Source organism: Cupriavidus gilardii, assembly GCF_013314895.1.
Classification (GTDB): Bacteria; Pseudomonadota; Gammaproteobacteria; order Burkholderiales; family Burkholderiaceae; genus Cupriavidus; species Cupriavidus gilardii_C.
Map to the genome: position 1 here is coordinate 57,279 of NZ_JABTYE010000004.1, position 115,343 is coordinate 172,621.

Here is a 115,343-nt window from a genome sequence, read left to right on the forward strand (position 1 = left end):
CGTACGGCAGGTGGTCGCCGTGCCCAGCGGCGTGGCCGTGCTGGCCGATCATTACTGGGCCGCGAAGCGGGGACGGGATGCGCTGAAGATCGAATGGCAGGGCGCCGACACCGCGCTGGAGAGTGCCGGACTCTTGCGGGATTTCGCGCGGCTCGCGCGCGAGCCGGGGCCGATCGCTCTGGAGGCGGGGGATGTCGACGCCGCCATCGCGCAGGCCCAGCGCGTGGTCGAGGCCGAGTACCGGCTGCCTTATCTGGCGCACACACCGATGGAACCGCTCAATTGCACCGTGCGGATCGGACCGGACGGCTGCGATGTCTGGGTCGGCACGCAGATGCAGACGCTGGCGCAGCGTACCGTGGCGCAGATCACCGGGCTGGAGCCGGCGCAAGTCCGGATCCACACCACCTTTCTGGGCGGCGGTTTCGGTCGGCGGGCGGTGCAGGACTTCGTCGCCGAGGCGACGCACGTGGCCCGCGCCGCCGGCGCGCCGGTCAAGACGATGTGGTCCCGCGAGGAAGACGTGCGCGGCGGCTACTACCGATCCGGCTTCGTTCATCGGATCCGCGTCGGCCTCGATCGTGCGGGCCGGCCGCTGGCATGGCGCCACGGCATGGCCGGCCAGTCCAATCATCCGGAACGCGAAGGCTTGCATCCGACCTCGGTCGAAGGCGTAGTGGACTCTCCCTATGTCCTCGGCGCGGCCGCGCACCGCGTGGTCGCGCATTCGCCGCGCACCGCGGTGCCGGTGTGGTACTGGCGCTCGGTGGGACACAGCCATTCGGCCTTCGCGATGGAATCGATGGTCGACGAACTGGCGCACGCCAGCCGGCAGGACCCGCTCGCCTATCGCATGCTGTTGCTGAAGGACGCACCGCGCCATCGGCGCGTACTGGAGGTGGCCGCGCAGCGCTTTGGATGGGGGCGCCGCGCGCAAGCCGGGCGAGGGCACGGTATTGCGGTGCACGCCTGCTTCGGCAGCGTGGCGGCGCAGGCCGTCGAAGTATCGCTGCAGGACGGCGCCATTCGCGTGCATCGCGTGGTCTGTGCCATCGACTGCGGCGTGGCGGTGAACCCGGACAACGTGCGGGCGCAGATGGAGAGCGCCATCGTCTACGGCCTGAGCGCGGCACTGCATGGCCGCGTGACGATCGAGCGCGGGGCGGTGCGCGAATCCAACTTCCACGATTACCCGGCGCTGCGGATGGCCGAGATGCCGGTGATCGAAGTGCATGTCATCGACAGCGGGGAAAGCCCCGGCGGGGCGGGCGAGCCCGGCACGCCGCCGATCGCGCCGGCGGTTGCCAATGCGCTGTTCCAGCTCACCGGCACCCGGCTGCGCGAGCTGCCTCTGCAATTGGCCCAACGCGCTCGGACTCGATCGAGCGCCTGAACCCAGGAGCCCTGTATGCCCACCCACATTCCCTCGCATGCCGATGCGCCGAGCGGCGCCATGTCCGGCCTGTCGACCTCCCGGCTCGAACCGCTGGCCTACCTGTTGATGCGCATTGTCTTCGGCATCGTGATGATGACCCACGGCCTGCCCAAGCTGCTGGGGACCAGTCACGGCTCGATGGCAGACCCGATGGCCGGTGCGACACGCCTGATCGCCGAAGTTCTGCACTTGCCTGGTGCGCCGGTGCTGGCCTGGCTGGTTGCGGGGCTCGAGACCTTCGGCGGCGCGATGCTGATCGCCGGGGCTTTCACCCGACCGCTGGCCGCGCTGATGACGCTGCAGATGATCGCGATCTGCTATATCCACCGGCAGCACTTCGCGTGGATCGACCGGGGCATGGAGTATCCGCTGGTGCTGCTGTCGGTGGCGCTGCTGATTGCGGCACGCGGTGGCGGCGCCTGGTCGCTGGACGCGGTACTGGCGGCGCGCCGCCGGTCCTGGGCAGGGCGAGGCGCGATGCGGGCCCGCTCGCCACGGCGGGATTGACGCGGCGCGGATCGATCTGTTAATTCTGCCGGACCTTCAATGCAGATCGATCCCAACGGCATGGACCGCTTCGACGCCTTGCAACTGTTTACGCGCATCGTGGAACTGGGCACCTTTTCCGGTGCCGCCAACGCGCTCAATATTCCGCGCGCCACCGCCACGCATGCGATCAAGGAGCTGGAAGCGCGGCTCGGCGTCCGGCTGCTCGAACGCACCACGCGGCAGGTCCGGCCAACGCTCGACGGCCAGGCGTTCTACGAGCGCAGCAAGCGCGTGCTGGCCGAGCTCGAGAACGCCGAGACCTCGCTGAGCAGCCACGCGGCCGACCCGCGCGGCACGCTGCGGCTCGATCTGCATGGCATCCACGCGGCGATGATCATCCTGCCACGGATCGACCAATTCCATCGGCGCTATCCGCATATCGAGCTGGTGATCAGCAGCGGCGATCGCCTGGTCGATCTGGTCGGGGAGGGCATCGATTGCGTGGTGCGAGCCGGCGTGCCGCGCGAATCGTCGCTGGTGGCGCGCCGCCTGGCCTATCTGCCCGAGATCATCTGTGCCAGCCCGGCTTATCTGGAGCGGCACGGCACGCCGCGCCATCCCGATGAACTGGCGCAGCACCAGGGCGTTGGGTTCTTCTCCCGCAATCACGACTACCGCTACCCGTTCACGGTACGGATGGACGGCGAGGTGGTCGAATATCAGCCGCGAGGCTGGATCACCGTCAGCGACGCCGAGTGCTATACGCAGGCCGGCCTGGCCGGATGCGGACTGATTCAGGTGCCGCGCTTTCGTCTCGAGGAGCATCTGCGCGCGGGACGGCTGGTGCAGGTGCTGGCGGACTGGCCGTGCCCGGAGCTGCCGATCTCGGTCATGTACACCTCGCAGCGCCAGCTGGCGCCGCGGGTGCGGGCCTTTGTCGACTGGGTATCGGCACTCTACGAAGAGCGCTTCGGGCCCGTGCGGGCCGGGGCCTGATTGCGGCGCCCCTGCGTCAAGCGCGATTGACCACCGGCAGCAGCGCGGCGTGAATCGCGCGGGCCGCGTCCGACGCCAGAAACAGGATCGCGTCGGCCAGCGCTGCGGGGTCGACCCAGCGCGAGGCGTCGGCGTCCGGCATCGCCGCGCGGTTTTCCGGGGTATCCAGCACGCTGGGCAGCACGGCGTTGACGTGGATGCCCTGGTCGCGCACCTCGGCCGACAGCGCCTCGGTCAGCCGCGCCAGCGCGTCCTTCGACGCGCAGTAGGCGCCCATCTGCGCCAGCCCGCGCGCGGCCGAGTTGGCGCCGACATTGACGATCTTGCCGCCGCCGGCGGCGATCATGTGCGGCACGACCGCGCGCGAGACGTTCAGCACGGTGCGCAGGTTCAGGTCGAACATCCGCTCCCACAGCGCATCCGCGCCTTCGCCGACGACCGGGCCCATGCCGAAGCCGCCCGCCACATTGCAGACCACGTCGATGCGCTTGCAGCTGCCGATCGCCTGTTCGACCGCGCGTTCGACGGCGCTGGCGTCGAGCAGGTCGGCTTCCACCGCCACATGCTGACCGGCCGGAAGGGTGGGGCTGACGCCGGGGCGGTCGACCAGCACCAGCCGCGCGCCGGCCCGCGCAAAGGCCTCGGCGACCGCGCGGCCAAGGTTGCCGGCCGCGCCGGTGATGAGGACGGTCTTGTCGTGGAAGTCGAATGCCATGTCGGATCTCCTGGGGTTCTTTGTTCCATCGCACCGATGATGTCGGCGCCGATGCGGTCGGCGCCCAGTGTATGGCGACGTGCCCAACAGGATGTTGCGATTGCAGCTCGGGCTAACCCTGTTTCGCAGCAGGAAATTGCGGCATCGTCGTAGCCGGACCGCCTGCAGCGCCTATAACTCCAGCGGCATCGCACTGGTGCACTTGATCTCGTCGAGGCATACACTGGATCGGACCCCGCTGACGCCGGGAATCCGCATCAGCGTATCGAGCAGGAAGTCGGACAACGACTTCAGGTCCCGGGCGACCACCTTCAATACATAGTCGATATCGCCCGTGACGGAAAAGCACTCCTGGATCTGCGCCAGCTCGGTAACCAGTCCCTTGAACTTCGACAGGTCGCGGATATGCCCCCGCTCCATCGTCACATGGATAAACGCCACCACGCCGAACCCCAGCATGGTGCCGTCGAGCCGCGCCTCGTAGCGCTTGATGATGCCGCTCTCCTCCAGACGGCGGTGGCGCCGCAACGTCTGCGCCGGCGACAGGTTGATGGCCTCGGCCAGCTCCAGGTTGGAGGCGCGGCCGTGCTCCTGCAGCACGTCCAGCAGGCGGCGGTCGGTACGGTCGAGTTCGATCGAATGCATCTTTATTTCTCCAAAGCGCGGATGGACGAAATGTTATCTCACATCCTAGGGTTTCCCTGTGCTTTTAACGAAATCCAATTTGGCGCCGCGAAATATAAACTGCATTGCATTGCCGCATGCGTGCGCACTGCCCAGGCGCTGCCCCGGCCCAGGCGGCCGACGCGCCACAGCCGTGTCGGACGTTGCGCGCAGCCGAAATAATATTTCCCCGGGGGATGCCCCGGCATCCCGGACCCACAACCCACTTGCCAGAAGACGATATGAGCGATCTCTTTGACAACCCGATGCAGCTGATGGGCTTTGAATTCGTCGAATTCGCCTCGCCCACGCCGAACGTGCTGGAGCCCCTGTTCGAACAGATGGGCTTCACGCTGGTGGCCCGCCACCGCTCCAAGGACGTGGTGCTGTATCGCCAGGGCGACGTCAATTTCATCGTCAATCGCGAGCCCCACAGCCAGGCCGCGTATTTCGCCGCCGAGCATGGCCCCAGCGCCTGCGGCATGGCGTTCCGCGTCAAGGACTCGCACAAGGCCTATGCCCGCGCGCTTGAACTCGGTGCCCAGCCGATCGAGATCCCGACCGGCCCGATGGAGCTGCGTCTGCCGGCGATCAAGGGTATTGGCGGCGCGCCGCTGTACCTGATCGACCGCTTCGAGGACGGCAAGAGCATCTATGACATCGACTTCGAATTCGTCGAAGGCGTGGATCGCCGCCCCGTCGGCCACGGGCTGAAGCTGATCGACCACCTGACGCACAACGTCTACCGTGGCCGCATGGCGTACTGGGCTGACTTCTACGAGAAGCTGTTCAACTTCCGCGAGATCCGCTACTTCGACATCAAGGGCGAATACACCGGCCTGACCTCGAAGGCGATGACCGCGCCGGACGGCAAGATCCGCATTCCGCTGAACGAGGAATCGCAGAAGGGCGGCGGCCAGATCGAGGAGTTCCTGATGGCCTTCAACGGCGAAGGTATCCAGCACATCGCCTTCCTGTGCGACAACCTGATCGAGGTCATCGACAATCTGCAGATGTCGGGCGTGCCGCTGGCCACCGCGCCGAACCAGTACTACTACGAGAACCTGGAAAAGCGCCTGCCCGGCCATGGCCAGCCGGTCGATCAACTGCAGGCACGCGGCATCCTGCTCGACGGCACCACGGAAGGCGGCCAGCGCCGCCTGCTGCTGCAGATCTTCTCCAAGCCGCTGCTGGGCCCCGTGTTCTTCGAGTTCATCCAGCGCGAAGGCGACGAAGGCTTCGGCGAAGGCAACTTCAAGGCGCTGTTCGAATCGCTCGAGCGTGACCAGATCGAGCGGGGCGTGCTGACCGTCTGATCGGTCCGATCCGTCCGATCCGTCCGATCCGTCAGTTCGGCAGTGACCCCGACCGATCGCGTCGGGATTCTTCACAGGGTCATATCCACCGACTGCCCGGCGCTACCCGCGCCGCGGCAGCGCACAGCCATAAGCGCCCGCCCCATAGAGGCGCCCGGCTATCATTCCAAAAGAATGGGTAGAGGAAACACTTCATGCATGCAGACAACACGGACCGCTCGCTGCAGCGCGGCCTGAAGAACCGGCACATCCAGCTGATCGCGCTGGGCGGTGCCATCGGCACGGGCCTGTTCCTGGGCATCGCCCAGACCATCAAGATGGCAGGCCCCTCGGTATTGCTGGGCTATGCCGTCGCTGGCATCGTCGCCTTTTTCATCATGCGTCAGCTCGGCGAAATGGTGGTCGACGAGCCGGTGGCGGGCTCCTTCAGCTATTTCGCCAACAAGTACTACGGCAATTTCGCCGGCTTCATGTCGGGCTGGAACTACTGGGTGCTGTATATCCTGGTCAGCATGGCCGAGCTGTCGGCGGTCGGCATCTACGTCCAGTACTGGTGGCCCGAGATTCCGACCTGGGTGTCGGCATTGGCCTTCTTCCTGATCATCAATGCGGTCAACCTGGCCAGCGTCAAGTCTTTCGGCGAGACCGAGTTCTGGTTCTCGATCGTCAAGGTCGCGGCCATCATCGGCATGATCGGCTTCGGCGGCTATCTGCTGGTGTCCGGCGAGGCCGGCCCGCAGGCCACGGTGGCCAACCTGTGGCAGCACGGCGGCTTTTTCCCGAACGGTGTGTCGGGACTGGTGATGGCGATGGCGGTGATCATGTTTTCGTTCGGTGGCCTCGAGCTGGTGGGCATCACCGCGGCCGAAGCCGATTCGCCCGAGAAGACCATCCCGAAGGCGACCAATCAGGTCATCTATCGCATCCTGATCTTCTATGTGGGCGCGCTTGGCGTGCTGCTGTCGCTGTACCCGTGGGAGAACGTCGCCAGCGGCGGCAGCCCCTTCGTGCTGATCTTCCATGCGCTGAACAGCAACTGGGTCGCCAACGTGCTGAACGTGGTGGTGCTGACCGCGGCGCTGTCCGTCTACAATAGCGGCGTTTACTGCAACAGCCGCATGCTGTTCGGCCTGGCGCGCCAAGGAAATGCGCCCAGGGCGCTGCTGAAGGTCAATCAGCGCGGCATTCCGGTCGTGGCACTGGGCGCTTCGGCGGCCGCCACCGCGGTCTGCGTGCTGATCAACTATCTGATCCCGGGCAAGGCCTTCCAGTTGCTGATGGGTCTGGTGGTATCGGCCCTGATCATCAACTGGGCAATGATCAGCGTGATCCATCTGAAGTTCCGCGCCCACAAGCGCAGCGCCGGCCTGACCACGCGCTTCCAGAGCTTCGGCTATCCGCTGACCAATTACCTGTGCCTGGTCTTCATGGCCGGCATCCTGGTGATCATGTATCTGACGCCGGACCTGCGCATCTCGGTCTATCTGATCCCGGTATGGCTGGGCGTGCTGGCAGTGTGCTACCGGCTGCGGAACAAAGATGCGGCGCAGGCGCTGCCGCAGGGCGCCCCGGTGCGGTGAGGCCGTGAAGGCGATGCGGCGCCCGGCGCCGCTCGCCACGGACCCAACTCACGCACCGACTCACGCACCGACTCACGCACCGACTCGCGCACGCAAAATCCGATCTCGCATCGCTCTCAATCTGGCCTGAGGTTTTCATGTTTGCTCATATCGACGCCTATCCCGGCGATCCCATCCTGTCCCTGAACGAGAACTTCGCGCAAGATCCGCGTCAGGACAAGGTCAATCTGACGATTGGCGTCTGCTTCGACGACGAAGGCCGCCTGCCGCTGATGGCAGCGGTGCGCGAGGCCGAAGCCGCGTTGATCGCGGACCAGGGTCCGCGCCCGTATCTGCCGATGGCCGGTATCGCCGGCTATCGCCAGGCCGTGCAGCGGCTGGTGTTCGGCGAGAACAGCGCGGCGCTGGCCGAGGGCCGCGTTGCGACGATTCAAACGCTGGGCGGTTCGGGTGCGCTGCGCGTCGGCGCCGATTTCCTGAAGCGCTATTTCCCCGAGGCGCAGCTGTGGATCAGCGATCCGAGCTGGGACAACCACCGCGTGGTGTTCGAACGCGCCGGTTTCCAGGTCAACAGCTATCCGTACTATGACGACGCCACCGGCGGCCTGCGCTTCGACGCGATGATCGACGCGCTGCGTCAGGTGCCGAAGGGCCATGTGATGCTGCTGCACGCCTGCTGCCACAACCCGACCGGTGTGGACCTGAACGCATCGCAATGGCGCGAAGTCATTGCCGTGGTCAAGTCGCGCGGACTGCTGCCCTTCGTCGATATGGCCTATCAGGGCTTCGGCACCAGCCTGGACGACGATGCCTTCGTGATCCACGAGCTCGTGCGCGAAGGCGTGCCGTGCCTGATCGCCAATTCCTTCTCGAAGAACTTCTCGCTGTACGGCGAGCGCTGCGGCGGTCTGTCGGTGGTGTGCGCGAACGCCGAGGAAGCGGGCCGCGTACTGGGCCAGCTGACCGGCGCGGTGCGCGCCAACTACAGCAACCCGCCGACCCACGGCGCCCGCATCGTCGGCAAGGTGCTGACCACGCCGGCGCTGCGCCAATCGTGGGAAGCCGAGCTGGCCGCCATGCGCGAGCGCATCGCGGCGATGCGCACGGCGATCCACGACAATCTGCAGCGCCTGGTCGGCGATGCGGACCTGTCGCGCTACCTCTCCCAGCGCGGCATGTTCACCTATACCGGTCTGTCGGCGGAACAGGTCGATACGCTGCGCGCCGAGCACGGTGTCTATCTGGTGCGCTCGGGCCGCATGTGCGTCGCCGGCCTGAACCACGGCAATGTGGCGGTGGTGGCGAAGGCCATTGCCGGCGTGATGGGCGCGAAGGGCTGATCGAGCGGCGCCGTAGGAAAGGGCCAGCGTACGCAGGTGCGCTGGCCCTTCCTCGTTTACATCACCATCCCGGCCGCAGAAGCCAGCGCCGGAATCGTCCATCCTCTTCCCAGCAGCACCATCCGGGTATGCAGATCGCCGAGCACGGGCTCGGAGACCTCCGGCCCGAGATAGCACAGCGTCTTGCTGCGCAGATCGACATACCCGCGCTCGTAGTTGCGCGACAGGGCCTCCCACAGGGCATGCGCCCCGGGCGATTGACGCGCGCCGGTGATCAGGCAGTGTCCCGCGTCCAGATACGCGCGATAGATCGCCGAGGCAAGGCCGCGGCGCTGGTAGGGCGGGGCGTATTTCGAATGCGGTGCGCGCAGATGGCGGTCGGCACGGCGGCCCAGTTCGACCAGCCGATTGAACACTGTATATCCGGCCAGACAGCGCCGCACCGTATCTTCGACATAGAAGTAATACTCGCCATCGGCCTCTCGATATCGGACCACCAGCCCAGGCAGGGCGGACGGTGTTGCTGCGATGTCGTACAGGCAGTCGCCGGGCTGGTAGAGCCGGTCGTATAGCGTTTGCAATTCGGCCTCGAGCGCGTCGGGGGCGTGATCGACGTCGATGCGCAGTTCGATGGCGCGCAGCAGGCGGGCGAGGGTGGGGCGGCTTGCGTGCCGCTGTCGCGGGCAGTCCAGCCATGAAGCGGGGCCGGCTGCCGCATGGGCGAGCAGGAAGGACATGGCCGTCGTCAACCGCTCTGCCACGCGCCGCTGACCAGGTTCTCGGGTTTGCTGCGGGCAACGATGCGCGCGCTGACGTCCCAGATATCGATCCGCACGTTCAGTCCCGCGTGAATGCCGTATCCCGGCCCGGCGACGATGTCCTCGTTGGTCTGCACGCCTTCGCCGGCCTTGATGGCCCCATCGGCCACGATCGATCCGGTCGCCTTGATGCCCCAGCCCGCTTCGATATGGTGGCTGCTGCGGATCCTGCCGCCGGCCTCGATGCCCTGGCTGGCGCAAATGCCATGGCCCTGCAGGTCGCCATCGACCTTCAACGTGCCGCCGCAGCGGATTGCGTGCTGCGCCGCGATGCAGTCGCCTGCGCGCAGATTGCGGCCGACGTGGATGTGTTCCCCCGCGCTGATGTCCCAGCCGGCGCGCACGTTGCCTTTGGCGTCGAGGAATGTCGCGGCGTCGATGCCCCATGCGGCCTTGATGTCGCCGCCCGCTTCGATGGCGCCGCCGCTGTAGAGATTGCCGGCGCAGTCGATATCTTCGCCGGCGATGATGGCGGTGCCGGCCCGGATGCCGCCGCCGACGCGGATCGTGCGTCCGGCCCTGACCGCCGAATCGACGTCGATGCCGCGGCGCACGACCAGCGTGCCGGCAAAGACCAGCGCGCCGGCATTCAGCGCATCGAGCGTCAGCACGGCATCGGTGGGGCCGAACTGGTCCAGCAGCCAGCAGGCATCGCCGACACGGCCGGCATCGACCAGCGCATCGAGCAGCCGCTGATAGTCGCTGCCGTCATGCCGGTTGCGCAGAAACCATTTGTAGCCGTCCGCGCAGGGGCGCTTTGCCTTGACGAAATTCTGGGTGAGTTCCATGGACATCGGGACCTCGATGGTTGGTGAAAGGAGGGCTGTCGCGCAGCGAGCGGTGGGGTTGCCCTCTCCCCCGACCCCTCTCCCGCAGGCGGGAGAGGGGAGCACGCAATCGGCACGCAGAGATGCAATGGCGATGTCGGGCTCCCTCTCCCGCTTGCGGGAGAGGGTTGGGGAGAGGGCAACCTGTGCAACCCGCCTACAGCGGATTCATCACGAGAAATTCAACGGCCAGATAGAGCACGGCAATGCCGGCCATCGCGAGCAGGGCGCGGCAATAGACGACGGTGGATTTTCTGGTCTTGGCGGACATACGCTCTCCCGTTTGCACGTTGAACAGTGGATCGCCATCGTCGACGGCGATCCCCGGGCAATGTGCCGTGCCAGGGAGATCGTGGTGGGACTGTGGTGTGGTCTTAGTCCCTGACTCCCCGCACGGCTGAGAGAAGCACGGCGGGAATATGGGATGTGCGGGCGACCATGGCCTGGCGCGCGGCAAAGCCGCAAGCGTCGCCGTACGCGCGTGCCGCCGCAGCATGCTGGGCATGCTGGCATTGGGCGGTGCGGCGCAGGACGGTTTGCATTCGGTCGCGATTGAAGTAGAGGTAGTCGGGCCAGACGCACGGCGGCGCATGACGGGCTTTCGGTGTTTTCGGTGGAGCGTTTGCTCCATCGGCCGGAAAAACCGGGGGAAAACGGGCGAAAGCAGGCCGAGTATCCCATAGCCGTTGAGAAGTCTCAACCCTGCGGCGCACCATGCGTGCCCGCCAGGGCTGGCGATAGACCGTCAGCGACAGTACTTCCGATACTGATTGAAGTGCCGAATGGCCCGATGCGCATCGCCCAATTGCTCGTGCAGACGCGCCGCATTGAAATGCGCGTCGGCCATGTCGGGCGCGATGTCGATGCAGCGGTGATAGCTGCGCAGCGCGTCCTCGTATCGTTCGAGATCTTCGAGCGTGACGCCGAGATTGAAGTGGAGCAGGGGTTCGTCGCCGTTGGCGGCAACCGCGTCGCGATACAGGGATTCGGCCTCCTGCAGGCGGCCCGCCTCCGTCAGCAGACATCCGAGATTCAGATAGGCATCGGCGTAGTCGGGCGCGATCGCGATGGCGCGGCGGTAGGCCTGCTCGGCCTTGCGCATGTCCTGCGCTTCGAGCTGGCAGCCCAGCTGGAACCACGTGCTTGCGTCGTGGTCATTGTCGGCGCGGTCGTCGCTGCGGTCGTCGCTGCGTTCGTTGGTACGGTCGCCGGCCTTCTTCGCACTCTGGATCGACAGCACCGCGCCTGGCTTTGACCGGCTCGGCTGCAATTCCATCACCAGCTGGCCGGTCTCCACCTCCCACTGCCGATGCGGTTCGGAGACGACCACACCATTGCCGACCGCCGCGATACGCACGCCCGAGAGCGGCCGATCATGCGACCACGCCTTCAATCGCTGCAATGCGCGCGTGACCCGGCGCGGCGGCACATTGGCCTTTTTCAGCGAATCGGCCGTGCGGATCAGCACCACGTCCTGGAACGAGAACTTGTGCTCGCCGCGGCTGCCCCTGATCGGTTCGAGCAAACCCGCGCGCGTCAGGCTCGCCACCGCGCCGCGCGAGACGCCGAACGTGGTTTCGATCTCCTTCAGCGTGAAGCTGTCCTTGCCGGCCGCGCTCATTTCCTGGCAGTACGTCGAATCGGGGTCGCAGCCTCGGCGGTGGCGCGCTTGGCGCCCTTGCGCGGCGCCGCCTCCCTCGCGGGTTTCTTCGCGGCCGCCTGCGATTTGCTCAGGCTCGCCTTTAGCGCCGCCATCAGGTCGATGACCTCGCCGCCTTCGCTGGGCTGCTCCGTCGGTGCCGACACCGTGATCTTCTTGCCCTCGATCTTCTTGTCGATCTCGGCCAGCACGCGCTGCTTTTCCTCGTCCTGATAGGCCGCGGGGTCGTAGGCCTCCACGGTGCTCTGCTCGATCAGCTGCTCGGCCAGCGTCAGTTCGGCCGGGCGGATATCGGTGCGCTCGACGTTCAGGTCGGCCATCGAGCGGACCTCGTCCGCATAGAGCAATTGCTGCAGCACCAGGCCGTCGTCGTTGGCGCGCACCTGCACCATGTACTGCTTGCCCTTCCACACCCAGGTGGCCAGCGCGCAGGTGCCGGTCTTGCGCATCGCCTCGGTCAGCAGGCTGTACGGCTTGGCGCCGCGCTTGTCGGGGGCCAGATAGTAGGCCTTGTCGAAATAGATCGGATCGATGGCGCCGGTCGGCATGAAGGCGACGATGTCGATGGTGTGGCGCGCGCCGGTCTCCAGCGCATCGAGCTCCTCGGTACTGAAGACCACGTACTTGTCCTTCTCGAATTCGTAGCCCTTGACCATCTCGGAGCGCTCCACCACCACGCCCTCGCGCTGGCATATGTACTGCTGCCGCAGCCGCGAGCCGCAGCCCTTGTGCAGCAGGTTGAAACCGATGCCGGACTTGCTTTCGGTCGCCGAAAAGACCCGGACCGGGATGGAAACCAAGCCGAAGCTCAGCGAGAGGGAGGCAATGGAGCGTGCGGCCATGTCGTCACCTTTCGGGTTCGCATTGCTAAAGGATTTAGCACATTGCTAAAGAATAGACGACACAGAAAGACGACGCCGGCCTGTGGGCCACATTCTCCGACCGGATCGGTCTTTCGTATAATGGCGGGTTTGCCGCCATCTCACCGCGCCGATGCGGGATGTCGGATGGCTCCCGGGCATCGCCCGCCTTTGCTCTGATCTCTCTCGCTGCGCGTCTCACATCATGAAATCACTGAAAGCCCTCCTGATCGTCTCCGCCGTGGCCCTGTTCGCCGCCTGCGGCAAGTCCGAACAAGCCCCTGAGGCGGCCGGCGCCGCGAGCGCCCCTGCCGCGGCGGCCAGGACCGTCGTGGTCGGCCTGGACGACAACTTCCCGCCGATGGGCTTTCGCGATGCCAACAATGAGATCGTCGGCTTCGATATCGACATGGCCAAGGAGGCCGCGCGCCGGCTGGGCATGACCGTCGAATTCAAGGCGATCGACTGGAGCGCCAAGGAGGCCGAACTGAACGGCAAGCGCGTCGACGTGCTGTGGAACGGCCTGACCATCACCGACGAACGCAAGAAGAACATCAGCTTCACCGCGCCCTACATGAGCAACCACCAGATCATCGTGGTCGGCAGCGCCTCGCCGATCAAGGCCAAGGCCGATCTGGCCGGCCGCATCGTCGGTGCGCAGGACGGCAGCAGCGCGGTCGACGCGATCCGCAAGGAGTCGCAGGTCGCCGCCAGCATCAAGGAACTGAAGACCTTCGGCGATAACGTGACCGCGCTGATGGACCTGTCGGCAGGACGCCTGGACGCCATTGTGGTCGACGAGGTCGTGGGCCGCTATCTGGTCAGCAAGCGTGCCGGGGAGTACCGCGTGCTCGACGAGAACTTCGGCACGGAAGACTACGGCGTCGGCTTGCGCAAGGACGATACCGAACTGCTGTCGCAGCTGGACAAGACGCTGGCCGAGATGAAGCAGGACGGCACGGCCGCCCGCATCGCGCAGCAGTGGTTCGGCGCGAATCTGATCAAGTAAGCAAGCCCGCCGCGCCCCTTCACGGGGCGCCGCTTTTTTCTGGATCCCGCGCGCCGGGTTTCGATCGATGGACTACGTTCTCTCCCTGCTGGGACCGATGGCGCAGGGCGCGCGGATCACGCTCTCGCTGTTCTTCATCACGCTGGCGCTGTCGGTGCCCCTTGGGTTGGCGCTCGCGTTGGCGCGCCTGTCGGCATGGCGGCCGCTGAGCGTGGCCGTCAACGGCTATATCTGGCTGATGCGCGGCACGCCGCTGATGCTGCAGCTGCTGTTCGTCTATTTCGCGCTGCCGTTGCTGCCGGTGGTCGGCGTGCGCCTGCCGGACTTCCCCGCGGCGGTGGTGGCCTTCGCCCTGAACTACGCCGCCTACTTTGCCGAGATCTTCCGCGCCGGCATTCAGTCCGTCGACCGCGGCCAGTACGAAGCGAGCAAGGCGCTCGGCATGACGTACCTGCAGACGATGCGCCGCGTCGTGCTGCCGCAGATGGTGCGGCGCGTGCTGCCGCCGGTCAGCAACGAGACCATCACGCTGGTCAAGGACACCTCGCTGATCTACGTGCTGGCGCTCAACGACATCCTGCGCACCGCGCGCGGCATCGTGCAGCGCGACTTCACCACCACGCCTTTCCTGGTCGCGGCCGCCTTCTATCTGCTGATGACGCTGCTGCTGACCTGGATGTTCCAAAGCCTGGAAAAACGCTATGCCGCACACGATCAATGATCCGGTCAGCAACGGGAGCGAAGGGCAGCAGCGCCCCGTGATGATCCGCGCGACCGATATCGTCAAGTCGTTCGGCGCCAACCGCGTGCTGCATGGCGTTTCGCTGACGCTGCGCAAGGGCGAGGTGGTCGCTGTCATCGGACCGTCCGGCTCGGGCAAAAGCACGCTGCTGCGTTGCCTGAACCATCTCGAGACGATCGACGGCGGCAGCATCGAAATCGAGGGCGAGACGCTGGCCGCCCCTGGCCCGGACCAGCGCAGCCGCTATGTGCCTGACGCCGAGGTGCGGCGCATCTGCCGCAAGATGGGCATGGTGTTCCAGTCCTTCAATCTGTTCCCGCACATGACGGTGCTGCAGAACATCATCGAGGCGCCGATGACGGTCAAGGGCATCGCGCGCGAGGCGATCGTGCCGACCGCCGATGCGCTGCTGCGCAAGGTCGGCCTGCTGGAGAAGCGCGACAACTACCCCTCGCGGCTGTCGGGCGGACAGAAGCAGCGTGTAGCGATTGCCCGCGCGCTGGCGATGGAGCCCGACATCATGCTGTTCGACGAACCGACCTCGGCGCTCGATCCCGAATTGACCGGCGAGGTGCTGCGCACCATGCGGCAGCTCGCGGACGACCACATGACCATGCTGGTGGTCACGCACGAAATGGGCTTCGCCCGCGAAGTCGCGCACCGGGTCGTGTTCATGGATCAGGGCCGCATCGTCGAGAGCGCGCCTTCCGACCAGTTCTTCCGTGCGCCGCAGCACCCGCGCACGCGGGAGTTTCTGGCGCATATGCTCTGAGGCGCGGCAAGACCAGGGAATCCCCGGTCTCGCCATGCCCGGCAGCGCTTACTTGTCGTTGCCGACCTTCTTGTTCAGGTCGCGCGCCATCTTCAGATGCTCCTCCAGATCCGGCACATGCTTGGCCGCGAAGGCCTTGATGTCTGGATCCTTGGCGTTCTGAGCAGCTTCCTTGAACAGCTTCACGGTGTTCTCGTGCGCGGCGACACCGATCCGGCTGCTGTACATCTTGTCGAAGCGTTCGCCGTCGAGCGCGCTCAGTGCCTTCAGCTCCGTACGCTGCACTACCGAAGGTTCGGTGGGCGGCGTATAGCCCTTGCTCGAAGCCAGCTTGGTCAGTTCCTCGTTGACCTTGGTGTGGTCCTTGATCATGCGGGCGGCGAAAGACTTGACGTCGGCGCTGGACGCTTTCTGTTCGGCCAGCTTGCTGCCTTCGACCTCGGCCAGGCCGCCTTGCGCGGCGTTCTCCAGGAAGCCGCGGTCGGCGCGCACCAGCTTGCTGGTATCGCGGGCCGCATCGCGGGTGGTGCCCCGCGTGGTGGTCTCATCCGTCGCGGTGGTGGCCGGCATATTGCTCGGTGCCGTATTTTTGGGCGCGGTGCTGGTGCCTTGTGCCATCACAGCGGATGACAGCAGCACGGAACAGGCGGCAGTACTGAGGACGCTCAGTGTGGCGGTACGAATAGACATGACACATTCTCCCTTGACGGTGGATGGGTACGGTCCTTTCAGCAATATCCACGCCCACAGGGGGACGATTTCGCGGCGGCGGCGCAAGGCGGCCGGCCAAGGGTTCTTCCACCGGGCGGATGCCCAAACTCGAACCGCAGCGGCGAAAAAATTGCATGCGGAGGTAAAAACGCTCGGCCGATGTCTATCCCCGCACGGTCGATGACCCAGTCCGGATCGTCTCCGTACACATAACGCTTCACAACGCATGCAAAAACGGCTTGTCGGTGGGCGCCGTAGTAGAATTGCGCCACTCAAACCGATGCCCCTGCCGCATGCCCGAAGAGCGAACCAGTCTGGCGGAAACGATCCGCGCCACCATCGAACAGGAGATCCTTTCCGGCAAGCTGGCCAGCGGCGCGCAACTGGACGAGCAGCAATTGCTGTCGCGTTTCTCGGTATCGCGTACGCCGGTGCGGGAGGCGTTGATCCGGCTGGCGTCGGCCGGGCTGGTGGATCTGGTGCCGCGCCGCGGCGCCATCGTTTCGGCCATCACGCTGCGCGAATACGTCGCCATGAGCGAGATCCTGGTTCAGCTCGAGGCGCTGGCCGCGCAACTGGCGGCGCGGCGCATTACCGAGTCGGAACGGAACGCCCTGCGCGCGGCCTACGCCGCCTGCGAGGAGGCCGCGGCGCAAGCGAGCGCCGATCGCTATCGCGAGGCCAACGATCGCTTCCACGCGGTCATCTACGAGGCTTGTCGCAATGACATCCTCAGCGCGCAGATCCGCACCATGCGAGCGCGCATGCGCGGCATGCGCGACTACCGTTTCGAAAAGCCCGCACGCATCCGCGCCTCGCTGCAGGAGCACGGCGCGGTGCTGGAGGCGATTCTGCGCGGCGATGAGGAGTCGGCGGCCCGGGCGATGGTCGAGCACATCTCGACCGGCGGCAATGTCTATGCGGACATGATCGCGTCGATGCCCGACGAAGCGGTCGGCGCCAGGGGGCCGCGCTGACCGAGGGCGCGCCGGCAAGCGCGAGACAACACGCCGGCGAGCGCGCCAGCAAGCGCGCCGGGTTTCAGTCGATCTTCACACCCGCCTGTACCGTGCGTTGCAGCGCGACCTTGCCGTCCTGCTGCGCCCATTGCTTGAACTCCGCAGGCGAGCGCGACGGCGCCGGCTCGCTGCCGTTGTCGACCAGGCGCGTGCGAATCGCCGGATCGGCCAGCACCTTGGTGGCAGCCGCATAGAGCTTGTCTGTCACGTCCTTCGGTAGCCCCGCCGGTCCGAATAGCCCGAACCAGAAGGTGTAGTCGAAGCCCGGCAAGCCGAGCTCGGCAATGGTCGGCAGACCCGGTGCCACGGCCGAGCGCTGCGGCGTCGTGACGCCGATCATCTTGACCACGCCCTGCGTGCCGAGTGGCAGCACCGACGATGCCGTGCCGAAGGAAAACTCCACCTCGCCCGCCGCCACCGCCTGCAATGCCGGCGCGCCGCCCTTGTACGGCACGTGCGTCATGTCGACGCCGACCGCGTTCGCGAACGACAGCCCGGCGACATGGGGCGAACCGCCAATGCCCGACGACGAGTAGTTGAATTTGCCGGGATTCGCCTTGGCCTTGGCGGCCAGCGTTTTCACATCGGCAATGCCGAGATCCTTGTTGACGGCCAGGATCAGCGGCGAAATGGTCAGCCGCGTGATCGGCGTGAAGCTGTCGGCCTTGTACTTGACCTTGTACAGGTGCTGGTCCATCCCATAGATCGTCGCGGTGGCCAGCCCGAGCGTATAGCCGTCCGCCGGCGCCTGTGCCAGCCATGCCGATGCGAGCGTGCTGCCGGCGCCGGGCTTGTTCTCGACCACCACGGGCTGGCCGAGCTCCTTGGACATCGCCTCGCCGACCACGCGTGCAACGAAGTCGGCCGCGCCTGCCGGCGTGTAGCCGATCACCAGCCGGATCGGCTTGTTCGGATAGCCCTCTGCCCTGGCGGTGCCGGGCGCGGCGGCGGCGATCAGACCCACGGCCGCCAGGGCCGCGACAGTGGCAGAGGCCGCAGAGGTCGCTGTGGAATGGCTGTGCATCGGTGTCTCCTTGTCGTGTTGTATGGTCGACGGGGCTCTGCGGCCCCGCATCGATCGTCAGGCCGATCGTCAGGCGATCGCGCCCTTGTCGCGCCACTGGGCGATCAGCTCCGGCGCAAAGCCCAGCTCGCCGAGCAGCTCGTCGGTCTGCTCGCCGGGGTCCGGGGCAGCGCGCGCAAAGCGCTCGGGGTGGGGCGCGGCGGACAGGTTGATGGGCGAGCGCAGCAGGTCGAGTTCGCCGAGGACGGGATGGCGGGCGGTACGCGTCATGCCGAGATGGCGTACCTGCGGATCCTCGAACGCCTGGCCGATATCGAGGACGGGGCCGCAAGGCACGCCGGCCGGATTGAGCCGCGCCATCAATTCCGCGCAGGTAAAGCGCGAGGTGTGAGCCTGGATCGCTTCGTCGAGCCGCACCCGATTGCGGGCACGCGATCGCGCGTCGCGATAGTCCGCGTGGTGGAGCAGATCGTGCGCCTCCAGCGCCTGGCAGAAGTTGGCCCACATCCGCTGCGTGCTGGCCGCGATATTGACCAGCCCATCGCTGGCGCGATAGGTGCCCATCGGCACCAGCGTTGGATGCGCGTTGCCTTGCTGCGTCGGCACTTCGCCGTCGACCGTGTAGCGCGCCGCCTGGAAATCCAGCTTGTTGAGCATCGACTCGATCAGCGAGGTATGGACCCATTGGCCACGCCCGGTGCGTTCGCGGTGGAACAGCGCCAGCAGGATCCCCTGGCCCAGGAACATGCCCGCGGTCGTGTCCGAGATCGCGATGCCGACACGGACCGGCCCGCGCCCCGGCTCGCCGGTCACCGAGCTCAATCCGCACATGCCCTGGACGATCTGGTCGACGCCGGGCCGTTCGCTGTACGGGCCGTCCTGGCCGAAGCCCGAGATGCTGGCGAGGATTACGCGCGGATTGCGCGCGCTCAGCGCCTCGTACGTCAGCCCGAGCCTGGCCTTGACCACCGAGCGGAAGTTCTCGACCACCACGTCGGTGTTCTCGAGCAGCCGCGCCAGGATCTGCGCGCCCTCCGGCGTTTTCAGGTCCACGCACATGCTGCGCTTGTTGCGGTGAAGGTTCTGCTCGTCCGAGCCGCGGCGCTGGCCCGTCACCGAGCCGTGGTCCTTCGGCGGCGGCGGCTCGAGCCGGATCACATTGGCGCCCCAGTCGGAGAGCAGACGTACCGCGGCAGGGCCCGCGCGGGCGACGGTCAGGTCGAGGACGTTGATGCCGTGCAGTGGGAGTTGGGAGTCGGATTGGACCATGGCGCGGAAAGGAATGAATGGGTGCGGCGAGTATACGCACAACAATCATATGTATACGAATAGGTGGTTATATGGATGCGGACGGCTGTACAGTGTCCTAGACTTTGCGCTGTGCAGCTGGCCGTGGCCGGTTTGCATTTGCGTCCCGGCCACGGGGTTGCGCCAATAAGTGATGCCTTGGCAACGAACGTGCTTTTCCCTTCAAGGAACCGTATGCATTCGGCGGCAATACAAATACAGAGAAACGGCGGCCCGGACGAACTGGAGTTCATCGAAGTCGCCGTGCCGCCGCCGGGCGAGGGCGAGGTCCAGATCCGGCAGAGCGCGATCGGCCTCAACTTCGCCGACATCTATCAACGGCGCGGCAGCCATGGTCCGCATCAGCCGACGTCGTTCCCGATCGTCCTCGGCTCGCAGGGCGCGGGCCGCATCGAAGCGGTGGGGCCGGGCGTCAGTGGACTGGAGGTCGGGCAATCGGTGGGGTGTTTTCAGCCGGGCGCCTATCAGGTCGTGCGCAATGTTCCGGCGGCGCGCGTGGTGCCGCTCCCCGCGCAGATCCCCGAAGACGTAGCAGGCGCCACGCTGCTGCGTGGCCTGACCGCGGAATATCTGCTGCGCCGGATTTCACCGGTTCAAGCCGGCGATGCGGTGCTGGTGCATGCGGCGGCCGGCGGCATGGGCGTGATCCTGTGCCAATGGGCGCGAGCCTTGGGTGCGACGGTGATCGGCACGGTCGGCTCGGAGGCCAAGCGCGAGATTGCGCTGGCCCATGGCTGCCATCACGCGATCGACTACCGCCGCGAGGATTTCGTCGCCCGCACGCTCGAACTGACGGATGGCCGCGGCGTCGCGGTGGTCTATGACGCGGTCGGCAAGGACGTGTTCGTGCCGTCGCTGTCGTGCCTGCGTCCGCTGGGCATGGCGATCAACTACGGCACCGCGTCCGGCGACGTCGAGGCGTTCGACCTGCAGCTGTTGCACGCGAAGTCGCTGATGGTCTGCCGTCCCACGCTGCGCACCTTCATTGCCGATGCCGCCTCGCTGCGCCGGGGCATGGCCGCACTATCCGAGGCGGTCGGGTCAGGTCATGTCCGGCTCGAAGTTGGCCAGCGCTTTGCCTTTGCCGATGCGCGCGAGGCCCATCGGCAGCTGGAAGCCAGGCAGACCAGCGGCGCCGTGGTGCTGATTCCTTAGGCCCAACGATCAATGGAACCGGCATCGCCGGTGGAGCGAGGAGAAGCGGCATGAAGCTCTATCACAGCTGGCTGTCCAGCGCGTCGCGGCGGGTGCGCCTGTGTCTGGCGGAGAAGGGCATCCGCTACGACAGCGTGCCGGTCGACATGCGCCGGCAGGAGCATCACTCCGCGGCCTATCTGGCCGTGAACCCCAACGGCGTGGTGCCGGGCCTGGTGCTGGACGACGGTCGGGCGCTGCATGAGAGCAGCACCATCTGCGAATACCTCGACGACACGTACCCGGAGCCGCCGCTGCGGCCGGCCGATCCCTATCGGCGCGCGGTGATGCGCAATTTCATCCGCTGGACCGACGAGCGCGCGCTGCCGAACCTGCTGATCCTGAACTGGAGCCTGGTCTTCCAGGCCCAGGCGTCGCAATGGACGGACGCCGAGCTGGCCGAGCGGCTGGCGCGCGTGCCGACCGCGCAGCGGCGCGAGGCGTGGTTGCGCGTCGCACGACAGCCCTATACCGACGACGAAAAGCGCGCCGCGCTGGACCAGCTGAAGGCCATCGTGCCGAAGATGGAGGCGATGCTCGAGGACCGCCCGTGGCTGCTCGGCGGTCGTTACACGCTCGCCGATATCGCCGCCGTGCCGTTCGTGGCGCGCCTTGCCGAACTCGATGCCGGCGCTCTGTCGCCGGATTCCGCTCCGGCCGTGGCCGACTGGTGGCGGCGGGTGCAGGCCCGTCCCGCCTTTGCCGAAGCGCGGATCGACCGTTTCGACGCGGCCCTGGCAAGCGCATGAACCCATCAGCGCATTGGCGCGTAGGCGCATAGGCCCGTTTATTTCCACCTGGTTTGCCCCTTTATCCCAATGCAAGGTCAGCTCATGTCAGACACCGGATCGCTCCCCATCCTTCAGATCGAAGACCGCATTGCCACCATCACGCTGAGCCGGCCGGAAGTCGCCAACCGGCTCGGCCCGGACGACCTGGCGGCGCTGCGCCAGCATGTCGAAACGGTCAATGAGGCAGACGTGCTGGTGCTGCGCCTTCGCGGCAGCGGCAAGTACTTCTGCAGCGGTTTCGATATCGGCAAGCTGGCCGCCGGGCAGCGCGGCGCCGGATTCGAACCGCTGGTCAATGCGCTGGAAGATTGCCGCCCGGTGACGATTGCCGAGATTCACGGCGGGGTCTATGGCGGCGGCACCGATCTCGCGCTCGCCTGCGACTTCCGCATCGGGACGCATGCCACCGAGATGTTCATGCCGGCTGCGCGGCTGGGTCTGCATTTCTATCAGCGTGGCATGGAGCGCTATGTCTCCCGGCTGGGATTAAATGCCGCCAAGCATCTGTTCCTGACGGCCGAGAAGATCGATGCCGAGGCAATGTTTCGTTGTGGCTTCCTGACCGAACTGCTGCCGGCGGCGGCGCTGCGCGAACGCGTCGAGCAGCTGTCGTCCACCATCGCGTCGCTGGCGCCGATCTCGGTGTTCGGCATGAAGAAGCATCTGAATGCGATCGCGCGCGGCGTGCTCGATGTGGAAGCGCTGGCAGCCGATATGCAGCGCTCGGTGCAATCGGAGGACATCAAGGAGGGCGCCATCGCCTGGAAGGAAAAGCGGGTGCCGCGCTTTGTCGGTCGGTAGGCAGCCTGGGCACCGAGCGCCGATTTTGACGCCGGTGAAGTATCCACGCGATGGTGACACCCGGCGGTGCGGGGCATTACCATCTCGCTTCTCGAAGGCAAACCACCTGCAGGAGAAGCGATGCCGAGCGACGATCGAGCAGAACCGACGCTGAACGACGCACAGATCCGGGGCTTCATCGACCAGGGCTTTGTTCGCGTCGACGGTGCCTTTCCTCGTGCGCTGGCAGAGGAGGCGAGGGCGATCCTGTGGCGAGACACGGGCTGCGATCCGGACGATCCCTCCAGTTGGACAAAGCCGGTGATCCGGCTCGGGATGTACTCCCAGCCTCCGTTCATCGAAGCCGCAAACACGCCCGTGTTGCGACAGGCATTCGATCAGTTGGTTGGCCCGGGGCGCTGGCTGCCATGCATGGCGATGGGCACGTTCCCGGTTCGCTTTCCGTCGGCAGAGGATCCCGGCGACGCCGGCTGGCATGTCGACGTGAGCTACGGCTGGGACAACCCCGATTTCATGGAGTGGCGTGCCAACGTCAGTTCGAAGGGAAGGGCATTGCTGATGCTGTTCCTGTTCTCGGACGTCACCGAGCGGGACGCGCCGACTCGCATTCGAATCGGCTCGCATCTCGATGTTGCCCGGATGCTGGCGCCGGCCGGCGATGCCGGCCTGACGTTGCGCGAGATTGTCGCGGGCTTGCAGGAAACGGAACGGCGTCGGGAAGCGCTGGCGACCGGCGAAGCCGGAACGGTGTACCTGTGCCACCCGTTCCTGGTGCATTCGGCCCAGCCGCACCGCGGCACGACGCCGCGGTTCATGGCGCAGCCGCCCTTGCTGCCGCGGGAGCCGCTACAGCTTGAGCGGCAAGATGCAGCGTATTCGCCGGTGGAACTGGCGATCCGGTTCGGGCTGGGCGGATAGGGCTACGTCGGCGGTTATCGCGCCGCGGCCAATTGAAGCGACGGCTCGCGCGACGCCGACATCGGCGCCGGGCCGGCCTCCAGCCGGAACCGCGCCACCACGCTTTGCAGCTCGCGAGCCTCCTCGGCCAGCGCGTTCGACGCCGCGGCCGCCTGTTCGACCAGCGCGGCATTCTGCTGCGTCACGGTATCCATCTGCGTGACCGCCTCGGCGACCTGAGCGATGCCGCTGCTCTGATGCTCGGACGCCGTTCCGATCTCGCCGAGCAACGTCGTCACATGACGAACGGCCCCAACGATTTCCTGCATCGTCTGACCGGCCTTGCCGACCAGCGTCGAGCCGCTGCCGACCTGCTGCACCGAGTCGTCGATCAGGTCCTTGATCTCGCGGGCCGCCGCCGCGCTGCGCTGGGCCAGCGTGCGCACTTCACCGGCCACCACCGCGAAGCCGCGGCCCTGTTCGCCGGCGCGCGCGGCTTCCACTGCGGCGTTCAGCGCCAGGATATTGGTCTGGAAGGCGATGCCCTGGATCACGTCGACAATATCGGCCACCTTCTTGGAGCTGGTGTCGATGGCCTGCATCGTGTCGACCACGGCCGTCATCACCTCGCCGCCGCGCTCGGCGATGCCCGATGCAGACTGCGCGAAGCGGTTCGCCTCGCGGGCGCGTTCGGTGTTCTGCTGCACCATCGCGGTCAGCTCGCTCATGCTCGATGCGGTTTCCTCCAGCGTCGCTGCTTGCTGCTCGGTGCGCTGCGACAGGTCGGTATTGCCGGCGGCGATCCGGTGCGAGGCCTCGGTGATCGAGTCGGTGGACGTCTTGATCCGGGTAATCAGGTCGGTCAGCATGTCTTCCATCCGGCCGAGCCCGCCGAGCAGGGGGCCGAAGGGACCGCTGCGTTCGGTTTCGAATTCCTGGCTGAGGTCGCCGGCGGCGACCGTCTCCGCGATGAGTTCGGCTTCGGCCAGCGGCTGCTGGATGCCCTTGGACAGCGCGTGGATGCTCGCCACTGCCAGCAGCAGGGCGGCGATGCCCAGGCCGGCCATCCATTCGGTGGCGGTGGTGATTTGTTGATCCAGCTGAGTCAGGGCGGCCGGGCCCTTGGCCGCGGTATCGGCCGAATGAGCTGCCTCGCCGATGGCCCGCAACTGCGTGACACCCATGCCCAGCGCGATTGCAAGTACCAGCAACACCGCGCCGAAGCACGCGGTCAGCCTCGCCCGGATGGACCAGTTTCCGATATGCATTTTTCCCTCCGCTCCCCTTTGTTGTGGGTTGGCGCCCAAAGGCGGACGCCTTCGCCGGGCCGGACTGCGTGGTCCGGTTTTTTGTGCTCAACGCGGATTGACGGCAGAGGGGTGGAAAACTTTAGGGCCGCCAGCAAGAATCGCTCGGTTTTTTCGCCACTATTCCCGTGCTGCACCACGGCGACACCGGCTTGCGCTTGACGCCCCTTCACATCAATTGGCCCCACCCCGCAGCAGGCAGCCCTCGAGCATCGGCGTGGTGTCCAGCATCCCCGCACCCGTGCACTCGACCGCCACCTTCTGTCCGCGCCGGACCATCGTGGCGCGCGCCTCCACTTCGCAGACCGGCCGCGCGGCGCCGCAGTTCTGCCGCTCCAGCAAGTTCGCGCGTACCGACTGACTCGGGTCGTTGGTGCGGATATCGAGATAGACCTGCGTGTCGCCCTCGCGTCGAATACCGCTGGCCACTCCTTCGACGATGAAGTAGGCGCCGCGATAACGTTGATCGGCGCTGTCGCGATCCTCGCGATAGTCCAGCAGGATCGTGGCCGCCTGGTAGACCGGCAGGCGGTCTGCGGGCCGCGTGGGGTCGATGCTGAACGGTTCCAGCGTGCCGCCGCGGTAAATGCCGCCAGCCGCGCTGGCTGCTGGGACTTGCGACGCGTCCGCAATGGAAGAAGAGACGGCATCGCCGGCATTGTTCTGGTCGTTGCCAACGAGCCAAAGCATGGCAATGATCGCCAATACGATCAGGGCAATGGCGATTTGTCGGGTTTTGTCGGTCATCGGTAAGCGGTGATGAGGGGGGCCGGCCCTCGCGGGGCGGCGGATGCGGGAGGCAGGCGAGGGCGACAGTCTATAGGCTTATGGCGCCCGTTCGACGCGCACCCGTGGACACGGGCGAAATAAAAAAGCCCGGGCAATCCTCCGCCCGGGCTTCATTCCCTACCTCAACGGCTTATTCCTTCGCCAACTTCACCGAAGTCGCATCCCCGGTGATATAGCCGACGGCAGCGCCAAACCGATCCTTGTAATTCGCCCGAACCAGCGGATCCAGCGTCGGCTTGACGATGTCGTGCAGCGGCGATTCCCAATCGCCCGGATGCTGGAACGAACTCATGACGTAAGTCCATCCATTGATTTCGTCCACCGCATGCAGCCCGGTCGATTCCGCGCCGGCGGGCGTCGACAGTACGCGCGACAGCTTCTTCGTATCGATGTTGTAAGCCCACAAGAAGTTGTTGACGTGCGTATTGCTGTCCTCGCCGATAAACAGCGTGCGCAGCTTTTCCGAGTACTTCAGGTTGTCCGGCGTCGCGATCTTGTCCGGATTGGCGAAATTGCCCAGCGCGTCCTGCTGCTTGAGCTTGCCGCCGCCAAAGTCCTCAGCGATCAGTTCCGGCACGGCGGCCATATCGACCGGCACCCATTCGGAGTTGATCGGCGCACCGGTGGTGTCGGCCTGGCCGCCGCGCAGGTTCTGCGCGTAGACCGCGCCCGAGTAGGGGCCTTCGACCTTGACGTGGCCCGAGCCATTGAGCATCGATGATTCGATCCGGGACATCGCGATATAGGCGACCTTGTCGCGGACGTTGATCGTCGTGCCTTCCCACTTGGTGAAGCCGAGGCTGCCGCCCTTGAGCGCCGCGTAGCGGTGCGTCTCGAGGAAGGCCGCGGCCTTTTCCATGCCGGGCATCAGCTTGACCCACTGGAAGCCGCCGTTGAACGGGATGCGCGTATAGCTGGCATCGCCCGGGTCGGTGGTCTTGACGTCGAAGATGTCGGTGGCCTGGATGCCGCCGCGGACCAGCGCGCGGATTTCGTCGCTGGTGGCGTGGCCCAGCGGAATCCAGCTCAGCGTGGCCGAGCCGGGGCCCGTGCTCGACGTCTGGTTCCACTTGCCGACGTACAGCGTCCCCGACGACAGGTCGCGCGCGCGGTCGGCGATGAACATGAAGGCGCCGCCGTTGGTGGCGTCGTCGCCCATCAGCACGGTGCGCTCGTCGGGCGCGACGCAGACCAGCTCGTGCGAGATGCGGCCCAGGCAGTAGTGCTTGACGATCGAGCCGGTGCCGTCGGGGTTGACCGTGACTTCGGGCAGGTGGCCGTAGTCGTACGGCGAGGCCGCGGTCGGGTCGCCGAAGGTGAAGGTGCTGAAGCGCTGGAATTGCGTGTTGGTCGCGATGGTGAAGGCGTCGGGCTCGTATTCCTCGCTCGACAGGTGCGTGTTCCACGGCGACAGGCTGGCGCCGCAGGTAATCCACAGCCCGCGCGCCGACGAGGTATCGACGTTGTGGTACTTGACCAGCGTCAGCTTGCCGGTGGCGGGGTCCTGGTCGAGCGTCAGGATTGCGATCGGCGACGGCAGCATGCCGTAGGTCGAGCCGCCGGCCTGGTCGCGCGTGGTGTATTCGAACTGCACCACGGCGAACACCGGCTTGCCCTTGACGCCCGGCACGTTGGCGTTCGGCAGCGTCAGCAGCGAGCTGCCGTCGACGCAATCGGAGAAGAACTGGCGCTCGCTGCCGGGCACCGAGCGGTCGAGGATCGGCTGGTTATTGATATCGAAGTAGCCGCCGGCCACCACGGTGCCGCCCTTGCCGTCGGGCACCGTATCGCCGGTGATGAAGAAAGGCTGGTAGGCGAGCTTGTAGGTCTGGCTGCTGCCGTCGCTGAAAGAGACCTTCAGTTCGGAGCCGACCGTGGTGGTGGCCATCGCGGCCGGCGCGGCCAGGGTCGGTGCCGCCATGCCGATGAACTCGGCGGTGGTGAAGGTGGCGGTCGGCGTGCCCGGGTTTGGCGCGGTGTCCGCGTCGTCGTCGCCGCCGCAGCCGGCGAGCAGCGCGGCCGAAGCCGAGCCCAGCGGCAGCATCGGCGAGGTGGCAAGGAATTTCAGGAGGGTGCGGCGGGAGGGATTCGGTGTTGGCTTCATGTTGTTGAAAGCAATCTGAAAGTTCGACGCTGCAAACGACGATGCCCGGCGGGTGGCCGGGCATCGAGGGGGGACCGCTCTTGGGAGCGCAGTCAGGATGGTAGGCAGCAACGATGACAGTTTCTTGACAGCGACGGCAGATGCGATTCGGCCCTTGCAGCTGGCACACCCGCCGCAAATCGCTCAGCGCGCATTGACGTCGCGTTCGATCGCGCGTGCCGTGACCAGCAGCTGCGGCAGCAATTGCCGCAGCGTTTCCTCGACCGTCCAGCGCGATGTCGACACCGCGATGTTCACCGCACCGATCGGCTCGCGCTGACGATTCAGGATTGCCTTGGCGATCGAGATATCGCCGATAAAGGACTCCTGGTCGTTCAGCGCATAGCCGCGTTTGCGTGCGGCCTGCAGGGCCGTGCGCAGGTCGGACAGCTCGGTGCGCGTATGCGGCGTCATCGCGCGGCGCGGGACGCGTGCGAGCAGGCGCATCGCGTCGTCGATGTCCATTTCGGCAAGGATCGCGCGCCCCGCGGCGGAGCAGTGGATCGGCAGACGTGAGCCGACGTGCAGGTCGACGCTGACGGCACGAAAGCCGGGAAAGCGGACCACATAGACGATTTCGTCGCCTTCCATCTCCATCAGGTTGACGGTCTCGGCGGTGCGGCGATTCAGGTCTTCGAGATGGGGCAGCGCGCGGTCGCGCAGCGAGTCGCTGGACAGCATCGCGTGGCTCAGGTGCAGCACCTTGCCGGACAGCGTAAACGCGCGCGTTTTCGGGTCCTGGCGCAGATACCCGAGCGCGGTCAGCGTATGGGTGATGCGCTGCAGCGCGCTGCGGCTCAGCGAGGCATGCTGGCAGAGCTCGGTCAGCCCGACCGGACGGCCGATGTCGGCCAGGCATTCGAGCACTTCGAAGGCCTTGCCGATCGAGGCGATAAAGAGCGGATTGGCGGACCGGATGTCATCGCCAAGCTCGTCGCGATGTCTGCCATCGCCATTCGCCCCCGCGATCCGGGCTGTCGGTGCCCGCACTGCCTTCGCCGTTCCCATTCCGGTCTCTCCTCGTTCAGCCACTGAGATATCGCATACCGATATCCGCTATTGCGCCCGCGATAGTGAGCCACTTACATTCGAAGCCGTCAAGACATCCACCCATCCACCCATCCACCAGATTTCCATGGAACACCCGAACACGCCGATCCGTCCATCCTCTCCGTCCCGCCCGCCACGCGTTGCCGTGGTCGGCGCCGGCATCGTCGGGTCGGCGATCGCGTACGAGCTGCAGAAGCGCGGGGCCGAGGTCACGCTGATCGACCGGGACGAGCCCGGGCAGGCATGCAGCTATGGCAATTCCGGGGCCATCAGCCCGGGCTCGGTCGCGCCGCTGGCCATGCCGGGCGTGCTGGCCTCATTGCCGACCATGCTGCTGGACGAACGCAGTCCGCTGTATTTGCCGCTGTCGTATCTGCCGCGCGCCTTGCCGTGGCTGCTGCGGTTTATCGCGTCGGCGTCGCCGCGCCATGTGGAGCGGGCGGCAGAGCGGCTGCATGCGATGCACGTGAACGCGGTACAGCGGCATCTGCAGCTGACACAGGAGATCGGCGCGCCCGAGCTGCTGATCCGGCGCGGCCATCTGCATCTGTATCCCGATGCCGCGGCGCTGGAGAAGGACGCGACCTCATGGCGCATGCGCAAGGAGTTCGGCTACGACTTCGAGAGGCTGGACCGGGCCGGTATCGAGGCGCTGGAGCCCAATGTCGGCAGGCGCTATCAGGTCGGCATGTTTCTGCAGGACCACGCGACCATCGTCAATCCGGGCCGCTACGTGCAGGCCATCGTGCGGGCGTTCGAGCAGCGCGGCGGCCAGCGGCGCAGGACCGAGGTGCGCGCGTTGCGGCGCGCGGATTTCGCGGGCCGGCCGCGCTGGTGCGTGGTCGACGCCGACGGGCGCGAGGACGAATGCTTGGATGAGATCGTGGTGGCAGCTGGCGCCTGGTCGCGCAAGCTGATGGCGCCGCTCGGGCTCGACATTCCGCTGGAAAGCCAGCGCGGCTATCACGTGCAGTTCCGCGACGCCGCGCGCACCGTATCGCGTACCGTGGTGCTGGCGGACCGCAAGGTGTTCGTGACGCCGATGGAGGAAGGACTGCGCGTGGGCGGCACGGTCGAAATCGGCGGGCTGTCGCGTCCGCCCGATATGCGCCGCGCGGCGATGCTGGAGCGGATCGCACGCGAAACTTTCGATGGTCTCGACGATCCGGCGCCCAGCCGATGGATGGGGCACCGGCCCTGCATGCCGGATTCGGTGCCGATCGTCGGGCCGGCCGATGGTCATCCAGGCTTGTGGCTGGCCGTCGGACACGGTCATCTGGGCGTGACGGACTCGGTCAATACCGCCTACCGGATTGCGGATGCGATGGTAAGCCCGGCAGCCTGACACGCTGATCCGAAAGCCGCCCAGCTCGGCCGATACCGCGTTGCCATTCTGATGTGAAACAGGGGAGATCACGATGAAACGACGCACTTTTCTTGCTGCCTCGTCGCTATTGCTGACGACGGCGGTACCCCGGCTCGGCGCGGCGGCCGATTGGCCCGAGCGGCCGATTCGCATGGTCATCGGCTATCCGCCAGGGGGCAGCACCGATGTCGGGGGTCGTCTGCTGGCCGAGCAATTGTCGTCGCGGCTGGGTCAGCAGATCGTCGTGGAGAACCGCCCCGGCGCCAGCGGGACCATCGGCGCCGCCTCGGTGGTCCGGGCCGAGCCCGACGGCTATACGCTGTTGCTGGCTGCCTCGCCCGAGGTCTCGATCGCGCCTTCGACGATGAGCCTGCCTTACGATCCCCGGCGTGACCTGAAGCCGGTTTCGACGGTCGGCACGGTGCCGTTCCTGCTGGTGGTCAATCCGTCGGTGCCGGCAAAGACGCTGGCCGAGTTCATTGCCTACGCTCGCGCCAATCCCGGCAAGCTGAACTATTCCTCATTCGGCGAGAACACCTCAAACCATATGGGCGGCGAGCTGTTCAAGCGGATCGCGCGCATCGAGGCAGCCCATGTTCCGTACAAGGGCAGCGGCCCGTCGATCGCCGACGTGATCGCTGGCCATATCGACTACACGCTCGACACGCCGCCCGCGGTGCAGGAACACGTGAAGGCTGGCAAGCTTCGCGCACTCGCGGTGGCGTTGCCGTCGCGGCTGCCCTCGCTGCCCAATGTGCCGACCTTCGCGGAGGCGGGACTGCCGGACTTCACGGGCGGCACCTGGTGGGGGCTGCTGGCGCCCGCGAAAACACCCGATGCGGTGGTCGCGCGGCTCAACCGCGAGGTCAACGCCATTCTGCAGATGCCCGAAGTGCGCCAGCGCTATGCGTCGCTGGGTGCGGTGGTGCAGGGCTCGTCGCCGGAGGCGTTCGGCCGCTATATCGACGCGGAAATCACCAAATGGAGCGAGCTGGCCAAGCAGATGGCCCCCGCCGCCAAACGATGACGACCGAGAGGGGGAAGAGCATGAGGACGTTGTTGAAACACGCCACGCTGATCGACTGCGTGGAGCCGGTCGCGCAGCGCGACAAGGCGGTGCTGCTGGAGGATGGCAAGATCCGCGAGATCTTCCATGCCGGCGACCCCGCCGGCGTGGGCGATTGCGAGGTGGTCGACCTGCAGGGTGCGTTCCTGATGCCGGGCCTGTGGGACGTGCATATCCACCCCGACTACTTCCCGACGCTGGTCGATATGCCGCTGCCCGACCAGGTCACGCTGTTCGGCCACAAGCTGCAGCAGGGCCTGCTCGAATCGGGCATCGTCGGGTTTCGCAGCGCGGGCGCGCACAGCTTCATGGATGTCGCGTGGAAGCGCGCGTTCGATTCAGGCCAGCATCTGGGCCCGCGCGTCTTTGCCGCGGGGCATTTCCTGACCACGACCGGCGGGCACTTCCTGACTTCGGGCCATGCGCTCGAATGCGATGGTCCCTATGGCTTCGTCAAGGCGATCCGCGAGCAGATCAAGCATGGCGTCGACCATATCAAGCTGAACCTGTCGGGCGGCATCCTGGGGCCGGCGTGGGACCTGCACCGGCACAGCTTTCTGCTCGACGACGAGATCCGCGCCGCCTTCGACATCTGCAAGCTGCGCGAATTCAAGGTAATGGCGCATGCCACCAATCCGGCCGCGGTGAAGGCCGCGGTCCGGCTCGGCGCGCATTCGATCGAGCATGGCTACATCATGGACGACGAGTGCATCGAGGCGCTGGTGGAGCACGGCACCTGGTATGTGCCGACGCTGGCGATCAGCCATTTGACGCCGGGGCAGGCCACCAATATCTTCGAACGGCGCTGGTCCAGCGAACGCAATCTGGCGCACGCGCTGTGCTGCCGTGCGGAGGCCGCGGTCGAGCAGCACACCGAGGCCTTCCAGAAAGCGTTGCGGGCGGGCGTGCGGATGGCGCTCGGCTCCGACATCCGGCCGCTGAAGGACGCGGCCTTGCTGGAGCTGGGGCTATGGGTGCGCGATGGCGCCACGCCGTGGCAGGCGATTCGCGCGGCGACCGCGCATGGCGCAGCGGTCTGCGGCGTCGGCGATCGGCTCGGCACGATCGAGACCGGCAAGATCGCCGACCTGATCGTGGTCGGCGGCAATCCGCTCGAGGACGTCAACAACGTCCGTCAATTGCAGCTGGTCTTCAAGGACGGCCGGATCGCCTCGGAGAAGCGCGGCCGAAGCGAGCCGCGCCAATAACGGTTGCGGCGGGGATCAGCCCCAGCGGCGCACGCGGCCGGTGTCGATGTGGATGAAGTTTTCGCTGCGGTAGAAGCCGACGCCGCCGGCCTGCAGCGACACGGCCGCGTCGCGCAGATCGTCCAGCGGCACGCCGGGCAGGCGGATGTCGATCGCCTTGCCATCCATATGCAGGCTGTGCTTCGCCACGCCGCCCCCGCGCGTCTTGCGCAGCCGCGAATTGGTATTCGGGCTGCGATAGCCGGAGATGACCTGGAACGCGTTGTCGCTGCCCAGCACCGTGCGCAGCTGGTACAGCACGCCGAACAGCTCGGGATCGATCGTGCCGACGTCCCCCGAATAATGGTCGCGCAGGAAGCGATTGAGCTTCAGGTGGGCCTGCGGCAATACCTGTTCGCCCATCGCGTAGACCAGCGACAGATGCTCGCCGGTATGGGTGTGGTCGAAGGCCAGTGCCCGCGCGCCCGACACATTGGCCAGTGCGAGCTTCGGCGCCAGGGCCGTCAGGCCGGCGCTCAGCGCCAGGCCGCCGGTACGTTGCAGGAAACGGCGCCGTGCCGGATCACGTGAATACGTCATGATGTGATGTTCTAGCTTGCTTGGCTCGAAGTTGGCTCGATGTTGCTTGTCTCAGGAGGGCGGGGCGCTGGCCGCGCGGTTGGCCGGCGGCGTGGCCCGTACGGCAGGTGTATGGGATGCCCGTCGCGCGGCGCGCTGCTGCAGCGCCTGGCCGAGCACTTTATCCTGGCCGTAAATGTCAGCGAGGAAGTATACCCGTCCATCGGCTCTTGCGACGGCCGTGCCATAAGCCAGCGTTACCGGCAGGGGATTGGCCAGCGAGACGGTGCTGGCCTTGCCGGCGCCCATCGCCTGACGGATCCGTTCCTCGGTCCATTCGGGCATGTCCTTCAGCACGAACCTGGCCAGCGCGACCGGATCCTCGACGCGGATACAACCATGGCTCAGATCGCGCCGGCCGCGCTTGAACAGCTGCGGCGCGGGCGTGTGGTGCAGATAGATGGCCTGGTTGTTCGGGAACACGAACTTGATGTCGCCGAGCGCATTCAGCGGTCCTGGCCGCTGGCGGATGCGCATCTGCCCATTGAGCACGGCCTGCATATTGGCCGAGTTCAGCTGCTTGATGACCTCATTGCCGGCGACGAACTCGAAGCCCTGCCGATCGAAGTACGCCGGATCGCGCTGCAGCCGCGGAATGATTTCCTTTGTCGCGATCGAGCGCGGCACGTTCCAGTACGGGCTGAACTCGATATAGCGCATGTCCTCCTTGAACAGCGGCGTGCGCGTGTCCAGCGCCTTGCCGACGATGACCTTCATCTCCAGCCGAATATCGAGCTTGCCCTCGTGGAACTCGTAGGCGCGCAGCATGAACTCGGGGATGTTCACCACGATCATGCGGCTGCCTTCGGCAAGCGGCGTCCAGCGCAGCCGCTCCATCGTCAGCACGATCTGGCGCACGCGCGCCGACGGTGGCGTATTGAGCTGGACCAGCGTGGCCGGGCCGATCACGCCGTCGGCTTCGAGCCCGTGACGGGCCTGGAAGGACTTGACCGCGGCGACAAGGGGGCCGGTATAGGTCGCCGGCACCGGCGTGCCCGACGGCAGATCGCCGAGTGCCGTCAGGCGCTGGGCCATCTGCGGCAGGCCCGTGTAGCGCATGCCTTCCTTGAGCTTGCCTTCGGGCAGCGCTGGCAGCGGCGTTTTCCAGTGCGGCTGCGCGGCCAGCCCCCGATAGCGCGCCAGCGCCTCGCGCAGCGTGCCGTAGAGCGGGAACGAAGGCGCGGCTTCGCGAATCGCGGCCGGCAGACGGTTGGCTTGCACCGCGGCGCGCAGATAGCTGTCCGGATCGAACGGCTTCTCCTCGGTCATCGTGAAGTTGGCCTGGACCTTGCGTGGATCGACGCGACCCTTGTGCAGATCGGACAGGTAGCGATGCATGGCGGCGGTGAGCGCGCCGTCCAGGCGATCCACCGCCTCGGGCGGCAGGGCCGGGCCATTGGCGGCCTGGGCGATGGACCGGCGCAGCGTGTCAGCGTCGTAGTCCTCGGGCTCGAGTCCGTCGGCCGGCGCATCCACCAGAGCGGACACCGCCTGCAGCGCGGCTTGCGTCGGCTTGCCCCCGACGAACCACAGTGGCTGGGCCATGGCGCCCGTGGCAAAGCCGATCAGCAGGGCGGTCAGCGCGCCAACGAGCCACCGGTGGGAGCGCGCACGGAGAACGGAAACGGGCGGTTGCAGGACGTTCGGATGGGGCGTTGCGGCAAAAGTCATCGGCGATCCGGAAAGGCGTATCAGTCCGTATGCTAGCCCAGGATGCCGCCACGCAAGGAATGGTGCACAATGCGCGTTCCCGCTGACGAGGTCCTGCCCGATGAAACGATTGCTGATGGTGTTGCCGCTGGTCCTTGCGCTCGGCGGTTGCGGCGTGCTTGCCGCCCCCTGCCGGGTTGCCTCCGCGGGACTGAAAATCGTGCCGGTGATCGGCGATGTCGCCGCGCTGCCCACCGATGCCTGCGCCGAGGTGATCGACTGAGGTATCGGGGCCGAATGTACTGGGGCCGATTCGGCGATCGATGCCGGGGTCGGCCCCGGCGGCAGGCCCCTTAGCGGTACGACAGCACCAGCCCCTGGATCAGCTGCGTCCACCCCTCCAGCATCACGAACAGCAGCAGCTTGAACGGCACCGAGATCGTCGTCGGCGCGATCATCGACATGCCTAGCGCGAGCAGGATCGCGGCCACGATCAGGTCGACCACGACGAACACCAGATAGATGATGAAGCCGATCTGGAACGCGCGCGTCAGCTCCGACAGCGTGAAGCTCGGGATCAGCACCATCATGTCGTCCGGCTGCAGATCGTCGGCGCGGCCCCCGGGCCAGATCCGCTTGGCCGATTGCACGAAGAAGGTGCGGTTGCGCTCCTCGGTGTGCTTGATCAGAAATTCCTTCAGCGGTCCGCTGACCGAATCGTAGACCGTGACCACATCCCCCACGTTGAAGGGCGCGTTGCTCTGCGCGCGCCGCTCGATCGCATCGAAGGCGTCTGCGCCGATCGGCGCCATGATGTACGCGGTCAGGATGATCGCGATGCCATTGAGCACCATGTTCGGCGGCACCTGCTGCAGGCCCAGCGCGGCGCGCAGCAAGCCGAACACGATCACCAGCTTGGTATAGCTCGTCACCATCAGCGCGACGAACGGCGCAATGCCGAACGCCAGGATGACGGTGAGGATCAGTACCGGGTTGTACAGATTGCCGCTCATGCGTCGCCCGCGGCGAAGCTCGATACGCGCACGCCGAGCCGGTTGCCCACCGCGATCAGCGTGCCGGTGCCCAGGATGCGGCCGCCGGCAACGATGCGTACCTCGCTCTGCTTCAGCGGCTGCGGCAGCTCGAACACGTAGCCGGGGCGCACCTCGCGCAGGTCGGCCAGCGCCAGCGACACGTCCCCGACCTCGAAGCGCAGCGATACCTCCAGCTCTTCGAGCCGGTCGAGCGCGGCCGGCGCGGCGTCGGGATGCGGCAACTCGCGCTGCCCGTTGTTGCGGTCTTCCATGCTGTCTCCCTGAGCCGACGGCGCGGCGGGTGCGCCGGTCGGGCGTTGAATCGTGATGCGGCGACCCTCGGCCAGCGCGGGCCAGCCCAGGCCGGCGGCGCCCGTCGTGCAGTGCACGGCCAGCGCGCCGCCATGCGTCTGCCACTGTTCGATGCCGACGATGTCGCCCGGACGAATGTCGCGCATTTCGCCGACCGCGATGGCGGTGGTGCCGATCCGTACGGCCAGCGGCACCCGCAATTGCGCCAGCCACGCGGGCAGCGGGGTGTCGGGCGCGCGGTGCAGCAGCGGCAGGGCGGCGAGGCGCTCGGGCTCGTCCAGCTGCAGGGTCGCATGCAGCGTCTCGCCACCGGCCGCGGCATTGCCACCATTGCCCCTGTCGCCCCTTTCGTCCCTTTCGCCACTGTCGCTACTGTCGCGCCTGTCGGCGATGCGCCGCAGCGTCAGCCCGAAGCAGGGCGCGCGCGAGCGGGGGCCGGCGCCGCCCCCTTGCCAGGCGAAGGGCTGCCGGGCCGCGGCGGCCACCGAATCGCCAACCTGGGCGAGCGCATCCGCCATCAACGCTTGCCGCAGCAGGGCAGGCAGCGTCTCAGCAGCGCCTTCCACGCCGAGCAGACGGCGTTCGCTTGGCACATCGAACATCAACTGTCCGCGCGTCTCGCCGAGCGTGAAGGCGTAAGCGTTGACGTGGGCGTTGGCGTCCGGGTCCGCTCCCGCCGGCGGGCTGGGCTGCGGCTCGAATTGCAGCAGCCAATCGGCGCCGGCGGCGCGCAGCCGCAGCGGCGCGGTACGGCACAGCAGGCGATTGGCGAGCGCCGCCACATCCGCTTCGACGTGCGGCAACTCGGGCGCGGCATCCAGTTCGCGGATCGTGGCCTCGCCGCTTCCCGGGCGATGCAGCCGCACGCGCGCACGCGCCGACCCGCCGCGGCCCGCTGACAAAGGGCCTGACGACGCTGGAGGTTCGCTGAGCGCAACGGATGACGTCATGGATGGCAGAGGCATGGCAAGGCCCGCCGGCGGCAGCGTAGTCCGCAGCGGTCGCTGCCAGTTAGTGAGACGGTTCGTGATGGAAATACGCGACGGAAGAACGATACGGAACCAGGTGCAGCCTCGTCCACTACGAGCCTTGGTAGTGGCGGCCGCGGCGGCGCCGTCCGCAGCCCCGCCGCTACGAATCCTCGGTATTGGTCGCGTGGCGCAGCCGCCATACACTGCGCTCACCGTTCGCCAGGGGTGCGCCGCGGCGCCATGGCCTGCGTGGCCGTGACGTAGCGCCATCCAGCGCGGCAGTCCGGGCCCGTCCCGGCGAACGGCCGATCGAACCGTCGCAGCAGCCCACCAGCAGCCCAAAAGCAGCCCACATATCGCGTCATGGCAAAACTGTCGGGATTCACCAAGGGGATCGGCCCCGCGCCGGGCCTGCAGCAGATGGCTGCGGCGGCCTCGCGCCAGTCCGACATCGCGCTGACGCTGCTGCTGTTCGCGGTGATCGCGCTGTTCGTGCTGCCGCTGCCGACCTTCCTGCTGGACCTGATGCTGACGATCAATCTCGGCATCAGCCTGACGCTGCTGATCGTCGCCACCTATATTCCGTCGGCGCTGTCGCTGTCGACCTTTCCCTCGCTGCTGCTGTTCACCACGCTGTTCCGGCTCTCGCTCAATATCGCGTCGACCAAGCTGATCCTGCTGAATGCGAATGCCGGCCACATCATCGAGACCTTCGGCAAGCTGATCGTCGGCAACAACGTCGTGGTCGGCGGTGTGGTGTTCCTGATCATCGCGATCGTGCAGTTCATCGTGATCGCCAAGGGCTCGGAGCGCGTGGCCGAGGTCGGCGCGCGTTTCGCGCTGGACGCGATGCCCGGCAAGCAGATGAGCATCGATGCCGATGTCCGCGCCGGCACCATCAGCGCCGCACAGGCCCAGGAGCGCCGTCGATCGCTGGAGCAGGAATGTCAGCTGCACGGGGCGATGGATGGCGCGATGAAGTTCGTCAAGGGCGATGCGATCGCCGGCGTCGTCATCGCGCTGGTCAATATCCTGGCCGGCATCACGATCGGCACGCTGATGAAGGACATGAGCATCGGCGACGCGCTGCAGCGCTACGCGATCCTGACCATCGGCGACGGCATGGTGTCGCAGATTCCGTCGCTGCTGGTATCGATCGCCGCCGGTGTGGTGATCACGCGCGTGTCGTCCGACGACAGCGACAGCCGCGCCGCCGCCAACCTCGGCACCGTCATCGGCCGCCAGCTGCTGGCCCAGCCGAAGGCGCTGCTGGTGTCGGGCATTGCCATCGCCGTGTTCCTGGTGGTGCCGGGCTTCCCCAAATGGACCTTCGGCGCGATGGCGCTGGTGGTGGCGGGCTGCGGCTACTGGCTGATGCGCCGGGGCCAGCGCACCGCCGGCACGGTCACGTGGATCGAGATGCCGGATGACCGCAAGCAGGAAGACGCGCGTTCGGCCGTGGCGCCGGCGCTGGCGCTCGACCTCGATCCGACGCTGCGCGATCGCCTCGACATGCGGCAGTTCGAGCAGCGCATGACGATTGCCAAGAGCCAGGTCGAAGCGGACCTCGGCATGGTCTTTCCGCGCTTGCGGATCGAGTACCGGCCGCTGGGCGAGCCCGATGCCTACGCGATCCGCGTGCAGGACGTGGTGGCCTCGACCGGCGCGCTGCGCCCCGGCATGGAACTGGTCGAGCCCGGATCGCGCGCCCTGGTCGACCAGGGCCGCGCCGTGGTCGGTGCGCCGTTCGGGCCGTTCGCCGAAGCGGTATGGATTCCGCAGGACAAGCCGACCGGCCGCGGCGGCCGCGAGGCAGGCACCGACGCGCCGGCGCCCGGCACGCCCCGCACGCTCTCGTGCGAGGAAGTGCTGGCCGTCCATGTCGGCGCGGTGATCAAGCAGCATGCCGCGCCGCTGCTGGGCATCCAGGACGTGCAGGAAATGATGCACGTGATGCAGGCCGAGGCGCCGGACCTGGTGATGGAGCTGGCGCGCGTGGTGCCGCTGCAGCGCGTCACCGAGGTGCTGCGCCGCCTGCTGCAGGAAGACGTGCCGATCCGCAATCTGCGCACGATCTTCGAGAGCCTGGTGACCTGGGCCCCGAAGGAAACCGATGCAATCGCGCTGACCGAACTGGTCCGCGTCGATCTTGGCCGGCTGATCACCAGCCGCCATGTCGGCGGCGAGCGCGCCATCGATGCGGTGCTGTTCGAGCCTGCGCTGGAGCAGCGCGTGCAAGGGGCCATCGAGAAGGCCGCGCGCGGCAACCTGCTGCTGCTGAGCCACGACGTCACCCGCGAGATCCGCGAGCAGCTGCGCCAGCTGCTGGAGAAGGCGAACGCCGCGCGCGTGGTGGTGGTCGTCAGCGTCGACGTGCGCCGCTACATCAAGCGGCTGATCGAGCCGGTCGCGCCGCGCCTGCCGGTGCTGTCGTACCAGGAGGTCGACGAGGACGTGCGCCTGGTGCCGGTCGGCTGGATCCGCAATCCCGAGGTCGAGTGAGCGATGGGCGCCGACACGATTCTCGATATCACGCGCGAGGCGCTGCTGGTGGTGCTGTGGGTGACGCTGCCGGTGGTGCTGATCGGCACCGTGGTGGCGCTGGTGGTGGCGGTGCTGCAGGCCGTCACCCAGATCCAGGACCAGAGCATCGGCACCTCGGCGCGGCTGATCGCGGTGCTGGTGTCGCTGGTGCTGCTGGGCGGCTGGCTCGGCGGCGAGGTGATGCGGTTCTCGCAGCGCGCGATCCAGACCATGCTGACCTTCTTATAACGACGATTCGACGACAGATTCGCACTCTAGTACGAACGATGACGCAGTGGAAAACCGGGGAGGATATGTTGACAAGCGAACGGTTCGGACCTCGATGTCTGGCCATGGCGGGCGCAATGCAGGGCCGTCCGTCGACAGATAAGACGCTGCCGCCGCGATACGCAGGCGCGCTGCGCATGATGGTGGCGGGGGCGCTGCTGCTGGCCCTGTGGCTCGGCGCGGCCGGGCCGCTGCACGCCGCCGACCTGAACTGGCCCGGCAAGCCGTTCCAGATCTCCGCCAGCGAGAAGCGCGTGGCCGATTTTCTGCGCGAGCTCGCGTCGACGCAGGGCACCACCGCGGTAGTCGATTCGCGCGTGGACGGCACCATCAGCGGCCGCTTCTCCGACTCGCCGCTGTCGATTCTGCGCAGCGTCGCCGCCAGTTACGGTCTGACCTACTACTACGACGGCTCGCTGCTCTATATCGAGCCGGCCGGCGAAGCGCGCAGCGAGGTCATTCCGTTCGCACGTGGCGCAGGAGACCGGCTGCAGGAAGCGCTCGAGCATATGCAGGTCATCGACTCGCGCTACCCGATCACCATCAACGACGACGACGGCACCGTGATGGTCTCGGGTCCGAAGCGTTATGTCGAGACCGTGCGCTCCGCCGTGCGCGCCTTCGACGACCGCGCCGTCAACGACGACCGCGCCGAGGTGCAGATCTTCCCGCTGAAGTACTCGTGGGCGTCGGACTTCCGCATCAACCGTTCCGGCAAGGACATCACGGTGCCGGGCGTCGTCACGGTGCTGCGCAGCCTGTACGGGCGCCAGCGCGCCGGCACGGCGACCACGCCGGTCAGCATGGGCCCGAGCCGCGGCGCCAGCCGCATGGCCGAACTGCGCAGCGGCGGCGCCAACAATATGACGCTGCCGCAGGCCAATCCGCGCCAGGTGCTGGAGTCGATGAACGACGGCTCGACCGGCATCGGCCAGCCCGGCTTCGGCAACTGGGGCTTTGGCGGCCTGCCCCAGTTCCAGGCCGACACGCGCCTGAACGCGGTGATCGTCCGGGACGTGCCGGAACGGATGGCGCAGTACCAGCGCCTGATCTCGTCGCTCGACATCAAGCCACGGCTGATCGAGATCGAAGTCACGATCATGGACATCAGCCAGGAAAACCTGGACAGCCTCGGTGTGGACTGGCGCCTGCATACCCGCCACGTCGACCTGCAGCTCGGCGGGGGCGGCGGTTCGCCGCTGACCTTCGGCAATGCGCGCTCGGAAGGCGGCACCACCGGCAACACCGCCGGCTCGGGCCTGCAGTTCACCGGCGCGATCGGCAACGACGTCACGCGCTATCTGCTGACTCGCGTCAAGGCGCTGGCCGAGCGCGGCCAGGCCAACTTCGTCGCCCGGCCCAAGGTGCTGACGCTGGACAACACCGAGGCCGCGCTGGAGAACATGCGCGAGTTCTATGTGCGTGTGGACGGCTTCCAGGACGCCGGCCTGTTCAACGTGGTGGCCGGAACCGCGGTCCGCGTGACGCCGCTGGTGATCGACGAGCGGGAAGGGCGTGCGGTGATGCTCAGCATCGATATCGCCGACGGCGACCTGTCCGGCGAGACGGTCGACAACATCCCGATCGTGCGGCGCCGCTCGATCACCACGCAGGCGATGGTCGACGAAGGCAAGAGCCTGCTGATCGCCGGCTATACGGTCGAGGAGAAGCTGCGGGCCTCGTCGGGTGTGCCGTTCCTGCAGGACGTGCCGATCATCGGCAATCTGTTCAAGTACCAGGAAAAGCGCCAGGCCAATATGGAGCGCTTCTACCTGCTGACACCGCGTCTGGTGATGCCGGGGATGAGCTGATGGCCGCGCTGCACGCCGATCTGGACGGCATTCCGCACGCCGATCTGCAGGCCGGGTCTCACACCGGCCCACACGCGGACCCGCTGCGCCACGACGCGGGCGTCCCGGGCTGGACGCTGCGGCTGCTGGGCGGCGCCGTCTACGGGCGCGTGATTTCGCTGCGGCGCGGCGCCAATGTGCTTGGCGCCGCCAGCGATGTCGACATCAGCGTGCCCGGCGACGACGTGCAGCCGCGCCATCTGGTGCTGAACGTCGGCGAACTGGCGGTGTCGGCCGAGCGCATCGGCGAGGCGCAGGTCAAGGTCAACGGCCGCGATACGACGCAGCGCGTGATCGCGCTGGCCGGCGGCGACATTCTGACGGTGGGCTCGCTCGACATGGAGCTGCTGCGGGCCGCGCCGGCCGCCTCCGAGACCACCGACACGCTGTTCGCCTGGGCCGAGTCGGGCCGCCGCGCGGCGCGTGCCGACAGCGACGAGCCGGTACGGCAGTCCAGCCGCTGGGTGCTCGGCGGCATCGGCGTGCTGGTGATGGCGCTGCTGATCGGCGCCGGCTGGCTGGCCGCCACGCTGTCGCGCGATGGCGGCTTTGCCCGCACCGCGCAGGTCGACCCGGCCGCGGTACGCCAGACGGTCGCCGGCTATCCGGAACTGGAAGTGGTGTCGCTGCCGAACGGCGCGGTCACCGTGCGCGGCTTCGTCAATTCCCGCGTCGATCGCCAACGCATCGCACAGGCGCTGGCGCCGTTCGGGCGCGGCGTGCAGCAGCAGGTGCGATCGGCCGACGACATCATCGAGCATATCCAGCGCTACGTTGACGAGCCTGGCGTGGGCATCGCCTACCAGGGCAGCGGCCGCGTGGTGCTGACCGGCACGGCGGACCCGGTCACGGGCCGCGACAAGGTCAAGCGCGTGATCGAGGACCTGCACCCCGGCGTGCTGGTATCGGATCGGATCGACTACCGCGAGACCGCCGACAGCCGGCGACGCCATCTGCGCGAAGGCCGCTGGGACAACTGGCAGGGCGTGTTTCCGGCGCGCGTGGTCAGCATCACCGATAACGGCGACGGCACGCGCTATGTGCAGCTGGCCAACGGCAGCCGGTATTTCGAGGGCGCGGTGCTGAAGAACGGCGCCGAGATCGAGAAGATCGAGGCGGACGGGCTGGTGTTGAAGGAAGCCAAGGGTGGCGAGCCGCCGCCCTCGGCTCGCTGACCGACCATGTCCTCCCCGCGAATGCAGGGACCCAGTGCCTCTGGAAGTCGCTGGATTCCCGCTTTTGCGGGAATGACAGGATGGTCGAACGTATTCGCCGCGGACCCGCACAAATGGGGCCGCGGCAATCGGTTCCGCATCGCCGATGCGGAGTGTTTGGCAGTACCACTTGATGAAGGAGATGGAAATGGCTGGTGAAGTCGATCTGAACGCCAAGATGCAGGAAATCCAGCAGAAGGCCCAGGAGTTCTCGGTGAACATCATGGCCCTGCAGGACACGCTGACCCGTCAGAACGCCGTGGTCAGCAGCGAAATGGCGCACAACACGCAGAAGGCCAACCTGGTCCAGGGCGCGATGCAGGACGTCAAGCAGACGTCGAGGACCAACTGACGGCGGCGGGGTCGCGCGCGTCGCCGGACGGCCGCCAGGCCGGTCCGGCGCGCCGCGCACCCTGACCGGCCTGTCACTCATTTCAGTCCAGGAGAACAGCGATGGATCCCACCGCGATCGCCGCCCAAGGCGCCGTTGCCGATGCGGCTTCCGTGTCCGCGCACCAGCAGGCGCCGCAGGCCAACCAGGCCGCCGACCCGGCCGATGCGCGTACCTTCGCCGAGATGGTGCAGCACGGCGCCGCCGGCGGCACCACGGCCAGCGAGCCGACCACGTCCTCGCTCGGCGCCGCGATCCGCACCACCTATGTGTCGGCCGGCGAAGAGGCCGCGCGCCAGGCCGCGCGGCTCGACGAGATGCGCGAAAGCATGTTCACCGCGATCCAGCAGGGCAGCACCAGCGACGTGGTGTATCAGGCCATGATGCTGCAGACCGAATCGCTCGAGCTGTTCTCGTCGATCCATGTCACGTCGAGCATCGGCAGCGCGGGCACCAATCTGTTCAACAGCCTGCTCAAGAATCAGCAATGATGCCGATCTCTCCGGCTTCGGCCATGCCGGCCACGCGGCGGCTCCCGCTGGCCGGTCTTGTCCGTGTTGCCCCGCTGACGCTGGCGCTGCTGCTGGCCGCCTGCCGCGTCGACCTGTACGCCTCGCTCAACGAGGCCGAAGCCAACCAGATGCTGGCGGTGCTGACCGCGGAAGGCATCGATGCCGACAAGGTCCGCGCGGGCGAGACCGGCTGGAGCGTGCGCGTCGACGAGTCGCAATTGCCGGCTGCGCTCGAGATCCTGCGCAGCGAGGGCCTGCCCGGCGAGCGCTTTTCCTCGCTGGGTCAGGTGTTCCAGAAGCAGGGCCTGGTCGCGACGCCGACCGAGGAGCGCATGCGCTATATCTTCGCGCTGTCGCAGGAACTGTCCGAAACGCTGCGCAATATCGACGGCGTGGTCACGGCGCGGGTACACGTGGTGATCCCGGCCACCGATCCGCTGTCTGACAAGATCCGGCCGTCGTCGGCGGCGGTCTTCATCAAGCATCGTCCCGATACCGACCTGCGGTTGCTGGTGCCGACGGTCAAGGACATGGTCGCCCACAGCATCGAGGGCGTGACCCACGACAAGGTCTCGCTGTCGCTGGTCGAGGCGCGGCCGTTTACGCCGATCGGACCGGTGGCGCGCGCGCCCGCTGGCAACGGCTTCCCGGTCGGCCGCTTCGCCGCGATCGCGGGCGCGGTGATCGCCGCGCTGGCGCTCGCCGGGCTTGGCGTGCTGGCGTGGAAGCGCGGCGGCCTGCGGCAGGCGCTGGGCCGCCTTGGCGCCCGTCCGTCGACGAGGAGCCGGGCCTGATGGTCGCGCTGGCCGCGCCGGGTCTGCCGCACGCCGTGCATGCGTCCTCGCATGTGCCATCGCTTGCGCTGGCCCGCGCGGTCGCCGATTTCGCGCAGCGGCCGCTCGCGCATCAGCATCCGAGCTGGTTGCCGCGCGAATGGCCGCTGCCGTTGCGCAAGGCCGATCGGTTCGGCACGGCGGCGGCACAGGTATTGGCAGCGCCGCTGTCGCCGTGCGGCGACGATGCGCACAGCCGCGCGCTGCTGCTGCAGGCGCTGCTCGATCGGCGCAACGACCCGCTCGCGCGGCTGGTGCTGCTCGATCGCAGTGCTTTGCGGCTGCTGGCCGTCTGGTGCGGCATGGCCGTGCACAAGCCGGGCTTTGCCAGCGAGCGCAGCCGGCTGGCCCAGCAGCTCGACGGCAGGCTGGGGGCGCTGGCGCAGCCGCTGATTGGCACGGTGCCGTATCGGCTGCGGCGCGCCGCACGGCGCTTCGATCCGCAGGCCGTGGCCTTCATCCTGAAGCGCGTGCCAGATCTGCCTGACCTGCCGATGAACCTCGATCCCATCCGCGCGCGGCCGTCGTCCGCCGCCCGCGTGATGGCCGAACGGGGATACCGGCTGCTGTGCGGCCTCGTGCTGACGCTGCCGGCCACGGCCGCCATCGGCACGCCTCGGAATGGTAGTGAACCGGCGCTGCTGACCGCGGTGCGTCGCAAGTTCCCGCGCCGGCTGGCTGCGCTGCCGGCGCCCGCGCTGAGCCGCCCGCAGGCCGCGCAACTGCGCGAACTGCTTCTGCTCAACCTGATACCGGAACGGTTTCCGACATGGCACTGGCTTTTCTGATTACCAGCGAGAACCTGCAGCTGCTGTCCGAGCGCAAGGTCCTCAAGGAGGCGGAGTACGCGGCGCTGATGGACGCGGCCGAGGTCATCGAGGCCGCGCGCCGCGAGGCGCACCGCATCACCACCGACGCGCAGCGCGACGCCGAGCAGCGGCGCCAGCACGGCTATCGCGAAGGCTGGGCCAAGGCCCAGGCCGAACACGCGGCCGCGCAGGTCAGCGCCGCTGCCGAGGCGGAGCGCCAGCTCGGCGCGATGCGGCGGACCATGGCCAATATCGTGATGAAGGCGGTGCAGCAGATCGCCGGCGAGTTGGACCCGGACATCATCCTCGAGGTCGCGCTGCAGCGAATCGACGTGCTGGTCCGCAGCGAACCCTTCATCACCATCCAGATCCCGCTGGGACGGGAGCAGGCGGTACGCAATCTGCTCGACGCGATGGCGGAAACGCTGGACTGGCCGCGCCGCGCCAACGTCGTGGTGGAGCCGAGCCTGGAGCCCGACGCCTGCCGCATCCTGACCCCGTCCGGCACGATGGAGGTGGGGCTGCAGGCCCAGCTCGCAGCGTTCGCGCGCCGCGTGCAGGCGGGTTGAGGCTGGGAGGCTGACAACATGTCTCTCACCACCACGTCGTTCGCGGAACCGGGCGACTTTCAAAGCCACTGGGTCCCCGCATCCGCGCGGACGACAGGTCTTTGAGCCGTCCCGCAGCGCATTTCTGAACCTCCGTCCATGGCCGACCCGATCCCGACATCCGACCTGAAGGCCGCGCTGCAGCACGCCGCGCTCGATCTCGAACGCGCGTTCGACCACTTCACGCCGGTGGCGATGCGCGGCCGTGTATCGAAGGCAGTCGGCATGCTGATCAACGCCACCGGCATCCAGGCGCATGTCGGCGAGATCTGCCAGCTGGTCACGCCGGGCGAACCGCCGCTGCTGGCCGAGGTGGTCGGCTTCGAGCAGCAGACCGCGCTGCTGACGCCGCTCGGCCGCACCACCGGCGTGTCGGCGGTGACGGAGGTCGTGCCGCAGATGCACGGCTACCGTTGCCCGGCCGGCGCCGCGCTGCTGGGTCGCGTGCTCGACGCGCTGGGCAGCCCGATCGACGGCCGCGGTCCGCTGGTCGGCGTCAGCCAGGTGCCGGTCGAGAACGAGCCGCCCGATCCGCTGACCCGCGCGCTGATCCGCACGCCGCTGCCGACCGGCGTGCGCGCGATCGACGGCCTGCTGACGCTGGGCGAAGGCCAGCGCGTCGGCATCTTTGCGCCGCCGGGCGTGGGCAAGAGCACGCTGCTCGGCATGCTGGCGCGCGGCGCGCAGAGCGATGTCAATGTCGTCGCGCTGGTCGGCGAGCGCGGGCGAGAAGTGCGCGAATTCATCGAATACAGCCTCGGCGATGCAGGCCTGGCGCGCACGGTGCTGGTGGTGGCGACCTCGGACCGGGCACCGATGGAGCGCGTCAAGTGCGCCTATACCGCGACCGCGATCGCCGAGCATTTCCGCGACCAGGGCAAGCGCGTGCTGCTGCTGGTCGATTCGCTGACCCGGCTGGCGCGCGCGCAGCGCGAGATCGGCCTCGCCAGCGGCGAGCCGCCGACGCGGCGCAGCTATCCGCCGTCGGTGTTCTCGATGCTGCCGCAATTGCTGGAGCGCGCCGGTACCGCCGCGCGCGGCTCGATCACGGCGGCCTACACGGTGCTGACCGAAGGCGAGGACGACAGCGACCCGATCGCCGAAGAGGTCCGCTCGATCCTGGACGGTCATATCGTGCTGTCGCGCAAGCTGGCCAGCGCCGGCCAGTATCCGGCGATCGACGTGCTGGCCAGCGTCAGCCGCGTGATGCCGCATGTGGTCGACGACCAACAGGCGCGCCATGCGGCCCGGCTGCGCGAGCTGCTGGCCAAGTACCGCGAGCTGGAGCTGCTGCTGCAGATCGGCGAGTACCGTCCCGGTGCGGATGCGGTGGCGGACGCGGCGGTCGCGTCGATCGGCCAGATCCGCGCCTTCCTGGCGCAGCCGGCCGGCAGGCTCGACGCCTACGAGACCACGCTGCGCACGCTGGAACGGGCGATCACGCCGCCGGCTCCGGCCGTTACGCCAGCGACGGCGGCGATGGCCGCGGCAGGGCGCGCCCCCGCTCAGCAGGAGGCCAAACGATGAACGGGCAATCGACCACGGTGCCGCTGCGCCAGCTCGAACGCGTGCGCGAACGCCGCCATGACGACGCCCATCGCGAGATGCGGCAGAAGCGCGATGCCTTCCTCGAAGGGATGCAGGCCGCGGAAGCCGCGCAGGGCGCGGTACGCGCGGCGCTGTCCGAGCGCGCGGCGTTTCTGCAGCGGCTGCGCGAGAGCGCCGCACAGGATGGCGTCGCGATCTCGGGCTTGCTCGATGCGCAGGCATGGCAGGCATCGTTCGACGCCCGCATCGCCCGCGCCAATGCCGCGCTGGCGCAGGCGCTCGATATCGCCGGCCAACGCCGCGCCGAGTTCGAGCAGAGCCGCCGGCTATGGGCCCAGGCGCAGGCCAGGCTGACCGGCACGCGCGAACTGATCGGCCGCGAACAGGCATCGGCACGCGCCGACCTCGAGCGCCGGGAGGAAGAGGCCGCCGAAGAGGCCGCGCTGCGCGTCTGGCAGCGGGGCATGCAGGCAGGCATCAAGGCATGATCGATCCGGCGATGTTCTTCCAGTGGGGTCGCGAGACCGTGATGCCCATCCTGATGGTGATGCCGCGGCTGCTGACGGCCTTTACCGTGGTGCCATTCCTGTCGCACCAATCGATCCCCGGCGTGGCCCGCAACGGCATCGTGCTCGCCATCGCGCTGTTCGTCTCGCCAGGCGCCAGGGTCGACATCGACGCGGTCGCGGGCGGCCTCTGGCTGCTGCTGATCTTCAAGGAGGCCTTTATCGGCCTGCTGCTGGGCATGGCGTTCGGGCTGTTCTTCGTCGCGCTGCAGATGATCGGCGAGCTGATCGACTTCCAGACCGGTTCGGGCAACGCCACCTTCTTCGATCCGGTGACGCAGCAGGAGGACGGCCCGATGGAGAACCTGCTGTCCCACCTGGGCATCGCGCTGTTCGCCTCGTTCGGCGGCCTGTTCGCGATGACCGGCGTGATCGTCGAATCGTTCGCCTTCTGGCCGGTGATGTCGTTCGGCCCCGATATCTCGCTGTCGTCGTTCCAGTTCGCCAATATCTATGCGGGCACGATGTTCTCGTGGGTGGTCAAGCTGGCCGCGCCGATCCTGCTGCTGCTGGTGATCGTCGAGCTGGGCTTCGCGCTGATCGCGCGCTTCGTGCCGCAGTTCGACGTGTTTCAGTTTGCGCAGCCGGTCAAGATCTCCGTCGCGTTCCTGATGCTGGTGTTGATGCTGTCGGTGATGGTCGACACGCTGCAGGGGTTCCTGCGCCCCGACAACGCGCTGATCGACCTGCTGCGCGGGCGCGCGGGCGTCCAGTGAGGCCGCGCCATGGCCGATAGCGAAAAGAACCTCGAAGCGACGCGGCGCAAGCTCGACGATGCGCGCAAGCGCGGCGAGGTGCCGCGCAGCAGCGACGTGACCTCGGCGGTCGTCTTTCTCGGGGTGCTGGTCGGGCTCTGGCTGCTGGGCCGTTATTTCGTGCGGTTGTTCCAGGCGCTGTGGCTCAGTGCGATGGGATCGATCGACCGGCATCTGGCCGATCAGCAGATGCTGGTGCTCGGCGAGGCCGGTGCGCGCTTTCTGCTGATGGGCGTGCTGCCGATCGCGGCGATCGCGCTGGTCTGCGGCATCGTCGGCGCCTTCGTGCAGGTCGGGCCGCTGGTCGCGTTCGAGCGGATCAAGCCGCAGCTGGCACGGCTGAATCCGGCCGAGGGGCTCAAACGGATGTTCGCCGTGCGCAATCTGGTCAATCTGCTGAAGACCGTGATCAAGATCGCGCTGCTGGGCGGCCTGATCTATGTGCTGGCGCTGCGGGCGATCGAGGACGGCGTGCGGACCGGCTATGCGCGGCCCGCCGATATCCTGCTGCTGATCGCCCATATCCTGCTGATGATGTGCTGCTGGGCCGCGGTGATCTACCTGATCATGGCGGTGATCGACTACGTGCACGAGCGCTACGAGTTCATGAAGCGCCAACGCATGAGCGTGGAGGAATACCGGCGCGAGTACAAGGACACGCAGGGCGACCCGATGATCGCCGGGCGACGCCGCGCGGCGTTCTTCGAGGCGGCGTTCTTCGGCGTCGGCGAGCGCGTGCGGGTGTCGACCGCGGTCGTGTATTCCACGCAGTACGCGGTGGCCTTGCGCTACGACGGGCCCGGTACGTTGCCCAAGGTGGTCGCCAAGGGCGGGGGCCAGGTCGCGGCCCGCATCCGCCAGGCCGCCGCCGACTACCTGATCCCGTCGGCCTTCGATTCGGACCTGGCGCAGCGGCTCTACCTGACGGTGCCGCTCGATCGCTTCATCGACCGCTCGCTGTTCGAGCGGGTGGCGGATCTGATGCGGTGGGCGAAGGGGGGGTAGGGCGGTTGCGCGGTCGGGCGATTGTGGTTTGCTGACGTTGTTTGCCCTCTCCCCAGCCCTCTCCCGCAAGCGGGAGAGGGAGCCGGTCAGCGCGATAGATAACGCGACGCCGCTGCTCGACGGCTGACGTGCCCCTTCTCCCGCAAGCGGGAGAGGGGTTGGGGGAGAGGGCAGCCGCGGCTAGCAATCCAATAACGCCGCTTCTGCGCGATATCCGGTTCCTGCCCGCTCGCGCATACTATTGCCCCCACGTTCCATCCGCTCCGCCCGATCCATCCTCTCCACCGCCGTGGCGATCAGACTCGGATCCTGCATCGTGGCCGCATGCGCCAGCTGCACGCGATTGCGCACGCCGAAATGGCTGCGCAGCCGGCGCATGTGGTAGTCGACGTTGAAGATCGACATCTCCATGCGATTGGCGATCTGCTTGTCCGACAGCCCTTGCGCGAGGCAGGCGAGGATATCGCGCTGGACGTCGGACAGCCCGTCGCGCTGCGTGCCGCCCAGCGCCGGGATATCGGCGTGACAAGTCAGGAATTCGTGCAGCGCGAAGCCGACGGTCAACGCCTGGCCGATCACGGGGTCGCCGATCCACCGGCGGCTCTCGATGCCGGAGGTGAAGCTGATCGCGACGAAGTCGCTGGTGCCAGGCATCGGCAGGTTCAGGAACACGCCGCTGCGGATGCCGGCGTCGCGCAGATCGTCGAGGAAGCGGCGCAGCCGCAGCGCCTGCGTGCCGCCCGAGGTGCTGCGCTCCAGGTCGCTGACGTCCCACACCAGCGGCAGCCCGAAGGTGCCGGGCCGCGGTTGGCGCGGATCGACCTCGTAGTAGCGCTCGCGCAGATAGTAGTCGCGCCAGCCCGGATGCGAATAGGTATCGAGGAAGGTGCGCAGCTGCACCTGTCCGCCGGCCGTGGTGGCGGTGCCATAGCCCAGCCAGTCGAAGCCGATCCCCCGGATCGCAGACTGCATCAGCGCGGTGCGCGATTCATGCGAGCTCTCGCGCAGCATGGCCTCCACCAGTCCGGGCATGCCGCCCTGACGCGTGCGCCGCTGGACGGGAACGATATGCCGTTCGCCAAATACCTTGATGCCATGGGGGCCCGTCACGGGGGGCAGGCCGCGTGGACCGCGGACCGACGTGCCGTCGCTTGTGGCGCGCGGCAGGTCGGCTCTCAAGGTCCGCGACAGGCTGGTGTCGCGGCCCAGGCCGGCTTCCACTACTTTTTCCATCGATCGCCTCCGACAAATGCGTATGGCCGCCGCGCTGGCGCGCGACAGCGTGAAGGCTTGCCTCGGACCGATCCGCGGGCGACATACCGCGCCCGCTGGCCAGGCCCTTCAGGCAAAGCCCAACATACTGCTGACCCATTCCCGTCGGAAAACCCGGACGGCGCCGCAATGCGGCGCGCCCGGTGTTGTGCGTGCCGTGCGTTGCGCGGCCGCTATCGATGCTGTGGTGGTGCGAACCCGTGATGGCGCCATCGGTGGCAACTGCCATTTGGCGCCGGCCAAATTATTGCAAGCCAACATGTCATGACATCGCGCGTACCTTCCAACCGTGCGATGCAAGGCCGCCTTGCCACCCGCAGCGATGCCCGCGAACGGCGATGCGACAAGGCTTGCGGCCGGTTGATGCGATGCGGCGAGCATGTTGTATATCCGCCACTTTCCTTAGACCGTGAAGGGTTATCGGCGCGGACATGCGATCGATTGGCTCTCATGCTTCCAGCGTCTTGCCGCGCGTTTCCGGCAGTGTCAGCGCGGCGACGATCAGCACGCCGTATGCGCCGGCGGCGAACACGCCGATGGTCTGTCCCAGCGGCATGGTCTGGCTGACATGCCCGATCAGGAAGGGGAACAGCGCACCGATGGCGCGGCCCACGTTGTAGCAGAAGCCCTGGCCGGAACCGCGCACGCTGGTCGGGAACAGCTCGGTCAGGAAGGCCCCCATGCCGGCGAAGATGCCGGAGGCGAAGAAGCCCAGCGGGAAACCGAGGATCAGCATCACCGTGTCGTTGACCGGGATCTGCGTGTAGATCAGCGCGATCGCCATCGAGCACAGCGCGAACAGCATGAAATTGCGCTTGCGGCCGATGCGGTCGGTCAGATAGGCGCTGGTGATATAGCCCAGATACGAGCCGACGATCACCATCGCCAGATAGCCGCCGGTGCCGAGCACCGTCAGCCCGCGCTCGGTCTTCAGGAAGGTCGGCAGCCAGGTCGTGATCGCGTAGTACCCGCCTTGCGCGCCGGTGGTCAGCAGCGCGGCACGCAGCGTGATCGACAGCAGCTTCGGCGAGAAGATCGCGGCGAACGAGGTCTTCTGCGCGGAGGCGGCTTCCTTGGCCTTGTGCTCGGCATAGACCTCCGGCTCCTTGACCAGGCGCCGCAGGAAGATCACGAACACCGCCGGCAGCAGGCCGATCAGAAACAGCGCGCGCCAGGCGGTCTCCGGGGGCAACAGGCTGAACACCAGCGCATACAGCAGCGCCGACATGCCCCAGCCCAGCGCCCATCCGGCCTGCACCATGCCGACCGCCTTGCCGCGGTCCTGCGAGCGGATAGCCTCGCCCATCAGCACCGCGCCCGCGGTCCACTCGCCGCCGAAGCCAAAACCCATCAGCGCGCGGGCGATCAGCAGCTGCTCGTAGTTCTGCGCCAGCCCGCACAGGAACGTGAAGAAGGCAAACCAGACGATGGTCAGCTGCAGCGTGCGTACGCGGCCGATGCGGTCGGACAGGATGCCGGCGATCCAGCCGCCGGCCGCCGAGGTCAGCAGCGTGGCGGTACCGATGAAGCCGGCATCGCCGCGCGTGATGCCCCAGGTCGCGATCAGCGTCGGAATCACGAAGCTGAGGAACTGCGTGTCCATCGCGTCGAGCGCGTAGCCGACCTTGCAGCTCCAGAACGTGCGCCGCTCTCCCGGCGTGATATCGCGATACCAGGCAAAGAGGCCGGTCGACGGTCGGCGTTGCTGCTCCTCCTGGATGCTGCCAATCTGCGTTTCCATGCGTTCCTCGTCGTGGTGTCTCGTCGCGGTGCGTCGGTACAGGCTTGATCGGGGCCAAAACACGGGGCTTTATTTGCAGGCGGTTGCAGGCAGGTCGCGTGCAAATCAGGCCATCGCGCTGAAGCGCGCCGGTCGACGATCGTCGTCGCTGTCCTGGTTCCCGCACGCTGGCGGTCGCGATGGCACGGCGGTGTGCCGATGCACGCCTGGAGAGTTGGCGCGCGATCGCGGTGACCCGCGGCGATCCGGATGACGCGCGGCGGTCTGCGGGAACCTGTCATGCATGGATGGATGTCCCCCGGCATTTGCATTCTTCAAATTCGCCGGGCGCCTCGTCCAACTATTTTTTAGCTTGGGTCCTCATAAGAAAAAATTGAGATCACCACTAAATCTCAGTCAATACGCGGGCCCCGGCCAGATCTGGCATTCCCGCGCACCCGGGCGCATATCGGGTTTTCCCCGATGTCGCGTTGTCGCCAACGGCGAGGCGACGCGCCTTGTTCGCCCACCCCATCGAGGGCAACGCGTAAGCATACGGCGCGCCAGTGACCAGCGGGGCAGGGGATGCGCTACGGAGACTCGTAGGGATATCGCTGTGCAGCGCAGCAGCGGCGGCGCTGCGCACCACGAAGCTTCGTCTCGTCACGGGGACTTCATCGACGCGCGGTCTGATGGCGGCGCCCCGGGCCGGGGCGCGCCCGCATCGGCATGGTGCCTCGCCCGGCCTTCCTCGCGAGGTCACGATGAGCTATCCCGCCGATCTGTCCGGTCCCTCGACGGTGCGACCGATCACGGTCCCGCCGCCTCCACCGCCCCCACCGCCGGCACCGTCGGCGCCGCCTCTGCGCGCAGCCGACGCCGAGTCGAACTCGGCCGCCCAGCGCCAGCGCGAACTGGCCGAGCTGCAGGCGCGGCTGCAGCAGATGCGGGAACAGATCGCCGCGATGCTGGAGCGGCTGCGGCAGGCACAGGAGGCCGAGGCCGCCGCACGCGCGCAGGCGCAGGCCGCGCGCGAGGCCGCCGAGCGCTCGCAATCGCGCGACGATATCGCCAAGGCCGAGGCCGCGGAGGCTACCGCGGCAACGCGCAAGGCCGAACTGAACGAGGCCGCGCTCGAGCTGGACGCGCACGACAAGCGGATCGCGCTTGACGAGGCCAAGGCGGAAGCGCTGCGAGAGCCGGGACCGCAGAACCAGGCCAAGGTCGACACGGCGCAGGACGCGTACGACGATGCGCAGCAGCTGCACACGGTCGCCGTCGCCGATGTCGCCGCCAAACGGGCCGATGCGGAGCTGGGCGCCGCCGACCGCGCGGTGACGGCACTGGCCCCGCCGGGCAGCGATCCGACGAAGCTCGATGCGGGCGATCGGCAGGCATTGAACGAAGCGCGAGAAACGGCCGGCACGGCGCGACGGCAAGCGGACAGCGCTGCTGCGGCGCTCGAAACGGAATGGCGCCGCTACGAGCGCGATGCCGCCCAGCGCGAGCTGGCCAGAACCGGGCGCGAACTGGAGCAGGCCGGCGCGGCGCGCGAGGGTGCCCGCACCGAGGGCGATGCCGCGGCGCTGCAGCGCGCCGACGATGCCTACGGCGCGGCGCTGGACGCGTGGTGGGTGGCGGACCGGCAGGCGGTCGCGGCGCAGGCCTCATGGGATGCGCAGGTGGCCGCCAACGACCTCGCCGCCAAGGAGGAGCAGCATCGCGTCGACGAGACGCGCGCCAACCAGTGCCTGGTCGAACCACCCGAGGTCCAGCAGGCCAGGCAGACGCTCGAGCAGCGCAACGCGGCAGCACAGAGCGCGTTGACCGAGGCGCAATCGGCCGCGGACGATCATGCCGCCCGCAAGGCCCTGCGCGAGCGCGCCGGCCAGATCGACACCGCGTACCGCGAGGCACAGACCGGTCTCGAGCAGGCGCGCACGGCCTATGAAGGCGCAGCCAATCCCGAGGCACGCGAGAAAGCGCGCATCGCCTACGCCGACGCCCAGGACCGCATGCAGACGGCCCGCGCCGACCACGACGCGCTGCAAGCCCTGCGCAATTCGCAGCAGGCCGACGCGGCGCTGATCGAAGGACTGCGCGCGCGCGAGAAGGGCGGTGCGGGTGCCCCGGACGACGGCCGCATCGCCACGCTGCGCGAGTCGGCAAGCCAGGCGCGCGCCAACGTGCAGGGGACGGTCGCGAATGCGAGCGGCGACGCGGCGGACATGTTGCGGCAGGGCCGGACCGACGAATGGCGCAAGGACGACGGTGCGGCACAGCGAGCCTTGCCCACGGCCGATGAGGCCGCCGCCAATGCGGCGCAGACGTACGACGCGACGGTGCGGCGGCCCGGGGCGACCCAGCAGGAGATCGACACCGCGCGCCAACGCCGCGACGAAACGCGTCTGGCCCAGGCGGTCGCGCATGGCCGCAGCGACGCGCTGGCCTCCACCGAGGCAAGGCGCGCCGCGGAGGGCGAATACGCGCTGGCGCTCGAAGCCCATCGCACGCACGACTTCTCGGCATCCGCATCCACATCCGCATCCACGCCCACGCAGTCGACGCAGCCGCCCGGCATGTTGCCCGGCACGTTGCCCGGCACGGCCCCCTCGCTGTCGCCTTCGCCGCTGCTGACGCCGAACCTTGGCGAGGCCGCGCGGCCCGCACCATGGACGGTGTTGCCGGACGGCATGAACGCGACGGCGAGCACTGCCACTGGGGACAAGCCGTCGACGACGCCGACTTCGACCGCCGCGCCGCTGCTGGCGCCGCCAGGTTCGCCGCCGGTCGCGGTCAAGGAGAACGGGCGGTGGTATGTCCAGTACCCGGCTCAGCTGTCGGGGCAATATCCTGCGCAGTACGGCAGCTATCCCGCTTCCTCGACGACGCTGTCGATCCCGGGGCAGGGCCCGTCGCGCGTCGAAATGGATCCGGTCACGGCACGCGTCTGGGAAGCGCATTCGCAGCTGCAATCGGCCATCGCGGCGGAGGATACCGCCTGGCGCGACTACGAGACCCTCAACCACGATGCGCAAGCCATTGCGCAGGCACGCCGCGACGGTAATGCCTCCGCCAATGCCAATGGTCCCAATGGCGCCAATGGCGCCAGTGGCGCCAACAACGACGCCGATCCCGAGCTGACCCGCCTCACCGCGCAGGTCGACACCGACCATCGCGCACTGCTGGCCGCGCTGGGCGCCCGGCTGACCGCCGAAGACCGTGCGCGCGACCTCGGTGTGGACGTGGAGAAAGACGAGACCGTCGTCTCCACCGGCGAGGCGCTCGAGGGCGCGCGTGCCACCGCGTCGGCCAGCGCCGCCGAGCTCGAACGCTATCGCAGCGAGCGCGACAGCGGTGCGGCCAGCGATGACGTCGAGCGCCTGCGCAACGAGCACCAGGCATGGAAGCAGGCGCATCCCTATCTGCGCGAACAGGACGCGCCGACCTGGGCCCCGCTGCAGCAGGCGCTCGACAGCGAGGACGCCGCGCGCCAGCAACTGGTGCAGGAGGCCGCCGAAGCCGGCGCCGCGCAGGAAGCCCGCGCGCTGACCGCAACGCTGACACCCGAGCAGCGCGAGGATCCCGCCGCGCTGTACGAGCTGTTCGTGTCCGAGCCGCGCGCGATGGCGCAGGGCGTCATCAACCAGCACTACGTCGACTATGGCGGCCGCCCCTACGAGATGGCCGGCCGCACCCATGCGCGCAATATGGCCGGGCTGGCGCTCGGCATTCCGCCCGAGGTTCAGCTGGCGGGCGACGCCGAGTCGCAGACGGAGACGCTGCGCAAGCAGGACATCTTTGCCGGCATCGACGACGATTACGCCGACATGCTCGACGTGGTGGCCGACCAGCTGATCGAGCAGGGCGGCGAGCATGCGCGCGTGACGCTGCTGCCCGTGGTCTACGCCAGCCGCGAGCGCGGCATCACGCGCACGATGCTGTTCAAGGTCGAGACGGACCAGGGTCCGCGCTTCGTCGACGAGGCCGGACGCGCCTACGACGATCTGAAGGACTACCGCGAAAACAATACGCTGCCGGCCGCCGATGCCGTGCTGGCGATGCCGCGCGACGGCGAGTTCACCGTCGACAGCAAGGGCAATATCGAGCTGGAGATCGGCGACGCGCGCATCGAGAGCGGCTGGGAGAGCTTCCGCCGCAAGACCCATCTGGACACGATCGCAGCCGGCGTCGGCATCGTCGCCGGCGTGGTGCTGGTGGTCGGCTCGGGCGGCGCGCTGGCGCCCGTTGCCATGGCCGCCGCCGGGGCGGCAACCGCCTACGGCGTGGGCACCTCGGCCGCCAGCATCGCCGACCAGATCTCGCATGGCCAGAGCTGGAACCCGGACAAGAACCCGCAGATGCTGATCGACGGGCTCAACATCCTCGCCTCCGCGCTCGGCGTGCGTGCCGGCGTGGCCGGTGTCAGCGCCGCACGCACCGGTCATCGCGCGCTGGTGGCCGAAAGCCGGGGCCTGACCGACGAGGCCAGCCAGCTGACGCTGCGCGCGCAGGCGCTGCAGCAGCAGGCCACCCGCAGCGGGCGCCAGGCCCTTGCCGTCGGTGCCGGCACTTATGGCTATACCGCGCATACCGCCCTGTCGAATTGGGAAAACATGACGCCCGGCGAGCGCGCGACCACGCGCACGCAACTGCTGCTCGGCGGCGTGCAGTTCATGATCAATCCGGTCAGCGGCCGCTGGATCCGCCAGGGCGCCACCGGCGCGCTCGCCGGCACGCGCCATGTCGCGACGGCATGGCGCGGCACCGTGGCCGGCCTGGACCGCGGCGCGCAGGCGCTGTCGACGCTGACGATGCCGCTGCGCAATGCCGTGCAGACGCCGCTGGCGGCGGCGCGCATGCGCCTGGGGCAATGGCAGGACACGCTGGCACAGCGGCTGCCGGCGCTGTCCAGCCTGGCCGGCTTTGCCGGTTCGCTGAGGCGGCAGGGCGCCGATCCCGCCGGCGCGGCACGGGCGCCGGCGACACCGAGCCCGTCGGCAGCCCAGCCTCGCACGGAAACCCCGCCGCACAGCTATCCCGTGGCCCGTACCCGTTGGCGCGCGGTACAGGATCGGCTCAGTCGCGTCGATACGCTGGGCATGCTGAACTGGCTCGACGCCGGGCGCCGCGGCGCGGCGCAGGCGATCGGCAAGCAGCGAGATGCCGAGGCCAAGCTGGTGCGGCTGGCGCGCCAGACCGCGTTCGAGGACGGCCAGGCGTTGCACCGCTGGTTGTCGGGCCCGCTGCGCCAGCAGATGCGCAGCATCGAGTCGCGCGCACAGTCGCAACTGGCCCGGCTGCAACTGGAGAGCGATCCGGCCAGGCAGAACGCGATCGTGCGCGATCTGCGCCGCCTCGACACGGCCGCGCAACGGCTTGCCACCCGCTGGCATCCGCTGCTGGCCATCGGCCTGCGGCAGGAGTTGCGGCGCATCGAGGCCAATCAGCGCGACTTCAAGGGCTCGGGTGACGTGCTGGCACCGCGCACGGAGGCGATCCGCCATCTGCGGGGCGAACTGCAGCAGTGGCGCGCCGCGCTGCCGTCGCGGCAAACCTCGCCGAGCCGCGATGCCGACGCCTTGAGCCAGGCGCAGGCGCTGGCCGCGCGCATCGGCAGTCATCGCGCCGCGCTGACCGACGGCGCGGCATTGGTGTCGAAGACGCTCGACGCGATGCGTGCGAACCGCGACGCGGTGCTCGACTACGTACCGAAGGGAAGCACCAAGCCGGTACGGGCATCGATCGAGGGCGATATCCATGCGGTCGCGCCGCGCCGGTCTGGCGATCCCGCCCCGGCGATGCCGGCGCTGCCGCCGCGATGGCGACGCGCCGTGGCGGCGTCGCTGCGACAACGGTTCCGCATGGGGATGGCCGATGCCGGCACCGGCCTGCTGTGGCTGCAGGCGCGGCGTCTCGGCATGCTGACGCCGCGGGCGTCGCTGCGCCTGGCGCCGCATCGCGGGACGGCAGCGGCCGGCCGTACGCCGGACGGCATGACATGGTCGGCCGTGATGCGATCGGGGCCCGCGCGCCCGCACGCCGACGGCAACAGGGTGTCGCGCAACGGCGCGCTGAATCGTCTCGATGCGGGCCGCGCGATCTTCTACCAGGAGCGGGCCAGCGCATTGGCGGCGAAGGCGGCAGCCGCGGGCAACACCAAGTCCAAGCTGGCGGCATGGCAGGCCTTCGTCGATGCCGTGGCCGCGCATTCGCCCGCCGTCGCCCGGCGCCTTGCCGCGGCGGGCGGCGTGCGCGAGCGCTACCAGGGCGGCGAGGCCGGGACCGTGCGCCGCTGGCAGGGCTTCGTGCCCGGTCGTGCCGAGGCAAGGGGCAGCGATTCGGCGCGCGAGGTCCGGCGTGCCTATGCCGAGCTGCTGCTCGCCGCGGCGCGGGTGCGCAAGCGCGATACGCGGCGCGCCGCGGCCGCCAGCCTGCGGGCCTGGCGACAGGCGCTGCGGAGCGCCAACGATGCCGCGCGGGTGACCGACGCCCTGTCGGCACGCTTGGCGGCGGCCGCGCCCGGCACGGCCACCCATCGCGCGCTGACGCGCCAGCACGCGCTCGCGGCGCAGGCGCAGAGGCTCGCGGAAACCAACGCCGAGCGCGCGGGGCGCGCGGTGTTCGGTGAGGGTGGTCTGACGCCGAGGGCAGGGACGGCACAGCGCGGTCGTGGGACTCAACCGCCGGCCGACGGCGCGCTGGCGGCGCTGCGCGACACGCATCCCGCGGCATGGCGCCGGGTACTGGAGCGTGCGGCACGTCAGATGGAGCGGCTCGCGCAGCAGGGCGGTGCCGACTCGCCGTGGCAGGCGCAGGCCGTGCAGCTGCGCGATCTGGCCCGACAGGCCGCCGCCGATCCGCGCCTGACCCGTGTTGGCGAGGGCGTGGCGGCGATGCGCCAATGGCGGCGCGCCGAATGGCAGCGGGCGGACGCCCGCATTGCCGAGCAGCAGGCCACGCAGGCGTGGCGGCGCGCGCAGCGGGCCAATGCCGGCCGGCGGGGCGACCTCACGGACCTGCGTGCAACGATGCGTCAGGCCGCCGCGCGCCATCGCGATGCCAGGCGCGAAGCGCTGGAGGCCAGGCGTGCGGTGTTCCGCCCCGGCACGGGCGCGATCGACCGGCTGGCGGTCGCCAATCCGCGCGCCACGGAGAGCTTGCTGGCCTGGGCGCAGCGCCAGCAGCGTGCCGATGCGCGCCTGGGCACGGTGTCGCTGGGACCGGTTCGGCAGCGGCTGGAGCGCACCGCGCCCACCGCGCTGCAGGGCGGCCTTGCCAACGCCAGCGGCGACAGCTCGCTGACGTTCGCGCAGGTCCGCCGCGGCCTGCAGCGCGGCGCGCGCGCGGCGGCGCTGGCCCATGGCGCCTACGCGGCCGCGACGGGCCAGGTCGACGTCTCGCGCGATCCGCGCGAGCTGCGCAAGTACAACCTGCCGGACACCACGCGTATCGACGGCTGGCAGATCACCTTCCGCTCGCGCGATGGGCTGAACTCGATGACGCTGTGGCTCAATATCGGCGGCATCAAGTCGCTGTGGGTCGGCGGCAGCACCACGCCGTTCGCGTTCTCGCGCGATGGCAAGACGACCGTCGGCACGCGCGACGGCGTCAATATCCTCGAGGGCGGCGTCGCGTATCGCTTCGGCTTGCCATGGCTGTCGAAGATGGGCATGGCCAGCCTGCGCGTCGGCCACGTCAAGCACAACATCCTGCGCACCAACTTCGCCAACGGCAGGCTGACCGACGTGGATGGACAGGCAACGTGGTCGTGGCCGGTCACGCCGGTGCTGATGGATGCGACCAATATCGGCCCGCTGCGCTTCTACGGTTCCAATACCGCCAACCGCCTGCAGATCGGCCAGTACGGCAGCAAGGTCGGCCCGGCGCAGCTGTGGTACCTGAAGGGACCGGACCTGTCGAAGTCGCGTGTCAGCGAGATCGATGCGATCACGTTGAACAAGGAGTTCCAGTGGCCGGACCTGTTCGGGTCGTCCGGCCGCAATCGTGCGGCGCCGGCCGATACCGCGCGCGGCACCGCGCCGCTGCTGGCCGAGCGGCAGGCAGCGGTGGCGACGACGGTGGCGCCGCATCGCAACCTGTCGCGGCGCGCCGCCGAGGTTCTGGCCGGCTATCACCAGGTGGCGCCAGGCGACACGCTATGGGACATCGCGGGAAGCCATCGAGATACGCTGTTGGTCCGGGACGGTGAAGCCCTGGCCGCGCCGCTCGGTGAAAACGGGCAGACCGCGCGGGCGCTGGACCACCTGCTGCAGCTCAACGCCTCGATCGGGGACCCCGACCGCATCGTGCCCGGCTGGCTGGTCGATATCGCCCCCACCGGGCAGGGGCAGGCTTGATGGGTTCAGGCATTGCCGATCCTACGAAGCTTCGGTGATGGCAACGGGCGCCGGCCGCGGTACGCTACGCCATCTTCGAGCCCGCCAGCGATGGTGGGCTCTTCGCGCGTATGAACACGTGTTCGCGCGTCTCACCACGACTACCACCATTCCTCCGACGACCGATCCTACCGCCAGCATGCCTGCCCCCCATTCCACTCCCGTCATTCCGCGGCGCCGCCCTCGCGGCGCGCTGCCGGTGGCCTTCGCCACGCTGATCTCGGCGTCGGCGACCGCCTATGCGCAACTGGTCCCGGTCGAGCGCTCGATCCTGATTTACCGCATGCCCGAGCAGGTATGGGCGCAGGTGGGCGACTATTGCGCGATTGCCAAGTGGGACACCGCGCTGCGCTCGTGCAGCGTGGTGCTGGGCGACGGCTCGCCCGGTACCGTCCGCCGTGCCGAGCGCAAGAACGGCGGGCCGCCGGTGGTTGACGTGCTGGTCGACCGCGGTCCGTACTCCTACGTCTACCGCAAGCTGTCGAACCATACGCGCGGGCGACTGCAGGTAAGTCCCGGTCCCGATGCGGGCACCGCCGTGGTAACGTGGCAGATGTGGCTCGACCCGCTGTCCGTGCCCGCCGGTCCGCGCGCGGAGTATCCGCAGGCGCTGGGCAACGAAATGCAGGCCGCGCTCGGCCGCATCAAGGTGCTGGCCGAACAGCCGGTCGACAAGGCGCCGGTCTATCCGGTGCGCGAATCCGCCGACGCGGCGCGTCCGTCGACGCAGGGAAGTTGAGCGACACGGCTGCGGTGCGTGGGCAGGGCGCCGCGCGGTGCGCGATGCCGGTGTTGTTCGCTCGCGCCAGCCGCATCGTCATTTCCGTGTCCAACCCCTGTCGACATGAACCTGCGCTTTCTCGAGACGTTCGTCTGGGTCGCCCGTTTGCGAAGCTTTCGGCTGACCGCGGAAAAACTGTTCACCACCCAGGCCTCGATTTCCAGCCGCATCGCCGTGCTGGAGGAAGACCTCGGGGTCAAGCTGTTCCTGCGCGACTCGCGCGGCGTATCGCTGACCCCGCAAGGCCAGCAGGTGCTCGAGTACGCCGAGCGCATGGTCAACACGATGCACCGGCTGCGGCAGTCGATCGATTCCACGCGCGTCAGCGAAGGGCGCCTTCGCATCGGCGCGATGGACTCGGTGATCCATACCTGGCTGTCGTCGGTGGTCCGCCGCGTGATGGAAGCCTACCCGGCGCTGGAAATCGAGCTGACCGCCGATGCAGCGCTCAATCTGTGCGATCAGCTGCAGAAGGGCTATCTCGACATCATTTTCCAGACCGATCTGCTGCGCGTGGAGACGGTGCGCAATATCGAATTGGCCAAGTACCCGATCCGCTGGATCGTCGCCAAGGGATCGGCCTATGACCGGCCGTATCGCTCGCTGGACGACCTTGCCGGCGAGCGCGTCATCACCTTCGTCAAGAACTCGCGCCCGCATCAGGACATCCTCAGCCTGTTCCACCTGAACGGTGTGCCATCGCCTCGCATCAGCTGCGTCAATTCGGTCGCAGCGATGACGCGGCTGATCGGCGAGGGCTTCGGCATCGGCGCGGTGCCGCCGGTGCTGGTGCGCCGCGAGCTGGAGGACGGCACGCTGACGATCGTCGATATCGACAGTCATCCGCCGTCGCTCGACATCGTCGCCTCGTGGCGCACCGGTGCGGGGCTCGAGCTGTCGGAGGCGGTGATCGCACTGACGGTCGGCGTGGTGGCCGCGTTCTGCGCGGAAGCGGGCGAGGACAAGGCGATGCTGATTGCCAATGCCGCCGCGCAGAACAGCGGCGGCGAGACCGCCAGCGACGCCTGAAAGCACGCGCCGGTCCTCTCCGAAGGCAAGTCCGGCTTGCCTTTGTCATCGAAAAGCCTTATCGCGCTGCATCCAAAAGTTTTGTTGGACAGCGCATTGGCGCGGCGTCCAGAATCGTTGCACACCTCGCGAAAAGCGCGCATCGCGCGCGTGCACGACTCCACGCCGACGACCATGAACCTGCCCCTTCAGCAAGCCAACGGACTGTTACCCGAAGACCCCACCGCACTGCGCGCCCTGATCCGCTCGGGCCGTTATCGCGGCCATACCAGCGGACTGGCGAGAGGCTACGTCCAGGCCAATATCGTCATCCTGTCGCGCGACTGGGCCTATGACTTCCTGCAGTTCTGCGCGCTGAACCGCAAGGCCTGCCCGCTGATCGACGTCACCGAGCCGGGCGATCCGGTCTTTCGCAATCTCGGCGTCGACGTCGACATCCGCACCGACGTGCCGCTGTACCGCGTGTATCGAAACGGCACCGACTACCAGGAGACCACCGACATCTCCTCGCTGTGGCGCGACGATTTCGTCGCGTTCGCGATCGGCTGCTCGTTTTCGTTCGAGCATGCGCTGATCGCCGCCAACGTTCCGCTCAAGCACATCAATCTCGGCCGCAACGTGGCGATGTTCCGCACCTCGATCGAAACGCGGCCGGCGGGACGGCTCTCCGGCAAGCTGGTGGTGTCGATGCGTCCGCTGAAGGCCGCCGATGCGATCCTCGCCACCGAGATCACGGCACGCTATCCGGACGTGCACGGCGCACCGGTCCATATCGGCGATCCGCGGCTGATCGGCATCGAGGATATCGAGGCGCCGGACTACGGCGACGCGGTGCCGGTCGACGAGGACGAGATCCCGGTGTTCTGGGCCTGCGGCGTGACGCCCCAGGCCGTCATCCGCGAAGCCCGGCCGGAAATCTGCATCACGCATGCGCCAGGCTGCATGCTGGTCACCGATCTCGACAACAACCGGCTGTAGACGAACGCCATGACGGGGCGATGACAGCGAAGACGGTCATTGCCCCTGGTCGCGACGCATGGCGGCCCTCGACTACGTATTCGCGTAGTTCCATGCCCTCCCGGTGGCCCGCCGAACCTTCGGCCTACGATTCTCCCTAGTTGGTATCGCGCCACACCGGGCAGACAATGGCCTGTCACGCTGGCCGCAATCCGTCCAGTCGATGCCCGCCACACGGCCGCAGGCCCTGCCGGGCTTCGCTGTCCGCGTGCCCGCCTCAACGCTGTTCGCATCGCCCCGTTCCTCAGGAGAAGAGCGTCATGCTGGATTTCAAGGACTTGATGCAAGCCCGCGAAGCGATTCTTGCCGCGGCCCGTGCCGCCGCCGAAGCGGCGGCGCGCGCGGCCGCCGAGGAGGCGAGGCGCGCGCAGGCACGCGAGGCCGAACGGCAGCGGCAGGCACAGGAAGCGGAAACGGCCCGGCGCAACGAACAGAACAACCAGGCCCAGCAGGCGCAACAGGCAAACCAGGCGCAGCAGGCAAACCAGGCCAATCAGACGCAGCAGGCCGATCAGAAGCAGCAGCCGGACCGCGCGGCGAACAATCAGCCCGTCGTCACGCCGGCGCTCTACACCCCGCAAACGCAACCTGCCGGCGTGGTGCAGGTCAAGGGTCCAGGCGGCGACAAGCCGGCCACCGATCCCGCGCAGCAGGCGCGCGACAAGGAGCAGAACGAGGCGAAGGAACATACCGACCGCTGGCACAAGGACGCGAAGCGCGCCTACGACGACAGCGAGACCAGGCGCAACGCCGGCACCATGACCGATGCGGACTGGCAGCCGATCGAGCAGAAATACGGCATGGTGATGGCGGGCGCGCAGAACGAGTTGCGGGTGGCCGCGAATCAGGCCGCGGCGACTGGCGGCGATACCAGGGCGATCACCGCCGCGGTCGACGCCAAGGCGAAGGAGATCCGCGAGCGTTACAACGATCCGGTGCTCGACCAGAACATTGGCCAGATCAAGGACGGCTTTCTGAAGGCCGAGCCGACCCAGCAGGCGCGCGACACACAAGGGGCGCGCTTTGAACTCGGGCTCGCCGAGGACCGGCTGGATCAGGCCGAGGCCAGGTTGGAGCGGGAAGAGAAGGCGCTGGCCGAGATTCCAATGGGCATCCGCCGTGCCGATCCCGAAAGCGGCCAGGCGGTCAGCGACGCGCGCGCGGCCGTACAGCAGGCCCAGCAGACTCGCGACAAGGCCGAGGAGACCTATCTTGGCACGATGCGCGTCGAGATCGATACGCTCGCGGCGCAGCTGTACAAAACGGATGCCGACAAAGGGCTGGCGAGCATCCGCAACCAGCCGCACGATCGCACGATCTCGATGGCCGATCGCGGCTACGACCTGACCCAGGCGCAGAACCGTGTCGACGACGCGCAGGCGCAGCTCGACGCGCTGAAGGCCGGTGATGGCGTCAAGGTGCCCGACAGCTACCGGCAGCAGGCCGTCAAGGAATTGCAGGAGCGCTACGGCAACGACCAGGGCATGCGCGCGGTGATCGAAACCGCCAACATGCAGGGCCAGATCGCCGGCGAGCTGGAGCACCTGACGCCGGAGACCGACTTCGAGCGCGATCTGGCGCAGACCGATCCGACCACGCTGGCGATGGCACAGGTCCAGGGGCTGACGCTCGATCCGAAGGCGAAAATGGATCCGAACTCGGCGACGCCACGCGATCTGACGCAGCAGGAGCGGGACCTGATGGAGTTCAACCCCGCGGCCTATGTCATGTACAAGTCGCTGGGGGCGGATGACCTGATCCCTGCCGAGAATGCGCCCGGCAACGATCCGGTGCAGCGGGCATACGACGCCGGCATCAAGGAGCACGGCAGCCTGATGATGTACGCCTTTGCCGAAACGCAGGCACGCGCGCAGGGCGGCGATGGCATCAGCAAGGAAGACAGCGCTGCCGCTGCCGCGGGTTTGCAACGCATGCTGTCGCTGATGAGGGGCGCGACTCCGATACGCGAAGGCTATCTGCAGGACAACCTGAGCCAGAAGCTCGATGCGGGCGATTTCGTCGGTGCGCTGAAGCTGCGCCAGGGCGCGGCCAATGCCGCGCAGACTGAGCAGGAGCGCGAGCGTTATCTCGCCGTGGACGGCGAGCGCTTCGGCAGCGACGCCTTCCGCGCGCAGATCGAGGCGTCGATGCGCAAGGATCTCGAAGGCAAGACGCACGACGACGACTACAAGCCGATCCTGGGCCAGGAAACCATGTACGCCGACCGGGTCGGCCAGTACATGCAGCAGGTCGCGCCCTATCTGACCGAAGAAGACGCCACCACGTTGCTCGATACGGTCAGGAGCGAATACAGCAACGACTGGACCGGGCGCAATGTCGCGCCGGCCGGCGGCAGCTACAACGACTGGGACGACTTCTACCATGGGCTGGCCGCGGTGGTCGATGCCGCTGACGCTGGCTACTACGCGCGCAATCCAGGCTCCGAGCTCGGTACCGGTCCAGCCGCGACCGCCACCGCCAGCTGGCTCGCCAACGAGGACAACGACGTCTTTACGATGGTGATGCAGAACCAGATGGGCGCCACGCAGGGGCGCATCTATGGCGGCGCGCAGGATGCCGCGGCGCAGGGGCACACCAGCCTGTCGCTGGCCTTCGCCAGGGAGCTGAAGGACCACGACCGCGCGCCTTCGATGGCCGACTACGACCTGACCCGCGCGATGGACCGCGGCTACGAGAAGTACAGCGGCAGCCAGAAGGCTCAGGAGGACCAGCGGCGCTTCGAACTGGACAAGGACGAGATCCTGCAGGGCACCTTCGATGCGCTGGCGCTGCGCAAGGACGAGCTGACCGTGAAGGCGGGCGACGACAAGGCGATCGACAATGCGATCGCGCTGGCCGCGCCCAACGCCGATCCGAAGCTGATCAAGGAACAGCTGGCCGAAGATGCGCCGGACGGTGCCACCATCAAGGTCATTCCGATGTACGTGACCGGCCCGGGCATGTCGCCTTACCAGAGCGCGGTGTTCGAATTCGTCGGCAAGGACGGCAAGACGCTGTGGGTCGACGACCAGGGCGCGGTCTATGGCAAGGGCGATCAGCCGGCCGAGCGCGACTTCCAGGAAAACAACGATCTGCACGACAAGGGCACCGTCTATCTGGCGAGAGACCTGAGCCTTGGCGCGGACGGCCATGCGCAATTCGACGACATCGACGCCCATATCGTCACGGACGGCGAGAAATTCCGCGCGTGGCTCGATATCGGGGTGACGGCGCTGGGCGCCATCGGCGGGGTCGGGGTGATGCTGGCCACCGGCGGCGCCGCGACACCGCTGGTCGCGGTTGCCTGGAGCGGCATGCTCGGCTCGATGGGATACGGGCTGGCCGTCACGGCGGTCGATGCCCGCAACATGGCCGACCACGGCCGCTCGCTCAATCCGCTCGACAACTCGCGCGCCTTCTCGCTGTGGGCCAACGCCTTCGGCTCGGTCGCCGGGATCGGCGGCCTCGGCCTCGGCAAGGGCGCATCGCTCGCCATGCGAGCGTCCGGGGCCTTGGCCAACCGCTCCACAGCGCTGGCCAACCGGGCAACGGCGCTGTCGGACCGAGCAGCCACGCTGGCCGCCAATGCCAACCCGCTCGCGGCGAACGTCGCCGCGCAGGCTGCGAAGACAGCGCGGGCGGCCACGATGGCGCAGTCGGCCTCGCGCACGCTGGCCGGCACGGCCAATCGCATGGCGGTCGGCGGCACTGTGCTCAACCTTGGCGCGTTCGGTACAGGCGGCGTTCTGACGACGCAGCAGGCGGTCACCTTCGTCCAGCACGGCGACCAGATGTCGCTGACCGAGAAGCTGCAGAACGGCGCGATGCTGCTGATGGGCATGACGCAGATGATGCCGGCCGGTATCCAGATGCGCAGCGCGCGGGCGGTGCACGACGCGACCATGCGCGTGCTCGGCCGGTCCCCACGGGCGGAGGCAGCGGCGCAGGCATTGGCCCTGCAGACGGCAGTGCAGGCGGGCGAGGGTCTGGCAAACGGCCGCGATGGCAGCGATGCGCCGGTGCGGGTGCGGCCTGGCAACGACGGCACCGCGCGCGGACGCCAGCCGGCGGATACGGCCGCGGCGCAGCGTGCGGGCGGCGAGGAGGCGGGCCATCACTCGGGGACTTCCGGCCGGCCGACCGTGGCGCACGGACAGGATGGGGAAGCCAGCGGCACGCCGGCGCGCACGACGACAGCGCCCTCGGCCGAACCCGCCGGCCGCGCCGCCGCCACGGCGAATGCCGCCGATGGCGCCGGTACGCGCAGCTACACCCCGCAGAAGCTGGGCACCTGGCAATCGGTCAAACTGGCCAGCCGGCTGACCTTCGACGCCGCGGTGGCCCAGGGTGCAAGGCTGCAGGACGGCGTAGTCAATCGCATGATGGATCGCGCAATGCAGCAGGCCGTCACCAAATACATGCGCGAGGCCGGCGAACGCAGCCGGCACGGCGAGGCGCCGCCGGCGGCCAGCCGGACCAGCGCGAGCGGCCGCAGCCGCCGCCGCGCCGATGCACGCGCCGATGCACGCGTCGATACGCGCGGCGATGCCCGGCATGACATCCGCAGCGCCGTGTTCGCACATGGCGGCGGCCGCGGTGCGGCCCTGCTGGAGGCTGCGCGCGCGGAGCCGTCGATCGTGCTGCAGAACGCCATCTCCCCGCTCGACCGCGTGGCGGGCATGGACGGCCGCGCGATGTCGCTGTCGGTGCCCTATGGCGCCGAGCTGGCGGCACGGGCGCTGCAGAGTGTCGAGACGGTACTGATCGCCACGTCGCCCGCCACGCTGCACGGCGGCGCCGACACGCACGGTCCGCTCGGCGCGGTATCGCTCGGCGCCTATCTGAGCGCGCTGGGCAAGGAGGTGGTCTACGTCACCGACCCCGCGCACGAGGCGCTGCTGGCCGATCTGTTGCAAGGGGAGCTGGGCGTCGCCGATGCCCGCATCGAGACCTTCACGGCCACCGACTCGACCCGGGCCGCGCAGCAGGCGCAGGCGCTACTGGCCAAGTACCGGACCCAGGCCGTAGTGGCGGTCGAAGTGGCAGGCCGCAACCGTGTCGGCGAATACCGGCTGGCCAACGGCGAGCGCCTGGAGGGCGCGCCGATGGTGGATCAGCTGATGGTCGAGGCGAACGCGAAGGACCTGGTCACCGTCGCGATCGGCGCGGACAGCCACACCGCGGGCATGCGCTCGGCGCTGGAGCGCGCGATGACGGCGCTGCATGTCGAGCCGGCCGATATCGACCAGTGGTCGGCGATCGGCGCGAGCCATCCCGTGGTGGGCATGAACGCCAACCTGACGGCGCAGGCGGTCGGTTTCGCGCTGAAACGCGCCACCGGCAGCCAGCACGAGATGCCATCCACCGCGCGCGTCGGCGCGATGATCGACCGCATGGCAGCGCTGTATGCCTATGACAGCGTCACGCTCGAGCGCGGCGCCACCAGCATGCGCGGTCTGGACAAGCGCAGCTATCTCGGCGTCTACGAGCTGCTGCAGGCGCAGGCCAGGCAGCTGCCGGAAGGGCTGGATCTGGCGCAGATGCTCGACGGCGTGCAGCGCCGTTTCCTGCCGCAGGGCGTCGACCCCGAACCGTTCGGCATCCGGGTGATGAACGACATCATCGAAGTCGCGGTGTTCGATTCCAGCAATGGCGGCATCCTGGCCGGCAGCAATATCGCCCGGCACATCTTCGCCATGACCGGCAAGCGCGTGCAGGTGGTGGCGTATGGCGACCATGCCGCAGGTACTTATGGCGGGCGCGCCCGCGACGACCTGATCCGTCGCGTCAACGACGGCCTGCATGCCATGCATCGACAGCAGGCCGACGCCAACGCGCTGGGCTGCAACACGGCCTGCATCACCTATCCCGAGGGCTGGGCCGGGTTGGACGAGCGCGACTTCATCAATCTGATCCACACCACGGCGCGCGCGATGGCGCAGGACGGCGGCCAGCATATCGCGGTGGTGGCCACGCCGGGCACCGTCAAGGACCACGCCTACCGCGACGCGGTCGGTGCGCTGCGGACCGGGCAGGACGTGCTGGAGATCGATGCCGTCGAATGGGCCGGCGCAGTCAACGCGCTGCAGCATCTGGCCAAGGACGGCCCCGAACTGGCAGCGATCCAGGCGCTCGTCGCCAAGTACATCAACGCCGATCGCATTCCGCCCGAGACGGATTCGCTGTGGCTGTGCTGCACCCACTATCCGGCGCTGGCCAAGCTGATCCGGGAGCAGCTCGACGCCAGCGGCCGAGGCCACGTCAAGCTGATCGACCCGATGCAGTACCAGGCCAAGGCATTGGTCGACCGTCTGCTCGAGCGGGGTGTGCTCAAGCAGGAAGACTTGCTGCCCGAGCCGATTCCGTTCGAGGACGTACGGGTCGAGGACATGCTGCCGCTGCTGACGGTGACCACCGGCCGCGCCGGTGAAGTGGTGCGGCTGGCCCAGGGCATGACTCAGGACCCCCGCGCGCGGGCATTCAGCGTGCCGGAATTCAGCCCGCAGACGGACCCTGGGCAGGTGCGCGGCATCCTCGATGCGAACCGCATGCCCGATCCGATCGACGCCGTGGTGACTTCGTACACCGGCCGCAATGTCGATCGCTTCGCGATCCCGCAGAGCGCACGGCGTGCCGCTGCCTCGCTGGCCGATGCCGAGCACGTGATGCTGCTGACGGGCTTTTCGGTGGCCGAAGGCATGCCCGAGACCGATGGCCCGCCCGGAACGGCGGCGCTCGGTGCGATGCTGCGAGCGGCGGGCAAGCGTGTGACCTATGTCGTCGACTCGGCCAACCGGCCGGTGCTCGAAGCCGTGCTGGCCGACATGGGCGAGCCGATCGATACGATCCATGTGTTCGACCTGCCGATCGATGGCGCCAACCCGATGGCCCGCGCGCTGCTCGAGGAACTGCAGCCCGACCGCGTGATGGCGGCCGAATTGCCGGGCCGCACGGCGGCCGGCACCAAGCACAACATGCGCGGTGTGCGCATCGATGGCTTCAACCCCGCGGTCGACGAACTGCTGGTGGCGGCGAACGACATGCGCATCACCACGCTCGGTATCGGCGACGGCGGCAACGAAGCCGGCATGGGCAATGTCTTCAAGTTCATCCAGCCGGCACCGGATGGCAGCGAGATCGCGTCGCGAGTCCGCGCGGACTATCTGGTCACGGCCAGCGTGTCGAACTGGGGCGCTTATGCCGTCGGCGCGGAGGTCTTGCGTCTGACCGGCAATGCGCATCGGATGCCGACCGAGGATCAGATCCTGTCCGGCATCGAAGCCGCAATGCGCGCGGGGGCGGTGGACGGCGTATCGCGCGAACTGCAGCCCACCGTCGACGGCTTCGAGCCGGAAGTCCACGCGGCCGTGTACCGCTTCCTGCGGCACTGGGCCGGCGCCGATGCGGTAACCGGGCCCGGCGCGCCGGTGCCCGCGCTGATGGGCACGGCAATGCCGCGCCGCCAGCCGCGTTCGGTGCTGGAAGACCTGTTCGCGCACGGGCTGCGGCGTCCATTCCATGGCGCCGATTCTGGTACCGATCGGGGCGGGCAGGGCAACGGCGGGGCACGCCATGTGCCCGCGATCGTCGATCGCAGCTGGTCGCTGCGCGATGGCGTGCCGGGCAACGAGGCGATCGCCACGGTGATCGACAGCGTGCACGCCACCGGCGGCCGGCTGGCGGACGTCAAGTATGTGGCGGTGCGCGACGGCGAGTCGGCCAATGGCAAGCTGAAGGTGATCGGCGTGTTCGATTCGCCGCGGCAGGCCGCGGCGCAGCTCGACCGGCAGGCGGCGGTCGGCGTCAAGGTGCGGCTGCAGGTCGTGCCCGCGGCGCAGTACCGGCCCGGCCACGTGCCGGCCGCCGACGATGCGATCGGCACGGTGCCGCTGTCGCGGCGCGAAGGCAGCACGGTGCCGGGCGAGATCGCGCTGAACCGCGCCTACGAAGGCGATATCCGCGTGGCGCTGCCGGAAGGCTTTGTCGAAGGCTTGCCGCTGGTGCGCAACCAGGCCGGTGAACGGATCGATGTGCTGCAACAACTCGGGCATTTCCCGCGGGCGAGGGCGCACCTCGATCTGGCCGCCGAGGCGGGCTACGTCACCTTCGACAACCGCGCGATGCCGATCTCGGTGCCGCAGGTGCCCGGCTACTTCACGGTGCGGGCCGAGGGCGCGTACCAGGGCGTGCGCATGGACATGGACGGCAGCGGTCGTCCCGACTACGACGCGGCCGCGCTGGCCGACCGGATCCGCTCGCACCCGGACTATCGCGAAGGCATGCCGGTGCTGATCTACGATTGCTTCGGCATGGACGGCCCGCTGCCGCTGGCGCAGCAACTGGCCACCGCGCTCGACGCCCGTGTCTACGCGCCGGACGGCAAGTGGGAGATCCGCGGCTGGCATGACGGCGGCGATACCGTCTTCGGCGGCGCGATGCGCGTCGATGCTGGCCCGGAAGCGATGGCGCAGTCGGACGCGCCGGTGCACAGCCAGGGCGGACGCTTCTACGGCGCCATGCCGGCGCTGCCGATCGTCGGCGTCACCGAAGGCGGACGGGCGTTGCCCGACAGCGCCTTCGCGATGCCACGCGGCGACGCGCCGACGCCGGCGGCCCCCCGCGACACCAACCACGTCAACGTTGCCGATCCGGCCGCCTGGCGTGCAGCGTCGCCGCGCTATGCCGATGCGACCTTCGGCGCGTCGCCGCTGAAGCTCAGGGTGCCGGACGACTACAACGTCGTGTTGGGGCGCTTCGACCGCGAGCGTGGCTTGCTCGACGACGAGGGCGAAGCGGTCGGCGCGCACCGGCTCGCGCTGGAACTCGCCGACGCAGGCAAGAAGAACGGTCCTATCGTGCTGGCGCTCGATGGCGGCAGCCAGCATGCACGGCACGCCTTCGCGCAGCGCGTGGCCGACGTGATGGGCGTCGACGTGATGCTGCCCGGGGCCGGCTTCAAGCTCGACAGGCTGGATCGCACCGCCACGCGAACCGCCGCCGACAACGCAGGCGGCCCGCCCAAACCAATACTGAAGCTCGATCAGCAAGGCGTCGCCTGGCAACCGCTGCATCCGCAACCGTATCGCCATGCCAACCGTACCTTCGCGGTCGACGGCGTGGATGCGGTGCGCATGGTGCGCGACGACGGGCAGCAGACGTCGGTCGACCTGGTCGACTATCTGGGCCCTCGGCTCGGTTCAGGCGCCGTCAAGACGGTATTCGCGCTGGGCAACAGCCATGCAGTCGCGCTGGGCAACGACAGCATGATCGCGCCGTTCCCGATGAGCGCGGAGCGCGAGGCCATGGCGCAAGTCGAGGCGATGGGCATGCCGACGCTGCGCATCCATGGCGGCGAGGGCGATACGGTGCTCGGCCATCCGGCCATCGTCTATGAGCGGTATCTCGCCGGCAGCGCCGAACTGCTCGACGGCAACGGCAATCTGCTGCCGCAATTCGCGGCGTGGATGAACGCGCGCACGCTGCGCGATCTCGATGCGATCGAACAGGGCATCGAGAACGGCGCGGACGGCCGCGGCCTGCTGCTGCAGGACGTCGAGTTCGCCTTCTTCGCCGATGGCAGCGTCAAGATCGCCGACGTGATGTCGGTGGAGCCAGGCGGCAGCCTCGCCGCACATGGACAGGCCGTGGTGACGGTGCTGGCGAAGATGCGCGAGGCCGCGCGGGCCAACGTCGCCCGTGTGTCGACCGATCCGGAGGGAACGGTGCGCTCGGCCACGTTCCGGCATGGCGGCGAGTCGGAGCCTGAGGGGGCGGCATCGCCTGAGCCCGGCGAGTCGAACAAGCCGACCCCGGTCAACCCGCAGCCGGCATCGTCTTCACCTCCGCCAACGCCCCGGCCGTGGAAGCTGCGCGCCACGGTCGCGGCATCGGTCGGCGGCGCCTTCGCCACCGCGGCCGCCGCCATGCCTGCCATGCCGATGCCCGGTACCGCCGCCTCCGTGGTGGTGGCGGGCTCCTGCTTCATCTATCGCGGCGGCGTGGCGGCAGGGCGGACAGCTTTCGCCAATCGCGTGATCCGCCGCACCGATCGGCAGACGCCTGCCGATATCGCGTGGCTGAGGAAGGTACTGACCACCGACCGTGCCGCGATATGGGGCATTCACAAGACCAAGCGCGAAGAATTCAAAGGGGCGATCGACAAGCTCGATGCCCACGTCAATGGGCACCCGGACAAGCCCACCGCGGAAGAGGTCGCCGCCGCCGTCCAGACGCTGAAGGCGGTCGGCGCAGCGCTGCTGACGCCGAAGACCGTTGCCGGCCGAATCAATGACGGCCTGCAGATCGGCACGCTGGCGATCAACAACGCCACCACCGCGACCTGGTTCATGCATCACGGCGTGGACCTGGGCAATGTCGCGACCTACAGCAATACCGCCTTCCTCGCGGCAAACGGCGTGCTGGCCAGCTTCAATATTGCCAACCGCATCGGCCATCACGCAAAGGTCGCGCTGCCGCCGCTGGGCGCGGCGCATACGCGCAAGTTCGTGATGAGCATGTACGCGGCCGGTGCGATCCCGTTGGCGGTGACCGACGTGATGACGTACGGCGGCGTGGCCGGCGGCCTGGGGGCGGCCAGCCTGGCGACCTTCGGCGTCGGCGCCTTCCTGCAGTCGCGCGTCGAGCGCACCATCGCGAACCGTGAGTTCAACAAGGTGGCCGCGGCCAGGGGCGGCGACATCCAGCTCAAGCCGGACCAGTCGCTACTGCCGCGCAAATGGGAGTTCTTCGGCCGCGCGATGCCGTATGGCCTGGTGCTGCTGGGTGGCGGCGTGATCGTCAACTTCGGCATGAAGATACTGCTCGAGACCTTGGGCAGCGACGAGGACGACGAGCCGGTCAAGCCGCCATCGCCGTCCTCGACGCCGTCGGTCCCGTCGACGCAGGATCCGTCGCCGACGCAGCCGGCCCCGACGCAACCACCACGCTCGGAAACGCCGACCGAGGAGCCCAGGCCGCCGACCACCGAGCCGCCGCAACCGCCCAAGCCGCAGCCTGAGCCCCCGCAACAGCCCCGGCCGCGCAACGGTCGTGTGGTCGTGCAGCCGTACGGCGAAGGCGTCGAGACCTCGACGCTGTGGGGCATCGCGGCGACCAACCTCGATACGCTGTTGTCCGACGGGCAGAAGCACGAGGCCGATGCGCACGATTTGACCGCGGACCAGCAGGTCGCCGCCTACGCACTGCGCGAGCTGATCAACCTGAATCCGCAGTACAACCTCGCGGAGAACCCCGACCATGTCGAGCCGGGGTGGGTGCTGGACGTGACACGGTAAGGACCGCGGCCCGGTTCGCGATCGCCGCGTTCAGCCGGCCGCGGCCACCACCCGCTCGGCCAAGGCGATCAGGCTGCGATCGCTGCCGGCCGGCCCCAGCAGGGAGAAGCCAAGCGGAGCGCCATCGCGGCGGGCGAGCGGCAGGCTGATCTGCGGAAAGCCGGACAGGCCGGCGAGGCACAGCATCTGCACGGCGCGGTTGCGATAGTCTTCCAGCGAGCCGGCCGCGGCGTCGCTCAGCGGCGAGATATCCGGCATCGTCGGCAACAGCAGCACGCCATCGTTGCCAAGCAGCGCGGCAAGGTGGGTGGTGAAGGCGCGGCGCACCTGCGTGGCCTCGTCGTACTGTCCGGCAGTGACGGCCTTCGAGAACGCAAAGCGCGCTGCCACATCCGGACCCAACTGCAGGCCGTAGCGCTCGATCATGCCGCCGTCGCTGCGCCACGCTTCCCAGCCTTGCACATAGCGGAAGGCCCAGTAGAGATCGTCGATCGGGCGGTCCGCGGCGGCGACGGCATCGGCCTTGCCGAGTGCGCCTTCGATACGCGCCACGACGGGGAGGAGGGCTTCGCGTGCACCTGGCGTAGGCAGGGCAAACAGGTCTTGCGCAAGCAACAGGCGAGGCGATGTCGGCAAGGCAGCGGCGTCCGAGCCCAGCAGCACGTCGGCGACCCGCGCGAAGGTGAAGATGTCGCGCGCGAAGAAGCCGCAGGTATCCAGGCTGTCGCACAGCGGCAGGCACTGCGCCAGAGAGACGCGGCCATGAGTCGGGCGGATTCCGAACAGGCCGCAATGGCTCGCCGGGGCGCGTACCGAGCCCCCGGTATCGGTGCCCAGCGCGAAGTCGCACAGGCCGTTCGACACCGCGGAGGCGGAGCCGGACGAGGAGCCGCCGGTGATGCGGTCGGGCGCCGCGCCGTTGACCGGCGCGCCGTAGTGCGCGTTCTTGCCGTTCATCGAGAAGGCCAGCTCGTCGGTATGGGTCTTGCCGACAAACGCTGCGCCGGCGTCGAGCAGGCATTGCACCGCGGGCGCCGTGGACGTTCTGATGCCCGACATTGCGAGCACGTGCGGATTGCCGCCACCGGTGGGATAGCCCGCCACGTCGAACAGGTCCTTGGCGGCGAAGCGCAGGCCGTGCAACGGCCCGCCTGGCGCGTGGCGCACGTCGACTTCGGGGTAGGGCATGAAGGCGCGGGAGGGATGCGATGCCAGGCTCATGGGGTTTGCGCAGGGTGTTGGAAGGCCCGAGCCCGCGCCGATGCGCGATGGTCGGGTCCGGTTCGTGGGATCAGGCCGCGGCCACGGCCAATGCGGGTTCGGCAGCAGCGGTCAGCACGCAGCTGACGCGATGACCGTTCCCCAGCGAGACGGACGGCGGCACGCGCTGCAGGCATTCCGGCCGCGCATGGGCGCACCGCGGCGCAAAGCTGCAACCGGCGGGCAACGCCGCCAGATCCGGCGGCGATCCCGGAATGGCGGTCAGCCGCTCCCCGCGTGCCATGCCGTGCTGCCGGCTTTGCAACAGCGCGATGGTGTAGGGATGGCGCGCGTCGCGCAGCAGCGTCCGGATCGGACCTTCCTCGACGATGCGGCCGCCGTACATCACGGCGACCCGATCCGCAATCTCGACCGCGGCGCCGATATCGTGGGTCACGAACACGATCGACAGCCCAAGCGCGCGCTGCAGTTCGCGCAACAGGATCAGCACCTGGATCTGGACGGTGGCATCGAGGGCGGTGGTGGGCTCGTCGGCCAGCAGGATCTTCGGCCTGGCGGATAACGCCAGCGCGATCATCGCGCGCTGCCGCATGCCGCCCGACAGTTCGTGCGGGTAGGCGGCCAGGCGCCGCTCGGGGCTGGGAATGCGCACCGACTCCAGCGCCTGCAGCGCCTGCCGGCGCGCTTCGGCGGCCGAGACACGGGCATGGGTACGGATGCACTCGACGATCTGCTGGCCGATCGTGTAGACGGGATCGAGCGCGAGCAGCGGCTCCTGGAACACCATGGCGACGGTGCCGCCGCGGATGCGGGCCAGCCCCTTGGTGTCGAGCCGCATCACGTCGGTGCCGTCGATGAGGATGTCGCCGGTCATGGTGGTGCGGCGGGGCGGATGCAGCCGCATCAGCGCGCGCAATGTCACGCTCTTGCCCGAACCCGACTCGCCGATCAGCGCGACGGCTTCGCCGGGAGCGACTTCGAGCGAGACGCCGTTGACGGCACGGATGGTCTTGCCGCCGGCGTCGAAAGCGACATGCAGGTCGCGCACGGAAACCATTGGCGTGGCGGACGAAGGCGTGGCGTTCGGTGCCGATGCGTTCGATGCCGATGCGGGCACGGTGGCATTCATGTCGGCTTCCTCAGCAGGGCGCGGCAGCGCAGGCCGCCGGTTGCCGTACCAGCGGCCGCGAATGGCCGCTGTCGGGCTCGGCCATCAGACAGGCCACCGGATGGCCGGCCATCGTGTCGGACAGCACGGGCGCGCGCCGTCCGCACACGGATTCGGCCAGGCTGCAGCGCGGATGGAAACTGCAACCGGACGGCGGATCGATCGGATTGGGCGGGTCGCCGGCCAGCGGCGGCGCCAGCGTGCGGCGATCCGGATCCATCGAGGGCATCGACGCGAGAAGGGCCCGCGTGTACGGATGGGCCGGATTGGCGTAAATCACTTCGGTGTCGCCGATCTCCGCGACCTTGCCCAGGTACATCACCATCACGCGATCGCACAGGTAGCGAATCACGTTCAGATCGTGGCTGATGAAGACGTAGGTCAGATCGAACTCCGCCTTCAGGTCCAGCAGCAGATTCAGCACCTGCGCCTCGACCGACTTGTCCAGGGCCGAGACCGCCTCGTCCAGAATCACCAGACGCGGCCGCAGCACCAGCGCTCGGGCGATATTGACCCGCTGGCGCTGGCCGCCCGACAGCTCGTGCGGATAGCGGCCGCCAAAGCGCAACGGCTCGAGGCCCACGCGCGCGAGAAGATGGCGCGCCCGCTCGATCGCCTCGCGCGCCGGAATGCCATGCACCCGCGCGGTGAAGGCGATCGACTCCTCGATGGTCAGCCGCGGGTTCAGCGACGAATAGCTGTCCTGGAACACCATCTGCACCTGGCTGCGGTAGCGCTTGAGCGGCAGCTGCGCGGAGCCGACGCCCAGCGCGTCGAAGATCAGTTCGCCGCTGTCCTGCTCGGTCAGCTGCATCAGCAGCCGCGCTGTGGTCGACTTGCCGCAGCCCGATTCGCCGACCACGCCGAGCGTCTCGCCCTTGAGCACGTCGAAGCTGACGCCATCGACCGCGCGTACCGCGCCGGCGCGGCGCCCGGGGATTCCGCCCTTCAGCGGGAAGTGCTTGACCAGATCGCGCGCGATCACCAGCGGCTGGGCGGGGCCACCGAGGTCGAGGGTCGGCGAGGATGGCGGCATCGGCATCGGCATCGGCATCGGCTCAGTCCTTGATTTCCATCGCCGAGCGGATGCCGTCGGCGAGCAGGTTGAACGAGATCGAGGTCAGGAAGATCATCGCCCCGGGCAACGCGGCGACCCAGGGCTGGGTATAGATCGCGGTGCGCAGCGTGTTCAGCATCAAGCCCCATTCCGGCTCGGGCGGCTTGACGCCAAGACCGAGGAAGGACAGGCCGGAAGCGAGGATCATCGACACCGAAATCAGGCCGGTCGCGTAGACGAAGATCGGTCCGAGCACGTTGTTCAGCACATGCGCGCGCACGATGGTCAGGGCGGACGCCCCAGACGCCCGCGCTGCGTCGACGAACTCGCGGTTGCGCACCTGGGTGGTGACGCTCTCGGCCACGCGCGCGATCTGCGGCACGAAGACGATGGTCAGCGACAGCAGCGCATTGCCGACGCCGGCGCCGAGCGTGCCGGAGAGCGCGATGGCCAGCAGCACCGACGGGAAGGCGTAGAAGATGTCGACGATCCGCATGATCGCGGTGTTGGTCCAGCCGCCGGCATAGCCGGCGACAATGCCGAGCGCGCTTCCCAGCACGAAGGCGATCAGCACCGGCGTGATGCCCATGAACAGCGACAGCCGCGCGCCAAGGATCAAACGCGACAGCATGTCGCGGCCGAGCTCGTCGGTGCCGAGCGGATAGCCCTCGGTGCCGATCGGCTTCAGGCGCTTCAGGATCGACGAGGCATAGGGATCGGCCGGCATCAGCAGCGGCGCGAAGATCGCAAGCACGATCAGCGCGAGCAGGATCAGCGCCGCGGCCATCGCCAGCTTGTTGCGCAGCAGCCGGCGGCCCACCGTGGCCCAGTAGCCGGGGGAGCGCTCCATCGCGGCCGGCGCGGCGGCATTGTCCAGCGTCATTTCCATGGAATTCTCCGGAGCGCTAGTTGCGCTGGATGCGCGGATCGAACAGCGTCTGCAGCGCGTCGACCGTCAGGTTCAGCAGCACAAAAAACACCGCCAGCACCAGGATCGTCCCTTGCAGCAGCGGGAAATCGCGCTGGAAGATCGCCGAGTTCAGCAGGAAGCCGGTGCCCGGCCACGCGAACACCGTCTCGATCAGGATCGAGCCGCCGAGCAGATAGCCTAGCTGCAGGCCCATCACCGACAGCGCGGTCGGTGCGACGTTCTTGACCACATGGCGGAACACCGCGAGATCGGACAGGCCGCGCGCCTTCAGGCCGACGATGAACTCGTTGGACAGGATCTCGGCCACCAGCGCGCGAATGGTTCGCGCGACGATGCCCATTGGAATCACGGACATCGTGATGGCCGGCAGCAGCATGTACTGCACATGTTCCCAGTTCCAGTTCCAGTCGCCCGAGCCGCCGGGGCCGGCCCCGGTCGCCGGCAACCAGCCCAGCATCACCGAGAACACGATGGCCAGCACCATGCCCAGCCAGTAATGCGGCACGCTGACGCCGAACACCGACAGGAACGAGGCCGCGCGGTCGATCGCCGAATCGCGCAGATAGCCGGCGACGAAGCCGAACAGGCAGCCGAAGGTGAAGCCGATCAGCGTGGCCACCGCCGCCAGCCGCACCGAATTGACCACCGCGGTGGCGACCTCCTGCATCACCGGGCGGCTGGTGGCGATCGACGTGCCCAAGTCGCCGTGCAGTGCGCGCGTCAGCCAGTGCACGAATTGCTCGACGAAGGGCTTGTCGAAGCCGTACAGCGCGGCCAGCTGCTGGCGCATTTCTTCCGAGGCGTCGGGCGGCAGCACCGACACCAGCGGATCGCCCGGTGCAATATGCACCAGCGAGAAGCACAGCAACGCGACTCCCAGCAGAATGGGCAACGCGTACAGCGCGCGGCGAAGCAGATAGGACATGGTGGCGGGCCCGGGCAGTCGATTCCGTTCGAATCAATCCATCGACATGGTGGCGATGTCGATGAACCAGCTTTGCGGCTGCACCACGCCCTTGACCTTCTTCGAGATCGCGCGCGGGCCGACGTCATGCGCGATCAGCACGAACGGCGCTTCCTCGACGATGCGCGCATGCAGCTTCGCCAGCGCGCTGTCGCGGCCCTTGTCGTCGAACGAGGTGCGGGCGGTCTCGATCAGCTTGTCGAACTCCGGATTGCTGAAGTACCCCCAGTTGTTGGAGACGGGCGGCTGGGTCTTGCTGCTGACGAAGCGGACCATCGCGAAGAACGGGTCCATCGCCGCGAAGCTGACGTTGATCGCATTGGCGCCGTGTGCGCTCGGATCCTTGGCGCCGATGCGCCAGTTGGTAAACAGCGTGTTCCATTCAACCACGTCGAAATCGACGTCGATGAAGCACTCCTTCAGGTTCTGCTGCACGTACTCGTTCATTGGCAGCGGCTGCATCTGTCCGGAGCCCGAGGCGGAAACCTGCACCTTGACCTTGACCGGCTTGGCCGCCGAATAGCCCGCCTCCTGCATCAGCTTGCGGGCGCCGGCCGGGTCGTACCTGATATCGAACTTCGGATTGCCCCACCACGGGTTGCCCGGTTCGACGATGCCCCTGGCCTCGGCCATATAGCCGCCAAGCAGCGTCTTCAGCCCCGAGCGGTTGACACACAGGTTGGCCGCCTGGCGCACGCGCTTGTCGAGCCAGGGCGAGCCCGGCGCGAACGACAGCTGCCACGGCCACATGTGCGGCTGCGCGTTGGCGTAGACCTGGAAGCCGCGGCTCTTGATCTGCGCGATGGCGTCCGGTGCGGGCGCCTCGATCCAGTCGACCTGCCCGGACAGCAGCGCCGCGGTACGCGCATTGGCCTCCGGCATCGGCATCATCACGACCTTGTCGATCTTCGGCACCCGCTTCGCATCCCAGTACTGGGCGTTCTTCACGACCTCGAGGCGCTCGCGCGGCACGAAGCGGCTCATCTTGAACGGTCCGGTACCCGCCGCATCGGCGGCGAAGGCGACCCAGGCCTGCTTGGAGCGTTCGACCGGATCGGTGACGGCGGCCGGCACCGCGGCGAACTTCTTCTCCCATTGCGTGGGCGAGGCCATGAACAGGTTGGTCAGGTTGTACGGCAGGAAAGAGTCGGGCTCGGAGGTGGTCAGCTCCACCGTCAGGTCGTCGATCTTGCGCGCCGATCGCAGCGTCGGCATGCGCGATGCGGTCACGCCGACCTGGCTCGGGTCGAACTGCTTCGCGGTCTTGTCCAGGACCTTGCCGACGTTCCACACCACCGCATCGGCGTTGAATGGCGTGCCGTCATGGAACTTGACGTTGGGACGCAGCTTGAACACCCACCTGGTCTTGTCCTTGGCGTCCACCTTCCATTCGGTGGCGAGCCCGGGGATCAGCAGGCTCGGACCATCGCTCCTGGACAGGTCCCATTGCGTCAGGCCGTCGTACATCGGAATGCCGCTGAAGCGGTTGCCCTCGAAGCCCTGGTCCGGCTGGCCCAGCGTACGGGGAATATCGGCCGCCGTCATGCCGATGCGCAGCACCTTCTCCGCCATCGCGGAGCCGGGCAATGCCAGCAGCGCCAGCGCCACGGCCGCGCCGATGGTGCCAAGCCGTTGACGGGCGCCGGTGGCCGAGGCGGCGGTGGCGAGGGAAGCGGCGGTCGACATCGATGCGAAAGCGCAGGCAAAGCTGTTCACTGGCATGGCTCCTGAGTGGGGAAGAGACGTCGGCACTGCCAAAGCAAGTGGTATGCCACCGGATTTTCGGCATTGCTGCGGTGATCCTGCGTATCGGGCCGGCCGATCCGTGTCGAAACGGAGCAGGGGCACCATCGGCGGGAGCCGGCGCACCACGAACGGCGGGCCTCGCACCAAGATGCGTCCATGCGCACCGTTGGCCTCGCCTGCAGCAATCGCACAGTTGCCGCACAATGCCTGCCTGGCCCGCAGTGCCGGGCCGATACGAACCACAAGAAGTCACGAGAGGTTTCCCGATGTCCGCACTCTTCACGCCCCTGCAGATCGGCGATCTGCAGCTCGACAACCGCATCCTGATCGCGCCGATGTGTCAGTACTCGGCGGAGCAGGGCAATGCCACCGACTGGCACCTGATCCACCTCGGTCATCTCGCGCTGTCCGGCGCCGGCATGCTGATTCTCGAAGCGACCGCGGTCTCGCCGCAGGGACGCATCACGCCCTACGACCTCGGCTTGTACTCGGACGAGAACGAGGCGGCGCTGGCGCGCGTGCTGAAGGCGGTGCGCACCCATTCGCCGATCAAGGTCGCGATGCAGATCGCGCATGCGGGGCGCAAGGCGTCGAGCCGCGCGCCCTGGGATGGCGGTGCCCAGATCCGTCCCGACGAGCCCGAGGGCTGGCAGACCGAGGCGCCGTCCGCGGTACCGCATGCGCCGAACGAAGTCGCCCCGGTAGCGCTGGACCGGGCCGGACTCGAACGCGTCAAGCGCGACTTCGTCGAGACCGCGAAGCGCGCCGCGCGCCTGGGCATCGATGCGATCGAGATTCACGCCGCGCACGGCTATCTGCTGCATCAGTTCCTGTCGCCGATCGCCAATCATCGCGACGACGAGTACGGCGGCAGCCTGGAGAACCGGATGCGCTTTCCGCTGGAAGTGTTCGACGCGGTGCGGGCTGTCTTCCCGGCCGACCGTCCGGTGTGGGCGCGCATCTCCGCGACCGACTGGGTGCCAAACGGCTGGGATATCGAGGGCACGGTGGCGATCTCGAAGGAGCTGGCCAAACGCGGCTGCGCAGCGATCCATGTGACCACCGGCGGCGTCTCGCCGCAGCAGGCGATCAAGCTGGGGCCCGGCTATCAGGTCCCGTACGCGCAGCGCGTCAAGGCGGAGGTCGGGCTGCCGACCATCGCGGTCGGGCTGATCACCGAACCGGAGCAGGCCGAAAGCATCATCGCCAACGGCGAGGCCGACGCGGTGTCGCTGGCGCGGGCGATGCTGTACGACCCGCGCTGGCCGTGGCATGCCGCGGCCAGGCTCGGCGCGCAGGTCAACGCGCCGAAGCAGTACTGGCGATCGCAGCCGCGCGAGTTCAAGGACCTGTTCGCGAGTGCGGCTTTCGGCCAACGTTGAATGACACCGATGTCATTTTCGGCGCCTTTAGGGCGACCTTCCCGTCACGTCGATTGACGGCTCCACGGAGCAGGCCACCACACCCCTAGTCACTCATCCGGATGTTTCGTATTGTGGACAGGCAGACAAGCCCGCTGCCTTCCACGGCGGCGATTCGCATGCGGAATGCAAGCCTGTTTCGCTCCATCCGTCCGAGGCATAGGGATGACCGGGATGACCGATCCGAACCAACCCCGACCGCAGGGCATCCTGTCGGTCTTCGATGCCATCACCATCATGGTGGGCCTGGTGGTCGGGGTCGGGATCTTCCGGACGCCTTCGATCGTCGCCGGCAGCGTCGAGTCGGAGGCGATGTTCATCCTGGTCTGGATCGTCGGCGGCATCATCACCTTCATCGGCGCGCTGTGCTATGCGGAGCTGTCGGCGGCCCATCCCAATGCCGGGGGCGAATACCACTTCCTGTCGCGCGCCTACGGTCGCTCGACCGCCATGATGTTCGGATGGGCGCGCTGTACCGTCATCCAGACGGGGGCCATTGCGGCGGTCGCCTTCATGCTGGGCGATTACCTTGCGCAGCTGCTGCCGGCCGGTCTGTTCGGCCCGTTCGCCCCACTCGCCCCATTCGCGCCGGCCATCTATGCGGCGTTGGCCGTGATCGTGCTGACCGCGGTCAATGTGATCGGCACCATCGAAGGCAAGAACCTGCAGGTGGTGGTGACCTTCCTGGAGATCGGCGCGATCGGCGCGATCATCCTGTTCGGGCTGTTCGCATCGCCCGAGACCGCCGAGCGCGCCGCGCCCGCGATGCCGCCGGAATCGGCCGCGATCGGCATGGCGATGATCTTCGTGCTGTTGACCTATGGCGGCTGGAACGAGGCGGCCTATCTGACCGGCGAACTGAAGGACGCACCGCGCAACATCGCCAAGGTGCTGGCGGGCGGCACCGTCATTCTGGTGGTGCTGTACACGCTGGCCAATCTGGCGTTGCTGTCGATCCTCGGGCTCGATGGGCTGCGCGAATCCGACGCAGTCGCGGCCGACATGATGCGCGTGGTGGCGGGGCCGATCGGCGAGCGCGTGGTCACGGCGGCCATCGTAATCGCTGCGGTGTCGACGCTGAACGCCACCATCTTCACCGGTTCGCGCGTGTTCTATGCGATGGCGCGCGACATGACCATCATGCAATGGGTCGGCGTCTGGGACGGCCGCGGCAAGACGCCGGCCAACGGCCAGATCGCACAGGGCATCATCGCGCTGGCGCTGATCGCGGTGGGCGCCATCACGCGCGACGGCTTCAAGGCGATGGTCGACTACACCGCGCCGGTGTTCTGGGGGTTTCTGCTGCTGGTCGGCCTCTCGCTGTTCGTGCTGCGCTGGCGGCATCCCGACCGCGTGTTGCCGTATCGCGTGCCGCTGTATCCGATCACGCCGATCATCTTCTGCCTGACCTGCCTGTACATGCTCTATGCCAGCGTGACCTATACCGGCGCGGCGGCCCTGATCGGGCTCGCGATGCTCGCGGCCGGCGCGCCGATCCTGCTGTTCAAGCGCAAGCAGGTCGAAGTCGCGGAGAACCAGGACGCTACACCGGATCCCATGTGACCATCAGAACAGGAGAACGTCGATGACGATCTTGCGCCATTCCTTCGTCGCAGCCGCGATGTTCGCCGCGGGGGCGGCGGCCTTCATCGAACCGGGGTTCGCACAGACGGAGACGAGCTCCGAGACCTCGGTCTACAAGCCGTCGGTCGGTCAGTCCGGCAAGGACGTGGTATGGGTGCCCACCTCGCAAGCCTTGGTCGATCGCATGCTCGACATGGCGGGGCTGACACCGAAGGACCATCTGGTCGATCTGGGGTCCGGCGATGGCCGGCTGGTGATCACCGCGGCCAAGCGCGGCGCCACCGCGCGCGGCATCGAGTACAACGCGGACATGGTGGCGCTGTCGCGGCGTGCGGCCCAGGCCGAGGGCGTCGCCAATCGCGCCAGATTCGACCAGGGCGATATCTTCAAGTCGGACTTCTCCAACGCGACCGTGGTCACGCTGTTCCTGCTGCCCGATCTGAATCTGCGGCTGCGGCCGACCTTGCTGAACATGAAACCCGGCACGCGGGTCGTCTCGAATACATTCACGATGGACGACTGGGAGCCGGACGAAACGGCGCAGGTCACGCAGGGCTGCGCGGGACACTGCACCGCCTACAAATGGGTGATTCCGGCCAAGGTGCAAGGCACCTGGCGGATCGGCGACAAGCAGCTGGTGCTGACGCAGAAGTATCAGAAGATCGAGGGAACGCTGCGCGAAGAGGGTGCCGCCACGCCGATCAGCGACGGCCGCATCGATGGCACGCGGATCGCATTTACCGCCGGCGACCAGCGCTATACCGGGGAGATCAGCGGCAAGACGATGCAGGGCACGACCGAGGGGGGAGGGCGCTGGAACGCGACAATGGTGTCGCGTTAGCGCGAACGCCGATCAGACGGCTTGCCGTGGCGATGCACGGCAAGCCGTCTGCACATCGCGCTCAAGCGTGATCAACGCGCGCCGTCCGCCGCCCCAAGCCCGCGCAGCAGCGCATTGTGGAACTGCGCGGGCGACTCGACCTGCGGCGAATGGCCCAGCTCGGGGAAGGCCACCAGCGTCGCGTTCGGAATCGTGCGCGCGGCGCGGCGTCCGAGTTCGGGATAGTTGCCCAGCTTGCTGGCGATCTCGGGCGCGGCGCGGTTGGCGCCCGGCGCGGTACGGTCCTTCTCGCCGATCATCACCAGCGTAGGCGCCGCGATCCGGGAGAACTCGTGGATGACCGGCTGCGTGAACAGCATCTCGGAGGTCTGCGCCTGATTCCACGCGACCTGCTCCTTGCCGGGACCGGCGTACATCCCAGCCTGCATCGCAACCCAGCGGTCGTATTCGGGGCGCCATTTGCCGTTGTAGTAGAAGCGCAGCTGATAAGCCTTGATCGAATCGAAGTTCGTTTTCAGCTCGCCCTGATACAGCTGATCGACGGTGGCATAGGGCACGCCTTCGGCCTGCCAGTCTTCCAGCCCGATCGGATTGACCAGCACCAGCTGCTCCACCGCCTTCGGATACTGCAGCGCGAAGCGCGCGGCCAGCATGCCGCCCATCGAATGGCCGATGACGGTGGCGCGCGTCACGCCGCGCGATTCCAGCAGGGCCTGCGTATTGGCGGCGAGCTGCGCGAAGCTGAACTGATAGCCCTTCGGTTTGGTTGAGGCGCAGAAGCCGATCTGATCCGGCGCGATCACCCGGTAGCCGGCTTTGCTGAGCGTGTCGATGGTGGCTTCCCACGTCGCGCCGCAGAAGTTCTTGCCGTGCAGCAGCACTGCGGTGCGGCCGTTGGGCTTGCCCTTCGGCGCGACGTCCATGAAAGCCATCGACAGGTCCTGCTGCTGGGACTTGAAGGGGAAGCGCTGGATCGGGTGGGGGTAGGGGAAGCCTTCCAGCTGCGGGCCGTAAGGCGTGACGGCGGGCGTGGGGCTGGTTGCGGCTTGTTCGGCCGCGCCAGCGGCGGGCGCGGCGGCGGTCAAGGCCAGCGAAACCGCCAGCGTGGACAGGGGCAACCAACGGGTCGGAGTCGTTTTCATGCTGGGCTCCCGGGTGGGGGGAAGACGATGAGGGAAAACAGACTCGATGTGACCGTGGGGTAACAAAAAAGTTCAGGGATTGGGGCATCTGTCGTCATTGGGAGGGCGGTTGCCCTCTCCCCAGCCCTCTCCCGCAAGCGGGAGAGGGAGCTCGCGCGACGCCAGCGCGACTCGCTTCGCTCACCCGCACGCGCCACGACCGCGATGACGGGCTCCCCCGCACGACCACGACCGCGATGACGCGCGCCCCTCTCCCGCTTGCGGGAGAGGGGCTGGGGGAGAGGGTAGCGGCCTTCGCAGTACGACAACGGCCGAGGCCGGATCATCCGAACGCCAGCATCCTCCCCGCCAGCAAGACCGTCGCCCACAGTCCAAGCGACAGCACGCCGGCCAGCCGCGCGTGACGCGGATCCCGGCGCCGGCGGGAGGCCAGATGCAGCGCCAGCGCGTTGAGCGCGGCGGTACCGATCAGCGCCAGCTTGGCGGCGAACCACGGGTTCGACAGGTACTCGCGCGCAGCCGGCGCGAACAGCAGCAATCCAGAGAGCAGCGCCAGGACGAACCCGCCTAGCGACAACGGCACCAACGTCTGCTGCACGGCCGCGTCATCGAGCCGCAGCAATCCCCCCGCAAGCCGCAGGTCGACCACTGCGATGGTCCCAAACAGCAGACCGATGCCGAGCAGATGCAGCCAGCTGACCAGCGGATAGACCCAGGTCGAGGCGCGCAGCGCCATGACTGGCTGCCATGCCTCGACCGCGGCGAACCAGGCGTCCCACGTTTCCATGCCGCGGTCCCGCTCAGCCGCGTGGCGCGCCGCTGCAACCGGCAGGCAGCGCGACCGATTGCTGGCGCACGCCGACGCCGTCCAGCACGATCAGGGCCGGCCTGGCGACATGGCGGTCGTTGCAGGACGGAAAGCCGATCGCCTCGAGCCGGTCGCCCGGGCGCGGCTCGCGCGGCATGCCCCATCGTTCAAGCCGATTGATCGGCGCCAGGTCGAGCGTCCAGCGTCCGGCCGAGGCCGGCGCGCGAACCGCCTCCAGCGTCCTGGCGAAGCCGAGTTCGGCCAGTTCAGGCGGCACGGGCAGCGCGTTCCAGTTCGCCGGCAAGGCCTTGGCGTCGACCTCGATCGTCACCTGCGGATGGGGATTCCGCCAGGTCACCGAGACCACGCGGCCGGAGAAATAGAGCGGCGCGGCAGTATCGTAATACCCCCAGCCGTGATGCGCCAGCACCGGTGTGCCGAGCATCATGGCCAGACTGCACAGTGCGATTGCCACCAGCTGCTTCATCGTTCCTTCCTTTCGCCATTGCATGGGCGCCAAGATACCCCTGGCCAATTCATGCATCAATCGACCAAAATGGCATCGTTCGATACGCCAGGAGGTATCAATGGAGTTCCAGCAGCTGAGGCTCTTCGTCGCCGTGGCCGAAGCCCTGCATTTCGGCCGGGCGGCGCAGCAAGTCGGCATGGCGCAACCGCATCTGAGCCGGGCGATCGCCAGGCTCGAAGACGAGATCGGCGTGCGGCTGTTCGAGCGGACCAGCCGCCGGGTGGCGCTGACCGCCGCCGGCGAGCGGCTGCGCGAGGAGGCGATCGATCTGCTGCAAGGGGAGCGGCGCGCGCGCGAGGCCGCGCGTACAGCCGGGCAGCAAAGACGTCGGCGTCTGCGTATCGCCTATGTCTCGGCGGCCCTCTATCGTGCCTTGCCGGCCGCGCTGCGCCATCTGTCGCGGGGCGCCGAGCCGGTCGAATTTGCGCTGCAGGAAGCCACCACCAATGAACAACTGGCGCTGATTGCGGCCGGCGAGATCGATCTGGGCATCGGCCATCCGCCGTTCGACACGCATGCGCGGCTGGCCAGCGTGCTGCTGGCAAACGACCGCTTCGACGCCGTGCTGCCCGCCGATCACCACTTGGCCGGCCGGACGGCAATCGGCCTTGCAGAACTGGCCAGCGAGCCGCTGGTGCTGTTCCCCGAGGCACAGGGGCCAGCGCTGTATGCCGCGATTCGCGACCGCTGTCGCCTGGCTGGCCACGCCATGCGGGTGGTAGCGACCGCGCCGCGCCTGCATGGCCAACTGTCGCTGGTCGCGGCGGGGCTCGGCATCGGGCTGGCGCCGACGCAGTCGCGTAGCCTCGCGGTGGCGGGCACCGTGCGCCTTCCGCTCAAGCCTTATCCGGCCGCACTGGTGTTGCCGTTGGCAGCGCTCTACGACGCGCGCTCGCGCCATCCGGCCTTGCCGCTGGCGCTGGCGGCATTGCGGCGAGCCGTGACCACGCGGATGGGCGGCGCAGCGCAGGGCGCGGCACGGCCATGATCCGCGCGATCCGCGTGAACCGGGCGATCCCTCGAGGCTGATGGCCGCGTCCATATGCGAAGAACGGATAAGACCGAACGATTTGATTCGTTGACCGGCGATAGCCGGTCTCCTTAGCATCGATCCCAGTCGATGACGGCGCGAGCACCGCGTTGCATCGTGCCTTGATCCATTCCGAGTTTCCGTACCGCACATGACTGTTTCCATTCAGGCGGCACTGCCCGCGCGTCCTCCCGTCGTGACGCCAGGCGCCGGCGCCGGCTTCGACATCCGCCCCTTCGACGCGCCGCTGGGCGCCGAAGTTGTCGGGCTCGACCTGTCGCGGCCGCTGTCGGAGGCGGATTTCCTCCGCATTCATCGTGCGCATCTCGATCACCACGTGCTGGTGTTCCGCGACCAGCGCATCACGCCTGAGCAGCAGATCGCCTTCAGCCGGCGTTTCGGGCCGCTGCAGATCCACGTGCTGCACCAGTTCCAGCTGGCAGGCCATCCGGAAGTGCTGATCGTGTCCAACGTGCTGAAGGACGGCAAGCCCATCGGGCTCGGCGATGCCGGCCACTTCTGGCATTCGGATCTCTCGTACAAGGAAAAGCCGAGCCTGGGCTCGCTATTGCACGCGCAAGAGCTGCCGGCGGAGGGGGGAGACACCCTGTTCGCGAACCAGCATCTGGCCTGGGAAACGCTCCCGGCGGAGCTGAAGCGCGCGGTCGAAGGGCGGCAGGCCGAGCACACCTATCTCGCGCGCTATGCCGAGCTGCAGCAGCGCAGCCCGTGGCGGCCGAACCTGACCCCGGAGCAGATTGCGCAGGTCAAGCCGGTGCTGCAGCCGGTGGTCCGCACGCATCCCGAGACCGGCCGGCGTGCGCTGTTCGTCAGCGAGCATTTCACCACGCGGATCGTCGGCCTGCCCGAGGACGAGAGCCGGGCGCTGCTCGACGCGCTGTTCGCCCACAGCGTCAAGCCGGAGTTCGTCTATCGCCATCGCTGGCAGCCGCATGACCTGGTGTTCTGGGACAACCGTTCGCTGCTGCATCTGGCTGCCGGCTGTCCAGCCGATCAACGCCGCGTGATGTACCGCACCACGATCGAGGGCGACATCCCGTTCTGACGGCACTGTCAGCGCAGGCCCCGATCCGAAGCGAACGGATCGATCAGCCAGACGGACCGTCTCGCGGCGGTCCGCGTCCTCCATCCCGCAAGACAAACTTTTCTCTCCGGAGCCCCATCATGGCAGCACCGTATCCCCGTTCGTCACTGTTCAGCCGCTTGCGCGTCCGCCTGAGCCGCCGCCTGATCTCCCTTGCCATCGGCGCCAGCGTCGGCGCCGGCGCACTGGCGTTCACCACACCGGCCCAGGCCGAAGGGCAGATCCGCATCGCCGAGCAATTTGGCGTGGTTTATCTGCTGCTCAACGTGGCCCGCGAACAGCAGCTGATCGAGAAGCAGGGGCAGAAGCAAGGCCTGGACATCAAGGTCGAATGGACCCGGCTGTCGGGCGGTTCGGCCGTCAACGACGCGTTGCTGTCCGGCGCGATCGATGTAGGCGGCGCCGGCGTCGGTCCGCTGCTGACGCTGTGGGACCGCACCCGGGGCAAGCAGAACGTCAAGGGGATCGCCTCGCTGGGCAGCTTCCCGTACTACCTGGTCAGCAACAACCCCAAGGTCAAGACCATCGCGGACTTTACCGACAAGGACCGCATCGCATTGCCCGCGGTCACGGTGTCGGTGCAGGCCCGCGTGCTGCAGCTGGCCGCGGCCCGGCAATGGGGCGACAAGGCGTTCAACCAGCTCGACAAATGGACCGTGGCGATGCCGCATCCGGAGGCCGCATCGGCGATCATCAACGGCGGCACCGAGGTCACCGCGCATTTTGCCAATCCGCCATTCCAGGAGCAGGAACTGGCCGGCAACCCGAACGCACGCATCGTGCTCAATTCGTACGACGTGCTTGGCGGTCCGAGCTCGTCGACGGTGCTGTACGCCACCGAGAAGTTCCGCAACGACAATCCGAAGACCTACCGTGCCTTCGTCGATGCGCTGGCCGAGGCGGCGCGCTACGTCACCGCCAATCCCGAGGCCGCCGCGGATCTCTATATCCGTGCGAACAAGGCCAAGATCGACCGCACGCTGCTGGTCGGCATCCTGAAGAACCCGCAGGTGCAATTCCGCATCGCGCCGCAGAACACGTTCGTGCTGGCCGAGTTCATGCATCGCGTCGGCGCGATCCGCAATCAGCCGAAGTCCTGGCAGGACTACTTCTTCGTCGATCCGGCCACCGCACAGGGGAGCTGACCATGACCGCCACCGTCTCGCAACCGTTGCGCGTGGTCGGCGCCGCCGGCCAGCGCGGCACGCTGCTGCAGATCCGCGACGTCTCGCTGGAATATCGGACGCCCGAGCGCGTGGTGCGCGCCACGCACCGGGTCAGCTTCGATGTGCATGCCGGCGATCGCTTCGTGCTGCTGGGGCCGTCGGGCTGCGGCAAGTCGACGCTGCTGAAGGCGGTGGCGGGCTTCGTACCGCCGATCGAGGGCGAGATCCGGCTCGACGGCGAGCGCGTGCGCGCGCCCGGCCCGGATCGCATCGTGGTGTTCCAGGAGTTCGACCAGCTGCCGCCGTGGAAGACGGTCAAGCAGAACGTAATGTTTCCGCTGATGCAGGCGCGCGGGCTGCGCCGTGCCGAGGCGGCCGAGGTGGCGCTGCACTATCTGGACAAGGTCGGCCTTGCCAACTTTGCCGATGCCTATCCGCACACGCTGTCCGGCGGCATGAAACAGCGCGTCGCCATCGCGCGGGCGCTGGCGCTGCGGCCCAAGGTGCTGCTGATGGACGAACCGTTCGCCGCGCTCGATGCGCTGACGCGCCGCCGCATGCAGGAGGAACTGCTGGCGCTGTGGCAGGACGCGGCCTTCACGCTGCTGTTCGTCACGCATTCGATCGAGGAGGCGCTGGTGGTCGGCAACCGCATCCTGCTGCTGTCGCCGCATCCGGGGCGCGTGCGCGCCGAGCTGAACAGCCACCAGTTCGATCTGCACAGCCAGGGCACCGCGGCATTCCAGCAGACCTCGCAGCGCATCCATCATTTGCTGTTCGACACGCCGGCGCCGGACGCCGGCGGCGAGCCCAACGCCGACGCCGCGAACATCGCTCCGCGCGCCGCGCAGGCCCGTTGAGGTGCCAGCCATGACGACCATCGCCACCACGACCTCGCCGGCCCAGCCGCCGCTGCGGCCCGAATACGAGTGCAAGCTCGAACCCTTCACCGCCACGGCTGTCGCACGGAAGCTGCCGCTGCGACAGCGGTTGTGGCAGAACAGCGGATTGCGTCGCGCCGTGATTCTTCTGGTTCTGGCCGCGCTGTGGGAGACCGTGGCCCGCTTGCAGAACAACGATCTGCTGCTGCCGTCGTTCCTGGCGACCGCCCAGGCCTTCATCGAAGGGCTGACCACCGGCGAGCTGCCGAACAAGGCCGCAATCTCGCTGACCATCCTGCTGCAAGGCTATGCCGCGGGTATCGCGCTCGCATTCGCGCTGACCACACTGGCCGTCTCCACGACAATCGGGCGCGACCTGCTCGATACGCTGACCGCGATGTTCAACCCCTTGCCGGCCATCGCCTTGCTGCCGCTCGCGCTGCTGTGGTTTGGCCTGGGCAGCGGCAGCCTGATCTTCGTGCTGATCCATTCGGTGCTGTGGCCGCTGGCGCTGAACACCTATGCGGGCTTTCGCGGCGTGCCGGAGACACTGCGCATGACCGGGCGCAACTATGGCCTGCGCGGGCTGCGCTATGTGCTGCTGATTCTGGTCCCGGCCGCGCTGCCGGCCATCGTCTCGGGTCTGAAGATTGGCTGGGCCTTTGCCTGGCGCACGCTGATCGCCGCGGAACTGGTGTTCGGGGCCTCGTCGGGCAAGGGCGGCCTGGGCTGGTACATCTTCCAGAACCGCAACGAGCTCTATACCGACCGTGTCTTCGCCGGGCTGGCGATGGTGATCCTGATCGGCCTGCTGGTCGAAGGGCTGGTGTTCCGCACGCTGGAGGCGGCGACGGTGCGGCGCTGGGGCATGCAGCGCTAGGCCGGAGCCTCCGGAGCGCAGCGCCGTGGTGGCGCTACTGCCGCGCTCCGGCCTTCACCAGGATCTTCTCGATCTCGCGGTAGCCGCGCTGCCGGGCATGCTGCAGCGCGGTCACGCCCTTGCCGTCCGGAATATTGACGTCGGCCTTGGCATTGATCAGCAGACGGACGATCTCCGTGTACCGGGGGCCGCCATCGCCCAGAATGATGGCCTCGAGCAGGGCCGTCCAGTGCAGCTTGTTGATGTGATTGACGTCGACGCCCGCGGCGATCAGGATCCGCACGGTCTCGACATGCCCACGCTCGGCGGCCGGGATCAGCGCCGTGCCGCCATACCGGTTGGTGCTCTTCAGGTCGGCCCCATGCGTCAGCGTCATCTTCAGGATCTCGTTGTGGCCGCGGGCGCCGGCGTAGAGGTAGGCGCTGTCCTGGATGCGATCCCTGGCATTGACGTCCGCGCCGGCGTCGATCAGCAGCCTGGCGGCTTCGATATGGTTGTGGCGCGTCGCGATCAGCAGCGGCGTGGCGCCGCTGTCGTCCCGCGATTCGACATTCGCGCCCTGCTTGAGCAGCAGGGCCACCGTGGCAGCATCGCCTTTCGCGGCGGCCGCTTGCAGGCGGGCTTCCAGTTTCCCGGTCGTGGCGCGGGCGGGGAGGATCCACAGCATGACGACAAGGAACCCGAGATAGAGGGGTAGACGCGCGGGCAGCATTCTGTTCGGTGATGACGGATCGACGGACGTTTGTTCGAGGGCTCGGTGGCGCCTTCGCAGCAGCGTTGGTCCGTGTGGTTGGACTCAGGGCGGCATCTTAAATGCCGTCCGATTGATTCCCAAGCGAAATCGTCAAATGCCGCTCAGTACCGGGACGAATGCGAATTGCCGCGCCGAAGTCGACGCCACCATTGCCAATCGGCGCGGTTCGCGCTACGGTCAATTCAGGACCGGCCGTCGACGAACGCGCCGGCAATGACCGACAGCGAGGAGACCCCATGCCAGAACCGATCGACTATGCGCAACTGGTGGCCGCCATCGGCGATGCCATCGTCATTGCCGACGCCAGGGGCGCCATCACGCTATGGAACCCGGCCGCCGAGCGCCTGTTCGGCTATTCCGAGGCCGAAGCACTGGGCCAGTCGCTCGACCTGATCATTCCCGAACGTCTGCGCGCGCGGCACTGGCAGGGCTACGACAAGACGATGGCGACCGGCACCACCCGCTACGGCAGCGAACTGCTGAAGGTGCCGGCGGTCGACAAGCACGGCAAGGCGATGTCGATCGCCTTCACCGTCGCGCTGCTGAAAGATGCCAACGCGGCGGTGACAGGCATCGTCGCGGTGATCCGCGACGAGACCGTCCGCTTTCAGGAGGAGCGGGCGCTGAAGAAGCGCCTTGCCGAGCTGGAGAGCCAGGTCAAGGAGCAGGTCTGACGGGCCAGGCCGATGCCGGACGGTGTATCGTTGCGCCATTTCAACGCGACAATCCGGTTTTCGGCCATGACCAAGCTGATCGACTTCCGCACCGACCCCGTTCCGACCCACGACAATCCGCGTCCCGACCGCCTGGTGCGCGGCAATCCCGATCGCACCACGTGGACCCACTACAGTGCGACGCACGGCGATTTCGATTGCGGCATCTGGGCCTGCGAGCCTGGCGCCTGGCGCATTGCTTTCCCGGCCGGCAAGGAAGAATTCTTTCACGTGGTCAGCGGCCGCCTGCGCATCAGCGATACCGCTGGCGAGGCGCGCGAATTCGGCCCTGGCGATGCCTGCGTGATTCCCGCGGGATTCGAAGGGGTATTCGAGGTGATCGAGCCGGTGCGCAAGTATTTCGTGGTGCTGGATCGCGCAGCGGCGAAAGGAGGCTGATTCCTTATTTGCCGGACGATTACTCCAAGCGCAAAGCGAAGCTAAAATGTCTCGCCATGTAGCCCCATATAACGATGGAGACAACCATGAGACTGGCGGGCAAGGTGGCAGTAGTGACCGGCGGCGGTTCCGGTTTTGGCGAAGGCATCGCCAATCTGTTCGCGCGTGAGGGTGCGCGCGTGGTGGTCGCCGATATCGACGAGGCGAAAGCCACGGGCGTGGCGCAAACCATCGAGCAGGCCGGGGGGCAGGCCCGCGCGGTGCGTGCCGACGTCTCGAAGGGCAGCGATGTCGAGGCAATGCGCGAGCTTGCGCTCGCGGCATTCGGCGATGTCGGCATTGTCGTCAACAATGCCGGTACTACCCATCGCAACAAACCCATTCTGGAAATTACCGAAGACGAATTCGATCGCGTGCAGGCCGTCAATGTCAAAAGCCTGTATTGGACCGCGCGTCATTTCATTCCGCATTTCCGCCAGCGCGGCGGCGGTGTCTTCGTCAATATCGCATCGACCGCCGCCATTCGGCCGCGTCCGGGCCTGGTCTGGTACAACGCCAGCAAGGGCGCGGTGGTGACCGCCAGCAAGGCGATGGCCGCCGAACTCGGACCGGACAATATCCGCGTCAATTGCGTCAATCCGGTGATCGGCGCGACCGGGCTGCTGGAGCAGTTCATGGGCAAGCCCGATACGCCGGAGAATCGCGCGGCATTCCTCGCGACGATTCCGATGGGCCGGATGTCCACCCCCGCCGATATCGCCGCCGCCTGCCTCTACCTGGCGTCGGACGAAGCGGCCTTCGTCACCGGCACCTGCATCGAAGTGGACGGCGGCCGCTGCGTCTGACCGCTTCGCACATCGCACGGGCCGCCGACGAGGCGGCCCGCCTGCATGGGCACCGCCGACATCGGCGAGACCATCAGCGACAACATCGACAACATCGACAACAACATCGCCGACGACATCACCGTCACGCATGACAACCCTCAGGAGACAGCCATGAGTTCCACGGATGCCGGATTCGAAGACGCGATCTATCGCAAGGTCAGCTGGCGCCTCGTCCCGTTTCTGCTGCTGTGCTACGTGGTCGCGTATCTGGATCGCGTCAATGTCGGCTTCGCCAAGCTGCAGATGCTCAACGACCTGAAGTTCAGCGAGACGGTCTACGGGCTCGGCGCGGGCGTCTTCTTCATCGGCTACTTCCTGTTCGAAGTGCCGAGCAACGTCATCCTGCACAAGGTCGGCGCGCGCGTCTGGATTGCGCGGATCATGATCACCTGGGGTCTGATCTCTGCGGCGATGATGTTTGTTACCACGCCGACGATGTTCTACGTACTGCGTTTCCTGCTGGGCGTCGCGGAGGCGGGGTTCTTCCCCGGCATCATCCTGTACCTGACCTACTGGTATCCCGCCGAACGCCGCGGCCGCACGACCACGTGGTTCATGACCGCGGTCGCGCTGTCCGGGGTGATCGGCGGCCCGCTGTCCGGCTGGATCATGCAGACCTTCGATGGCCACAACGGCTGGGCCGGATGGCAATGGATGTTCCTGCTCGAAGGCATTCCGTCGGTGCTGGTCGGCCTGTGGGTGCTGGCCTACCTCGACGATCGCATCAGCCATGCCAAATGGCTGACGGCCGAGGAAAAGGCCGTGCTCGAGCGCAATATCGCCGCGGAAACGGCGCACAAGGAAGACATGCCGATTCGACGCGTGTTGTCGAGCCCGCGCGTGTGGATGATGAGCGCGATCTACTTCAGCTTCGTGATGGGCCTGTACGGCATCAGCTTCTGGCTGCCGACCATCATTCGCCAGACGGGCGTCAAGGGCGCGCTGGATATCGGCCTGCTGACCGCCATCCCGTACGGCGTCGCCGTGCTCGGCATGGTGCTGGTGGCACGCAGCGCCGATCGCACGGGCGAACGGCGCTGGCATATCGCCATTCCGGCCATCGCCGGCGCCATCGGGCTGGTGCTGTCGGTGCTGTGGCACGACCGCACCGTGCTCGCGATGGTGGGCCTGACGCTGGCGACGATCGGCATCATGACCACGCTGCCGCTGTTCTGGAGCCTGCCGACGGCCTTCCTGGCCGGCACCGGCGCGGCGGCCGGCATCGCGATGATCAACTCGCTGGGCAACCTTGCGGGCTTTATCAGCCCCTATGCGGTCGGCTGGCTGAAGGACCTGACGCAGAGCACGAACGCCGGCATGTATCTGCTCGCGGGCTGCCTGGTCGTCGGCGCCGTGCTGACGCTGCTGGTGCCGGCGCGGCTGGTATCGCGGCAGCAGGGCAGCGCGCAATACGGCGGGGCGTTGGGCACGACGCGATAAGCGCGAACGCGGTCCGTCCGCAACGGGTTGGCGCGCTCAGCGCGCGAGCTTCGGGCGGACGGTCATTTCCGCTCAGTGCGGGAGTTTCGGGCGGACCGTCAGTTCAACGCCCAGGACATCGAGCAAGGCACGTAACGTCGACAGTTTTGGATCGCTGCCGGCGCCCAAAATCTTGTATAGCCCCGAGGTCGACAGGCCGGCGGCCTGCGCCGTTTCCGCAATGTTGCCGCGCGAGCGTGCGACCGCGGCCAGTGCTTCGGCGAACAACTCGGGGTGCTCCGCATCCATCAGCGCGTCCGCAAGAAACGCCGCGCGCGCCTCATCGGTGTCGAGATACTCCGCAGGGTCGAACGTGCGGTATTCCAGATCCTTCATGCTTGCGTCCTCTTGATGTCTTCCCACAGGGCTTGCGCCTTGCGAATGTCGAGCTGTTGCGTCGACTTGTTCCCGCCGCCTAGCAGGAACACCACACGCATGCCTTCGCGGGCGAAGTACACGCGAAAACCCGGACCGTAGTCGACGCGAAGTTCCGCGACGCCTCCACCAACCGATTTCGCGTCCCCGAAGTTGCCGACGGACAGCCGCATCAGCCGTCGAGCGATCACCGCCTTGCTGGCCTGGTCCGCCAGGCCGCTCAGCCAGCGTCGGAACGCCGGATGTTCGCGAATTTCTATCATAGTGGAATATTGCACTGTAGTGGAATCGGGAGGATCGTCCAATACGCAAAGCCCTTCCATAGGGCATAGCGGAGCACTTTTCGTATGTGGGAGTGCCAGATCGACCGAGACCTTCTCACGGCGTGCAGCCGAACCGCCATGCGACAAGTCGCAAAGAAAGACTTGGGGCGGAGCGCTTACGGGAATGCCCTGCGGGGTGATATGCGGCCGCGGCCCAGACGCGGCTCGGATCCATCATCCCGCGACAATCGGCGACCAGCCGCTGTCCGGCGTGTAATCGCTGCGGCAAACTCGGCCGTCGGGCAGTACGGCGAACACCATGACGGCGTCGCCCTGCGTGACGACGGTCGCGCCCCCGGCCGGGCTGACCGTGGTGTAGGGATCGATCGCCAGCAAGGGCGACCATTCGCCGCCCGGCGCCAGCGGGCGGAATGCGGCATGCAGCAGGCCGTCCACGCTGACGGCCACCGCCACCAGCGTGTCGTCGTGCCATAGCGCGAGGCCGAGGTGGCCTTGGGCGGAGAAGGCCGGTGCGGGGCCGATCGGCACCAGCGTCTCGAACAGCAGCGGCTGCAGGCCGAAGCCGCAGGCATAGAGCAGGCCGTCGCTGCCGACCGCCACCACGGCGACGCCATCGAGCGTGCCGGCGATCCCGGGTTTGGCGCCCGGTTCCATCGCCACATCGCACTGAGCGGCCACCGATTCGCGCCAGAACGTGATGGTGTTGCCCTCGGGCACGTTGCCGGCGATCCAGCGCAGCGCGCCGCCGTCGTCGATGGCGACGACATCGACGGTACGCGGCTTGCGCGACAGCATCACCGGACCCGGCGTGCGTCGGTAGGTACTGAACGAATCGAGCTGCACGGGGGCGGAGAAGTCGTGATTGCCCATTTCGGTGGCGTCGTATTCGACCACCACCAGCTGGCCGCTCGGCTGAATCGCGGCCACCGTCGTCAGTTCGTACAGCGGGTGGCACGCCGCCACGTCGTACCCCGGGGCGAGACTGGCGATCTCGGTCCAATCCCTGGCGATGTCGCCGGTATTGCCGAGCGTGTCCCAGTAGTAGTACCGCAAGGTGCCGCGGGCGCTGGTGACGAATACCTCGAACACCGTGCGCAGCAGCGGTGCCGTTTCCAGCGACACCAGCAGCGCCGGCTGCGAATCGGACAGCTGGAACGGCGCGCTGTCGGGCTGCGGAAGTTCGGCGCCAGGTCCAAGCAGGCGCGACCATATCCGCAGGCTCAGCCGGTCATCGCCATCCAGCCCGACCAGCAGGGCGCTGTCGCCGGCGACGGCCGCCGCTGCCGGCGCGGGCAGGATGCGTGGCCAGCCCATATGCACCGCGATCTTGCGCAGATCGGGCATGCCGCCGATATTGCCCGGCGGGTCGGACGCGGCCGGCGTGCACAGCGAAGGATTGCGCAGCAGTTCGCGGATACTGGTCGGAAAGAGAAACTGCCCATTCCTGGCCGCCTGCATGCCCTGGATCGCGCAGACCACGCCGGCGATGACCGCCGATGCGCCCGAGGTGCCGCCGAAGGTGTGATAGGGATAGACCGGATCGTCGTAGGGGCCGCGTGCGCCCTCGAAATCGGCGAAGCAGTCCACGCGTGCGCCGAAGGTCGAACCGCGCCGCCAGGGTTGCCGCACGCCATCCACCGGGGCCGCCTGGGTCGCGCCGCCGACCATGATGGCCAGCGAATCGCGGAACACCGCCTTGGCGGGATTGATGTGGTCGCACTGGGGCCGGGCATCGAGGTCGTCCCCGGAGTTGCCGGCGGGCTCGACCACCGTGATGCCGAAGAAGACCAGCAGCTGGATGGTCTGCTGGACCTTCTTCGACAGCTCCAGCGGCAGGGCCGGGTCCTTGCCGGGAAGCGTCAGCCAGGGCCGCGGGCTGGCCAGCTCGATCAGCACGACGCCGCCGGGCCGCACCGCATCGCCGGCGATCAGCAGCGCGGCGTCCAGCCAGTGCAGCCCATCGGCCCGCATCGACGTCACCACATGGGCATGCGCCTCGGGCGCGATGCCGACCATGCCGCCGCCGTTGTCGGGCGCCACGACGATACCGAGGGCGGCCGTGCCGTGGTTCCGGTCTTCCTGATCGCCCACGCCGAAGACCGAGACCCGCGCGACCGGCACGCTGGCCAGCTCGATATGCTGCAGGTTCCAGTCGTGCTCGAGGTCGACCACGTTGACGCCACGGCCGGTACCGCCGGCCACGCGCCAGGCGTAGTAGGCATCGATGCCGTCGGGGGCCGCGTGCAGCTGCGGGGACACCAGTGAATCCTCGTTGGTGCCATAGGCGATTCGCACCGCAGGATAAGCGGGCATCCGCGGCTCCGCCCATTCGACGAAGGGCAGCGCGTACAGCAGACCCGTCAGCGCCTCCAGCTGCGCCGCCTCGCATGGCACCTGGAACCAGGCAAAGGGATCGGGTGGCTCCCCGCCCAGCATTCGGCCCGCGTCGACCATATGGGCCAGCAAAGGGATCTGCTCGACCGGAAAGCCCGGATCGAGCCGCAGCCCGGGATAGCTGGCTGCGATCTCGTCCCACCATGGCCTGAGCTCGCCCAGATACTGCTCGGCGCCGCTCTCGTACGGCAGCACGAAGCCGTCGAACAGCTTCACGTCGACATAGGCCTCAGCCATCGCCGTCTCCCGGCGGCACGTAGTCTTCCGCCATCACGTCGAAGCGCAGATGCGAAACCGGTGGACCGGCCAGCGGCGCGCGGCTGCGTTCGACCCACAGCACCGGGCGGCCCTCGGGATCGCGTGCCAGCCGCGCACGGCGGCGCAGCGAGACGCCGCTGCTGGCGATCGCCTCGGGCGCGATCTCGTGGCCGCGTCCGAAGCCGGCTCCCGACGGTCCGCCGATCAGCCGCGATGCCGGGCCGGGCCGCACGCGCGGCAGCACGCCGCCCAGATTGGCCACCAGCCCCTGTTGCCAGTCGCCATGGCGCCCGTCGGGGCCTGTGCGCCGATACGGATGCCAGTGCGCCGGCAGGGTAGTCGATGGCAGATAGCGGAACTGGCGCGTACCGGTGCGTGTGATCTCGCGTGCGGCCGCCTCGCTGGTGTCGTCGGCCAGCAGCACGCGGCCGTCGGCGCGCAGCTCCACGGCCCAGGCCACGTTGGCGTCCTCGTCGATGCCGAGCGAAACGTCGTCCAGCCAGGGGCCGGCATGCGGTGCCACCGCGACCGGCCAGATCAGCAGCGCGCCCGCCTCCAGCCCGGTGGTGCGGAACAGCGACCAGGCGTGCGCGCCGTCGACCGGGGGCGGTGCAAGCGTCCACGTATCGTCGAAGCTGTCATGTACAACCGTCTCGCGCAGCGTCACCAGCATGCCGGAGGAGGGCGGCCGCTGGTGGCTCAAGGGCGACCGCGGTTCCGGTACGGGAAACCAGAACCAGTCGTCGGCATGGGCCAGCGCCACATCGAGCAGCAGCGCGGTGCCCAGATGCGAGCGGTCCGGCGAGAAGGCGCCCAGGTCCACGGCTCCATCCTCGATCTGCCACCAGCGCGGATGCGGCGCCCCGGGGTAAGACAGGCGGCCGACCAGCAGTTGCCGCGACGAAGATATCGGGGCGCTGGTCCCGGCGTTGGTGCCGGCGTCCGCGCGCAGCACCGCACCCCCTGCGTCCGCCGAATACCAGTCCACGTCGCCGCCATCGCGATCGCGAATCTCCAGGCCGCGCGTGCCGGCGCTGAAGTGGGCATCGTGCGTCAGCCGGCGCGACGACCAGTTGTCGGCGGGCGGCGATGGCACCTCGTTCCACAGCGCATGGCCGGCGAGCAGGCCCGCGGTGAAGATCGCGCGGCCGTCCAGTTCCTCCGACATGGCTTCGTAAGGCGCCGGCAGCGGACCGAGGCGCAAGGCCTGCAGGCGCTGCGGCGGCAGCGCGGGCAACAACGGGCCGGCCGCGCGGCCCAGGCGCACGCGCCGGCCGATGGTCCACCAGTCGCCGGGTTCGGCCTCGACCAGCGCCTCGGCCGGGATGCGGGCGGGGTCGAGATCGGGCCGGCGCGGCGCATAGCGCAAGGGGGCATGCGTGACGGTGACGGCGACCGATACCGGGCTCGACACGTCTTCGCCCTGCAGCTCGCCAAGCTGCCATTGCCGCGTCAGGAACCAGACGGGGTCGGCGACGCGTGCGCGCAGGCCGCGATGAAAGTCCGTCGGCGGGCTGAGCGGTTCGAGGCGGAAATGCAGGGACATGGCGGTCTCGATCGCGGTAGTTGGTGGTGGTCGCCTGATGCGAGCGGCCGTCAGGTCCAATGGCTCCAGAACATGTCCGGCAGGGACGACAGCGCTGCCGGCGTCGCGACCCGGCTGCCCGGTCGCGGACGGCAGGCGCGGGCACGCGCGAGCTGCCGCGTCTCCAGAACCAGCGCCGCCAGTTCCGCGTCGCTCAGGCGCCGGCTCGCGTCGGGCGGCACGGCCAGCAGCACCGCCTGCGGCGCGCGCGACTTCGGGCCGTTGAAGCCGAAGGCCGCGCTGGTCGTGTGCCGGGTCGACGGGATCGCGTCCTGCCAGGCGTCGAGGCCGGCGATCGCGACCGTTGCCATGCTGCCGGCCAGCGCGGCGGGGTCCGGCCCGTAGACCACCACCACCGGCCCTGCCGGACTCCACGGATCGCCCGAGCCATCGGCGGTCCGCACGGCCGCGCGCCATGGCTGCGCCGCGGGATCGAGTTGCCAGGCCTCCAGGCTCGCCAAGCGCGGCCGCACGGCGGCAACGATCTCGAGCCATTCGCGATCGGTGCGTGGGCGTCCTTCGTCGTCGCGGATCGCGGCGCGCAGCGGACCGGCGGCCAGCGACGGCACCAGCGGCAGCACGGGCAGGCGGGCGTGGCCAACGAGGGCACGGATCGATTGCCGCAGGCCGTGCACACTGTTGGCGTCCGGTTCCGGCGCGGCCGTCAGGCGCGTCTGCAAGCGGGCGAGCGCCTGGGCCAGCGGCTCGGCATCGTCGGGCTGTACGGCGCCCCAGGCGCGGCATTGCGCAAGGCACCATGTCACCGCGGCGGGGTCGTTCAGATCGGCCGCGGCGAGCGCGGTCAGCAGCGAGGTCAGCCGGTTGCGCAGCGCGCTGAGGCGGGCCGCCAGATCGGCCACCATCGCGTCGCGCAACGGCGAGGCGGGCGCAGCGTCGTCGTCGCGGCCATCGATCGCACCGGGCAGCGGCGGATCGTTGTCGCCGCCGCCGAGCAGTTCGGCCAGGCGTGTAGCACGGGCTAGCTTGTCTGCGCCGGTACCGGATGCAAACGGCAGCGATGCATCGCGTTCGCCGCGCAGACGCTGCGCCAGTTCGCCCGGCGACAGCGCGAGGGCCTCGATGCCATGCAGGCCGAGATTGGCCAGGCTGACGGTTTCGGCACCGATGATCCACGACCAGCCGCCCGCCGGGCCCAGCTCCTGCTCGAGCAGGCTGGCAAACGCCGGATCGGCGAGCACGGCCGGCGGTGCACCCGCCTCCGCGGCATTGCCCGGCGGCAGCACCGCCCACGCCGAGACCCGCACGCTGCTGGCTTGCCGCGGCGTGCGCATGGCCCGCAGTTCGGGCGGGGGACCGAGGCCCGCCGCGGCTTCCATCGCCGCATTGCCCATGCCGCCATGTCCTGTGACCAGCGCATGGATGCCGTCGGCCACCAGCAGGTCGGCATAGGTGTCGAGCGCCGCATCGCAGGTCGCCAGCGCTTCGCGCACGCCGGCCGGCAGTGTCGGTGGCGGGGGATCGCCCGCCTGCGGGCGGAACAGCAGCCGCAGCACGCGGGCGCCGTCGCAGCAGCGTGTGCCGGCATGCGTGTCGCGCATCGGATAGTCCTCGCGCAGCTTGCGCACGGTGTCCCAGTCGCCCACGATGCGCTCGACCTCGAGGCCCAGCGCCTCGTAGGGATGCACGCCTAGCCGGACACGCTCGGCCAGACGCATGGCGGCGCGAACCTTGGCCGAATCGATCTCGATCTTCCAGCGCGTATCGCCGGGATGGCGGACGGCCGCATCGCGCAGCAGCGCGGCTGTCATCGCCTGCGCGTGCGACGGCGCGTGCAGCAGCCCGGCGGCGGTGGGGCCGGGCGGCAGGCCATGGCCGGGATTGGCCGCATCGTAGGGCGCCGGCGCATCGACCCAGCCGTAGACGCCGAGCCGCCAGGGCGCACACGCGTTCTGCAGCTCGCGCAGGCGCGAGAAGGCCAGCCCCGTGATCCATGGGTCGACGCGATGGCTGGCCGTATCCAGTGCGGCCAGCACGCAGCCGAAGACGCCATCGGGATCGTCGGCATAGGCCTGCACCAGCGCGACGAGTGCCTCGATGCCGCGCAGGCAGCGCTTGGCCACGCGCTGCGCGCCGGGGTCGGGCGAAGCAAACAGGTCGTCGAGCTGCGGTTGCGATGGCGTCCCTGGATAACCGCGCTGCACCAGCTCGATCAGCGCATTGGTGCCAGCCTGCACGGGCAACGGCGCGTGCGGGTCGACGGCCAGGCCGGCGTCGATGGCCTCGCGCGCCTGGCCGACGCTGGCGCGCAGCAGGCACAGCGATTCGAAGATCAGATGGCCGAGCAGGCCCAGCTTGTGGTCCCAGCGATACGGAAAGGCTTCGCCCTCCATCTCCAGCAGCAGGCGCAAGGTGTCCGGGTCGTCGGCCTCGGCCTCCGGCGTGCTGGCGGGCAGATGCGCCTGCTCCGTGAAGGCGCCCAGCGGCGATAGCGGCGTCTTGCGCCCGGCCAGGCTCGATGCCGTCTCGCGTTCCCATGCGCTTGGCTCGAGCGGCGGCAGGCCGCGCATCGCGCGGATCGCGTTGACCACGGGCAGCGGCGAGACCAGGCGCACCGCCCAGCGGCGCGTCGGCGTGTCCTCGCCCAGCAGTTCGGCGGCACGCTGCGCGGACGCGCCCACGACGGTACCGGGATGGATCGCGGCGTCGGCCGCGGCCGCATCGCGCCACGGGCCGGCCCAGTCGCGAATCTGTCCCGCCGTGATGCTTTGACCGGTCCAGCCGGCGAGCAAGGTGGCCGGCAGCAGGCCGTAAGGCTGCGAGCCGACGCGAATCGCCGGATACGGCCCCTGCGGCGCGAGCCACGCCTGCGCCCATTCGGCCAAGCGCGCTTCGTGTTCGCCGGCGCCGACGACATCGCGCAGCGCGTGGCCCCACAGCACGGGCCACAGCGCGTGCACGACCAGCGAATCGTATCCGCTGGCGCCGACGTCGCCGCCTTGCAGCTTGATCGGAACGGCATCCGGGCCGGCCAGCGCCTGCATCACGGCGGCGGAGGCACTGTCAGCGGCCGGCGGCGCGTCATCGATGTCTTCCCATGCAGCTGCGTTGCCGCCGGGATTGCCGCCGGAATTGCCGCCGGGATTGCTGCCAGTGTCGGCGGTGGCCTCGCCGTCCACCGTATTGGTCGGCGTGCCGGGCCGCAGCACCGACAGCCGCCCGGTGATGGCGTGCATCGCGATCAGCGGTTCGGGAGAGACGTCTCCCATGCCGGTCACCACGATGGCATCGAGCGCGGGCGGTTGAGTGCCGGCGGGGAAGGAAATCTCGATCGCGAGCTCGAGAACCCTGGCGACCTCGAAGGAAGTCCACCACGTGCGCGGCAGCTCCCCGGTGGCGGCGGGCGTCTCGAACGCGGTCAAGCCGAGCTGTTCGGCAATCCGCTCCCGGTTCGGATGCATGGTGCCGGCCAGCGTGGGGGCTCCCGCCTGCCCGGCCTCGACGAACCAGACGTGGATCGCTGGCGGCAGGCCGTAGGGCTGATGCGTGTCGGGCCAGGCCGAGGGATCGCGCGGCTGCGCCGTGCCGCGGTCGGTGCGCGGCGTGGGGTCGGCCACGATGGCAACGCTGCGTCGCAGCCATAGCGCCCGTTCGACGCCGAGCCGGGCGGACAGCATGCGCCATTGCATGCCGGCATCCGCAGGGAATTGGCGCAGCACGTCGTCGTAGAGATCGAGCTCGGCCGGCGACGGCGCGATGGGCCGGCGCGCCATCGAGAATTCGTCGGGCCATACGCGCAGCCGCAGCGTCCAGCCGGGCCGGGTACCGTCCGGCGCGTAGAAGCGGGTTTCGATCCGCAGGGGCGCCAATACCTCGACGGCGCTCATGCCAGCTCCAGCTTGCCGATCATCACGCGCACCGGCGGGGCGAAGGTGGCGGCGCCGTAGGCCGCGCCGTCGGCGACGGTGCCGCCGGGCCGGTCCTGATTATCGTGCCAGCTGTAGAAGCGGTAGCCGGCCGGCGGCTCTTCCAGTACCACCCAATATTTGGCCAGGTCTTCCGGTGCCACGTTGAAGGCGAAGAACGCGACGTCCGGGCCGATCCTGCCGGGGAACGTCGGGAATTGCTTGCGCGATTCGTCGAGCGGCTGGTCCGCCGGCGGAACGGTCCAGTCGGCCTCGGCGCGGTACAGATACACCACCGTGTCGGGATAGCGCCGGAACAGCGGGGTCTTGAACAGCACAACGGCCTCGCTGGCTCGCGGAGTCGGCGTCAGCGCGGCACTGCCCAATGCCGTATCGGCGGGCCAGTGGCGGATGGGATGGATATCGAACTGGCCGCCGGTGCGCTGCCAGAACTTGCGCAGCGGCGACCAGCGCGGGGCGATCGGGAAATTGCGCCAGCGCAGTTCGCCCAGCGCCTGGTGATTGGCGCCGGTCAGCACGCCCTCGACAAAGGCGGCATGGGTGGCCAGGCCCACCACGCGGTCCTGCTGCAGATCGCCGATGCCGGGCAGCATCCAGTCGGGCGCGGCCTCGTTGAGGAATTGCCACAGGGGCAGGTCCAGCTCGGGCTCGATCTCGACCGGGCCGATGTCGACGATGCCGGGAAGGGTCGCAAGCACGCGATTGACCGCCGGCGGGCGCGCCGCGAAAGGATCGACGGCATCGGCGACGCGTTGCCCCAGCAGGGTCAGGTTTACCGGCCGGCAACGGGAACGGCTTGCCGCCAGCGTGTCGACCCATTGGCCCGTGGCCGGCTCGTCGATCCGTTGTCCGGGTTCGCGCACGGCGCGGATGACCTTGTCCGGATCGACGCGGCCATCGGCATCGGGGGTCAGGGCATCGAGTGCGGCGGCAAGCCGGTTCAGGTCCTTCGTCGTTTCGCTGTCCATCAGCATCCGGAACATGTCTTCGGCCTGCCGCTCGTCGTCGAAGGCGCGCCGTACCGCGTCCTTCAGCAAGAGGCCGGCATCGCCGCGCGGCATGTGCCAGATCGCATCGGGATCGTCGGGCGCCGCCGGGCAGGCGGCGGCCGCTTCGAGCAGCACCCGATGGGCAATGACGCCATCGCGGGTCAGCGCCGAGCGCGCAGGGCCCGGACGCAGCGCACGCCGCGCGGCCGAGGACCAGATCGCCGGGACCATGCCGGGCGTGCGGCCGGTCAAGGCCGACGACACGGTCTGCTGCGCGTTCACCGGCATGCGGCCCAGCATGGCGCCGAGCACCGCCAGCTTGTCGACGGGGTCGGGCGGCATATGGCGGAACCACAGCGAGCGCGAGACCTCGACCCCGAGCGCGACATTGCCGATGCGCTCGCGTGCGATCGCCAGATCGCCGGCACGCGTGGCGGCGGCCTTGGCGATGCGGTCCTGCCAGGCAATGGCGGCCCATGCGCCGAGGCCGGCTGCGCCGCGATGACGCGGATCGGTATGGAACTGCGCGCTCCATCCGGCCGACGGCATCGTGCCCGGCATCGTGAACGGCGCGTGGTAGCGCGGTGAGGTCAGCAGCCAGCGGCCCGGCGGCATGGGCGGCATCGCCGTGAGCGCGGCGGTCTCCGTCGCGAGCCAGGGCGCGACCGGGTCGGCCGGTGCGCTCACCATGCTGACCCGTTGCAGCGCGCCGCCCATCGCGAGCGCCACGTTGGCGGGCTCGCCGGCAGCGGCCGGGCCGCGTCGCAGGCAATGCAGCTTCGCGCGCCCGAAGTCCTCGTTGAGCTCGCCGTCGACCGGCGTGCGCAGCCGCTTGGCGATCTCGCCGAAGTCGCCGCCTTCGCCGGTACGGAACCCCCAGCTGTCGTAGCACGTGACACGTACCGGCTGGCCTGCGGCGACGGGCCACGCATCGCGCAGCGTGCCGTCGGGCTCGACGACGTACGCGGGCACCAGGCAGGCGACGTAGGCGCGCTGGGGCTCCAGCTTCAGCGGGCTGAGGATGCGGCTGTACCAGTCGCCGTCGATTTCGTGCACGTGTGCCCACTGGTGCGAGGCACCGAGCGGGTGATCGGCCTGCGCCTGCGGGGACAGCGTGACACGGCCATCGCGGCCGGGCACGACGTCGGTGGGCAGGCCGACCACCAGCACCAGCCATGGCCGGATCGCGGCGGGCAGCGCCGGATCGGGCGAATACCGCCACGGCAGGTCCAGCGTATCGGTGTGGCTGAATTCGACCAGCGCGCGCTTGGTGTTCTCCGCATCGGATGCGCCCGGCGGCGGATAGCGCCGGGTGATCGTCCCGGGGGCCAGCCGTTGCACGTCGCCCGGGCCGAACAGCTCGTAGGGGGCGGGCGCCGTGATCGAGCGCGGCGTTCCACTGACGACGATTTCCTCCAGCGTCAGCGTGGCGCCGGCCTGCAGGCGTCCGGCCACCACATTGTCGCTGGCCCCGTGGCGCAGTGCGGTGACTTGCCAGGAATGGAACTTGGCCATGCTCAGACTCCCGACAGGTCGACCGGCGACAGCAGGTCCGCCATCGGCACCGCCCCGCCGGTGCTGTTGCCGCGGGCGAAGGCATGCGCGGCGCTGGCGCTGGTGTAGCTCGCAAATTCCGTGGGCGGGACCGTGGCCCACACTTCACGGGCGGCGTGGATCAGCTGCGCGGTACCGCCAAGCGCAGGGGGACGATGGCTGGCCGCGACCAGATGCGTGATCGCCCGCAGATCGGTGCGCGCGGCGATCTGTTCGTGCTGGAGTTCCGGAGGGATCACGACGAGCTCGACCTCGCGCGTGTCGTCCCGGTGCGCGCTGTAGTGCCGTGCACCGCTGCTCAACACCACGCCGGCATCGAGCACGTCGAACGGTGGGCGGTTCAGCTGCTCGGCCTCGTTCAGGTTCCAGTAGTGGCCCGGTGCGAAGCGCTCGGTGACCGGTGCGCCCGGCGTCAACACGCGCACGCCGGCGCGGGCCGGCAGCGGCAGGCCATCGACGCGGTCGATCGGCAGCCCCAGCGGCGCGCGCCGTTGCGACCATTGCAACGCGCCAGTCGGCGGCACTGCGGCGACGCCTGGGCGCGTGGGGCGCGGGGCCAGCACCACGGCGGGATCGTCGATCGATGCCGCTCGCACATTGCCGGCACGCGCGATCTCCTGCTGCACGATCGTCAGCAGTTCGCCTGGGCTGGCGGCCATATCGGCCGGGCCGCTGCCCAGCGTAAAGGTCTCGTCCCAGGACACGTCGAACAGGAAGGTCTCGATGGTCAGCCGGCCACGAATCACCAGCGGCCCGGGACCGGACACGGTGCCGTCGAGCCGCACGCCGCCGAAGCTGAAGCCGCCGGCGCGCACGTCGAAGCCCGCGGACGCGTTGGCCACGAAAGCGAACGGGCGGAACTGCACCAGCGCGTCGATCTGCAGGAAGCCATGCGCGGTCAGCCCCATCGAGAACGTGATATCGAAGCGCCCGCCCAGCTGGATGGTGTTGGTCGTGAAGGCCAGATAGCCTTCGGCGCGGATCGACAGCGGCCCGCCGAGCGTTTCCATCGACAGCCCGACGCGGCGCAAGGCCGGCAGCTGCGCCGGCTCGGGGTTGAAGCCCGGATAGAAACCGCCGATCGACACCACTGCATACGCCTGGCTGCCCCAGTGCAGCCGCATCGCGGCATCGCCGTAGACCGAGAAGACGCCAAGCACATGGCTGTCGACCAGGCTCGCGTCGATCGATACCAGCGCCTGCGCCGGATCGACGATGCCCAGCAGGTCCAGCCGCAGCTGCACCAGCCCCGGCACGCCCGGGATGCCGGCGCGGGCGACGCCGAGCAGCACAACCTTGCCGCTCGGGACTTCGGCCACCAGACCCAGATCGAGCGACAGGAAGCTGCCGGCGCCGGCCGACAGCCACGCGAGCCGCAAGGTCGGCGCGATCAGATGGTGTTCACGGAAGGCCGGAAAGAAGCGCCGCAGCGCTTCGATGGCGATGCTGGGGTTCGCCGGCGGGCGCGTGGCCAGCAGCGTGTCGGCCGCCGCGCCGGTCCGTACGGCCAGTGCCAGCGCGTCGGTATCGGCGCGCCGGTGCACGCCGACCAGTCCGCCGACGCGGTCCAGCGAGAAGCCGAAGGACAGCTGGATGGGAGGCACGAACGACACGCCCATCAGCGCCAGAAACGACGGGACGCCGTCCGGCAGGCGTTCCAGCACCGCCGAGGCGCTGACCGATACCGCGCCCAGCGGCACGTTCAGCGCGCCGCCGAAGCCGGCGGACGAAGGCAGGCGCACGATGGCGCCGCCGCCTGGCAGGCTGCCGCCGAACGGGGAGGGGAGCGATACGGCAATGCCCGACGGTTGCTGCGGTCCGACGGTGAACGGCGGCAACGTGGTGTTGTCCGGCAGTTTGGGCTGCAGTACCAGCGACGACGAGGAAAACGCCAGTTTCAGCGGGCCGAGCGGCAGTTCGCCATTGAGACCCTGCGCGCTGTCCCAGTTCAGTGCGCGCACCAGGTCCTGCAATCCCGGGATATCGGGCAGGCCTTCGAGCAGATATCGGTTCAGATGGGCGGCGAGCTTCTCGCGCGCGGCGGTCCAGGCGTCGACGGCCGCCGTCCAGGCACTTGCCGACGGCGCGTGCTGGGCGAGCTCGTCCAATTGCTGTGCGGCCGCCTGCAGCGCATCCAGATCCGCGGTGGGAGCGGCCGGGCCGAGCGCACGCCGCAGGCTGTCCCCCAACTCCACCGCGTATCGGATGACTTCGCTGCTGGCCATGCGTCGTGCCCTGGCGTACTGCGTCGATCGAGGACCGCCCGGCCAGGCCGGGCGAGCAGACGGTCCTTGCGATCCGGGTGGGGCAGTGCCGCTGGGCACCCCCGATGCCTCACACGATGGAAGGACAGGGACGTCTTATCTGAGGCGACGGCAACGATGGACGCAAATGAATTCTGTGCAGGTCTGGTTCTCGCGCGGTTTTATTCGTATCAGGGCTGAAACAGTGCGATGGCCGCGGCGTTTGCGCGCGGCCATCGATGCCGCCCTGACGGGGACCACTAGCGGCGAGCGGTGCGCCGCCGTTCCCGCCAGATCAATGCACCATAGACGAGGCCCGCGGCAAGGCTGGTCTGCCCGCTGTAATGCACCAGCCCGAGCGCCCAGCCGCGGTGGCCCACCAGGATCCACAACGCGAGCAGCAGTCCGAGCCAGCCGGCTGCGCGCAGCAGGCGCGTGCGCGAGCGTGGCAAGAGAGCGTCAAACACCGCTTGCTGATGCCGTTCCATCGCGAGCGCCAGCGCGCCGAATGCCGCGATGCAAAGGGTGAAAGCGAACAGGTCCATCATGCGCGGTCCTCCGACAGCGTGGCGGCGGTGGCGGCGGTGGCGGCGGTGGCAGCGGTGGTGGACCTCGCGCGAGTCTTGCTGGCGGCGTTGGCCCGCGGCCGATGCCGGGCGACGCGCAGCGCCAGCATCGCGTGCAGCGCGGCCAGGGCCCACACCATCAGATCGAAGCCGGCAAAGACCCAGTCGCCCTCGGCCACGCTGCGCCACAGGCCCCGGTCGGTCGTCAGCGCGTTGAGCACCGGCAGCAGCGCCAGCAGCGCGGCGCCCAGCCACAGCAGCTCGATCCAGGCCTTCCTTGCCGGACGCAGCAGCGCGTACAGCAGCGTCACCGCCCAGGCGATGAAGAACAGATGGATCTCCCAGGCGCCGCGGGCCGTGAGTTCAGCCGGCAGCAGGCGGTTGCCCCACAGCATCGCCGTCATGGCGATCGACAGCCCGGCGATCGTGGCGATATTCAGACGCTCGACGAGCCAGAAACCGAAATACGGCCGCTCCGGTTCCGGCAGCTTCTGGCGACGCTTGACGGTCCACATCACCAGGCCGGTGCCGACCATCGCCGTGCCGGCCAGGCTGACGATGAAATACAGCCAGCGCAATTGCAGATCGCTGAAGCGTCCCAGATGCAGCGCATACATGACGCCGCGCACCTCGGCCGCCGGGCCGACGCTGTCGCGGGTCTCGAGCAGCTTGCCGGTGGCGCCGTCGAACACCAGGTACTGCGGGCTCATCGACACGCGCGCGGCCTCGCCGCGCAGCACGGTGACGCGGGCGGACGCGTCGCCGGCATGGGCGATCGTCACCCGGCTGACGTTGTGCTGGCCCCAGCGGGCCTGGGCCTGGCGCACCATCTGGTCGACCGGCGCCAGCTGGGCGGGCACGCCGGTGGGCTTGACGGGCGGCGGCGAGGCATTGAGCTGAGCCGTCAGCTGCTGGCGCTCGGCGGGCGTCTTGAATGCCGCCTGCTGGCCCCAGGGCATATACATCGCCATCAGCGTCACCAGCCCGGTGTAGGTGATCATCAGATGGAAGGGCAGGCCGAACACCGACAGCGCGTTGTGCGCGTCGAGCCAGGAGCGTTGCCCCTTGCCCCAGCGGAAGGTGAAGAAGTCGACGAAGATCTTCTTGTGAGTGATCACGCCGCTGACGATCGCCACCAGCATGAACATCGCGCACAGGCCAGCCAGCCAGCGGCCCCACGGCACCGGCATGTAGTGGAACTGGAAGTGGAAGCGATAGAAGAAGTCGCCGCCTTGCGTGTCCCGCGCCGCGACCTTGTGCCCGGTGGCCGGATCGAAGGTCGCACTGTCGAACGCGCGCTTGCCCGGCTGCACGCCGGGCGTGCGCCAGAACGCGCTGACCACGTTGTTCCGCGCCGTCGGCATGTCCATGCCCCACAACGGACTGCCCGCGGCCACCGTTCCCAGCGTGGCGGCGACGCGCTGCGCGACCAGCGCGGGATCGGGCACCGCCTGCTGATGCGCCAGCTCGGGCCGCATCCACTGCGAGATCTCGTCCTTGAAATAGCTGACCGTGCCCGTCAGGAACATCGCATAGAGAATCCATCCGACCAGCAGTCCGGCCCAGGTGTGCAGGTCGGACATGGTCTGGCGGATGCCGCGCCCCTTGGCGGCGATGTCGTTGTCGTGGCGAGGCTTCACGTTGGACTTCACGATGCGTTCCCTCCCACGCCGGCATACCAGGCCGCCAGCAGCAGCGGGGCGGCCGCCACCAGCAGGCCGGCCCACGCGCGCCATGCGCTGCGTACCGCGAACACCCAGATCACGGCGCCCGCGTAGATGGCGAAGCTGGCCAGCATGCCGGTCAGCACCGCCTGCGGCTTGCCGATCGGCAGGGCGAGCGCGGCGACGCTGGCCAGCGCTGCCAGCGCATAGCCGCCCAGCACGGCGGCGGCGATGCGCGACACGATGGAGCCGATGCTGCGGACTCGGGGCACGGCGGCCTGCATTTAGTGGCCGGCCTTCTTCGCCGCGGGAGCCGGTGCGGCAGGGACCGCCGGCAGCCCATCGGGTTTGACAAAGGTCAGCGTGCTGACGTAGTCGACACGGTGGTACCGCTCCGGTCCGCCCGGGCCCTGACGCTCACCTGGCGTCTCGTCCTGGTGGCTGACCTCGGCCACGTACATGCCTTGCCACGGCATGTCGAAGGCGACCTTGCCCTGATCGTCGGTCTGCTTCTCCTTGGCCCAGCCGGACTGGGTCACCAGTGCGACCTTGGCCTTGGGCAGCGGCTTGCCGCGGAAGAAGACCTGCAACTGGCCGGCCTTGCCGGCCGGCACGACGTCGAGCGCCAGCTTCGGCGCCTGCGGCGCGAAGTCGGTCACCAGCCGTGCCGCGGGAAAATACCAGCCCGTCAGCTGCTGATCGCCGCGCTTGAACGGATAGAGCGCGTAGTGCGGGGCCTGCGCAACGATCGCGTCGCCGCGGCTGGCCTTGAAGGGAAGGGCAAAGCCGTCGGCGGTCTTGACGCCATCGGCTGCCTGCTCGCCCCTGGCCGAGATCAGCGCGGCGCTGGGCACGCCCAGCTTGTCGAGCGTGCCGGGCGAGACCTCGCGCAGGTTCTCGGCAAACTCACCGAAGCGGACGCTGGCGTTGCCGCCCGGACCCTGCTCGATCCAGATCTGGTGAGCATGCGCCGCCGTGGCAAACGCCGTCAGCGCGAAGGCAAGGGATGCGGGGAGTTTCATGGGGTAGACCTCAGAAGTCGAATTGCGCCGAGAGCATCAGCGTGCGGGGAGCGGCCGCGGTGACATAGGTCCCGCTGACCAGCCAGTAGTTGTCGTTGAACAGGTTCAGCACATTGGCGCGCAGCACGACTGGCGTGGTGCCGATGCGGGTGCGATAGCGCGCGCCGACATCGTAGCGGGTATAGCTGGGCAGGCTCAGCGTATTGGCCGCGTTGAAGTACATCGACGAGGTATGCAGCACGCGGCCCGACAGGCTCAGGCCCTGGACCCACGGCATATCCCAGTCGACGCCAAGATTGAAGGCGCGCTTGGGCACGCCGTTGGCGTCCTTGCCGTCGTTGACGCCCCCGGCGGTACGGGTCAGCCTGGCGTCGAAGAAGGTCGCGCTCGCCATCAGCCGCAGGCCGCGCATCACCTCGCCGTAGGCCGACAGCTCGAGGCCGCGGTTGCGCTGCTCGCCGTCGAAGCTGTAGATGTTGGTGGCCGGATCGGTGACGGCGCTGGGGCGTTCGATCTGGAACACCGACACCGTCGTGGTGACGCGCTGGCTCCAGTCGACCTTGACGCCGGCTTCGTACTGCTTCGACTTGTATGGGGCGAATACCTCGCCGGCGTTCCTCGTCCCGGCCGGCGCGACGCCGCCGCGCGTCAGGCCCGCGGTGTAGTTGCCGTACACCGACACGTTCGACAGCGGCTTGATCACGATGCCGGCCAGCGGCGACACCGCGCTGTCGTCGTACTTGCCGGACTGCACGCCGGCCGTGAAGTTCTCCAGCGCCACGCGCTGATGGCGCAGGCCGCCGGTCAGCAGCACGCGGTCGTTGGCGAACGACAGGGTGTCGGTCAGCGAGAAGCTGGTCAGCTCGGTCTCGGAGGCACGCTGCGGCTCGCCGCGGGGGCCGTTGACCGGGGGGATCGGCACCG

The 115,343-nt window shown here is 68.2% G+C and carries 90 protein-coding genes (2 of these 90 cut by a window edge); 49 read left to right on the plus strand and 41 right to left on the minus strand.

The window, feature by feature from the left end; translation table 11 throughout:
• The 3 genes in view from HTY53_RS05105 to HTY53_RS05115 are tightly spaced (at most 60 nt apart) and all read left to right on the plus strand, a layout consistent with a single transcriptional unit that may run on beyond the window.
• A protein-coding gene (locus tag HTY53_RS05105) for a xanthine dehydrogenase family protein molybdopterin-binding subunit (protein WP_174105400.1) crosses the window boundary here: on the plus strand, positions 1 to 1,393 show its 3' portion. It extends 779 nt beyond the left edge of the window; the window shows 1,393 of its 2,172 coding nt (coding positions 780–2,172); the start codon falls outside the window, past its left edge; it ends in the stop codon at positions 1,391 to 1,393.
• A 15-nt stretch (positions 1,394 to 1,408) separates the two neighbouring features.
• Entirely contained in the window at positions 1,409 to 1,942 is a 534-nt protein-coding gene (locus tag HTY53_RS05110; RefSeq protein WP_174105401.1) for a DoxX family protein, read from the plus strand.
• A 60-nt stretch (positions 1,943 to 2,002) separates the two neighbouring features.
• Entirely contained in the window at positions 2,003 to 2,920 is a 918-nt protein-coding gene (locus tag HTY53_RS05115; RefSeq protein ID WP_174105564.1) for a LysR family transcriptional regulator, read from the plus strand.
• Positions 2,921 to 2,936: 16 nt separating this feature from the next.
• On the opposite strand, the gene HTY53_RS05120 is transcribed toward HTY53_RS05115, so the two are convergent.
• A complete protein-coding gene (locus HTY53_RS05120; protein WP_174105402.1) occupies positions 2,937 to 3,635 on the minus strand; it encodes an SDR family NAD(P)-dependent oxidoreductase in 699 nt (232 codons plus the stop codon).
• Positions 3,636 to 3,806: 171 nt separating this feature from the next.
• Positions 3,807 to 4,280, minus strand: a complete 474-nt coding sequence (locus tag HTY53_RS05125) for an Lrp/AsnC family transcriptional regulator (protein ID WP_174105403.1) — start codon at positions 4,278 to 4,280, stop codon at positions 3,807 to 3,809.
• Between the two features lie 260 nt (positions 4,281 to 4,540).
• Here HTY53_RS05125 and hppD point away from each other — a divergent pair, with 260 nt between their 5' ends.
• The 3 genes from hppD (at position 4,541) to HTY53_RS05140 (ending at position 8,534) form a co-directional block, all read left to right on the plus strand.
• Positions 4,541 to 5,614 carry a 4-hydroxyphenylpyruvate dioxygenase gene (hppD, locus tag HTY53_RS05130; RefSeq protein WP_174105404.1) on the plus strand — a complete coding sequence of 358 codons (1,074 nt, stop codon included), beginning with the start codon at positions 4,541 to 4,543 and terminating at the stop codon, positions 5,612 to 5,614.
• 194 nt (positions 5,615 to 5,808) lie between these two features.
• A complete protein-coding gene (locus HTY53_RS05135) occupies positions 5,809 to 7,194 on the plus strand; it encodes an amino acid permease (protein WP_174105405.1) in 1,386 nt (461 codons plus the stop codon).
• A 137-nt stretch (positions 7,195 to 7,331) separates the two neighbouring features.
• The gene (locus HTY53_RS05140; RefSeq protein WP_174105406.1) at positions 7,332 to 8,534 is read left to right on the plus strand and encodes an aromatic amino acid transaminase; all 1,203 of its coding nucleotides are present in this window, start codon (positions 7,332 to 7,334) and stop codon (positions 8,532 to 8,534) included.
• A 56-nt stretch (positions 8,535 to 8,590) separates the two neighbouring features.
• On the opposite strand, the gene HTY53_RS05145 is transcribed toward HTY53_RS05140, so the two are convergent.
• The 4 genes from HTY53_RS05145 to HTY53_RS05160 form a co-directional block, all read right to left on the minus strand.
• Entirely contained in the window at positions 8,591 to 9,271 is a 681-nt protein-coding gene (locus tag HTY53_RS05145) for an N-acetyltransferase (RefSeq protein ID WP_254599822.1), read from the minus strand.
• Positions 9,272 to 9,279: 8 nt separating this feature from the next.
• Positions 9,280 to 10,140, minus strand: coding sequence for a hypothetical protein (locus tag HTY53_RS05150; protein ID WP_174105407.1), 861 nt, complete (start codon positions 10,138 to 10,140; stop codon positions 9,280 to 9,282).
• A 784-nt stretch (positions 10,141 to 10,924) separates the two neighbouring features.
• Positions 10,925 to 11,800, minus strand: coding sequence for a tetratricopeptide repeat protein (locus HTY53_RS05155; protein ID WP_174105408.1), 876 nt, complete (start codon positions 11,798 to 11,800; stop codon positions 10,925 to 10,927).
• Positions 11,797 to 12,681, minus strand: a complete 885-nt coding sequence (locus HTY53_RS05160) for a Ku protein (protein WP_174105409.1) — start codon at positions 12,679 to 12,681, stop codon at positions 11,797 to 11,799. The genes HTY53_RS05155 and HTY53_RS05160 overlap by 4 nt, the downstream gene beginning before the upstream one ends.
• Positions 12,682 to 12,904: 223 nt before the next feature.
• Here HTY53_RS05160 and HTY53_RS05165 point away from each other — a divergent pair, with 223 nt between their 5' ends.
• From HTY53_RS05165 to HTY53_RS05175, 3 genes are all read left to right on the plus strand, one after another.
• Positions 12,905 to 13,708 carry an amino acid ABC transporter substrate-binding protein gene (locus HTY53_RS05165; protein ID WP_174105410.1) on the plus strand — a complete coding sequence of 268 codons (804 nt, stop codon included), beginning with the start codon at positions 12,905 to 12,907 and terminating at the stop codon, positions 13,706 to 13,708.
• A 67-nt stretch (positions 13,709 to 13,775) separates the two neighbouring features.
• Positions 13,776 to 14,429 carry an amino acid ABC transporter permease gene (locus HTY53_RS05170; RefSeq protein ID WP_006576339.1) on the plus strand — a complete coding sequence of 218 codons (654 nt, stop codon included), beginning with the start codon at positions 13,776 to 13,778 and terminating at the stop codon, positions 14,427 to 14,429.
• Positions 14,430 to 14,469: 40 nt separating this feature from the next.
• Positions 14,470 to 15,222, plus strand: coding sequence for an amino acid ABC transporter ATP-binding protein (locus HTY53_RS05175; protein WP_174105566.1), 753 nt, complete (start codon positions 14,470 to 14,472; stop codon positions 15,220 to 15,222).
• 48 nt (positions 15,223 to 15,270) lie between these two features.
• Here the strand turns inward: HTY53_RS05175 and HTY53_RS05180 are convergent, their stop codons facing one another.
• Complete coding sequence (locus HTY53_RS05180) at positions 15,271 to 15,912, minus strand: DUF4142 domain-containing protein (RefSeq protein ID WP_238510878.1); 642 nt, start codon at positions 15,910 to 15,912, stop codon at positions 15,271 to 15,273.
• Between the two features lie 314 nt (positions 15,913 to 16,226).
• Between HTY53_RS05180 and HTY53_RS05185 the strand changes: the two genes are divergently transcribed.
• Entirely contained in the window at positions 16,227 to 16,910 is a 684-nt protein-coding gene (locus tag HTY53_RS05185) for a GntR family transcriptional regulator (RefSeq protein WP_174105411.1), read from the plus strand.
• A 64-nt stretch (positions 16,911 to 16,974) separates the two neighbouring features.
• On the opposite strand, the gene HTY53_RS05190 is transcribed toward HTY53_RS05185, so the two are convergent.
• Entirely contained in the window at positions 16,975 to 17,976 is a 1,002-nt protein-coding gene (locus tag HTY53_RS05190) for a Bug family tripartite tricarboxylate transporter substrate binding protein (protein WP_174105412.1), read from the minus strand.
• 69 nt (positions 17,977 to 18,045) lie between these two features.
• The gene (locus HTY53_RS05195; protein ID WP_174105413.1) at positions 18,046 to 19,245 is read right to left on the minus strand and encodes a CaiB/BaiF CoA transferase family protein; all 1,200 of its coding nucleotides are present in this window, start codon (positions 19,243 to 19,245) and stop codon (positions 18,046 to 18,048) included.
• 213 nt (positions 19,246 to 19,458) lie between these two features.
• Here HTY53_RS05195 and HTY53_RS05200 point away from each other — a divergent pair, with 213 nt between their 5' ends.
• The 4 genes from HTY53_RS05200 (at position 19,459) to HTY53_RS05215 (ending at position 22,988) form a co-directional block, all read left to right on the plus strand.
• On the plus strand, positions 19,459 to 20,439 hold the full coding sequence (locus HTY53_RS05200) for a quinone oxidoreductase family protein (RefSeq protein WP_174105414.1): 981 nt from the start codon (positions 19,459 to 19,461) through the stop codon (positions 20,437 to 20,439).
• Positions 20,440 to 20,489: 50 nt separating this feature from the next.
• Positions 20,490 to 21,227 (plus strand): glutathione S-transferase family protein, encoded by a 738-nt coding sequence (locus tag HTY53_RS05205; RefSeq protein WP_174105415.1) that lies wholly within the window; start codon positions 20,490 to 20,492, stop codon positions 21,225 to 21,227.
• Positions 21,228 to 21,311: 84 nt separating this feature from the next.
• Positions 21,312 to 22,070: an enoyl-CoA hydratase/isomerase family protein gene (locus tag HTY53_RS05210; protein ID WP_174105416.1), complete on the plus strand. Its 759-nt coding sequence runs from the start codon at positions 21,312 to 21,314 to the stop codon at positions 22,068 to 22,070.
• 120 nt (positions 22,071 to 22,190) lie between these two features.
• Positions 22,191 to 22,988 carry a phytanoyl-CoA dioxygenase family protein gene (locus tag HTY53_RS05215; RefSeq protein ID WP_174105417.1) on the plus strand — a complete coding sequence of 266 codons (798 nt, stop codon included), beginning with the start codon at positions 22,191 to 22,193 and terminating at the stop codon, positions 22,986 to 22,988.
• A 14-nt stretch (positions 22,989 to 23,002) separates the two neighbouring features.
• Here HTY53_RS05215 and HTY53_RS05220 read toward each other — a convergent pair whose 3' ends face one another.
• The 4 genes from HTY53_RS05220 to HTY53_RS05235 form a co-directional block, all read right to left on the minus strand.
• A complete protein-coding gene (locus HTY53_RS05220; protein WP_174105418.1) occupies positions 23,003 to 24,235 on the minus strand; it encodes a methyl-accepting chemotaxis protein in 1,233 nt (410 codons plus the stop codon).
• A 213-nt stretch (positions 24,236 to 24,448) separates the two neighbouring features.
• Positions 24,449 to 25,021, minus strand: coding sequence for an OB-fold putative lipoprotein (locus tag HTY53_RS05225; RefSeq protein WP_174105419.1), 573 nt, complete (start codon positions 25,019 to 25,021; stop codon positions 24,449 to 24,451).
• 172 nt (positions 25,022 to 25,193) lie between these two features.
• The gene (locus HTY53_RS05230) at positions 25,194 to 27,167 is read right to left on the minus strand and encodes a PhoX family protein (RefSeq protein ID WP_174105420.1); all 1,974 of its coding nucleotides are present in this window, start codon (positions 27,165 to 27,167) and stop codon (positions 25,194 to 25,196) included.
• A gap of 183 nt (positions 27,168 to 27,350) precedes the next feature.
• Entirely contained in the window at positions 27,351 to 28,214 is an 864-nt protein-coding gene (locus HTY53_RS05235) for an IclR family transcriptional regulator (RefSeq protein WP_217435511.1), read from the minus strand.
• Positions 28,215 to 28,341: 127 nt separating this feature from the next.
• Here HTY53_RS05235 and HTY53_RS05240 point away from each other — a divergent pair, with 127 nt between their 5' ends.
• The 3 genes from HTY53_RS05240 to HTY53_RS05250 all read left to right on the plus strand — a co-directional run bounded on the left by HTY53_RS05240 (position 28,342) and on the right by HTY53_RS05250 (position 31,896).
• On the plus strand, positions 28,342 to 29,601 hold the full coding sequence (locus HTY53_RS05240; RefSeq protein WP_217435512.1) for an NAD(P)/FAD-dependent oxidoreductase: 1,260 nt from the start codon (positions 28,342 to 28,344) through the stop codon (positions 29,599 to 29,601).
• Between the two features lie 73 nt (positions 29,602 to 29,674).
• On the plus strand, positions 29,675 to 30,649 hold the full coding sequence (locus tag HTY53_RS05245; protein ID WP_174105422.1) for a Bug family tripartite tricarboxylate transporter substrate binding protein: 975 nt from the start codon (positions 29,675 to 29,677) through the stop codon (positions 30,647 to 30,649).
• A 20-nt stretch (positions 30,650 to 30,669) separates the two neighbouring features.
• Positions 30,670 to 31,896: an amidohydrolase family protein gene (locus HTY53_RS05250; protein WP_174105423.1), complete on the plus strand. Its 1,227-nt coding sequence runs from the start codon at positions 30,670 to 30,672 to the stop codon at positions 31,894 to 31,896.
• Positions 31,897 to 31,911: 15 nt separating this feature from the next.
• Here the strand turns inward: HTY53_RS05250 and HTY53_RS05255 are convergent, their stop codons facing one another.
• Both HTY53_RS05255 and HTY53_RS05260 read right to left on the minus strand, forming a co-directional pair.
• Entirely contained in the window at positions 31,912 to 32,475 is a 564-nt protein-coding gene (locus HTY53_RS05255) for a YcbK family protein (RefSeq protein WP_174105424.1), read from the minus strand.
• Between the two features lie 51 nt (positions 32,476 to 32,526).
• Positions 32,527 to 34,185: a L,D-transpeptidase family protein gene (locus HTY53_RS05260; protein ID WP_174105425.1), complete on the minus strand. Its 1,659-nt coding sequence runs from the start codon at positions 34,183 to 34,185 to the stop codon at positions 32,527 to 32,529.
• Between the two features lie 100 nt (positions 34,186 to 34,285).
• On the opposite strand from HTY53_RS05260, the gene HTY53_RS05265 reads away from it, so the two are divergent.
• A complete protein-coding gene (locus HTY53_RS05265) occupies positions 34,286 to 34,447 on the plus strand; it encodes a DUF6726 family protein (RefSeq protein ID WP_174105426.1) in 162 nt (53 codons plus the stop codon).
• 70 nt (positions 34,448 to 34,517) lie between these two features.
• Here HTY53_RS05265 and sctR read toward each other — a convergent pair whose 3' ends face one another.
• Together sctR and sctQ are read right to left on the minus strand one after the other, a co-directional pair.
• Positions 34,518 to 35,177 carry a type III secretion system export apparatus subunit SctR gene (gene sctR / locus HTY53_RS05270; RefSeq protein ID WP_174105427.1) on the minus strand — a complete coding sequence of 220 codons (660 nt, stop codon included), beginning with the start codon at positions 35,175 to 35,177 and terminating at the stop codon, positions 34,518 to 34,520.
• A complete protein-coding gene (gene sctQ, locus HTY53_RS05275; RefSeq protein WP_368040912.1) occupies positions 35,174 to 36,376 on the minus strand; it encodes a type III secretion system cytoplasmic ring protein SctQ in 1,203 nt (400 codons plus the stop codon). The genes sctR and sctQ overlap by 4 nt, the downstream gene beginning before the upstream one ends.
• A 468-nt stretch (positions 36,377 to 36,844) precedes the next feature.
• Between sctQ and sctV the strand changes: the two genes are divergently transcribed.
• The 13 genes from sctV to HTY53_RS05340 all read left to right on the plus strand — a co-directional run bounded on the left by sctV (position 36,845) and on the right by HTY53_RS05340 (position 49,383).
• Positions 36,845 to 38,983: a type III secretion system export apparatus subunit SctV gene (gene sctV / locus HTY53_RS05280; RefSeq protein WP_174105428.1), complete on the plus strand. Its 2,139-nt coding sequence runs from the start codon at positions 36,845 to 36,847 to the stop codon at positions 38,981 to 38,983.
• 3 nt (positions 38,984 to 38,986) lie between these two features.
• The gene (locus HTY53_RS05285) at positions 38,987 to 39,253 is read left to right on the plus strand and encodes a flagellar biosynthetic protein FliQ (protein ID WP_006580269.1); all 267 of its coding nucleotides are present in this window, start codon (positions 38,987 to 38,989) and stop codon (positions 39,251 to 39,253) included.
• Between the two features lie 176 nt (positions 39,254 to 39,429).
• Positions 39,430 to 41,103 carry a type III secretion system outer membrane ring subunit SctC gene (gene sctC / locus HTY53_RS05290; protein ID WP_254599823.1) on the plus strand — a complete coding sequence of 558 codons (1,674 nt, stop codon included), beginning with the start codon at positions 39,430 to 39,432 and terminating at the stop codon, positions 41,101 to 41,103.
• On the plus strand, positions 41,103 to 42,317 hold the full coding sequence (locus tag HTY53_RS05295; RefSeq protein ID WP_254599824.1) for an FHA domain-containing protein: 1,215 nt from the start codon (positions 41,103 to 41,105) through the stop codon (positions 42,315 to 42,317). The genes sctC and HTY53_RS05295 overlap by 1 nt, the downstream gene beginning before the upstream one ends.
• 187 nt (positions 42,318 to 42,504) lie before the next feature.
• Complete coding sequence (locus HTY53_RS05300; RefSeq protein WP_006580119.1) at positions 42,505 to 42,708, plus strand: hypothetical protein; 204 nt, start codon at positions 42,505 to 42,507, stop codon at positions 42,706 to 42,708.
• A gap of 101 nt (positions 42,709 to 42,809) precedes the next feature.
• Entirely contained in the window at positions 42,810 to 43,238 is a 429-nt protein-coding gene (locus HTY53_RS05305) for a hypothetical protein (protein WP_174105429.1), read from the plus strand.
• Positions 43,235 to 44,053: a type III secretion system inner membrane ring lipoprotein SctJ gene (sctJ, locus tag HTY53_RS05310; protein WP_254599825.1), complete on the plus strand. Its 819-nt coding sequence runs from the start codon at positions 43,235 to 43,237 to the stop codon at positions 44,051 to 44,053. Before HTY53_RS05305 ends, sctJ begins: the two co-directional genes overlap by 4 nt.
• On the plus strand, positions 44,053 to 44,880 hold the full coding sequence (locus HTY53_RS05315; RefSeq protein ID WP_217435513.1) for a type III secretion system protein SctK: 828 nt from the start codon (positions 44,053 to 44,055) through the stop codon (positions 44,878 to 44,880). The genes sctJ and HTY53_RS05315 overlap by 1 nt, the downstream gene beginning before the upstream one ends.
• Positions 44,862 to 45,470 carry a type III secretion system stator protein SctL gene (gene sctL / locus HTY53_RS05320; protein WP_174105431.1) on the plus strand — a complete coding sequence of 203 codons (609 nt, stop codon included), beginning with the start codon at positions 44,862 to 44,864 and terminating at the stop codon, positions 45,468 to 45,470. Before HTY53_RS05315 ends, sctL begins: the two co-directional genes overlap by 19 nt.
• Before the next feature lie 138 nt (positions 45,471 to 45,608).
• On the plus strand, positions 45,609 to 47,036 hold the full coding sequence (locus HTY53_RS05325; RefSeq protein WP_254599826.1) for a FliI/YscN family ATPase: 1,428 nt from the start codon (positions 45,609 to 45,611) through the stop codon (positions 47,034 to 47,036).
• The gene (locus HTY53_RS05330; RefSeq protein ID WP_174105432.1) at positions 47,033 to 47,545 is read left to right on the plus strand and encodes a type III secretion protein HrpD; all 513 of its coding nucleotides are present in this window, start codon (positions 47,033 to 47,035) and stop codon (positions 47,543 to 47,545) included. Before HTY53_RS05325 ends, HTY53_RS05330 begins: the two co-directional genes overlap by 4 nt.
• Positions 47,542 to 48,339 (plus strand): type III secretion system export apparatus subunit SctT, encoded by a 798-nt coding sequence (gene sctT / locus HTY53_RS05335; RefSeq protein ID WP_174105433.1) that lies wholly within the window; start codon positions 47,542 to 47,544, stop codon positions 48,337 to 48,339. The genes HTY53_RS05330 and sctT overlap by 4 nt, the downstream gene beginning before the upstream one ends.
• A 9-nt stretch (positions 48,340 to 48,348) precedes the next feature.
• The gene (locus tag HTY53_RS05340; RefSeq protein ID WP_174105434.1) at positions 48,349 to 49,383 is read left to right on the plus strand and encodes an EscU/YscU/HrcU family type III secretion system export apparatus switch protein; all 1,035 of its coding nucleotides are present in this window, start codon (positions 48,349 to 48,351) and stop codon (positions 49,381 to 49,383) included.
• Between the two features lie 180 nt (positions 49,384 to 49,563).
• On the opposite strand, the gene HTY53_RS05345 is transcribed toward HTY53_RS05340, so the two are convergent.
• On the minus strand, positions 49,564 to 50,616 hold the full coding sequence (locus HTY53_RS05345; RefSeq protein WP_217435514.1) for a helix-turn-helix transcriptional regulator: 1,053 nt from the start codon (positions 50,614 to 50,616) through the stop codon (positions 49,564 to 49,566).
• 22 nt (positions 50,617 to 50,638) lie between these two features.
• On the opposite strand from HTY53_RS05345, the gene HTY53_RS05350 reads away from it, so the two are divergent.
• Positions 50,639 to 50,923: a hypothetical protein gene (locus tag HTY53_RS05350; protein ID WP_174105435.1), complete on the plus strand. Its 285-nt coding sequence runs from the start codon at positions 50,639 to 50,641 to the stop codon at positions 50,921 to 50,923.
• 180 nt (positions 50,924 to 51,103) lie between these two features.
• On the opposite strand, the gene HTY53_RS05355 is transcribed toward HTY53_RS05350, so the two are convergent.
• A complete protein-coding gene (locus HTY53_RS05355) occupies positions 51,104 to 52,396 on the minus strand; it encodes an MFS transporter (RefSeq protein ID WP_174105436.1) in 1,293 nt (430 codons plus the stop codon).
• Positions 52,397 to 53,139: 743 nt separating this feature from the next.
• On the opposite strand from HTY53_RS05355, the gene HTY53_RS05360 reads away from it, so the two are divergent.
• The 5 genes from HTY53_RS05360 (at position 53,140) to HTY53_RS05380 (ending at position 74,895) form a co-directional block, all read left to right on the plus strand.
• On the plus strand, positions 53,140 to 60,735 hold the full coding sequence (locus tag HTY53_RS05360; RefSeq protein ID WP_174105437.1) for an LWXIA domain-containing protein: 7,596 nt from the start codon (positions 53,140 to 53,142) through the stop codon (positions 60,733 to 60,735).
• 178 nt (positions 60,736 to 60,913) lie between these two features.
• The gene (locus tag HTY53_RS05365) at positions 60,914 to 61,513 is read left to right on the plus strand and encodes an SRPBCC family protein (RefSeq protein ID WP_254599827.1); all 600 of its coding nucleotides are present in this window, start codon (positions 60,914 to 60,916) and stop codon (positions 61,511 to 61,513) included.
• Positions 61,514 to 61,618: 105 nt separating this feature from the next.
• Positions 61,619 to 62,584, plus strand: coding sequence for a LysR family transcriptional regulator (locus tag HTY53_RS05370; RefSeq protein ID WP_174105438.1), 966 nt, complete (start codon positions 61,619 to 61,621; stop codon positions 62,582 to 62,584).
• Positions 62,585 to 62,758: 174 nt separating this feature from the next.
• Positions 62,759 to 63,562, plus strand: coding sequence for a putative hydro-lyase (locus HTY53_RS05375; protein WP_174105439.1), 804 nt, complete (start codon positions 62,759 to 62,761; stop codon positions 63,560 to 63,562).
• Between the two features lie 299 nt (positions 63,563 to 63,861).
• The gene (locus HTY53_RS05380) at positions 63,862 to 74,895 is read left to right on the plus strand and encodes an LWXIA domain-containing protein (RefSeq protein ID WP_174105440.1); all 11,034 of its coding nucleotides are present in this window, start codon (positions 63,862 to 63,864) and stop codon (positions 74,893 to 74,895) included.
• 30 nt (positions 74,896 to 74,925) lie between these two features.
• Here the strand turns inward: HTY53_RS05380 and HTY53_RS05385 are convergent, their stop codons facing one another.
• The 6 genes from HTY53_RS05385 to HTY53_RS05410 form a co-directional block, all read right to left on the minus strand.
• Positions 74,926 to 76,116, minus strand: a complete 1,191-nt coding sequence (locus HTY53_RS05385; RefSeq protein ID WP_174105441.1) for an amidase — start codon at positions 76,114 to 76,116, stop codon at positions 74,926 to 74,928.
• Positions 76,117 to 76,186: 70 nt separating this feature from the next.
• The gene (locus tag HTY53_RS05390) at positions 76,187 to 77,173 is read right to left on the minus strand and encodes an ABC transporter ATP-binding protein (RefSeq protein ID WP_174105577.1); all 987 of its coding nucleotides are present in this window, start codon (positions 77,171 to 77,173) and stop codon (positions 76,187 to 76,189) included.
• 82 nt (positions 77,174 to 77,255) lie between these two features.
• Positions 77,256 to 78,338 carry an ABC transporter ATP-binding protein gene (locus tag HTY53_RS05395; protein WP_254599828.1) on the minus strand — a complete coding sequence of 361 codons (1,083 nt, stop codon included), beginning with the start codon at positions 78,336 to 78,338 and terminating at the stop codon, positions 77,256 to 77,258.
• Between the two features lie 4 nt (positions 78,339 to 78,342).
• Positions 78,343 to 79,230, minus strand: a complete 888-nt coding sequence (locus tag HTY53_RS05400; protein WP_174105442.1) for an ABC transporter permease — start codon at positions 79,228 to 79,230, stop codon at positions 78,343 to 78,345.
• A 16-nt stretch (positions 79,231 to 79,246) separates the two neighbouring features.
• On the minus strand, positions 79,247 to 80,197 hold the full coding sequence (locus HTY53_RS05405; RefSeq protein WP_174105443.1) for an ABC transporter permease: 951 nt from the start codon (positions 80,195 to 80,197) through the stop codon (positions 79,247 to 79,249).
• A gap of 33 nt (positions 80,198 to 80,230) precedes the next feature.
• Entirely contained in the window at positions 80,231 to 81,808 is a 1,578-nt protein-coding gene (locus tag HTY53_RS05410) for an ABC transporter substrate-binding protein (RefSeq protein ID WP_254599837.1), read from the minus strand.
• 440 nt (positions 81,809 to 82,248) lie between these two features.
• On the opposite strand from HTY53_RS05410, the gene HTY53_RS05415 reads away from it, so the two are divergent.
• From HTY53_RS05415 to HTY53_RS05425, 3 genes are all read left to right on the plus strand, one after another.
• Positions 82,249 to 83,364, plus strand: a complete 1,116-nt coding sequence (locus HTY53_RS05415) for an NADH:flavin oxidoreductase/NADH oxidase (RefSeq protein ID WP_174105444.1) — start codon at positions 82,249 to 82,251, stop codon at positions 83,362 to 83,364.
• Between the two features lie 213 nt (positions 83,365 to 83,577).
• Positions 83,578 to 84,966 (plus strand): APC family permease, encoded by a 1,389-nt coding sequence (locus HTY53_RS05420; protein WP_174105445.1) that lies wholly within the window; start codon positions 83,578 to 83,580, stop codon positions 84,964 to 84,966.
• A 22-nt stretch (positions 84,967 to 84,988) separates the two neighbouring features.
• The gene (locus tag HTY53_RS05425) at positions 84,989 to 85,828 is read left to right on the plus strand and encodes an SAM-dependent methyltransferase (RefSeq protein WP_174105446.1); all 840 of its coding nucleotides are present in this window, start codon (positions 84,989 to 84,991) and stop codon (positions 85,826 to 85,828) included.
• A 71-nt stretch (positions 85,829 to 85,899) separates the two neighbouring features.
• Here HTY53_RS05425 and HTY53_RS05430 read toward each other — a convergent pair whose 3' ends face one another.
• The 3 genes from HTY53_RS05430 to HTY53_RS05440 form a co-directional block, all read right to left on the minus strand.
• Complete coding sequence (locus HTY53_RS05430; RefSeq protein WP_174105447.1) at positions 85,900 to 86,970, minus strand: alpha/beta fold hydrolase; 1,071 nt, start codon at positions 86,968 to 86,970, stop codon at positions 85,900 to 85,902.
• A 322-nt stretch (positions 86,971 to 87,292) separates the two neighbouring features.
• The gene (locus HTY53_RS05435) at positions 87,293 to 87,757 is read right to left on the minus strand and encodes a hypothetical protein (RefSeq protein ID WP_174105448.1); all 465 of its coding nucleotides are present in this window, start codon (positions 87,755 to 87,757) and stop codon (positions 87,293 to 87,295) included.
• A gap of 13 nt (positions 87,758 to 87,770) precedes the next feature.
• On the minus strand, positions 87,771 to 88,265 hold the full coding sequence (locus HTY53_RS05440) for a DUF6152 family protein (protein ID WP_174105449.1): 495 nt from the start codon (positions 88,263 to 88,265) through the stop codon (positions 87,771 to 87,773).
• A gap of 100 nt (positions 88,266 to 88,365) precedes the next feature.
• Between HTY53_RS05440 and HTY53_RS05445 the strand changes: the two genes are divergently transcribed.
• The 5 genes from HTY53_RS05445 (at position 88,366) to HTY53_RS05465 (ending at position 93,369) form a co-directional block, all read left to right on the plus strand.
• Positions 88,366 to 89,295 (plus strand): LysR family transcriptional regulator, encoded by a 930-nt coding sequence (locus tag HTY53_RS05445; RefSeq protein WP_174105450.1) that lies wholly within the window; start codon positions 88,366 to 88,368, stop codon positions 89,293 to 89,295.
• Between the two features lie 193 nt (positions 89,296 to 89,488).
• Positions 89,489 to 90,403: a TauD/TfdA dioxygenase family protein gene (locus tag HTY53_RS05450; protein WP_174105451.1), complete on the plus strand. Its 915-nt coding sequence runs from the start codon at positions 89,489 to 89,491 to the stop codon at positions 90,401 to 90,403.
• 119 nt (positions 90,404 to 90,522) lie between these two features.
• Positions 90,523 to 91,587, plus strand: coding sequence for an ABC transporter substrate-binding protein (locus tag HTY53_RS05455; protein WP_174105452.1), 1,065 nt, complete (start codon positions 90,523 to 90,525; stop codon positions 91,585 to 91,587).
• Positions 91,588 to 91,589: 2 nt separating this feature from the next.
• Positions 91,590 to 92,468, plus strand: coding sequence for an ABC transporter ATP-binding protein (locus tag HTY53_RS05460; protein WP_174105453.1), 879 nt, complete (start codon positions 91,590 to 91,592; stop codon positions 92,466 to 92,468).
• Positions 92,469 to 92,478: 10 nt separating this feature from the next.
• Positions 92,479 to 93,369, plus strand: coding sequence for an ABC transporter permease (locus HTY53_RS05465; protein WP_174105454.1), 891 nt, complete (start codon positions 92,479 to 92,481; stop codon positions 93,367 to 93,369).
• A gap of 34 nt (positions 93,370 to 93,403) precedes the next feature.
• Here HTY53_RS05465 and HTY53_RS05470 read toward each other — a convergent pair whose 3' ends face one another.
• Positions 93,404 to 94,036, minus strand: coding sequence for an ankyrin repeat domain-containing protein (locus HTY53_RS05470; protein ID WP_238510837.1), 633 nt, complete (start codon positions 94,034 to 94,036; stop codon positions 93,404 to 93,406).
• Between the two features lie 323 nt (positions 94,037 to 94,359).
• Between HTY53_RS05470 and HTY53_RS05475 the strand changes: the two genes are divergently transcribed.
• The 4 genes from HTY53_RS05475 to HTY53_RS05490 all read left to right on the plus strand — a co-directional run bounded on the left by HTY53_RS05475 (position 94,360) and on the right by HTY53_RS05490 (position 97,562).
• A complete protein-coding gene (locus HTY53_RS05475; protein WP_174105456.1) occupies positions 94,360 to 94,797 on the plus strand; it encodes a PAS domain S-box protein in 438 nt (145 codons plus the stop codon).
• 66 nt (positions 94,798 to 94,863) lie between these two features.
• The gene (locus HTY53_RS05480; RefSeq protein WP_174105457.1) at positions 94,864 to 95,235 is read left to right on the plus strand and encodes a cupin domain-containing protein; all 372 of its coding nucleotides are present in this window, start codon (positions 94,864 to 94,866) and stop codon (positions 95,233 to 95,235) included.
• Positions 95,236 to 95,321: 86 nt separating this feature from the next.
• Positions 95,322 to 96,080, plus strand: coding sequence for a glucose 1-dehydrogenase (locus HTY53_RS05485; protein ID WP_174105458.1), 759 nt, complete (start codon positions 95,322 to 95,324; stop codon positions 96,078 to 96,080).
• Between the two features lie 117 nt (positions 96,081 to 96,197).
• On the plus strand, positions 96,198 to 97,562 hold the full coding sequence (locus HTY53_RS05490) for an MFS transporter (protein ID WP_438820928.1): 1,365 nt from the start codon (positions 96,198 to 96,200) through the stop codon (positions 97,560 to 97,562).
• A gap of 72 nt (positions 97,563 to 97,634) precedes the next feature.
• Here the strand turns inward: HTY53_RS05490 and HTY53_RS05495 are convergent, their stop codons facing one another.
• The 12 genes from HTY53_RS05495 to HTY53_RS05550 form a co-directional block, all read right to left on the minus strand.
• On the minus strand, positions 97,635 to 97,937 hold the full coding sequence (locus tag HTY53_RS05495; RefSeq protein WP_174105459.1) for an addiction module antidote protein: 303 nt from the start codon (positions 97,935 to 97,937) through the stop codon (positions 97,635 to 97,637).
• Entirely contained in the window at positions 97,934 to 98,239 is a 306-nt protein-coding gene (locus HTY53_RS05500; protein WP_174105460.1) for a type II toxin-antitoxin system RelE/ParE family toxin, read from the minus strand. Before HTY53_RS05500 ends, HTY53_RS05495 begins: the two co-directional genes overlap by 4 nt.
• 234 nt (positions 98,240 to 98,473) lie before the next feature.
• The gene (locus HTY53_RS05505) at positions 98,474 to 100,891 is read right to left on the minus strand and encodes a hypothetical protein (protein WP_174105461.1); all 2,418 of its coding nucleotides are present in this window, start codon (positions 100,889 to 100,891) and stop codon (positions 98,474 to 98,476) included.
• The gene (locus HTY53_RS05510) at positions 100,884 to 102,458 is read right to left on the minus strand and encodes a hypothetical protein (protein ID WP_174105462.1); all 1,575 of its coding nucleotides are present in this window, start codon (positions 102,456 to 102,458) and stop codon (positions 100,884 to 100,886) included. Before HTY53_RS05510 ends, HTY53_RS05505 begins: the two co-directional genes overlap by 8 nt.
• A 50-nt stretch (positions 102,459 to 102,508) precedes the next feature.
• Complete coding sequence (locus tag HTY53_RS05515) at positions 102,509 to 106,342, minus strand: hypothetical protein (protein WP_174105463.1); 3,834 nt, start codon at positions 106,340 to 106,342, stop codon at positions 102,509 to 102,511.
• Complete coding sequence (locus tag HTY53_RS05520; RefSeq protein ID WP_174105464.1) at positions 106,339 to 108,885, minus strand: hypothetical protein; 2,547 nt, start codon at positions 108,883 to 108,885, stop codon at positions 106,339 to 106,341. The genes HTY53_RS05515 and HTY53_RS05520 overlap by 4 nt, the downstream gene beginning before the upstream one ends.
• Before the next feature lie 2 nt (positions 108,886 to 108,887).
• The gene (locus HTY53_RS05525; RefSeq protein ID WP_174105465.1) at positions 108,888 to 111,149 is read right to left on the minus strand and encodes a DUF6603 domain-containing protein; all 2,262 of its coding nucleotides are present in this window, start codon (positions 111,147 to 111,149) and stop codon (positions 108,888 to 108,890) included.
• Between the two features lie 278 nt (positions 111,150 to 111,427).
• Positions 111,428 to 111,715 (minus strand): DUF3325 domain-containing protein, encoded by a 288-nt coding sequence (locus HTY53_RS05530; RefSeq protein WP_174105466.1) that lies wholly within the window; start codon positions 111,713 to 111,715, stop codon positions 111,428 to 111,430.
• On the minus strand, positions 111,712 to 113,316 hold the full coding sequence (locus tag HTY53_RS05535; protein ID WP_254599838.1) for a PepSY-associated TM helix domain-containing protein: 1,605 nt from the start codon (positions 113,314 to 113,316) through the stop codon (positions 111,712 to 111,714). The genes HTY53_RS05530 and HTY53_RS05535 overlap by 4 nt, the downstream gene beginning before the upstream one ends.
• A 65-nt stretch (positions 113,317 to 113,381) precedes the next feature.
• Positions 113,382 to 113,681, minus strand: coding sequence for a DUF3649 domain-containing protein (locus HTY53_RS05540; RefSeq protein ID WP_174105468.1), 300 nt, complete (start codon positions 113,679 to 113,681; stop codon positions 113,382 to 113,384).
• Positions 113,682 to 114,419, minus strand: a complete 738-nt coding sequence (locus HTY53_RS05545; RefSeq protein ID WP_174105469.1) for a DUF4198 domain-containing protein — start codon at positions 114,417 to 114,419, stop codon at positions 113,682 to 113,684.
• A 10-nt stretch (positions 114,420 to 114,429) separates the two neighbouring features.
• Positions 114,430 to 115,343, minus strand: the end of a protein-coding gene (locus tag HTY53_RS05550; protein ID WP_174105470.1) for a TonB-dependent receptor. The gene runs 1,537 nt beyond the window's last position; the window shows 914 of its 2,451 coding nt (coding positions 1,538–2,451); its start codon lies off the right edge, out of view; it ends in the stop codon at positions 114,430 to 114,432.

What these genes read in the sequence shown, in the direction of transcription:
- HTY53_RS05405 (WP_174105443.1), bottom strand. Translation starts at nt 80,197, where the DNA reads ATGTCCTATCTGCTTCGCCGCGCGCTGTACGCGTTGCCCATTCTGCTG.
- HTY53_RS05500 (WP_174105460.1), bottom strand. Translation starts at nt 98,239, where the DNA reads ATGATAGAAATTCGCGAACATCCGGCGTTCCGACGCTGGCTGAGCGGC.
- HTY53_RS05160 (WP_174105409.1), bottom strand. Translation starts at nt 12,681, where the DNA reads ATGGCCGCACGCTCCATTGCCTCCCTCTCGCTGAGCTTCGGCTTGGTT.
- HTY53_RS05470 (WP_238510837.1), bottom strand. Translation starts at nt 94,036, where the DNA reads ATGCTGTGGATCCTCCCCGCCCGCGCCACGACCGGGAAACTGGAAGCC.
- HTY53_RS05235 (WP_217435511.1), bottom strand. Translation starts at nt 28,214, where the DNA reads ATGGGAACGGCGAAGGCAGTGCGGGCACCGACAGCCCGGATCGCGGGG.
- HTY53_RS05250 (WP_174105423.1), top strand. Translation starts at nt 30,670, where the DNA reads ATGAGGACGTTGTTGAAACACGCCACGCTGATCGACTGCGTGGAGCCG.
- HTY53_RS05370 (WP_174105438.1), top strand. Translation starts at nt 61,619, where the DNA reads ATGAACCTGCGCTTTCTCGAGACGTTCGTCTGGGTCGCCCGTTTGCGA.
- HTY53_RS05390 (WP_174105577.1), bottom strand. Translation starts at nt 77,173, where the DNA reads ATGGTTTCCGTGCGCGACCTGCATGTCGCTTTCGACGCCGGCGGCAAG.
- HTY53_RS05495 (WP_174105459.1), bottom strand. Translation starts at nt 97,937, where the DNA reads ATGAAGGATCTGGAATACCGCACGTTCGACCCTGCGGAGTATCTCGAC.
- HTY53_RS05200 (WP_174105414.1), top strand. Translation starts at nt 19,459, where the DNA reads ATGCATTCGGCGGCAATACAAATACAGAGAAACGGCGGCCCGGACGAA.
- sctT (WP_174105433.1), top strand. Translation starts at nt 47,542, where the DNA reads ATGATCGATCCGGCGATGTTCTTCCAGTGGGGTCGCGAGACCGTGATG.
- HTY53_RS05475 (WP_174105456.1), top strand. Translation starts at nt 94,360, where the DNA reads ATGCCAGAACCGATCGACTATGCGCAACTGGTGGCCGCCATCGGCGAT.
- HTY53_RS05330 (WP_174105432.1), top strand. Translation starts at nt 47,033, where the DNA reads ATGAACGGGCAATCGACCACGGTGCCGCTGCGCCAGCTCGAACGCGTG.
- HTY53_RS05450 (WP_174105451.1), top strand. Translation starts at nt 89,489, where the DNA reads ATGACTGTTTCCATTCAGGCGGCACTGCCCGCGCGTCCTCCCGTCGTG.
- HTY53_RS05155 (WP_174105408.1), bottom strand. Translation starts at nt 11,800, where the DNA reads ATGAGCGCGGCCGGCAAGGACAGCTTCACGCTGAAGGAGATCGAAACC.
- HTY53_RS05385 (WP_174105441.1), bottom strand. Translation starts at nt 76,116, where the DNA reads ATGAGCCTGGCATCGCATCCCTCCCGCGCCTTCATGCCCTACCCCGAA.
- HTY53_RS05445 (WP_174105450.1), top strand. Translation starts at nt 88,366, where the DNA reads ATGGAGTTCCAGCAGCTGAGGCTCTTCGTCGCCGTGGCCGAAGCCCTG.
- HTY53_RS05510 (WP_174105462.1), bottom strand. Translation starts at nt 102,458, where the DNA reads ATGTCCCTGCATTTCCGCCTCGAACCGCTCAGCCCGCCGACGGACTTT.
- HTY53_RS05520 (WP_174105464.1), bottom strand. Translation starts at nt 108,885, where the DNA reads ATGGCCAAGTTCCATTCCTGGCAAGTCACCGCACTGCGCCACGGGGCC.
- HTY53_RS05175 (WP_174105566.1), top strand. Translation starts at nt 14,470, where the DNA reads ATGATCCGCGCGACCGATATCGTCAAGTCGTTCGGCGCCAACCGCGTG.
- HTY53_RS05205 (WP_174105415.1), top strand. Translation starts at nt 20,490, where the DNA reads ATGAAGCTCTATCACAGCTGGCTGTCCAGCGCGTCGCGGCGGGTGCGC.
- sctL (WP_174105431.1), top strand. Translation starts at nt 44,862, where the DNA reads ATGGCACTGGCTTTTCTGATTACCAGCGAGAACCTGCAGCTGCTGTCC.
- HTY53_RS05240 (WP_217435512.1), top strand. Translation starts at nt 28,342, where the DNA reads ATGGAACACCCGAACACGCCGATCCGTCCATCCTCTCCGTCCCGCCCG.
- HTY53_RS05195 (WP_174105413.1), bottom strand. Translation starts at nt 19,245, where the DNA reads ATGGTCCAATCCGACTCCCAACTCCCACTGCACGGCATCAACGTCCTC.
- HTY53_RS05375 (WP_174105439.1), top strand. Translation starts at nt 62,759, where the DNA reads ATGAACCTGCCCCTTCAGCAAGCCAACGGACTGTTACCCGAAGACCCC.
- HTY53_RS05120 (WP_174105402.1), bottom strand. Translation starts at nt 3,635, where the DNA reads ATGGCATTCGACTTCCACGACAAGACCGTCCTCATCACCGGCGCGGCC.
- sctC (WP_254599823.1), top strand. Translation starts at nt 39,430, where the DNA reads ATGATGGTGGCGGGGGCGCTGCTGCTGGCCCTGTGGCTCGGCGCGGCC.
- HTY53_RS05210 (WP_174105416.1), top strand. Translation starts at nt 21,312, where the DNA reads ATGTCAGACACCGGATCGCTCCCCATCCTTCAGATCGAAGACCGCATT.
- HTY53_RS05165 (WP_174105410.1), top strand. Translation starts at nt 12,905, where the DNA reads ATGAAATCACTGAAAGCCCTCCTGATCGTCTCCGCCGTGGCCCTGTTC.
- HTY53_RS05170 (WP_006576339.1), top strand. Translation starts at nt 13,776, where the DNA reads ATGGACTACGTTCTCTCCCTGCTGGGACCGATGGCGCAGGGCGCGCGG.
- HTY53_RS05420 (WP_174105445.1), top strand. Translation starts at nt 83,578, where the DNA reads ATGACCGATCCGAACCAACCCCGACCGCAGGGCATCCTGTCGGTCTTC.
- HTY53_RS05460 (WP_174105453.1), top strand. Translation starts at nt 91,590, where the DNA reads ATGACCGCCACCGTCTCGCAACCGTTGCGCGTGGTCGGCGCCGCCGGC.
- HTY53_RS05410 (WP_254599837.1), bottom strand. Translation starts at nt 81,808, where the DNA reads ATGGCGGAGAAGGTGCTGCGCATCGGCATGACGGCGGCCGATATTCCC.
- HTY53_RS05425 (WP_174105446.1), top strand. Translation starts at nt 84,989, where the DNA reads ATGACGATCTTGCGCCATTCCTTCGTCGCAGCCGCGATGTTCGCCGCG.
- HTY53_RS05220 (WP_174105418.1), bottom strand. Translation starts at nt 24,235, where the DNA reads ATGCATATCGGAAACTGGTCCATCCGGGCGAGGCTGACCGCGTGCTTC.
- HTY53_RS05230 (WP_174105420.1), bottom strand. Translation starts at nt 27,167, where the DNA reads ATGAAGCCAACACCGAATCCCTCCCGCCGCACCCTCCTGAAATTCCTT.
- HTY53_RS05345 (WP_217435514.1), bottom strand. Translation starts at nt 50,616, where the DNA reads ATGGAAAAAGTAGTGGAAGCCGGCCTGGGCCGCGACACCAGCCTGTCG.
- HTY53_RS05245 (WP_174105422.1), top strand. Translation starts at nt 29,675, where the DNA reads ATGAAACGACGCACTTTTCTTGCTGCCTCGTCGCTATTGCTGACGACG.
- HTY53_RS05360 (WP_174105437.1), top strand. Translation starts at nt 53,140, where the DNA reads ATGAGCTATCCCGCCGATCTGTCCGGTCCCTCGACGGTGCGACCGATC.
- HTY53_RS05455 (WP_174105452.1), top strand. Translation starts at nt 90,523, where the DNA reads ATGGCAGCACCGTATCCCCGTTCGTCACTGTTCAGCCGCTTGCGCGTC.
- HTY53_RS05260 (WP_174105425.1), bottom strand. Translation starts at nt 34,185, where the DNA reads ATGACTTTTGCCGCAACGCCCCATCCGAACGTCCTGCAACCGCCCGTT.
- HTY53_RS05135 (WP_174105405.1), top strand. Translation starts at nt 5,809, where the DNA reads ATGCATGCAGACAACACGGACCGCTCGCTGCAGCGCGGCCTGAAGAAC.
- HTY53_RS05465 (WP_174105454.1), top strand. Translation starts at nt 92,479, where the DNA reads ATGACGACCATCGCCACCACGACCTCGCCGGCCCAGCCGCCGCTGCGG.
- HTY53_RS05140 (WP_174105406.1), top strand. Translation starts at nt 7,332, where the DNA reads ATGTTTGCTCATATCGACGCCTATCCCGGCGATCCCATCCTGTCCCTG.
- HTY53_RS05115 (WP_174105564.1), top strand. Translation starts at nt 2,003, where the DNA reads ATGGACCGCTTCGACGCCTTGCAACTGTTTACGCGCATCGTGGAACTG.
- HTY53_RS05365 (WP_254599827.1), top strand. Translation starts at nt 60,914, where the DNA reads ATGCCTGCCCCCCATTCCACTCCCGTCATTCCGCGGCGCCGCCCTCGC.
- HTY53_RS05305 (WP_174105429.1), top strand. Translation starts at nt 42,810, where the DNA reads ATGGATCCCACCGCGATCGCCGCCCAAGGCGCCGTTGCCGATGCGGCT.
- HTY53_RS05485 (WP_174105458.1), top strand. Translation starts at nt 95,322, where the DNA reads ATGAGACTGGCGGGCAAGGTGGCAGTAGTGACCGGCGGCGGTTCCGGT.
- hppD (WP_174105404.1), top strand. Translation starts at nt 4,541, where the DNA reads ATGAGCGATCTCTTTGACAACCCGATGCAGCTGATGGGCTTTGAATTC.
- HTY53_RS05150 (WP_174105407.1), bottom strand. Translation starts at nt 10,140, where the DNA reads ATGGAACTCACCCAGAATTTCGTCAAGGCAAAGCGCCCCTGCGCGGAC.
- HTY53_RS05340 (WP_174105434.1), top strand. Translation starts at nt 48,349, where the DNA reads ATGGCCGATAGCGAAAAGAACCTCGAAGCGACGCGGCGCAAGCTCGAC.
- sctJ (WP_254599825.1), top strand. Translation starts at nt 43,235, where the DNA reads ATGATGCCGATCTCTCCGGCTTCGGCCATGCCGGCCACGCGGCGGCTC.
- HTY53_RS05440 (WP_174105449.1), bottom strand. Translation starts at nt 88,265, where the DNA reads ATGAAGCAGCTGGTGGCAATCGCACTGTGCAGTCTGGCCATGATGCTC.
- HTY53_RS05415 (WP_174105444.1), top strand. Translation starts at nt 82,249, where the DNA reads ATGTCCGCACTCTTCACGCCCCTGCAGATCGGCGATCTGCAGCTCGAC.
- HTY53_RS05435 (WP_174105448.1), bottom strand. Translation starts at nt 87,757, where the DNA reads ATGGAAACGTGGGACGCCTGGTTCGCCGCGGTCGAGGCATGGCAGCCA.
- HTY53_RS05480 (WP_174105457.1), top strand. Translation starts at nt 94,864, where the DNA reads ATGACCAAGCTGATCGACTTCCGCACCGACCCCGTTCCGACCCACGAC.
- sctR (WP_174105427.1), bottom strand. Translation starts at nt 35,177, where the DNA reads ATGAGCGGCAATCTGTACAACCCGGTACTGATCCTCACCGTCATCCTG.
- HTY53_RS05255 (WP_174105424.1), bottom strand. Translation starts at nt 32,475, where the DNA reads ATGACGTATTCACGTGATCCGGCACGGCGCCGTTTCCTGCAACGTACC.
- HTY53_RS05430 (WP_174105447.1), bottom strand. Translation starts at nt 86,970, where the DNA reads ATGAAAACGACTCCGACCCGTTGGTTGCCCCTGTCCACGCTGGCGGTT.
- HTY53_RS05525 (WP_174105465.1), bottom strand. Translation starts at nt 111,149, where the DNA reads ATGGCCAGCAGCGAAGTCATCCGATACGCGGTGGAGTTGGGGGACAGC.
- HTY53_RS05515 (WP_174105463.1), bottom strand. Translation starts at nt 106,342, where the DNA reads ATGAGCGCCGTCGAGGTATTGGCGCCCCTGCGGATCGAAACCCGCTTC.
- HTY53_RS05395 (WP_254599828.1), bottom strand. Translation starts at nt 78,338, where the DNA reads ATGCCGATGCCGATGCCGATGCCGCCATCCTCGCCGACCCTCGACCTC.
- HTY53_RS05145 (WP_254599822.1), bottom strand. Translation starts at nt 9,271, where the DNA reads ATGTCCTTCCTGCTCGCCCATGCGGCAGCCGGCCCCGCTTCATGGCTG.
- HTY53_RS05380 (WP_174105440.1), top strand. Translation starts at nt 63,862, where the DNA reads ATGCTGGATTTCAAGGACTTGATGCAAGCCCGCGAAGCGATTCTTGCC.
- HTY53_RS05535 (WP_254599838.1), bottom strand. Translation starts at nt 113,316, where the DNA reads ATGTCCGACCTGCACACCTGGGCCGGACTGCTGGTCGGATGGATTCTC.
- HTY53_RS05505 (WP_174105461.1), bottom strand. Translation starts at nt 100,891, where the DNA reads ATGGCTGAGGCCTATGTCGACGTGAAGCTGTTCGACGGCTTCGTGCTG.
- HTY53_RS05540 (WP_174105468.1), bottom strand. Translation starts at nt 113,681, where the DNA reads ATGCAGGCCGCCGTGCCCCGAGTCCGCAGCATCGGCTCCATCGTGTCG.
- HTY53_RS05185 (WP_174105411.1), top strand. Translation starts at nt 16,227, where the DNA reads ATGCCCGAAGAGCGAACCAGTCTGGCGGAAACGATCCGCGCCACCATC.
- HTY53_RS05190 (WP_174105412.1), bottom strand. Translation starts at nt 17,976, where the DNA reads ATGCACAGCCATTCCACAGCGACCTCTGCGGCCTCTGCCACTGTCGCG.
- HTY53_RS05225 (WP_174105419.1), bottom strand. Translation starts at nt 25,021, where the DNA reads ATGACCGACAAAACCCGACAAATCGCCATTGCCCTGATCGTATTGGCG.
- HTY53_RS05125 (WP_174105403.1), bottom strand. Translation starts at nt 4,280, where the DNA reads ATGCATTCGATCGAACTCGACCGTACCGACCGCCGCCTGCTGGACGTG.
- HTY53_RS05530 (WP_174105466.1), bottom strand. Translation starts at nt 111,715, where the DNA reads ATGATGGACCTGTTCGCTTTCACCCTTTGCATCGCGGCATTCGGCGCG.
- HTY53_RS05315 (WP_217435513.1), top strand. Translation starts at nt 44,053, where the DNA reads ATGGTCGCGCTGGCCGCGCCGGGTCTGCCGCACGCCGTGCATGCGTCC.
- HTY53_RS05400 (WP_174105442.1), bottom strand. Translation starts at nt 79,230, where the DNA reads ATGGAAATGACGCTGGACAATGCCGCCGCGCCGGCCGCGATGGAGCGC.
- HTY53_RS05180 (WP_238510878.1), bottom strand. Translation starts at nt 15,912, where the DNA reads ATGTCTATTCGTACCGCCACACTGAGCGTCCTCAGTACTGCCGCCTGT.
- HTY53_RS05325 (WP_254599826.1), top strand. Translation starts at nt 45,609, where the DNA reads ATGGCCGACCCGATCCCGACATCCGACCTGAAGGCCGCGCTGCAGCAC.
- HTY53_RS05545 (WP_174105469.1), bottom strand. Translation starts at nt 114,419, where the DNA reads ATGAAACTCCCCGCATCCCTTGCCTTCGCGCTGACGGCGTTTGCCACG.
- HTY53_RS05300 (WP_006580119.1), top strand. Translation starts at nt 42,505, where the DNA reads ATGGCTGGTGAAGTCGATCTGAACGCCAAGATGCAGGAAATCCAGCAG.
- HTY53_RS05295 (WP_254599824.1), top strand. Translation starts at nt 41,103, where the DNA reads ATGGCCGCGCTGCACGCCGATCTGGACGGCATTCCGCACGCCGATCTG.
- HTY53_RS05265 (WP_174105426.1), top strand. Translation starts at nt 34,286, where the DNA reads ATGAAACGATTGCTGATGGTGTTGCCGCTGGTCCTTGCGCTCGGCGGT.
- HTY53_RS05350 (WP_174105435.1), top strand. Translation starts at nt 50,639, where the DNA reads ATGGCCGCCGCGCTGGCGCGCGACAGCGTGAAGGCTTGCCTCGGACCG.
- HTY53_RS05355 (WP_174105436.1), bottom strand. Translation starts at nt 52,396, where the DNA reads ATGGAAACGCAGATTGGCAGCATCCAGGAGGAGCAGCAACGCCGACCG.
- sctV (WP_174105428.1), top strand. Translation starts at nt 36,845, where the DNA reads ATGGCAAAACTGTCGGGATTCACCAAGGGGATCGGCCCCGCGCCGGGC.
- HTY53_RS05110 (WP_174105401.1), top strand. Translation starts at nt 1,409, where the DNA reads ATGCCCACCCACATTCCCTCGCATGCCGATGCGCCGAGCGGCGCCATG.
- HTY53_RS05285 (WP_006580269.1), top strand. Translation starts at nt 38,987, where the DNA reads ATGGGCGCCGACACGATTCTCGATATCACGCGCGAGGCGCTGCTGGTG.
- HTY53_RS05215 (WP_174105417.1), top strand. Translation starts at nt 22,191, where the DNA reads ATGCCGAGCGACGATCGAGCAGAACCGACGCTGAACGACGCACAGATC.